Annotated in this window: 111 protein-coding genes and 1 tRNA gene; 35 read left to right on the top strand and 77 right to left on the bottom strand. The window is 45.2% G+C overall.

Annotated features, from left to right (window positions below; genetic code table 11):
* Positions 1 to 117 precede the first annotated feature (117 nt).
* The 3 genes from Q3W13_RS18170 to Q3W13_RS18160 form a co-directional block, all read right to left on the bottom strand.
* The gene (locus Q3W13_RS18170; protein WP_302866180.1) at positions 118 to 1,218 is read right to left on the bottom strand and encodes a ferredoxin--NADP reductase; all 1,101 of its coding nucleotides are present in this window, start codon (positions 1,216 to 1,218) and stop codon (positions 118 to 120) included.
* Positions 1,130 to 2,125 (bottom strand): zinc-binding dehydrogenase, encoded by a 996-nt coding sequence (locus tag Q3W13_RS18165; protein WP_302866178.1) that lies wholly within the window; start codon positions 2,123 to 2,125, stop codon positions 1,130 to 1,132. Before Q3W13_RS18165 ends, Q3W13_RS18170 begins: the two co-directional genes overlap by 89 nt.
* A gap of 143 nt (positions 2,126 to 2,268) precedes the next feature.
* Positions 2,269 to 2,877, bottom strand: coding sequence for a superoxide dismutase (locus Q3W13_RS18160; protein WP_302866176.1), 609 nt, complete (start codon positions 2,875 to 2,877; stop codon positions 2,269 to 2,271).
* Positions 2,878 to 3,076: 199 nt separating this feature from the next.
* Here Q3W13_RS18160 and Q3W13_RS18155 point away from each other — a divergent pair, with 199 nt between their 5' ends.
* The 5 genes from Q3W13_RS18155 (at position 3,077) to Q3W13_RS18135 (ending at position 6,702) form a co-directional block, all read left to right on the top strand.
* The gene (locus Q3W13_RS18155; protein WP_302866174.1) at positions 3,077 to 3,427 is read left to right on the top strand and encodes a hypothetical protein; all 351 of its coding nucleotides are present in this window, start codon (positions 3,077 to 3,079) and stop codon (positions 3,425 to 3,427) included.
* Between the two features lie 165 nt (positions 3,428 to 3,592).
* On the top strand, positions 3,593 to 4,303 hold the full coding sequence (locus Q3W13_RS18150) for a peptidylprolyl isomerase (RefSeq protein ID WP_302866172.1): 711 nt from the start codon (positions 3,593 to 3,595) through the stop codon (positions 4,301 to 4,303).
* Between the two features lie 253 nt (positions 4,304 to 4,556).
* Positions 4,557 to 5,339, top strand: coding sequence for an exodeoxyribonuclease III (locus Q3W13_RS18145; protein ID WP_302866169.1), 783 nt, complete (start codon positions 4,557 to 4,559; stop codon positions 5,337 to 5,339).
* A 10-nt stretch (positions 5,340 to 5,349) separates the two neighbouring features.
* Entirely contained in the window at positions 5,350 to 5,775 is a 426-nt protein-coding gene (locus tag Q3W13_RS18140) for a DUF5990 family protein (RefSeq protein ID WP_302866166.1), read from the top strand.
* Positions 5,776 to 5,832: 57 nt separating this feature from the next.
* A complete protein-coding gene (locus Q3W13_RS18135) occupies positions 5,833 to 6,702 on the top strand; it encodes a neutral zinc metallopeptidase (RefSeq protein ID WP_302866164.1) in 870 nt (289 codons plus the stop codon).
* 78 nt (positions 6,703 to 6,780) lie between these two features.
* Here the strand turns inward: Q3W13_RS18135 and Q3W13_RS18130 are convergent, their stop codons facing one another.
* The 6 genes from Q3W13_RS18130 to Q3W13_RS18105 all read right to left on the bottom strand — a co-directional run bounded on the left by Q3W13_RS18130 (position 6,781) and on the right by Q3W13_RS18105 (position 13,444).
* A complete protein-coding gene (locus Q3W13_RS18130) occupies positions 6,781 to 7,911 on the bottom strand; it encodes a TlpA disulfide reductase family protein (RefSeq protein ID WP_302866162.1) in 1,131 nt (376 codons plus the stop codon).
* A gap of 163 nt (positions 7,912 to 8,074) precedes the next feature.
* Entirely contained in the window at positions 8,075 to 9,211 is a 1,137-nt protein-coding gene (locus Q3W13_RS18125) for a TlpA disulfide reductase family protein (RefSeq protein WP_302866160.1), read from the bottom strand.
* Positions 9,212 to 9,329: 118 nt separating this feature from the next.
* Positions 9,330 to 10,514 carry a formimidoylglutamase gene (locus Q3W13_RS18120; protein ID WP_302866159.1) on the bottom strand — a complete coding sequence of 395 codons (1,185 nt, stop codon included), beginning with the start codon at positions 10,512 to 10,514 and terminating at the stop codon, positions 9,330 to 9,332.
* A gap of 223 nt (positions 10,515 to 10,737) precedes the next feature.
* Entirely contained in the window at positions 10,738 to 12,417 is a 1,680-nt protein-coding gene (locus Q3W13_RS18115) for a glutamine--tRNA ligase/YqeY domain fusion protein (protein WP_302866158.1), read from the bottom strand.
* A gap of 55 nt (positions 12,418 to 12,472) precedes the next feature.
* On the bottom strand, positions 12,473 to 12,937 hold the full coding sequence (locus Q3W13_RS18110) for an RES family NAD+ phosphorylase (protein ID WP_302866157.1): 465 nt from the start codon (positions 12,935 to 12,937) through the stop codon (positions 12,473 to 12,475).
* A 27-nt stretch (positions 12,938 to 12,964) separates the two neighbouring features.
* A complete protein-coding gene (locus Q3W13_RS18105; RefSeq protein WP_302866155.1) occupies positions 12,965 to 13,444 on the bottom strand; it encodes an antitoxin Xre/MbcA/ParS toxin-binding domain-containing protein in 480 nt (159 codons plus the stop codon).
* Positions 13,445 to 13,584: 140 nt separating this feature from the next.
* On the opposite strand from Q3W13_RS18105, the gene Q3W13_RS18100 reads away from it, so the two are divergent.
* Positions 13,585 to 14,163, top strand: a complete 579-nt coding sequence (locus tag Q3W13_RS18100; RefSeq protein WP_302866154.1) for a DUF4142 domain-containing protein — start codon at positions 13,585 to 13,587, stop codon at positions 14,161 to 14,163.
* Positions 14,164 to 14,179: 16 nt separating this feature from the next.
* On the opposite strand, the gene lepB is transcribed toward Q3W13_RS18100, so the two are convergent.
* Complete coding sequence (lepB, locus tag Q3W13_RS18095) at positions 14,180 to 15,289, bottom strand: signal peptidase I (RefSeq protein ID WP_302866150.1); 1,110 nt, start codon at positions 15,287 to 15,289, stop codon at positions 14,180 to 14,182.
* Positions 15,290 to 15,402: 113 nt separating this feature from the next.
* Here lepB and Q3W13_RS18090 point away from each other — a divergent pair, with 113 nt between their 5' ends.
* The 3 genes from Q3W13_RS18090 (at position 15,403) to Q3W13_RS18080 (ending at position 17,460) form a co-directional block, all read left to right on the top strand.
* Complete coding sequence (locus Q3W13_RS18090) at positions 15,403 to 16,329, top strand: cobalamin-binding protein (protein WP_302866149.1); 927 nt, start codon at positions 15,403 to 15,405, stop codon at positions 16,327 to 16,329.
* Positions 16,330 to 16,431: 102 nt separating this feature from the next.
* The gene (locus tag Q3W13_RS18085) at positions 16,432 to 16,806 is read left to right on the top strand and encodes a VOC family protein (RefSeq protein ID WP_302866148.1); all 375 of its coding nucleotides are present in this window, start codon (positions 16,432 to 16,434) and stop codon (positions 16,804 to 16,806) included.
* A 141-nt stretch (positions 16,807 to 16,947) separates the two neighbouring features.
* Positions 16,948 to 17,460, top strand: a complete 513-nt coding sequence (locus Q3W13_RS18080; protein WP_302866147.1) for a hypothetical protein — start codon at positions 16,948 to 16,950, stop codon at positions 17,458 to 17,460.
* A gap of 77 nt (positions 17,461 to 17,537) precedes the next feature.
* On the opposite strand, the gene frr is transcribed toward Q3W13_RS18080, so the two are convergent.
* Positions 17,538 to 18,101 (bottom strand): ribosome recycling factor, encoded by a 564-nt coding sequence (gene frr / locus Q3W13_RS18075; RefSeq protein ID WP_302866145.1) that lies wholly within the window; start codon positions 18,099 to 18,101, stop codon positions 17,538 to 17,540.
* A 336-nt stretch (positions 18,102 to 18,437) separates the two neighbouring features.
* Here frr and Q3W13_RS18070 point away from each other — a divergent pair, with 336 nt between their 5' ends.
* The 3 genes from Q3W13_RS18070 (at position 18,438) to Q3W13_RS18060 (ending at position 20,358) form a co-directional block, all read left to right on the top strand.
* On the top strand, positions 18,438 to 19,016 hold the full coding sequence (locus Q3W13_RS18070) for a LemA family protein (protein WP_302866143.1): 579 nt from the start codon (positions 18,438 to 18,440) through the stop codon (positions 19,014 to 19,016).
* A gap of 108 nt (positions 19,017 to 19,124) precedes the next feature.
* Positions 19,125 to 19,559 (top strand): TPM domain-containing protein, encoded by a 435-nt coding sequence (locus tag Q3W13_RS18065; RefSeq protein WP_302866142.1) that lies wholly within the window; start codon positions 19,125 to 19,127, stop codon positions 19,557 to 19,559.
* Positions 19,560 to 19,569: 10 nt separating this feature from the next.
* The gene (locus Q3W13_RS18060) at positions 19,570 to 20,358 is read left to right on the top strand and encodes a YgcG family protein (RefSeq protein WP_302866141.1); all 789 of its coding nucleotides are present in this window, start codon (positions 19,570 to 19,572) and stop codon (positions 20,356 to 20,358) included.
* A gap of 251 nt (positions 20,359 to 20,609) precedes the next feature.
* Here the strand turns inward: Q3W13_RS18060 and Q3W13_RS18055 are convergent, their stop codons facing one another.
* The 3 genes from Q3W13_RS18055 to Q3W13_RS18045 form a co-directional block, all read right to left on the bottom strand.
* A complete protein-coding gene (locus tag Q3W13_RS18055; protein WP_302866140.1) occupies positions 20,610 to 22,178 on the bottom strand; it encodes a M20/M25/M40 family metallo-hydrolase in 1,569 nt (522 codons plus the stop codon).
* 334 nt (positions 22,179 to 22,512) lie between these two features.
* On the bottom strand, positions 22,513 to 23,205 hold the full coding sequence (locus Q3W13_RS18050; protein ID WP_302866139.1) for a response regulator transcription factor: 693 nt from the start codon (positions 23,203 to 23,205) through the stop codon (positions 22,513 to 22,515).
* A 141-nt stretch (positions 23,206 to 23,346) separates the two neighbouring features.
* Positions 23,347 to 25,170 carry a sensor histidine kinase KdpD gene (locus Q3W13_RS18045; protein ID WP_302866138.1) on the bottom strand — a complete coding sequence of 608 codons (1,824 nt, stop codon included), beginning with the start codon at positions 25,168 to 25,170 and terminating at the stop codon, positions 23,347 to 23,349.
* A 231-nt stretch (positions 25,171 to 25,401) separates the two neighbouring features.
* Between Q3W13_RS18045 and Q3W13_RS18040 the strand changes: the two genes are divergently transcribed.
* Positions 25,402 to 26,256, top strand: a complete 855-nt coding sequence (locus tag Q3W13_RS18040) for a T9SS type A sorting domain-containing protein (protein WP_302866137.1) — start codon at positions 25,402 to 25,404, stop codon at positions 26,254 to 26,256.
* 158 nt (positions 26,257 to 26,414) lie between these two features.
* Here the strand turns inward: Q3W13_RS18040 and Q3W13_RS18035 are convergent, their stop codons facing one another.
* Positions 26,415 to 26,777 (bottom strand): DUF3127 domain-containing protein, encoded by a 363-nt coding sequence (locus tag Q3W13_RS18035; protein ID WP_302866136.1) that lies wholly within the window; start codon positions 26,775 to 26,777, stop codon positions 26,415 to 26,417.
* Between the two features lie 82 nt (positions 26,778 to 26,859).
* Here Q3W13_RS18035 and Q3W13_RS18030 point away from each other — a divergent pair, with 82 nt between their 5' ends.
* The 3 genes from Q3W13_RS18030 to Q3W13_RS18020 all read left to right on the top strand — a co-directional run bounded on the left by Q3W13_RS18030 (position 26,860) and on the right by Q3W13_RS18020 (position 29,630).
* Complete coding sequence (locus tag Q3W13_RS18030; protein ID WP_302866135.1) at positions 26,860 to 28,035, top strand: class I SAM-dependent RNA methyltransferase; 1,176 nt, start codon at positions 26,860 to 26,862, stop codon at positions 28,033 to 28,035.
* Positions 28,036 to 28,085: 50 nt separating this feature from the next.
* Positions 28,086 to 28,586, top strand: a complete 501-nt coding sequence (locus Q3W13_RS18025; protein ID WP_302866134.1) for a hypothetical protein — start codon at positions 28,086 to 28,088, stop codon at positions 28,584 to 28,586.
* A gap of 93 nt (positions 28,587 to 28,679) precedes the next feature.
* A complete protein-coding gene (locus Q3W13_RS18020) occupies positions 28,680 to 29,630 on the top strand; it encodes a hypothetical protein (RefSeq protein ID WP_302866133.1) in 951 nt (316 codons plus the stop codon).
* A 27-nt stretch (positions 29,631 to 29,657) separates the two neighbouring features.
* On the opposite strand, the gene Q3W13_RS18015 is transcribed toward Q3W13_RS18020, so the two are convergent.
* Both Q3W13_RS18015 and pgi read right to left on the bottom strand, forming a co-directional pair.
* Positions 29,658 to 30,086: a CBS domain-containing protein gene (locus Q3W13_RS18015; RefSeq protein WP_302866132.1), complete on the bottom strand. Its 429-nt coding sequence runs from the start codon at positions 30,084 to 30,086 to the stop codon at positions 29,658 to 29,660.
* 615 nt (positions 30,087 to 30,701) lie between these two features.
* Complete coding sequence (gene pgi, locus Q3W13_RS18010; RefSeq protein WP_302866131.1) at positions 30,702 to 32,348, bottom strand: glucose-6-phosphate isomerase; 1,647 nt, start codon at positions 32,346 to 32,348, stop codon at positions 30,702 to 30,704.
* A gap of 256 nt (positions 32,349 to 32,604) precedes the next feature.
* Between pgi and Q3W13_RS18005 the strand changes: the two genes are divergently transcribed.
* The 3 genes from Q3W13_RS18005 (at position 32,605) to Q3W13_RS17995 (ending at position 35,277) form a co-directional block, all read left to right on the top strand.
* On the top strand, positions 32,605 to 33,042 hold the full coding sequence (locus tag Q3W13_RS18005) for a hypothetical protein (protein ID WP_302866129.1): 438 nt from the start codon (positions 32,605 to 32,607) through the stop codon (positions 33,040 to 33,042).
* Positions 33,043 to 33,182: 140 nt separating this feature from the next.
* Positions 33,183 to 34,272 (top strand): peptide chain release factor 2 gene (gene prfB, locus Q3W13_RS18000; RefSeq protein WP_302866128.1). Its coding sequence is split into 2 segments (ribosomal slippage): positions 33,183 to 33,242 and positions 33,244 to 34,272, totalling 1,089 coding nucleotides; the frame shifts between segments, so codons are not numbered across the junction.
* Positions 34,273 to 34,374: 102 nt separating this feature from the next.
* Complete coding sequence (locus tag Q3W13_RS17995) at positions 34,375 to 35,277, top strand: alpha/beta hydrolase (protein ID WP_302866126.1); 903 nt, start codon at positions 34,375 to 34,377, stop codon at positions 35,275 to 35,277.
* Between the two features lie 27 nt (positions 35,278 to 35,304).
* Here the strand turns inward: Q3W13_RS17995 and Q3W13_RS17990 are convergent, their stop codons facing one another.
* The 3 genes from Q3W13_RS17990 to epsC all read right to left on the bottom strand — a co-directional run bounded on the left by Q3W13_RS17990 (position 35,305) and on the right by epsC (position 38,273).
* Positions 35,305 to 36,378, bottom strand: coding sequence for a glycoside hydrolase family 76 protein (locus Q3W13_RS17990; protein WP_302866124.1), 1,074 nt, complete (start codon positions 36,376 to 36,378; stop codon positions 35,305 to 35,307).
* Between the two features lie 205 nt (positions 36,379 to 36,583).
* Positions 36,584 to 37,477, bottom strand: coding sequence for a cysteine synthase CysM (gene cysM, locus Q3W13_RS17985; RefSeq protein ID WP_368077638.1), 894 nt, complete (start codon positions 37,475 to 37,477; stop codon positions 36,584 to 36,586).
* On the bottom strand, positions 37,461 to 38,273 hold the full coding sequence (epsC, locus tag Q3W13_RS17980; RefSeq protein ID WP_302866121.1) for a serine O-acetyltransferase EpsC: 813 nt from the start codon (positions 38,271 to 38,273) through the stop codon (positions 37,461 to 37,463). Before epsC ends, cysM begins: the two co-directional genes overlap by 17 nt.
* A 262-nt stretch (positions 38,274 to 38,535) precedes the next feature.
* Here epsC and Q3W13_RS17975 point away from each other — a divergent pair, with 262 nt between their 5' ends.
* Both Q3W13_RS17975 and Q3W13_RS17970 read left to right on the top strand, forming a co-directional pair.
* Positions 38,536 to 39,411: a TIM barrel protein gene (locus Q3W13_RS17975; protein ID WP_302866118.1), complete on the top strand. Its 876-nt coding sequence runs from the start codon at positions 38,536 to 38,538 to the stop codon at positions 39,409 to 39,411.
* 385 nt (positions 39,412 to 39,796) lie between these two features.
* Entirely contained in the window at positions 39,797 to 40,339 is a 543-nt protein-coding gene (locus Q3W13_RS17970) for a peroxiredoxin (protein ID WP_302866116.1), read from the top strand.
* A 226-nt stretch (positions 40,340 to 40,565) separates the two neighbouring features.
* Here Q3W13_RS17970 and Q3W13_RS17965 read toward each other — a convergent pair whose 3' ends face one another.
* The 3 genes from Q3W13_RS17965 to Q3W13_RS17955 form a co-directional block, all read right to left on the bottom strand.
* A complete protein-coding gene (locus tag Q3W13_RS17965; protein ID WP_302866114.1) occupies positions 40,566 to 40,844 on the bottom strand; it encodes a type II toxin-antitoxin system RelE/ParE family toxin in 279 nt (92 codons plus the stop codon).
* Positions 40,844 to 41,080: a hypothetical protein gene (locus tag Q3W13_RS17960; protein ID WP_302866113.1), complete on the bottom strand. Its 237-nt coding sequence runs from the start codon at positions 41,078 to 41,080 to the stop codon at positions 40,844 to 40,846. Before Q3W13_RS17960 ends, Q3W13_RS17965 begins: the two co-directional genes overlap by 1 nt.
* A gap of 329 nt (positions 41,081 to 41,409) precedes the next feature.
* Entirely contained in the window at positions 41,410 to 42,507 is a 1,098-nt protein-coding gene (locus Q3W13_RS17955; RefSeq protein WP_302866112.1) for a YbjQ family protein, read from the bottom strand.
* Between the two features lie 370 nt (positions 42,508 to 42,877).
* On the opposite strand from Q3W13_RS17955, the gene Q3W13_RS17950 reads away from it, so the two are divergent.
* Both Q3W13_RS17950 and hflX read left to right on the top strand, forming a co-directional pair.
* On the top strand, positions 42,878 to 44,179 hold the full coding sequence (locus tag Q3W13_RS17950; RefSeq protein ID WP_302866111.1) for an amidohydrolase: 1,302 nt from the start codon (positions 42,878 to 42,880) through the stop codon (positions 44,177 to 44,179).
* 364 nt (positions 44,180 to 44,543) lie between these two features.
* Positions 44,544 to 45,728 carry a GTPase HflX gene (hflX, locus tag Q3W13_RS17945; RefSeq protein WP_302866109.1) on the top strand — a complete coding sequence of 395 codons (1,185 nt, stop codon included), beginning with the start codon at positions 44,544 to 44,546 and terminating at the stop codon, positions 45,726 to 45,728.
* Between the two features lie 82 nt (positions 45,729 to 45,810).
* Here hflX and Q3W13_RS17940 read toward each other — a convergent pair whose 3' ends face one another.
* From Q3W13_RS17940 to Q3W13_RS17925, 4 genes are all read right to left on the bottom strand, one after another.
* Complete coding sequence (locus tag Q3W13_RS17940; RefSeq protein WP_302866108.1) at positions 45,811 to 46,605, bottom strand: undecaprenyl-diphosphate phosphatase; 795 nt, start codon at positions 46,603 to 46,605, stop codon at positions 45,811 to 45,813.
* A gap of 93 nt (positions 46,606 to 46,698) precedes the next feature.
* Entirely contained in the window at positions 46,699 to 46,980 is a 282-nt protein-coding gene (locus Q3W13_RS17935) for a DUF3098 domain-containing protein (protein WP_302866106.1), read from the bottom strand.
* Between the two features lie 89 nt (positions 46,981 to 47,069).
* Positions 47,070 to 47,948: an ABC transporter permease gene (locus Q3W13_RS17930; RefSeq protein ID WP_302866105.1), complete on the bottom strand. Its 879-nt coding sequence runs from the start codon at positions 47,946 to 47,948 to the stop codon at positions 47,070 to 47,072.
* 202 nt (positions 47,949 to 48,150) lie between these two features.
* Positions 48,151 to 50,127: a dehydrogenase E1 component subunit alpha/beta gene (locus Q3W13_RS17925; protein WP_302866103.1), complete on the bottom strand. Its 1,977-nt coding sequence runs from the start codon at positions 50,125 to 50,127 to the stop codon at positions 48,151 to 48,153.
* A 495-nt stretch (positions 50,128 to 50,622) separates the two neighbouring features.
* Here Q3W13_RS17925 and Q3W13_RS17920 point away from each other — a divergent pair, with 495 nt between their 5' ends.
* The gene (locus Q3W13_RS17920; RefSeq protein ID WP_302866102.1) at positions 50,623 to 51,486 is read left to right on the top strand and encodes a DUF4198 domain-containing protein; all 864 of its coding nucleotides are present in this window, start codon (positions 50,623 to 50,625) and stop codon (positions 51,484 to 51,486) included.
* 88 nt (positions 51,487 to 51,574) lie between these two features.
* On the opposite strand, the gene Q3W13_RS17915 is transcribed toward Q3W13_RS17920, so the two are convergent.
* The 28 genes from Q3W13_RS17915 to Q3W13_RS17785 form a co-directional block, all read right to left on the bottom strand.
* Positions 51,575 to 52,960: a LutB/LldF family L-lactate oxidation iron-sulfur protein gene (locus Q3W13_RS17915; protein ID WP_302866100.1), complete on the bottom strand. Its 1,386-nt coding sequence runs from the start codon at positions 52,958 to 52,960 to the stop codon at positions 51,575 to 51,577.
* A 191-nt stretch (positions 52,961 to 53,151) separates the two neighbouring features.
* A complete protein-coding gene (locus Q3W13_RS17910; RefSeq protein ID WP_302866098.1) occupies positions 53,152 to 54,696 on the bottom strand; it encodes a M28 family peptidase in 1,545 nt (514 codons plus the stop codon).
* A gap of 113 nt (positions 54,697 to 54,809) precedes the next feature.
* Entirely contained in the window at positions 54,810 to 56,396 is a 1,587-nt protein-coding gene (locus Q3W13_RS17905) for a M28 family peptidase (RefSeq protein WP_302866095.1), read from the bottom strand.
* Between the two features lie 297 nt (positions 56,397 to 56,693).
* Positions 56,694 to 57,128, bottom strand: a complete 435-nt coding sequence (rpiB, locus tag Q3W13_RS17900) for a ribose 5-phosphate isomerase B (RefSeq protein WP_302866094.1) — start codon at positions 57,126 to 57,128, stop codon at positions 56,694 to 56,696.
* Between the two features lie 226 nt (positions 57,129 to 57,354).
* Positions 57,355 to 58,242: a twin-arginine translocase subunit TatC gene (tatC, locus tag Q3W13_RS17895; protein WP_302866093.1), complete on the bottom strand. Its 888-nt coding sequence runs from the start codon at positions 58,240 to 58,242 to the stop codon at positions 57,355 to 57,357.
* Positions 58,243 to 58,310: 68 nt separating this feature from the next.
* The gene (gene accC / locus Q3W13_RS17890; protein WP_302866092.1) at positions 58,311 to 59,651 is read right to left on the bottom strand and encodes an acetyl-CoA carboxylase biotin carboxylase subunit; all 1,341 of its coding nucleotides are present in this window, start codon (positions 59,649 to 59,651) and stop codon (positions 58,311 to 58,313) included.
* An 89-nt stretch (positions 59,652 to 59,740) separates the two neighbouring features.
* The gene (gene accB / locus Q3W13_RS17885; RefSeq protein WP_302866090.1) at positions 59,741 to 60,229 is read right to left on the bottom strand and encodes an acetyl-CoA carboxylase biotin carboxyl carrier protein; all 489 of its coding nucleotides are present in this window, start codon (positions 60,227 to 60,229) and stop codon (positions 59,741 to 59,743) included.
* A gap of 252 nt (positions 60,230 to 60,481) precedes the next feature.
* Positions 60,482 to 61,471 (bottom strand): beta-ketoacyl-ACP synthase III, encoded by a 990-nt coding sequence (locus Q3W13_RS17880; RefSeq protein ID WP_302866089.1) that lies wholly within the window; start codon positions 61,469 to 61,471, stop codon positions 60,482 to 60,484.
* A gap of 132 nt (positions 61,472 to 61,603) precedes the next feature.
* Complete coding sequence (locus tag Q3W13_RS17875) at positions 61,604 to 62,593, bottom strand: beta-ketoacyl-ACP synthase III (protein ID WP_302866086.1); 990 nt, start codon at positions 62,591 to 62,593, stop codon at positions 61,604 to 61,606.
* 11 nt (positions 62,594 to 62,604) lie between these two features.
* Positions 62,605 to 63,543: a phosphate acyltransferase PlsX gene (plsX, locus tag Q3W13_RS17870; RefSeq protein ID WP_302866085.1), complete on the bottom strand. Its 939-nt coding sequence runs from the start codon at positions 63,541 to 63,543 to the stop codon at positions 62,605 to 62,607.
* Between the two features lie 16 nt (positions 63,544 to 63,559).
* Positions 63,560 to 63,751, bottom strand: coding sequence for a 50S ribosomal protein L32 (gene rpmF, locus Q3W13_RS17865; protein WP_302866084.1), 192 nt, complete (start codon positions 63,749 to 63,751; stop codon positions 63,560 to 63,562).
* 17 nt (positions 63,752 to 63,768) lie between these two features.
* Positions 63,769 to 64,287 carry a DUF177 domain-containing protein gene (locus Q3W13_RS17860; protein ID WP_302866081.1) on the bottom strand — a complete coding sequence of 173 codons (519 nt, stop codon included), beginning with the start codon at positions 64,285 to 64,287 and terminating at the stop codon, positions 63,769 to 63,771.
* A 162-nt stretch (positions 64,288 to 64,449) separates the two neighbouring features.
* Complete coding sequence (locus tag Q3W13_RS17855) at positions 64,450 to 65,787, bottom strand: sigma-54 dependent transcriptional regulator (protein WP_302866080.1); 1,338 nt, start codon at positions 65,785 to 65,787, stop codon at positions 64,450 to 64,452.
* A gap of 138 nt (positions 65,788 to 65,925) precedes the next feature.
* On the bottom strand, positions 65,926 to 66,681 hold the full coding sequence (locus Q3W13_RS17850) for an MlaD family protein (protein WP_302866079.1): 756 nt from the start codon (positions 66,679 to 66,681) through the stop codon (positions 65,926 to 65,928).
* Entirely contained in the window at positions 66,678 to 67,469 is a 792-nt protein-coding gene (locus Q3W13_RS17845; RefSeq protein WP_302866078.1) for an ABC transporter ATP-binding protein, read from the bottom strand. The genes Q3W13_RS17850 and Q3W13_RS17845 overlap by 4 nt, the downstream gene beginning before the upstream one ends.
* On the bottom strand, positions 67,470 to 68,249 hold the full coding sequence (locus Q3W13_RS17840) for an ABC transporter permease (protein ID WP_302866076.1): 780 nt from the start codon (positions 68,247 to 68,249) through the stop codon (positions 67,470 to 67,472).
* A 456-nt stretch (positions 68,250 to 68,705) separates the two neighbouring features.
* On the bottom strand, positions 68,706 to 70,454 hold the full coding sequence (locus tag Q3W13_RS17835; protein WP_302866074.1) for an ATP-binding protein: 1,749 nt from the start codon (positions 70,452 to 70,454) through the stop codon (positions 68,706 to 68,708).
* Complete coding sequence (locus Q3W13_RS17830; protein WP_302866072.1) at positions 70,451 to 71,569, bottom strand: sensor protein KdpD; 1,119 nt, start codon at positions 71,567 to 71,569, stop codon at positions 70,451 to 70,453. Before Q3W13_RS17830 ends, Q3W13_RS17835 begins: the two co-directional genes overlap by 4 nt.
* 426 nt (positions 71,570 to 71,995) lie before the next feature.
* On the bottom strand, positions 71,996 to 73,018 hold the full coding sequence (locus Q3W13_RS17825) for a porin (RefSeq protein ID WP_302866069.1): 1,023 nt from the start codon (positions 73,016 to 73,018) through the stop codon (positions 71,996 to 71,998).
* 149 nt (positions 73,019 to 73,167) lie between these two features.
* Positions 73,168 to 73,722 carry a K(+)-transporting ATPase subunit C gene (locus tag Q3W13_RS17820; protein WP_302866222.1) on the bottom strand — a complete coding sequence of 185 codons (555 nt, stop codon included), beginning with the start codon at positions 73,720 to 73,722 and terminating at the stop codon, positions 73,168 to 73,170.
* Between the two features lies 1 nt (position 73,723).
* The gene (gene kdpB / locus Q3W13_RS17815; protein WP_302866068.1) at positions 73,724 to 75,757 is read right to left on the bottom strand and encodes a potassium-transporting ATPase subunit KdpB; all 2,034 of its coding nucleotides are present in this window, start codon (positions 75,755 to 75,757) and stop codon (positions 73,724 to 73,726) included.
* A 119-nt stretch (positions 75,758 to 75,876) separates the two neighbouring features.
* The gene (gene kdpA, locus Q3W13_RS17810) at positions 75,877 to 77,595 is read right to left on the bottom strand and encodes a potassium-transporting ATPase subunit KdpA (protein ID WP_302866066.1); all 1,719 of its coding nucleotides are present in this window, start codon (positions 77,593 to 77,595) and stop codon (positions 75,877 to 75,879) included.
* Between the two features lie 9 nt (positions 77,596 to 77,604).
* On the bottom strand, positions 77,605 to 77,682 hold the full coding sequence (locus Q3W13_RS25240; protein ID WP_368077637.1) for a potassium-transporting ATPase subunit F: 78 nt from the start codon (positions 77,680 to 77,682) through the stop codon (positions 77,605 to 77,607).
* A 429-nt stretch (positions 77,683 to 78,111) separates the two neighbouring features.
* Positions 78,112 to 79,719 carry a RagB/SusD family nutrient uptake outer membrane protein gene (locus Q3W13_RS17805; protein WP_302866065.1) on the bottom strand — a complete coding sequence of 536 codons (1,608 nt, stop codon included), beginning with the start codon at positions 79,717 to 79,719 and terminating at the stop codon, positions 78,112 to 78,114.
* Positions 79,720 to 79,745: 26 nt separating this feature from the next.
* A complete protein-coding gene (locus Q3W13_RS17800; protein WP_302866063.1) occupies positions 79,746 to 82,835 on the bottom strand; it encodes a SusC/RagA family TonB-linked outer membrane protein in 3,090 nt (1,029 codons plus the stop codon).
* A 320-nt stretch (positions 82,836 to 83,155) separates the two neighbouring features.
* Positions 83,156 to 84,586 carry an alpha-L-fucosidase gene (locus tag Q3W13_RS17795; RefSeq protein WP_302866061.1) on the bottom strand — a complete coding sequence of 477 codons (1,431 nt, stop codon included), beginning with the start codon at positions 84,584 to 84,586 and terminating at the stop codon, positions 83,156 to 83,158.
* A gap of 59 nt (positions 84,587 to 84,645) precedes the next feature.
* Positions 84,646 to 85,602: a nitrilase family protein gene (locus Q3W13_RS17790; protein ID WP_302866060.1), complete on the bottom strand. Its 957-nt coding sequence runs from the start codon at positions 85,600 to 85,602 to the stop codon at positions 84,646 to 84,648.
* Positions 85,603 to 85,666: 64 nt separating this feature from the next.
* Positions 85,667 to 86,041, bottom strand: a complete 375-nt coding sequence (locus tag Q3W13_RS17785) for a TM2 domain-containing protein (RefSeq protein WP_302866058.1) — start codon at positions 86,039 to 86,041, stop codon at positions 85,667 to 85,669.
* A gap of 221 nt (positions 86,042 to 86,262) precedes the next feature.
* Between Q3W13_RS17785 and Q3W13_RS17780 the strand changes: the two genes are divergently transcribed.
* Positions 86,263 to 87,027, top strand: coding sequence for a UDP-2,3-diacylglucosamine diphosphatase (locus Q3W13_RS17780; RefSeq protein WP_302866057.1), 765 nt, complete (start codon positions 86,263 to 86,265; stop codon positions 87,025 to 87,027).
* Positions 87,028 to 87,065: 38 nt separating this feature from the next.
* On the opposite strand, the gene radA is transcribed toward Q3W13_RS17780, so the two are convergent.
* The 8 genes from radA to Q3W13_RS17740 form a co-directional block, all read right to left on the bottom strand.
* Positions 87,066 to 88,511: a DNA repair protein RadA gene (gene radA / locus Q3W13_RS17775; RefSeq protein WP_302866056.1), complete on the bottom strand. Its 1,446-nt coding sequence runs from the start codon at positions 88,509 to 88,511 to the stop codon at positions 87,066 to 87,068.
* 44 nt (positions 88,512 to 88,555) lie between these two features.
* Positions 88,556 to 89,386, bottom strand: a complete 831-nt coding sequence (locus Q3W13_RS17770) for an anti-sigma factor (RefSeq protein WP_302866054.1) — start codon at positions 89,384 to 89,386, stop codon at positions 88,556 to 88,558.
* Between the two features lie 10 nt (positions 89,387 to 89,396).
* On the bottom strand, positions 89,397 to 89,948 hold the full coding sequence (locus Q3W13_RS17765; RefSeq protein ID WP_302866051.1) for an RNA polymerase sigma factor: 552 nt from the start codon (positions 89,946 to 89,948) through the stop codon (positions 89,397 to 89,399).
* A gap of 24 nt (positions 89,949 to 89,972) precedes the next feature.
* A complete protein-coding gene (gene lipA / locus Q3W13_RS17760; RefSeq protein ID WP_302866048.1) occupies positions 89,973 to 90,851 on the bottom strand; it encodes a lipoyl synthase in 879 nt (292 codons plus the stop codon).
* 158 nt (positions 90,852 to 91,009) lie between these two features.
* A complete protein-coding gene (gene ytxJ, locus Q3W13_RS17755) occupies positions 91,010 to 91,339 on the bottom strand; it encodes a bacillithiol system redox-active protein YtxJ (RefSeq protein WP_302866047.1) in 330 nt (109 codons plus the stop codon).
* A 233-nt stretch (positions 91,340 to 91,572) separates the two neighbouring features.
* Complete coding sequence (gene ribH / locus Q3W13_RS17750; RefSeq protein WP_302866044.1) at positions 91,573 to 92,067, bottom strand: 6,7-dimethyl-8-ribityllumazine synthase; 495 nt, start codon at positions 92,065 to 92,067, stop codon at positions 91,573 to 91,575.
* Between the two features lie 95 nt (positions 92,068 to 92,162).
* Positions 92,163 to 92,840 (bottom strand): tol-pal system YbgF family protein, encoded by a 678-nt coding sequence (locus Q3W13_RS17745; protein ID WP_302866043.1) that lies wholly within the window; start codon positions 92,838 to 92,840, stop codon positions 92,163 to 92,165.
* 314 nt (positions 92,841 to 93,154) lie between these two features.
* Positions 93,155 to 93,334 (bottom strand): hypothetical protein, encoded by a 180-nt coding sequence (locus Q3W13_RS17740; protein WP_302866041.1) that lies wholly within the window; start codon positions 93,332 to 93,334, stop codon positions 93,155 to 93,157.
* A gap of 74 nt (positions 93,335 to 93,408) precedes the next feature.
* On the opposite strand from Q3W13_RS17740, the gene Q3W13_RS17735 reads away from it, so the two are divergent.
* The 5 genes from Q3W13_RS17735 (at position 93,409) to Q3W13_RS17715 (ending at position 96,875) form a co-directional block, all read left to right on the top strand.
* Positions 93,409 to 94,179 (top strand): isocitrate lyase/phosphoenolpyruvate mutase family protein, encoded by a 771-nt coding sequence (locus tag Q3W13_RS17735; protein ID WP_302866040.1) that lies wholly within the window; start codon positions 93,409 to 93,411, stop codon positions 94,177 to 94,179.
* 34 nt (positions 94,180 to 94,213) lie between these two features.
* A complete protein-coding gene (locus Q3W13_RS17730; protein WP_302866038.1) occupies positions 94,214 to 94,594 on the top strand; it encodes a DUF4440 domain-containing protein in 381 nt (126 codons plus the stop codon).
* 171 nt (positions 94,595 to 94,765) lie between these two features.
* The gene (gene modA / locus Q3W13_RS17725; RefSeq protein ID WP_302866037.1) at positions 94,766 to 95,542 is read left to right on the top strand and encodes a molybdate ABC transporter substrate-binding protein; all 777 of its coding nucleotides are present in this window, start codon (positions 94,766 to 94,768) and stop codon (positions 95,540 to 95,542) included.
* Positions 95,543 to 95,589: 47 nt separating this feature from the next.
* Positions 95,590 to 96,261 carry a molybdate ABC transporter permease subunit gene (modB, locus tag Q3W13_RS17720; RefSeq protein WP_302866034.1) on the top strand — a complete coding sequence of 224 codons (672 nt, stop codon included), beginning with the start codon at positions 95,590 to 95,592 and terminating at the stop codon, positions 96,259 to 96,261.
* Positions 96,258 to 96,875, top strand: a complete 618-nt coding sequence (locus Q3W13_RS17715) for an ATP-binding cassette domain-containing protein (RefSeq protein WP_302866032.1) — start codon at positions 96,258 to 96,260, stop codon at positions 96,873 to 96,875. The genes modB and Q3W13_RS17715 overlap by 4 nt, the downstream gene beginning before the upstream one ends.
* Positions 96,876 to 96,892: 17 nt before the next feature.
* On the opposite strand, the gene Q3W13_RS17710 is transcribed toward Q3W13_RS17715, so the two are convergent.
* Together Q3W13_RS17710 and Q3W13_RS17705 are read right to left on the bottom strand one after the other, a co-directional pair.
* Positions 96,893 to 97,168, bottom strand: coding sequence for a hypothetical protein (locus tag Q3W13_RS17710; protein WP_302866029.1), 276 nt, complete (start codon positions 97,166 to 97,168; stop codon positions 96,893 to 96,895).
* Positions 97,169 to 97,179: 11 nt separating this feature from the next.
* Positions 97,180 to 97,758, bottom strand: a complete 579-nt coding sequence (locus tag Q3W13_RS17705; protein ID WP_302866027.1) for a sigma-70 family RNA polymerase sigma factor — start codon at positions 97,756 to 97,758, stop codon at positions 97,180 to 97,182.
* A gap of 261 nt (positions 97,759 to 98,019) precedes the next feature.
* Here Q3W13_RS17705 and Q3W13_RS17700 point away from each other — a divergent pair, with 261 nt between their 5' ends.
* The 3 genes from Q3W13_RS17700 to Q3W13_RS17690 are packed head-to-tail and all read left to right on the top strand — an operon-like array spanning position 98,020 to position 100,347.
* Positions 98,020 to 98,823: a thioredoxin family protein gene (locus Q3W13_RS17700; RefSeq protein ID WP_302866025.1), complete on the top strand. Its 804-nt coding sequence runs from the start codon at positions 98,020 to 98,022 to the stop codon at positions 98,821 to 98,823.
* A gap of 40 nt (positions 98,824 to 98,863) precedes the next feature.
* A complete protein-coding gene (locus Q3W13_RS17695; protein WP_302866024.1) occupies positions 98,864 to 99,550 on the top strand; it encodes a cytochrome b/b6 domain-containing protein in 687 nt (228 codons plus the stop codon).
* Positions 99,550 to 100,347: a molybdopterin-dependent oxidoreductase gene (locus tag Q3W13_RS17690; protein WP_302866022.1), complete on the top strand. Its 798-nt coding sequence runs from the start codon at positions 99,550 to 99,552 to the stop codon at positions 100,345 to 100,347. The genes Q3W13_RS17695 and Q3W13_RS17690 overlap by 1 nt, the downstream gene beginning before the upstream one ends.
* Here Q3W13_RS17690 and Q3W13_RS17685 read toward each other — a convergent pair.
* Positions 100,332 to 102,284 carry a glycoside hydrolase family 172 protein gene (locus Q3W13_RS17685; RefSeq protein WP_302866020.1) on the bottom strand — a complete coding sequence of 651 codons (1,953 nt, stop codon included), beginning with the start codon at positions 102,282 to 102,284 and terminating at the stop codon, positions 100,332 to 100,334. The genes Q3W13_RS17690 and Q3W13_RS17685 overlap by 16 nt on opposite strands.
* Positions 102,285 to 102,392: 108 nt before the next feature.
* Here Q3W13_RS17685 and Q3W13_RS17680 point away from each other — a divergent pair, with 108 nt between their 5' ends.
* Entirely contained in the window at positions 102,393 to 103,742 is a 1,350-nt protein-coding gene (locus tag Q3W13_RS17680; RefSeq protein WP_302866017.1) for an MFS transporter, read from the top strand.
* Between the two features lie 247 nt (positions 103,743 to 103,989).
* On the opposite strand, the gene Q3W13_RS17675 is transcribed toward Q3W13_RS17680, so the two are convergent.
* From Q3W13_RS17675 to Q3W13_RS17645, 7 genes are all read right to left on the bottom strand, one after another.
* Complete coding sequence (locus Q3W13_RS17675; protein WP_302866015.1) at positions 103,990 to 105,228, bottom strand: cyclopropane-fatty-acyl-phospholipid synthase family protein; 1,239 nt, start codon at positions 105,226 to 105,228, stop codon at positions 103,990 to 103,992.
* An 85-nt stretch (positions 105,229 to 105,313) separates the two neighbouring features.
* On the bottom strand, positions 105,314 to 106,111 hold the full coding sequence (locus tag Q3W13_RS17670; protein ID WP_302866014.1) for a DUF1365 domain-containing protein: 798 nt from the start codon (positions 106,109 to 106,111) through the stop codon (positions 105,314 to 105,316).
* A gap of 449 nt (positions 106,112 to 106,560) precedes the next feature.
* On the bottom strand, positions 106,561 to 107,175 hold the full coding sequence (locus Q3W13_RS17665) for a YdeI family protein (protein ID WP_302866013.1): 615 nt from the start codon (positions 107,173 to 107,175) through the stop codon (positions 106,561 to 106,563).
* A 12-nt stretch (positions 107,176 to 107,187) separates the two neighbouring features.
* A complete protein-coding gene (locus tag Q3W13_RS17660; protein ID WP_302866011.1) occupies positions 107,188 to 107,595 on the bottom strand; it encodes a VOC family protein in 408 nt (135 codons plus the stop codon).
* Positions 107,596 to 107,698: 103 nt separating this feature from the next.
* Entirely contained in the window at positions 107,699 to 108,592 is an 894-nt protein-coding gene (locus Q3W13_RS17655) for an AraC family transcriptional regulator (RefSeq protein WP_302866008.1), read from the bottom strand.
* Between the two features lie 215 nt (positions 108,593 to 108,807).
* Complete coding sequence (locus Q3W13_RS17650; protein WP_302866005.1) at positions 108,808 to 109,527, bottom strand: phosphatase PAP2 family protein; 720 nt, start codon at positions 109,525 to 109,527, stop codon at positions 108,808 to 108,810.
* Positions 109,528 to 110,163: 636 nt separating this feature from the next.
* On the bottom strand, positions 110,164 to 111,456 hold the full coding sequence (locus Q3W13_RS17645) for a hypothetical protein (protein ID WP_302866003.1): 1,293 nt from the start codon (positions 111,454 to 111,456) through the stop codon (positions 110,164 to 110,166).
* A gap of 286 nt (positions 111,457 to 111,742) precedes the next feature.
* Between Q3W13_RS17645 and Q3W13_RS17640 the strand changes: the two genes are divergently transcribed.
* Entirely contained in the window at positions 111,743 to 112,258 is a 516-nt protein-coding gene (locus Q3W13_RS17640; protein ID WP_302866001.1) for a hypothetical protein, read from the top strand.
* A gap of 600 nt (positions 112,259 to 112,858) precedes the next feature.
* Here Q3W13_RS17640 and Q3W13_RS17635 read toward each other — a convergent pair.
* The 4 genes from Q3W13_RS17635 to Q3W13_RS17620 form a co-directional block, all read right to left on the bottom strand.
* Positions 112,859 to 112,932: transfer RNA gene (locus Q3W13_RS17635), tRNA-Pro, on the bottom strand.
* Positions 112,933 to 113,382: 450 nt separating this feature from the next.
* Positions 113,383 to 113,655, bottom strand: a complete 273-nt coding sequence (locus Q3W13_RS17630) for a hypothetical protein (RefSeq protein ID WP_302865999.1) — start codon at positions 113,653 to 113,655, stop codon at positions 113,383 to 113,385.
* Positions 113,656 to 114,160: 505 nt separating this feature from the next.
* Positions 114,161 to 114,619 carry a hypothetical protein gene (locus tag Q3W13_RS17625; RefSeq protein WP_302865997.1) on the bottom strand — a complete coding sequence of 153 codons (459 nt, stop codon included), beginning with the start codon at positions 114,617 to 114,619 and terminating at the stop codon, positions 114,161 to 114,163.
* Between the two features lie 394 nt (positions 114,620 to 115,013).
* Positions 115,014 to 115,343: integrase core domain-containing protein (locus Q3W13_RS17620; RefSeq protein ID WP_302865995.1), on the bottom strand; the 330-nt coding region annotated here is incomplete at its 5' end.

Raw genomic sequence — 115,343 nt, 5'->3', positions numbered from 1 at the left:
ATAATTGAGGCGCAAACTTAGGGAGTAAAAGGGAAAGAAACAAGAGGAAGGTTGAGCGGTAAAAGGTTAAAGGCAAAAGGTTTTGAATGCAGAATCGGGATCCGGATTACGGAATTGTTAGAATGTTATCTCCGCATCGCTAACAGGATGACCGGTACAGGTGAGTATCCAGCCGGCGGCGAGGTCGGCATCGGTCAGCACTTCGTTGTAAGCCATCTGCACCCGGCCGGTTTTACACATGGCCACACAGGTTGAGCATGACCCTACCCGGCAGCTGTAGGGTAATGGAATATTATTTTGTATGGCCGCCTGCAAAATCGACTGGTTTTCCCCCACAGTGAGGTTGTACGTTTCTTTTTTGTAGTGGATGGTAACATTGCGCGGCGGGTAGTTAACCAGGCTTTCGCTTACAGGTATAGTGTCCAAAACAAAATTTTCTTTTCGTACCTGGTTTGCTTCAAAGCCCATATATAGCAGTGTCAGTCTTATCATCCGCATGTAGGCAAATGGGCCGCAGATATAAAATTCCGTATCATTGGGGTTATATATTATTTCTTCCTTCACCAGCTTTTCAACCCCAAGGTTGTTCAAGCGGTTAGCCTCGCTGCTTAGCTGATGAATTATTTTAAACCGGTCCGGATGTTGCCTGGCAAGGTATTCAAGTTCCTTTTTAAAAAGGATAGACGGCTCATTTATGTTACTGTAGATAAGCACAAGCCGGCTACATCCCGGTCTGTTAAGCGTGTATTTTAATTGCGAGTATATTGGGGCAATCCCGCTGCCTGCGGCAAATAGTAAAACATCTTTTTCTCCGGGCGTATCGGTCAATGTAAATCTTCCGGCCGGCTCAACAGCGGTCAAAATGTCGCCCACAGCAACCCTGGTAAGCATAAAGCGGGATATTTCGCCGTTAGTTATCCTTTTAATGGTGATAGATAAAAGCGGTTCATCGGGCGATGAACTTAAAGAATAGGAACGCCTTATTTCTTCCGCATGGTGATTAAAAACCAGCGTAATAAACTGCCCGGCCTTGTAGGCAATCTTCTCGCCGAACACTTCCTTTAAAAAGAAGGTCACTGTATCAGGCATTTCCCATTTTATGGCTTCAACCTTTAACTGAAGCATAATCTCAGGGCCGGATGACGATTTTGCCAAATTGCGTTGCTTGCTCCATCCGGGCCACCGCTTGTGCTCCGGATGATAGCGGGTAGATTTCATCAACCACGGGTATAATTTGATGCTCATTTACAAAATCAAGCATCGCCTTAAAATCAGCCGGACTACCCATCATGGTGCCGATGATCTGCAGCTGCCGCCAGAATATCTTACGGCCATTCAATGCGGGGATGTTACCCGCCGTGCCGCCGAAAATAACAATGCGGCCACCGGGCTTGCAAATATCGGGCAGTTTGGCAAAGCCATCGCCCAGTGCACTGTCAAGGATAATATCAAAACCGCCGGATAGCTCCTGCAATTGTTCAGCCCAGTCCTGTGCCTTATAGCTTACACCGGCCGCAGCACCCAGTTGTTTGGCGCGCTCAATCTTTTCGCCTGAGCCGGAGGTTACAAACACCTGGCAGCCTGCCGCGACAGCAAATTGAAGCGCCATGGCGCCGGTTCCAGCGCCAACGCCGGTGATCAATACTTTTTGCCCCTTTTTCAGTTGCCCCTTTGTAAATAAGCCCCGGTAAACTGTTACGCCCGCAAGTGGCAGCGCCGCAGCCTGGTCCCACGAAAGATGTGCAGGTTTTGGATGTAATTGGGTTACCCCGATTTTAACATATTCGGCAAGCGTGCCATCATCGGGCAAGCCCAGAATTTTAAAGCCGTTAGATTGAAATGACTCATCTTCGCCCCAGCCATAACCAGGGTTGATGATCACTTCCTTTCCGACCAGGCTCTTGTCGTTATCGCTGCCAACTTCTTCTACAATGCCTGCACCATCAGAGCCCAAAATAGCCGGATATTTTAATCCTGCATATTTGCCTATGGATATCCAGTAATCGCGGCGGTTAAGGGCTGCGGATTTAACCTTAACCAATGCTTCGCCGGGAGCGAGCGCAGGCTTGTCGACTTCTTTATAAATGAGCGGTTTATCAGCGGCTTCAAGAACTAGTGCTTTCATAAAAATATAATAGGCATTGTCATTGAATTAGTAAACCCTTACAGCAATGACAAAGTTTGTTATTATTGATTTTAACAAAAAACGGCAGAAACCCTCGCCTCTGCCGTTTAAAATTTCACTCCCCTTCAGGGGTGGGGCTTGCCTTATTTCGCCGCTGCGTAAAGCTCAGCTACATGGTTCCAGTTTATTACATTCCAGATGGCGGCCAGGTAATCCGGGCGGCGGTTCTGGTATTTAAGGTAATAAGCATGTTCCCAAACGTCGATGCCCAGTATTGGGGTTCCTTTTACTTCGGCAATGTCCATCAATGGGTTATCCTGGTTAGGGGTAGAGGTAACGGCCAGCTTTTTGTCAGCGCCAACAATCAGCCATGCCCAGCCTGACCCGAAACGGGTTGCGCCTGCATCCTGCATTTTGGTTTTAAAGTCGGCGAATGAGCCGAAAGTGCTGTTGATGGCATCTGCAAGTTCGCCTTTAGGCTCGCCGCCGCCGCTTGGCGAAAGCAAAGTCCAGAACAGGCTGTGATTATAATGACCACCGCCGTTGTTGCGAACTGCCATCGGGTATTTGGAAATGTTTTTAATGATGTCTTCTATATGGGCATCAGCTTCTGGTTTCCCTTCAAGCGCTTTATTCAAATTGGTAACATAAGCCTGGTGGTGTTTCCCGTGGTGAATCTCCATGGTAAGCTTATCAATGTGCGGTTCAAGGGCGTCGGTAGCGTAAGGTAACGCCGGTAGTGTAAAAGCCATAGTAGTGTGTAGTTTAAAGTTTAACGATAGAACTTAACAAATATAAGGCGTTGGGGATGATATTTGTTCTAATAAATGTCATTCTTTTGGTTGATAGATAATGTCGTCAGAGTTATAGCCGAAGTTGATTGATATTACCGGATCAATTTTTACCGGGCGCCATTAGCTATGGAACAATAACTCCCCTATATTTGCCACCGTGAAACCGGCAGAAATTAATTTAAAGTGGAGTGCATTGCAGCAGCGCATTGCTGAGGAATTTGACAATGAAAAACCTGATATAAAGGTTATGCTCTTCCTGATCGGCGTGCAGGAGCTGGGTAAAGGGCCGCGCAAATTCAGCAAGCGGCAAAAGGAAGAATTGATGCACATCGCCACGTGCAAATTATTCAGTATGCTGGGTTTCTATGAGCTGGAGGGCCTGGATCAGGATGGCTGGCCGCACTGGAAACGGGTAGGCGTAATTCCCAATTATACCCTGCTCGAGCAGGAAATGATCCTAAAGTCGCTGATCATAGAGTATTTCCAGGAATTGGGTATGGTGCAGTAAATTCGCTACGCCAGACGTATCATTTCGAGCGATAGCGATAAAACTCGTCTGGATGACCGTCTGCATACAGGTCCATAGCAAGAGTTTTCTCCTCGTTCCCCGTCGAAATGACAGAGAGAGAAATAACAAAAACTTCCTATTTTTAGCCTCAATAACCCGATTGTTATGAAGAAACTATTTACTATCGCACTTATCCTGCTGGCGGTAACCGCAGCTTTTGCCAAAGGACCTAAAAACCAATATGTGCGTATCAGGACTGCCTATGGCAGCTGTATCATCCGCCTGTATAACGAAACGCCTAAACACCGCGATAATTTTATAAAGCTGGCTAAACAAGGTTTTTACAATGGCACGCTGTTTCACCGGGTGATACAAAATTTTATGATACAGGGCGGCGACCCGGACTCGAAAGACACCACCAAAAATAAGCCAGGCGCCGAATTAGGGAATGGCGATGTTGGCTATACCGTGCCTGCGGAGTTCCGCGACAGCCTTTTCCACAAACGCGGTGTATTGGCGGCCGCACGCGACGATAACCCGGCGAAAGCCTCAAGCGGATGCCAGTTTTATATTGTTGAAGGCAAACGCTTTACTGATGGAAAGTTGGACACCCTCGAAAATACCCGCCTGAAGGGTCATAAAATACCTGAATGGCAGCGGGAATATTACAAGTCTGTAGGAGGCGCGCCACATCTCGACCAGAACTATACAGTTTACGGGGAAGTTGTAAGCGGTATTGATATGGTCGACCTGATAGCTGCGGTAAAGAAAGATAAAAACGACCGTCCGGAAGTAAATGTGCCAATGACAGTAGAGTTGCTGAGCAAAAAAGAGTGTGAACAGTTGGATAAGCTGCTTAGCCCTCCAACCTCCTAAAGGGCAGCAGGGCGAGAGTCGTTAAGTTAAGGGAATAATATCGAATACTGAATTTCGAATATCCAGCGCCGAAGTATTTTTTCCTTCATTATTCGGTATTCAAAATTCGTTGTTCGATATTTTTTATTACTTAAAAGCTTAACTTAATGACATTGGGAGCATCAGTGCCTGACAAGAAAAACAATCAAATTATAAACGGCCAACCGCCATTTAGGGCTGGGGCTATTAATTCCCCCTTTAGGGGGCCAGGGCCATGAAAATCATCACCTATAACGTTAACGGCATCCGTTCGGCAATCAACAAAAACTGGCTGGCATGGCTGCAGGCCGCTAACCCTGACGTGGTTTGCCTGCAGGAAATTAAAGCCACCCCGGAGGTCTTAACCGACCTTAAACTGGTTGAGGATCTTGGCTATGAACATTATTGGTATCCGGCGGAAAAAAAAGGTTACAGCGGCACCGCTATTTTTACCAAACGAACGCCAAAACATGTGGAATATGGCTGTGGTATAAGTGACTATGACCGCGAAGGACGTAATATTCGTGTGGACTTTGACGAGGTATCCGTAATGAGTGTTTACTTTCCATCGGGGTCAAGCGGCGAGGACAGGCAGGCGTTTAAATACCGTTTCCTGGATGAATTCGGCCGTTACCTGGAACTGCTGCAATCGCAATGCACAAAACTGGTAGTATCAGGCGATTATAACATTTGCCACCGCCCGATAGATATCCATAACCCAAAATCAAATGCCAATTCATCCGGCTTTTTGCCGGAGGAAAGGGAATGGATGGAGAATTTTCTGGAATCGGGTTATATCGATACATTCCGGCATGTGAACAAAGAGCCTCACAACTACACATGGTGGAGCTTTCGTGCTAATGCCCGCGCCAAAAACCTGGGCTGGCGCATTGATTATAACATGGCCACCCGCTCGCTCGAAGAGAATATCAAAAGGGCCGCTATCCTGCCGGAGGCTAGGCATTCGGATCATTGCCCGGTATTGCTGGAGCTGGATTTTGGGTCAACTGTTTCTTAAACTATCAGATATGAACCTTACCCTGCATATTATCTTACAACAACCTCCCGCAGGCATTCAGTTTGCCTTGCAAAAAGGGCATGGGAACAACTTTGAAATCGCCGGAAAACAGCTTTCAGATGGCGGAGATTTGCGTTTTGATTTACCGATCGAAGTTAAAGGCGCAGGCAAATCCGATACACCCCAATTCGGCGGCCCATTTGTGCAGGGCCCGGCCGGCGAAAAATTTATTTACATTGGCATTGGTACCTTTGCCGGACAGCCTGGCTCGCCCTGGGATAGAAGACTGAAGGTCCCTTTGCGGAATATAAGCTGGCAAATGGTAAATGAGGCAGCTGAAAAAGGCGGGCTTGAAACTATTGTTCAGGGGACGGCTAAGGATGGAACGCCGGCTTGTGCTACAGTAAAGCCATTCGGCGGCTGGAGGGTCGCTTAAGGTTCTTCCGAACAATCCTCAATAATTGCTGTTAACCTAAATCAAAAACGAAATACTATGCAATGGTTTGGCGGACGCGAAAGCGATAATGTTGAGGAAGGCAGCAGCGGCAGCGGTGGCCGCGGCTTATTTTTTGGCGGTGGTATAGTTGGGGTAATAGGTTTGATTATTTACCTGTTTACAGGCATTAACCCGGCGCAACTGCTCAGTGGCGGCGGCAATAGCAGCGGTCAGCAGCAAACTACCCATGTAACCAATGGGCCGGAAGGCATGCAGAAAAAATTTGCACGCGTAATACTGGCCGGAACAGAAGATGTCTGGAGCGAAATCTTCACGGGCATAAACCGGACTTATGTTAAGCCCACGCTGCACCTGTACAGCGAATCTGTTGATGCAGAAGGCTGTGGCTTTGCCAGTTCTGCAACGGGGCCGTTCTATTGCCCGGCCGACCAAAAGGTTTATCTCGATACCTCGTTTTTTGCCGAAATGCAGCAGCGCTTTCATGCCCCCGGTGAGTTTGCCGCAGCCTATGTAATCGCTCATGAGGTAGGTCACCACGTGCAGAACCTGTTGGGCATATCACAAAAAATGGATGAAGCGCGGCAGCAGCTTAGTCAAAAACAATATAATAAGTTATCGGTGAAGTTAGAGTTGCAGGCCGACTTCTATGCGGGTGTATGGGCACATTACGCTGCCAAAAATCGTACGGGAATAGTAATCGACCGGGCAGATATCGATTCGGCATTGGTAGCTGCCCATGCTATTGGCGACGACCGTTTACAGCAGCAATACCGGGGACACGCAGAACCCGACAGCTTCACCCACGGCACCTCCAAACAACGCGCCTACTGGTTTAAAAAAGGATTTGTTACCGGCGACATCAACCAGGGAAACACCTTTGCTGCCAATGATCTTGATATTGAGTGAAGTCAACTAAAGATAAAAGTCCAAAAGAAATGAACTTAATGCTCTTTCTTTCGGACTTTACTGGCTTTTCGGACTTTCTTAAATCTTTCCGAACAGCTCTTCCAATTTATCATTCAGGTCATCACCACGGAGGTTTTTCGCGATGATTTTACCATCCGGGTCTAGCAGGAAGTTTTGGGGGATTCCGCGAACGGCATATAAACCCGCAGTTTTACTGTCCCAGAACTTCAGGTCAGAAACCTGTGTCCATGCTAATCCATCTTTGTGTATTGCCGCTAACCATTTATCTTTCGCACCCGGCCTGTCAAGCGACACGCCTAAAATAGTAAATTTTTGGTTTTTATATTTGTTGAATGCTTTTACGACGTTAGGGTTTTCGGCGCGGCACGGTCCGCACCACGAAGCCCAGAAATCTATCAGCACATATTTACCCCTGAATGAGGACAGGTTCACTATTTTACCTGCAGTATCAGCCTCTGCAAATTCCGGTGCGGTAGCGCCAAGGGCAACATTCTTTAATTTTGGCAGCAGCTCAGCAAATTTCCTGGCACTTTCAGTTGCTTTTACTTTTGGGCTAAGCACATTGTAAAGTTCAATTATCTCAGGATAGTCTGAACTATAGGCCACGTTCTGCAACAGGCTAAGACTAATATAAGAGTCCGGATTTTCCTGTATAAATTTCTTATCTATCTGTTTTGATTGCTGGCCAATGGCCTTTTCGGTTTTGTTGATCTCTTTCTGAAAAGCATCCGACTTCTTTACGTCGTCCGTTGCTGCCTTCATTTTAGCATCCAGGGCCTCATAGGCGCTGTTGATTGGTTTACTGGCCAATTCATATTTGGCATTTTCTTCATTAGTTTTGGTACCGCCAATCTTCGCAGATCCCAGCGTATCAACACTATTTACAGTAATCGTTCCAGGCTCCAGGTAAACTACCTTATAATCATCATAGCTGGCGCCGGTCCCTTTTTTGTTGAGCATCAGGTAGGCCATCATAGGCGCATCGCCTTTGGTAGCACCGCTAAATTTAAATTTTCCATCTGTCAGCACTGCCGAATCGGTAACCGTCTTTTTCTCGGGAAAATAACGCAGGTAAACTTTGGCGGGAGCGTTCAGCTTCCCGATGCTGCCCTGTACCGAATATTGGCCTCCCTGCGCAAAAACCATTGCCGGCAGGCTTGCAAGAGCAAGTAAAACTATCTTTTTCATGTCAGTTACTATTTTTAAAACGTAAACTTAAAAAATATTATTGGTCAATAACATGCGATAATTGTCACAAAAAAGATACGTTTAGGAAAGAGGGCACAAAAGTTCGCGCCCTGAGATTCAGTCAGATAAAAATTTGGGAGTGTTAAATATTATTTGCAGCGGTTTATTTTCCCAAAACTTCTTTTAATTTTTCTTCCAGATCATCACCACGCAAATTTTTAGCAACAATTTTTCCATTCGGGTCTATTAAAAAATTAGCCGGGATGGACGAAACGTAGTAGAGCGCCGCAGCTTCGTTGTTCCAGAATTTAAGGTCGGATACCTGTGTCCAGGTAAGGCCATCATTTTTTATGGCTGCAAGCCAGTCATTACGGCCGCTTTGCTTATCCAGCGATACGCCTAACACTGTAAAGTTTTTGTCTTTATATTTGTTATAAACACGCACTACATTCGGGTTTTCCTGTCGGCAAGGGCCGCACCACGACGCCCAGAAGTCAACCAAAACGTATTTGCCTCTGAAAGAGGATAGTTTTACAGGCACGCCATTTACATCATTTTGCGTAAAGTCAGGCGCCATGGTACCAGGAGCTGTGTGCTTTAGCGGTTCGAGGGCCTTTTTAAAATTCAAAGCCGTCTCAGTGCTCCTTATCGCGGGCGATAGCGTATTATATAACGAATCCAGTTCAAACGGATCGGGCGCCGGGCCATCAACAGAATAAAGTGCCAGCAAGCTTAAATAACTGTCGGGATTGGCGAGAATAAACTTTTTGATCACGCCTTTTTGCTCTGCCTGCAACGCTTTGTAGCGCCCATGCAGCGTGCTTTCAAATTCCGGCGTTTTCTGTGCAACAGCGGCATTTCGGCTAATCTCGGTAAGTTTACGCGCCTTTTGCTTTATCGGCTCCAACTGAGCTTTCAGGTTTTTATCGTCATCGTTCAGTTTTGACCCGGTAATTTTGGCTTTCGAGACCGAATCTGCAGCAATTATGCCCAATTCGCCTTTTTCAAGGTAAAAATTCAGAATGTCTGCCGTGCTGTCCAGCTTTTCGAAACCTATGCCTTTATGGTCAACAACCAATATGGCGTTGGTAGGATTTAATATTTTTCCGCCCAGGTTAAATTTACCGCCGATCATTCCGGCCGAGTCTATCACCTGGTTTGCGCCAAGTTTATAAATTAAATAAGCTTTAGCGGGGGTACTGAGCTCACCTATTTTTCCGTTGATTATGAAGGCTTGCTCGGTTTGAGCCATTGCCATAACCGGGAGAAGTGTGATAAAAAAAAAGAGGATCTTTCTCATATTTATATTCAGCATAAGCTGTTTTAACGTTAAAAACAGGCCAGGGATTATTCTATAATTCAAATTTCACATTTTTTAACAGACCCGTGACCATCAAACATGGTGCCGGAGCGCCGGTTTAGTTTAATTTTTGATAAGTACGCCACCAAAGGTCGGGCATTTCGCCTGAAACGGCAGTTTTATAGTCCTCATACTGGCAGGGTACCAGGTGGAAGCGCTCGTTTTTAGAACCGGCTGTGGGGTACGGAACCTGCATCCACCAACGGTCGGATTTTTTGCTTTTTACAAACACCAGCTCATGGTCATCGTGTTTCAAACTGGTTTTATAGATCAGATATTGCGATTTTGGCTGCAACGGGAAATCGCGCTTGCGGTTATAAACGCCGTCGATGAAATACCATATCATCTGTGCAAGCAAAGTAGCCGTTTGCCCGTTACTGTCATAGGCCGGGTTAAACTCGTAAAAACCGATAGAGGTTAGTTTATCGTTAAAACCGGCATACCTGGTAATCTGGCAGGCCTCCTCTGCATAAAAGCCATTGGGTGTTGCATTGGCATTTGCTGCGGCATCAGACGAACGGATAGCTCCCATGTCAAAGCTGATCATGCTTGCATTACGAATGATAGGCTCGGAAACAGCCACATTACCGCTTAAATTACCGAGGCGATGAACGTCAAAGTATAATTTGTCCATCATCCGCAGGCTGTCCTGGCTGGCAAAATAGGTTTGGTAACCCAGGTTACTATAGTTGAACAAGTAATTTGGCTCGTGCAGGAATATTTTGTTTAGATATGATTCAGATGTAGTTTCAATAGTATCTGATGGGGTATCATCATCATCCAGATCAAAATGAGAGTCGATAATTACCAGGTCTACCTTTTGCTCCAGGTCCTCATAAGCCATATACTGCGCGTAGGTAAGATCCTGGCCTCCGCCAATAATAACCGGGATGATATCCTTTTTCACCAGTTCATTCACCACAGTTTTCAAAGCAAAGTAGGTATCGCTAACTTTCGCTCCCTGCCTGATATTGCCCAGGTCGACTATTTTGGTATTATAATTTCCTTCATGCAGCCGGTATAGCTTTTCGCGCACATAGTCCGGACCGAGCGCACAGCCCTGGTTATTTACCGCGTTGCGATCTTCCAAAACGCCGATAAGGGCGATGTCCACCTTATCTTCCATCGCGGGAAAATCAACGGCGTAATATTCTATCTTACTGCCCAGCTGACTAGTGTAATACCCTTTTGCAGGAACAATTTTTTTTGAATCGACAGGCGTAAAAAAATCTGCTAATGACATTTTTTATTGATGAACGAATGCGCGGATATGCAAATGTGCAGATTTTAACTAATATTTTTCACAGCTCAAATAGCTTTTAAAGGCATTCAGAAGTGCTTCGCCGTTAGCACGGCCTGGAGTTACAAGATTAAAAATCATGAATGAAAATGTTCAGGAATGAGGTTTAAAAACATCATGCGCGTCTCCTGTCTGTAAATCTTCAAAAGACGCGCATGTGAATAGCTCAACCTTTGGATGGTTGCTGGGCTGTGCCTTTCCATCCATCTTTTAGCGTCACAGTACGGTTAAACACCATTTTATCACGCGTGGAGTTCTTATCCAGCGTAAAATACCCTTTGCGCATAAACTGGTACCCTTTGCCGGGAACGGCATTTGCCAGATCCGGCTCAATGTAAACTTTCTCTAATACCTGCAAGCTGTCAGGATTGATATATTCTTTAAAGTCGCCATCTTCGTTCGAGGGGTCTTCAACCTTAAACAGCCGGTCGTACAGCCGTACCTCTGCGGTTATTGCATGCGGAACGCTAACCCAGTGTATGGTTCCCTTTACGTGGATACCGCTCGTATCATTCTGTGAGCGCGATTCGGGAATATAGGTACAGTTTATCTGCGTAACATTCCCATCTGCGTCTTTCTCAAAGCTGTCGCATTTTACAATGTACGCACTTTTCAAACGCACCATCAAGCCCACGCCCAGGCGGAAAAATTTTTTCGGCGGGTCCTCCATAAAGTCCTCACGCTCAATCCACAATTCCCTGCTGAAGGGAATCTCCCTGCCACCGTCGCCCCCCTCTGCTTCCGGATTGTTTTCACTGAACATGTTTTCAACCTGGCCTTCCGGATAATTGGTAATCACCATCTTTATCGGGTCGAGCACGGCCATACGGCGCCAGGCGGTTTTATTTAAATCCTCGCGGATACAAAATTCCAGCAGGCTAACATCAATCATATTCTCACGCTTGGCAATGCCAATACGTTCACAAAACTCGCGTATAGAAGCCGGTGTATAACCGCGGCGGCGTAAACCGCTGATGGTAGGCATGCGCGGATCGTCCCAGCCGTCCACATACTTTTCTTCCACCAATTGCAGTAATTTGCGTTTGCTCATTACTGTATAGTTCAGATTTAGCCGGGCAAATTCATATTGTTTGGATGGGAATATCTCCAGGTTTTCTATAAACCAGTCATATAACGGGCGATGCGGTACAAATTCCAGCGTACATACCGAATGTGTGATTTCCTCGATAGCGTCCGACTCGCCGTGCGCAAAGTCGTACATCGGGTAAATACACCAGTCGTTACCCGTACGGTGATGATGTGTATGCTTGATGCGGTACATCAGCGGATCGCGCATGTGCATGTTCGGCGACGCCAGATCAATTTTAGCCCGCAGCACTTTCGCCCCGTCAGGATATTTGCCGGCCTTCATCTCAGCAAATAGCTGCAGGTTTTCTTCCACGCTGCGGTTGCGGTATTGGTTAGGTGTACCGGGTTCGGTAGGTGTACCTTTTTGTGCGGCTATTTCATCGGCAGTGCTGTCATCCACGTAAGCCAGGCCTTTTTTAATAAGCTTAACAGCAAAGTCGTATAGCTTATCGAAGTAATCGGAAGCGTATAGCTCGTTCGCCCAGTTAAAGCCCAGCCATTTCACGTCTTCCTTAATGCTGTCTACGTACTCAACCTCTTCCTTGCTTGGATTGGTATCATCAAAACGGAGATTGGTTTGACCGCCGTAACGCTGCGCAAGCCCAAAGTTCAGGCAAATCGATTTAGCGTGACCGATGTGCAGGTAACCATTGGGCTCGGGAGGGAAACGGGTTAACACCTTGCCGCCATTTTTACCGGCTGCAATATCCTCTTCAACAATCTCTTCTAAAAAATTTAATGACCTTTCTTCGCTCATGACGTATACTTCAGAGGCACAAAGTTACGATTTTTTTTGAGGGGCGGCGCCGGATTTACTGAGCCTTTAGCCGGCTATCGAACCTGAATTTATTTACTGCGATTAACTTTATTTTACCGAAATCCGGATGAGCAGGATTAAGCAGGTAATTGTATTCCATCTCGATAATTGCCGAAGGTACTTTCAGCACTGCGGTTTCCAGGCTTTGCAGCCACGCGTCGCCAATGGATTGAGTTACGGGATAATTAATTACCTTATTCCAATCGGGGTTAAGCCTGACCAATTCTTTTAGCGTGACTTCTTTTATTGCCAACCTGTCGGGGACTTCGGCTATGGTTACGGAAAAATCGCCGGTATATAATGACGTGCCCGGCGTATGTACCAGCTTCTCCAGGCATGATAAGGCCAGCGAGCCGCCAAAATATATCATGTACCGGCCCGCCGGATTCCATCGCCCGTCAATACCAGAGCCCCTGGTATCGCGTGCATATTTAGTCTGACCGATGCGGTAAATTTTCATCCTAAACTGCTCATTGCTTTTGGCTTATTAGGCAGTAACGCCATAATCAATACGGATAAGCTCACTGATAATGATATTGATGCCGGTAATGGTATCCAGCAAATCAAAAGGAGTTGCATCAATGGCAGGATTATAATGCTTTAGCCAGCTTTTAAATTCATCGATAGAGCCGAAAGTATCCATCCCTTTGTTAAATAGCTCAAAAAGCTGGATAACATGCTCGCTGATGCCGGCATTAAGGCCCTTGGTACTTTGAATATGCTTGCGCAGGGTAGGCTCGGTAATATCAAGCCATTTGGCTACATCAACCTGGGTGGCGCCTGTTACGGTGATTAAATCAGAAAGCGCGGCCGGTTTAAGGCCCTGCTTAATAGCCCCGAGCTTGGCCAGCGGCGACCTTAAATATGGCGCGTACGGCTCCATAGCGACAAAGCCGGTATGCTTCTCCTCTGGAACATCATAGGGTTTCGCATCTGTTGCGGCAGGTTTATTTTTTTGTGTTTTCATCGCCTCTTACCTCCATAACAAATGTAATTATTTTCTATTTAAAAAGAAAATTTTATTCTTTTTATTTTAAACAGATTTTTAAAACCGAAACCAAACGCCGTTTGACGTGTTAATTGTATCCCCACCAATAGTTAATGAAAATGAAGAAGTTAAGTATTACGATTGCAGTTGTAACTGTTCTTTACATACTACAGGCTTGCAACGGCAACTCAAAACACGACGCCGTGGCAAAGGCCGATAGCCTGAATGCTGTAAAAGACACCACTAAGCAGCTTAGTATCGCAGTCGAAAAAATGGATGCGCAGTTTATAGTAGATGCAGCAAATGGCGACTTAACCCAGATCGAGCTTGGCAATTTGGCGCAGCAAAAAGGTATCAGCAAGCAGGTGAAAAATTTCGGGGCGATGATAACAAAAGACCACTCGGCAATTAATGATATGGTAAAAGCCATAGCCGTTACGAAAAACATTTCAATTCCGAAAGCTCCCGGAGCGAAAGAGCAAAAGAAAATAAAGAAATTAAGGACTAAATCCGGAAAGGACTTTGACAAGGCTTATATCCGCGAGATGATCAGTGATCATGAAAAGGATATCAAAACATTTCAAACCGCAGCTAAAAAATGCCTTGATCCTGACGTAAAATCGTTTGCGGAAAAAACCATTCCGGTATTGCAGCAACATCTTGATGCAATTAACGCGATTGAGGAAAGCATGAGATAAGTTGCCGGGAACGTAATTATTTTATTGTCCTGAAAATCCTGTTCCAGCGGATTTTACCCAGGAATGTACCTGTTGAATCGATACTCATCCATGTAATCATTGCCTTGCCTACCACGTGGTCTTCCGGAACATATCCCCAAAAACGCGAATCGAGCGAGTTGTGGCGGTTATCGCCCATCATCCAGTAGTAATTCATCTTAAAGGTATAGCTATCCGCTTTTTTGCCGTTGATGATGATATCCTTACCGCGCTGTTCAACTTTATTGTTTTCATAAAGTTCGATTGCCCGGCGGTACAAAATCATTGTCGAATCATTCAACGGGATTGTCATACCGCGTTCAGGTATAACCAGGGGGCCAAAATTATCCTGGTTCCATTTAAACTTTTCGTTGTGGGGAAATACTGCGGCGTCGAAACTGCCTGCAGGAGCTACAACCGGTGTAACGCTTTTAATGTTTGAATAGCCTTTAAATGTCGCGAGGCTGGCTTTCGGGATAATCATTTCATACGTGTTGTTATCCTTTTGGTACAGAGGCTCGATATTTAAATCCTGGAATATTTGCGGGTTCAGCGCATTACCGTCGGTAATAACTGTATATGATGTTTGCTGCTTTTCGGCATTTGCATTTGGTTTTCCGTTTACATAAACCTGTGCATTTTTTATTTCAAGCTTGTCGCCCGGCGTAGCCTGGCAGCGCTTGATCAGGTTAGTCCGGGCGTCTACCGGCCTGTCGTATGACGGATCCGCTTCTTCGGGTTTATTAAAAACTACAATATCGCCCTTTTTTATTTCAGTAAGCCCGGGCAGACGGTAGTAAGGCAGTTTAATGCCATCCCAATAAGTCTTGATGTTATATTTGGTGACAGTTGACTCTAAAAAAGGAATAGATACCGGGGTGAACGGCATGCGCGGGCCGTAGCTTATCTTGCTAACAAATAGATAGTCCCCTGTGAGCAGTGAGCCCTCCATCGAACCGGAAGGTATCGCGTAGGCAGAAAAAAGTAAGCCCCGTATAATGGTGGAAGCTATCAGCGCAAATAAAATTGCATCTACCCACTCCCGGGTTTTTGATTTTTTCTTTTTCGGATTGGCAATTTTCCTGGTAAAATGCAGCTTCCAGTTCATAGCATAAGGATTTATGCAGTGTTTGACTGATAAGTGGGGGGTAATGTTACAATTATTAAGCTCAGGACACATTTTTAAAAGACTATCAACAATGCATACCTTAGCGTCCTGATATGACTGCGCCAAAAATTGTATCGCTGCTACCCGCTGCTACCGAAGTTATCTGTGCTTTAGGCCTTGAGAAAAACCTGGCCGGGCGTTCGCATGAATGTGATTTTCCTGAATCAGTAAAACAATTGCCGGTTTGCTCGGAAGCCAATTTTCAGGATGGGTTAAGCAGCGCCGAAATCGATAAAAAAGTAAAGGAAATACTGACGGAAGCTTTGTCTGTATACACGGTTAAACGTGATGTGATTAAAAAACTGGCGCCGGATGTGATTATTACCCAGGCGCAATGCGAGGTCTGTGCGGTTTCACTAACTGAGGTTGAAAACGCCCTGCAGAATTACCTGGAAAATGAGGTACGCATTATTTCGCTCGAGCCAAACAACCTGAAAGCTATTTTAAGCGATATTAAAATGATAGCAGCAGGGTTGAATGTGCCAGGCGAGGGAGAAAGACTTGTTGAAGACTTACAGGAGCGCATTGACCTGATTCGCCATAAATTAAAATTTATTGACTATAAACCGACTGTTGCCTGTATAGAATGGCTGGAGCCGATGATGCTTTCGGGCAACTGGGTGCCTGAATTGGTAGCCATTGCCGGCGGAACAAATATATTAACTGAACCGGGCCAGCATTCGCCCTATGTATTATGGGAGGATATAAGATTGCAAAACCCGGATATCATCGTGGTGATGCCATGCGGGTTTTCGATTGGACGGACGCTGACAGAAATGGATGTCCTTTTAAAGTCGCCGGGCTTTAGTGATTTGAAGGCGGTAAAAAATAACCGGGTATATGTTGCTGATGGTAATCAATATTTTAACCGGCCGGGGCCACGGATAGTAGACTCCATTGAAATTTTGGCAGAAATAATAAACCCGAAGCAATTTATCTTCGGATATGAAGGCGAGGGATGGATGAGATTTGGACTGTAAATTGATTTACGGGTAACCGGTTAAGGTCATCTTTCTTATTTCTATATTGGGGGAAGGATTTCGCACTTGTCAAAGCGCCTAAAACCAGCTAAAATATATATCATGAAAGTGAAAGCATGCATCCCGGTGATTCCCAGCACCGACCTGGAGAAAAGCCTGAACTTTTGGGTGGGTGGCCTGGGCCTTATGGCGGACCGTCATATGTGGCAGGAAGGCCGCCTGGTCGGCTGCATGGTACACAACGAAAGTTTATACTTCTGGCTCAACCGGCGCGCCGGCGAACGTATCCCTCCTGAATATCATGGAATCAGCCTTTACTGGACCCCGGAAAATATTGAAGCGACAAGGGACCGATTAAAACACCACGGATTTGAAGTTTCAGAAATAAAAGAAAGAGATTACGGGCAAACCGAGTTTTTTGTAACGGATGATGACGGGCATTCGCATTGCTTTGGTATTGCGACGAAAGAACGATAATACCATCCGCTGTTTGGAATGACGCGCTCAATTTGCTACGTAAAAATTCCGATAAAATGCGAATAATAGCTACGATGCGAATTTGCATTAAACCTTTAGGCTAATCTGCTGTCGAAAAGAAATAAACCTAAAAGTTGTCCTATGCGCCTTGTTTATAAATTCATTTTTTTGTTTTGTTTTTTTGCCGCCATAACCTCATGCGAAAAAGACACCACCCAGCCATCAGGCTTTATTTCCTATAAAGTTGACGGAACAGTAAAAACGCTTTCAACAAATGCCTATTATAACACGGATAATTCAATCCTGATTTACGGTAGCGGAGCAAATAACGAAAAGATAGCCTTGTATATATTTACCCACACCAAAGCCGGCGATTTTCAATTTGCCAGGGATATCGACAGTGCTTTGGCTACCTATAGCCCGGGCCACTTCGTAAGCGATTCCGGCAAACTGGTGGTTGACTCATTTGACGGTAAACATATCGTTGGCACCTTTCAGTTTACTAGCAGTAATGGACGGGTGAGAAAAAGTATTACTGACGGACAATTCTCATCTACGGTAACCAACTTCAGCAGTGCCCCCATCCTGCCGCCGCCGGGTGTCGATTCGTCTGCAAGTGCTGTGGGCCGTTATAAAATCCGCATCCCTAAATAAGCCGATGCTAACAGTTACCACAAAAAGAAAACCACCCCGTAGTACGAAGTGGCTTTCGATATTTGTGTAACCTGGTTTTACACGGTCATAATATCTTTTTCTTTAGCGTCAGATAAGGCGTCAACCTTTGCGATATAGCTGTCTGTCAGTTTTTGTATTTCAGCTTCGCCGGTTTTCATCTCGTCTTCAGAAACACCTTCTGATTTCAGCTTCCGTATTTTCTCATTGGCATCTTTGCGGATGTTGCGGATAGCAACCTTGCCGCTTTCAGCTTCAGATTTTGCTTTCTTAACCAGATCGCGCCGGCGCTCTTCGGTAAGCGGAGGTACATTTATACGGATGATTACGCCGTCATTCTGTGGATTAACGCCCAGATTGGCTTCCATAATCGCTTTTTCGATAGGATTCAGTAATGATTTTTCCCAGGGTTGTATAACAATGGTGCGGGCATCCGGCGTATTAACGCTGCCCACCTGATTTAGCGGAGTTGGCGTACCATAATATTCTACCGTAATATCGTCAAGCATAGAGGGGTTGGCTTTGCCTGCCCTTATTTTTTGTAATTCGCCGTCGCAATGCTCAATAGCTTTATCCATGTGCGCACGGGCATCAGTAACTTGTTTTTTAATGAGTTCGCTCATCTTTTTGTAAGTTTTGCAACAAAAATAATAAAAAATTGACCGGTACGAAGCGGATTAACGGATTTTTCGGATCCCGCATAATTAAATCGTTAAAACCCGGAACAATGCTTTCAATTAACAACAGCCTGAAGGCGCCATCCGATAAATGCACCACCCCGCGCAATCGGGATTCTAAAAACACAATTGTAACAACAGTATGTTATTTGTACTCTAAAATGTTGTAAATTCACAAAACGAAATCCTGTAAACGAAAAACATGAATCAATCGGGAACGGCCAAAAACGAACAATCCGGTTCTGATAGTTTCATGGCCATTAAAAAAACAAATTAAAACACATGAAAAACCTATTGATAGTATTGGGCATCATTATCGTGATTTGCCTTATCGGCTCATGCAGCTATAACGGTATGGTAAAAAAAGATGAAAATGTAAAGGCTAAGTGGGGGGCCGTACAGTCTGACTACCAACGCCGCAGCGATTTGATACCGAACCTGGTAGCTACCGTAAAGGGTGCTGCCAATTTCGAGAAAAGCACTTTGGTTGAAGTTACAGAGGCTCGCGCAAAAGCTACATCTATACAAGTGGACCCAAACAAACTCGACCCTGCAGCGATACAAAAATTCCAGGCTGCACAGGGTCAGTTAAGCACCGCATTGGGCCGGTTATTAGTAGCTTCGGAGAATTACCCGCAGCTGAAATCAAACGAGAACTTCAGTGCTTTACAGGCACAGCTTGAAGGTACTGAAAACCGGATTAATGTTTCGCGCCGCGATTTTAACAATGCTGTACAGGAATATAATACCGGCATCCGCTCTTTCCCGGCTGTTATTACGGCAAAAATATTCGGCTTTGAGCCTAAACAAGGTTTCGCAGCTGAGCCTGATGCTCAAAAAGCACCGAAAGTAGCTTTTTGACCGGGGGCTTGACAAAAGGCTGAATTAACGGGGAAATATTTTAAATCGTTAATTCAGCCTGTCCATTTTTCCTGATCACTAATTCACCAACTCACTGATTCACCAACCATGGCAGTATTTAACGACGACGAGCAACAACGCATTCGGAGTGCGATTGAAAGTGCTGAAAAAGATACCTCAGGGCAGATCCGGGTTTGTATCGAAAAAACGTGCAGCGAGGATGTGCTCGACCGTGCGGCCAAATATTTTCACCAGCTGGATATGCACAAAACGCGCTTGCGAAACGGCGTCCTGATTTATGTAGCTACTGTCGACCGTAAATTTGCCATAATAGGCGACGCGGGCATAAACAAAGTTGTTCCGGGTAATTTCTGGGATAATACAAAAGAAGAAATGCTGGCTCAGTTTAAGTATGGCAATGTTGTTGAAGGAATTGTAACCGGCCTTAAGATTGCAGGAGAAAGCCTGAAAAAATTCTTCCCTTATCAAAGCGACGGAAGCAATGAAATAGCTGACGATGTAGCCTTTATGGATGGCGAATAAACATTACCACATGTTAAAGAAATTCTTTTTATTGATAGCTTGCGCATTTGTTGCTTTTACAACTTTTGCCCAGGAGCTCCCGCCCAAGTCAAATACCCTGGTGACTGATTATATGGGCATTTTGCAGGACCAGCAAAAAGCACAGCTTGAAAAGAAGCTTGTCGCCTATGCTGATTCGACTTCCACGCAGATTGCCGTGGTGATCATCAAATCAACCGGTGATTACGACATTAACGATTTTGGTCAGAAACTGGGCCGCGCATGGGGCATTGGCGAAAAAGGCAAAAATAACGGTGTGTTGTTGCTGGTAGCCATTGGCGACCGCAAGGGGGCCATTCAAACCGGTTACGGAGCCGAGGGCGCTGTTACTGACTATGCAACGCACGATATCATCCAAAAAGATATTGTTCCGCGCTTTAAGGAAAACAATTATTATGAGGGGATAGATGCCGGCACGAATGACATCATGAAGCTGATGAAGGGAGAATACAAGGCATCCGGCAAGCATAAAAAGACCAGCGAAGATGATGGCGGACCCATTGGCTTTATTATCATTATCGTGGTAGTAATACTGATTATCATATTCCGAAGAAGAGGCGGTGGCGCAGGACATATTATTGGCAGCCGCGGTGGCGCGAGCCCGTTCTGGTGGTTTTTGGCTGGCAGCGCGCTCGGCCGGGGTAGTGGCGGATGGGGCGGCTTCAGCGGAGGCGGTGGGTCATCCGGCGGCGACAGTGGCGGCTTTGGCGGCTTCGGCGGCGGCGATTTTGGCGGCGGCGGATCAAGCGGAAGCTGGTAGGGTTTGTGTTCATGGGGGATGGCTCATGATGAATAGCGTGAGCTTAATAGCGATAGGCAGCCTGCTAATGTTGAATAATAACGTTAAGATTTTATAGGCTTGATAACATCAACCGCAGGAAGCAAATCGAGCTATTTATGGCAGCAACATATAGTGCCAGTTCACCGAATTAGCGTATAAAACAGGAAGGGCCTCCAAATTTGGAAGCCCTTCCTGTTTTTTCAGTCCGAACCAGGCTGCTACTAACCAGGCTAATTCCTGGCCGGTTGCGGCTTTGGCAGCGGCATGCGCGGGATCATTTCATTACGTTGCGATGTATTATAAACAAATGACGCGATGATTGTAGCGGCTTGTTTCATATCATCTTCGCTTAGCTTATCATAAGTGTCCTGGTTGCTGTGGTGAGTGCGTGTACCATAGTCAAGCGCATCCTGGATAAACTGGAAACCAGGTATACCTACTGCATCAAACGACAAGTGGTCGGTTCCGCCGGTGTTTTCAATGGTTACTGTATTCGCTCCAAGATCTTTAAAAGGCGCAAGCCACGACTTAAATATCGGGCCGGCAAGTGAATCGCCCTGTAAATAAATTCCGCGGATCTTACCACTGCCGTTATCCAGGTTATAGTATGCAGATACCTTTGCCTGTTCTGGCTTAAGCTCCATAGTTTTAGGATCGCCAAAATGGTTAAGCACATAGTTGCGCGAACCAAACAAGCCTTGTTCTTCAGAACTCCACAGCGCTATGCGGATAGTACGGCGGGGATGAAAGTTAACCGCCTTTAAAATTCGCATTACCTCGAGCATTACAGCACTGCCTGCGGCATTATCAGTAGCTCCCGTTGCAGCATGCCATGAATCGAGGTGTCCGCCGATCATCACCAGTTGTTCTTTTAGTTTTTTATCGGTGCCGGGTATTTCCCCAACCACATCATAGCCTTGTAAGTCATCGGTATAGAATTGCGTTTTAATGTCGGCTTCGATATTCACAGCTATGCCGCCTTTTACCAGGCGTAATATCCGCTGGAAATCTTCGCCGCTGGTTTCTAATTCCGGCAACACAGCTTTCGCAGTATCAGCATACGATGCGCCGTTGGTAGTAAACACTGTGCCATCATTACCCCTTGCCTGGGTCAATATAAGTGCAACGCCTTCGTCCTGTAAAAACTTATCGACAGTAGCGCGCATGGCCCTGGCCTTCATCATAGCTTTGAAACGCGGCGAATTGCGATCGAACTGTGCCCTGCGGTCGCCTGCCGGGCGAGAGGTAGCCTGCGCCATTTTATCGAGCTCCTCGTCGGTATACCGAACTCCGTCGGCCTTGAAGGTTCGCTCCACGCCAGGTTTAGTATCAAATATTACAATTTTGTCTTTCAGCGTGCCTTTGTATTTGTCCAGGTCAGTAACAGTATCAGCCTTTACTAAAACCACAGTATTCCTGATGTATCCGTTAGTTCCCGGTGTCCAGGCTTTGGGGATAGCAATAAGGGCGTGGTAATAAGGCACGGTCATGGCCACATAATTTTTCTGTACCTCCCATCCTTTGCCGAATTTACCCCAGGGTTCGCGCGCTACGTTTGAAAGTCCCCAGGTCTTTAGTGTGCTTACGGCCCAGTCCTGTGCGCGTTTTAAACCTGGCGAGCCAGCCAAACGCGGACCAGCAACATCAGTAAGCTGAAAAGCAATATCCATCACTTTGGAATGGTTAAGCCCCTCTTCGCGGATTTTTTGGGTCATCGCCGGGTCGGGCGTGTCCTGTGCGAGCGCGGCGCCCGCAGTTGCTGCTACAAGCAGGCAAGAATAAAGTAATTTTATTTTCATACAGTTAGTTAATTTTGAGGCCATTGTGAAATTTTCTCACGCCGGCTTCATGTTTTTAATTAGATCAGTTGATAGCAAACTTATTTATTAAAAACTGCAAAACTCAGTAAGTGTATTAACAAAGTTGTTACATACAGTAATTAATTTGAGGTATATTTGTGTGTGAGTGAGTATCGTTTGACCAGAACAAGATTTAGGGGCAAACGGCTGGAGAAGCAGTAAAAAACCGGGCGGAATTTTACCGGTAGTTAGCCTCCGGAAGAGCCAAACACATCAATGATCTTGAAAATCAGGAGGAGAAATAGTACTTATCCGGCTACGTAATTTCGGTTACCTAATTTATCAGCAGCTTATACCCCCGCCCGTGTACGTTAATAATCTCAACCGACGGGTCATCCTTTAAATACTTTCTGATCTTACTTAAAAAAACATCCATGCTGCGGCCGTTAAAGTAATTGTCGTCGTGCCAGATATTCAACAGGGCTTCCTCGCGGGTCAGCACTTCATTTTTTCGGATGCAGAGCAGCCGCAACAGCTCAGCTTCCTTGGTTGACAGCTTTTGCTGGCTGTCACCGGTGGTGATCAGCTGCGCAGTATAGTCAAAGCTATATTTTCCCAGCTTAAATGTTGTTTGTTTCTCTTCCTCCTGCTTTTCGGTATTGCTTGTTCTTTTCAACAAGGCGTTTATGCGAAGCAGGAGTTCTTCTATTCGGAAGGGCTTGGTGATATAGTCGTCGCCGCCCAGGTTAAATGCCTGGGTTTTATCTTCGATCATGCCTTTGGCGGTAGCAAAAATAATCGGCACATGCTCGTTTATTTTCCGGATATCTTTACCCAGCGTAAAGCCATCTTTCTTGGGCATCATTACATCAAGGATGAGCAGATCGAATGTTTGTTTGGTGAAAGCCCGCAGCCCTTCATCACCGTCTTTACAAAGCACAACGTCAAATTTGCCTTTCAACTGCAAATAGTCCTGCAACAGCAGCCCCAAATTCGGATCATCCTCAACTAGTAATATTTTCTTCATGTGATATTTTAATCCGGAAAGCCGGAAAAGACCGGCAGTCCGAAAGATTTGAATTCGATTTTATTATAACGATGCACTTAAAAAATCTATCGCGATGGACTTTGCAGCATCTTTCGGACTTACAGGCTTTACGGACTTTCCTTATGCCACCTGGAATTTCAGCTCAAATTCCGAGCCTTTTTCCTTTTCCGATTTCACGCTGATGATCCCGTTTAATCGCTTTACAACCGTATTTACATAACTTAAGCCCAAACCAAAGCCTTTAACATCGTGCAGGTTGCCGGTTGGTATGCGGTAAAACTGCTCGAATATTTTAGTTTGCTGGTCGCGGCTCATGCCTACACCTTTATCAGCTACCTTTATAACTACCTGGCCGTTTTTATTCAACGTTGTTATAGTAATATCCGGCGCGTTGACGCTATATTTTATGGCATTATCTATCAGGTTATAAATCACATTTGAAAAGTGCAGTTCATCGGCGCTGATTGTGGAATTCTCCGCATCAAGTTGCAGATGGATGACTGCATGATGTTTTTGCAATTTCAATTCCATGCTGTCCACAACTACCGCAATCATTTCATTAACGTCAATAGGCTTTCTATCCAGCTTAAAGTCGTTCTTCTCAATGCGCGCAATATTCAATACCCGTTCAATATGGCTGCCCAGGCGCTCGTTCTCCTCATAAATAATGTTGGCCAGGCGTGCTACCCTGCTCCTGTCGCCGGCGATCTCATTATCTTTTAAAGCTTCGCTGGCGATCATAATAGTTGATACCGGAGTTTTAAACTCGTGGGTCATGTTATTGATGAAGTCGGTTTTCATTTCAGATACTTTCTTTTGTTTCAGTATCGAAAAAATGGTGTAGCCGAAGCACAAGACCAGGACAAGTAATAAACCTCCTGTAGTGGCCAGCGATGCCGTCATTTTATTTACCAGCAATACATTACGTTGCGGAAATGCAATCTTTATTAAACCGGGATCATTTATTACGTCTTTGCTGAATATCGGGGTTTGATAAGTATTATCATCAAATACAGGCTTCTCCCCGGTTATGTCGCTGGCTTTCGAAAATATCAGTGAGTCTTTATTGGCCATCGTTACCTCGTAGCTATAAGGCAGGTTAATGCCTTTGTTATGGAGTTCGAAGCGGATAAGCGTGTCTATCCACATAGGGTCGAGGCGCAGGCGAAGTGGCTCCCCATATTTTCCATATTCCTCGGCAAGGTTGGCGATCACCGTGGTTTTGCTGTTATTTTGCGGCATGTTTTGAAGGGAATCATCCTCCAGCATCTTGCGCACTTCTTCCAGCTGCCTTTCTTTTAGCTTCCGGTCCTGCTCACGCGCCCATTGGGCATTGATGTGCGGAATGGATATAATTTGTTTGCCAAACTGCGGGTCGCTGTATATATAACGTACAGTGTCATATTTATGCAGCTTCTGGTGCCTGGCCGCAGCCGGAACCAACGGGTTTCTAACCAGCGCAGGAGTAACCCGCCTGTGCATCACCCCGTATTCATCCGTAAATTCCTCAAACTGTATCTGCAGGTCGTATTTGCCATCCTGGGTAAGCTTGGAAAATTCTTCATCCATTTTCCTGTTGAGGATAAGTTTCCGCAAGCTATCCCGCAGCAGTGCAATTTTCTTCTGGCGGGCAGTAAGCTTATGCCTGGGGTTGCTTTTTGGTAAGCCGGATTCCACATTGCCGTTGTCGGCAAGGGATTTACCCGGTGTCCATGCGGTATTTTGTTTTTGCTGTCTATGCCTGGTTTTCGTGTTTAAAAAGTTTAACGCATCATGACGGCTGATTTTCGCCACCACGTTATTTAAGGCTTCGTTCACAGAGCGGTCGAACAATTCCGACTGCAATTGGTACGACTGCCTTAAAAAGTACAATTGCATCGTGATCACACCCAAAAGCGCAAAACTCATTAAGCCGATTATAAGCGCTATACTCCTTTTCTTCATTGTAAAAACAAAAATATTTTAAATACGCTCATCAAAATTTCTTTTAACAAAATTTAACAAATTATACCCTGTTATTAACATACTGAAATATAGTTGTTTGCTTAAATTTGACTTAACAAGACAGGTCTTCTGCCCGGCACTTATCTACGCAGCGGAAAAACGTAACATTCCTGCAGTAAAAACAATATAAAAAACCTATTAAAGTTAATTAACTTAAACAAATACCCCATCATGAAAACACATATCCAAAAACCCGGCTTCGAATTTATTTTCGCATTTGCCTTAGTGATGATACTCGGGCTGCCACCGATACTGCTCGCACAGATAAAAACGCAAAAAGATGTAGATATCCGCATTGAAAACGGCGACACCACGATCAATGGTAAAAACCTGCGCGACCTGACGGGCGCTGAAAGGGAAAGCGCGCTGAATGATATTAAGGTCATCACCGGCAATCAAAACGACCACATGCGGCATAAATTTTTATTTAAGCGAATTGATACCGGCATGGTTGACTATAAAAGTTTTTACGGTCGCGGCGAAGGGCCGATGATGACCTGGCGTAAAGACACCCTCGGCTTAAAAAGGCCGGACAAAATGGGCGGCAGAAAACGTATGACGTTCAGCTATCGTTTTGACGATGAGCGTCCGGATGAGATGAGTATGCGGGAGCGTGCTTTCGACCGTATGCCAATGCGCAAACATGGGCGCCGCAATACACAAAACTTCGATTTTGAGAATACAAATGGCGACGGAGTTGTTACCCATGTAAGCTTTCATGTATCTGACATATCAGACGATGACCTGAAGCGGATGCCTTATGTTGAAGGGCCAAAGTTTGAGATAACCGATTTCAGTATTGTTCCGCAATTCTCAAGCGGAAAAATTTTGCTGATGTTTAACCTGCCGTCGAAAGCGCCTTTTGAAGTTACGTTGAGCGATAGCCAGGGTAAGGCGTTATGGTCAGAAAAAGCAGCCAAAAACACCTTTAGCAAAAGCTTTCCGCTTGGCCTCAACGGTATTTACTATCTGAAAGTAAAACAGGGAAAGAACATCGCAATGAAGAAGATAATGAAAGAGGAGTAGGTCAGCCGGCAGTTTTAAGTTTGCAGTAGTCAGTGGATAGATTACCATGGCTATGCCGCTGATAAAAATGTAAATAAACAGAGAAAGCCAGCTATATATGAACTGGCTTTCTCTGTTTATTTTTAACTGCACACTGCCCGCGGGCAACTGCAAGCCGGTTAAAACGGCAAATCGTCTTCGTCAGGTGTAGCACTGATATCGGCCGGCGGTGCGTATTCAGGAGCCGGTGAGCTGCCAGCCGGGCTTAACTGGTTTATTTTCCAAAGCGCCAGGGTGTTAAAATAGCTTTTCTTGCCTGTTTTATCAGTCCATGGGCGGCCGCGCAGGTTAAAGAAAACTTCAACGTCATCACCCACTTTTACATTATCCAAAATATTACAGCGGTCTTGTATAGCCTCAAATTTTACATATTCCGGATATTGTGGATTCTCGATATATTCAAGTATAAGTTCTCTCTTTTTCAGCGAGTCGGTAACCTGTGTAGTTGGCCCAACCTCATGTACTTTACCTTTAACTTCCATAATGTCAAAAAAATTAAAAATGTAAAGTTAATAGTTCAGAAGTAAAATCGGGCGTATTTAATTCCTAAATTCGCACAAAATCATGCAAGTTTTCCACACCGAAAATAAAATAATTATAACCTGTAATAAAAGGTTATCGCCATATCTTCAGCAGGAAGTTGAGGAACTGGGCTTTAAACCAACAAGGGTCTTTCAAACCGGAGTTGAACTCCTGGGGACGGTCAATGACTGTATAGCACTTAACCTTAACCTGCGCTGCGCCAGCCAGGTATTGTATCATTTAAAAAACTTCAGGGCGACCGACCCTAAGCAGCTTTACGATGAATTGGTTGCCATTGAATGGGAAAAGCTGATAGATTTTTCCGGCTATTTTTCTGTAACGTCTAACGTAAACAACGAACATATCACCACCCCGCTTTTTGCCAATGTAAAAGTTAAGGATGCGATTGCCGACCGTATAAAATCTATAAAGGGTGTAAGGCCCAACTCCGGCGCCGATGCCAACAAAACTGTGGTGCACCTCTACTGGCAGGATGACCGGGCCGATATATTTTTAGATACATCGGGCGAGACGCTGGCCAAGCACAGCTACCGCAAAATACCCGGCAAGGCGCCCATGCTTGAGGCGCTGGCAGCTTCAACTATTATCGCTACGCGGTGGGACAGAAAAAGTACATTCATTAACCCGATGTGCGGCTCAGGAACACTGGCTATAGAAGCCGCCTTGCTGGCGACAGACAAAAGCCCGGGGCTATTCCGCATGAACTATGGCTTTATGCACATAATGGACTATGATGAAACTGTGTTTTTTACAGAGCGCCGAAAGCTGAAGGACAAAGCAAAAAAAGAAACGGGCTTTAAAATTATTGCATCGGATATATCGGCAGATGCGGTGGATATCGCTCAAAAAAACGCAAAAACTGCAGGCGTAGAACATTTGATTGATTTTAGCGTTTGTGATTTTGCAGATACGCCGGTTCCGGAGATGCCGGGGATAATTATGTTTAACCCTGAATACGGGGAGCGCCTGGGCACGCATGCAAAGTTAGAAGCAACCTATAAAAGAGTAGGCGACTTTATGAAAACCAGGTGCCTGGGTTATCGCGGCTATGTATTTACCGGCAATCCCGATTTAGCGAAGGTGATAGGACTGAAAGCCTCCCGAAGGATTGAATTTTATAATGGCAAGCTCGACTGCCGCCTGTTGGAATACGAACTGTACCAGGGGACCAGGAGAGAGCCAAAGCCGCTTGATTGAGCTGGCGGTCCGGTTTGATCTGCAATTATTTAAATATGTCAACTAACGCTATGAAAAAAATTGCATTATCAATAACAGCATTGCTTATAACCATCAGTTGCTTTGCACAAAAGCAGCAACTGGCTTTTCCTTTTAAAGGCGGAAAGGACAAAATGACCCGCTTTTTTAAAGACAGCCTGGTGGTATCGCCGGATATTACTAACCGCAGGATTACCGGCGTAGTAATTTTTAAGTTTACGGCCGACGATAAAGGCGACGTGAGTAAAACGATAGTGTTTTATGCTGATGACGCTAATCTAACCGTCCCTGTAATAGCCGCCATTAAAAAATCTAATGGTAACTGGACTATCCCCGCCGGCGAGAAAAGCCACGACTTTCTGCTGCCGGTATATATTCGTTACAACCTGCCCGAAAACGACGAACCCAGCCTGCAAAAATCGGCTTTGAGCAACTACCGGCGCAAACGCCCGATTTTTACTAATAACCAGGTGCCTCTCGACATGGCTACATTGCTGCCGGCGGTTACTATCAGTTATGACGTGCTCTTGTAAAGGGATTTTTGGTCATCCATTAAAAACCATAAAGCTTTGGTTGAATAATTTTTACGGGCGGTTTGCATCTGCTTTCTTTTGCTAAAAAGAATAATGAAAGGTTTGTTAACCATCGCTTGCATTTTAATTAGTTCAATCGCTGTTTCCGGGCAAACCATTGCTCTTAAAGATTCTGCCCGCCTACTTGGCGAGGGCAAAATATCTGCAGGCGATTTTGTCTTTAACACTTCTTTTACCCGTGATGGCAACACGGTATTCTTTAGCAAAGCAACCGTTAACTGGAACTATATCGCTATTTTTTATGCTGAAAGAACTGTATCAGGCTGGTCTGACCCGGAACCGGTAAACTTCACCGGAACTTTCCGGGATACGGACCCTTTTGTATCGGCAGATGGCAAGCGTTTGTATTTTGCATCAGACAGGCCGGTTGGTGGTGCGGACTTTAAGGATTACGATTATCATTACTTTTACGTGGAGCTGAACGGGAGTAAAGTGGTATCAAAGCCTGTGTTGTTTAACCTTCCTCTGCCGGATGGCATCAGGATAAACTACCTGTCTTTCGCTGATAATGGCAACGCCTATTTTCACTCTGCAGATGGAAAAGGGGATGGCGACATTTATGTATGTAAATTAAAGAATGGTAAATACCTGCCACCAGAACCATTGTCGTTTAATGATAAAAGGTATTTTGATTTTGATGCGATGGTCGCCCACGACGAAAGCTTTATAATCTTCAGCAGTCCAAACAGGAAAGGGCTTGGCGGGGCGGATCTGTGGGTATCATTTAAAAAAGATACATCCTGGTCGGAGCCGGTTAACCTGGGCTCAAAAATAAACACCAAAGGCAGCGACAATGCGCCTGGTTTATCAAGGGATGACAAAAAATTGTACTTCACATCCTATCATGAAAGAGCCGCCGAAAGGCCCATTTACAAGGACGGCAAGGCTACCGCAGCAGCAATAAACAAGCTGCTGCACTCAACAAAAAACGGACTGCGTAATATTTACGAGATTGACATTTCGGATTTGAAACCTTCTGATTAACAATGTGCTAAGCTTCTCTGACTTTCGCTAAGACTGAATATAGCTCTTTAATTGTTCAATCGTCTCCTCGTGCGAAAGAATGGTCTCGGTAACTACGTCGCTTATAGAGATAATGCCGCACAAAATACCATCTTTAAAAATAGGAAGGTACCGCAGATTGTTTTCGCTCATTACGTGCATGCAGGTTTCAACAGAGTTTTCAGGTATCATCCTGGGAAAATCAGTGCTCATAATTTCACGTACCTGTGTTTCAAGAGATGATTTACCCTGCAATATCACTTTCCGTGCATAATCGCGTTCAGTAAGCAGGCCTGCATAGGCATTGTTTTCAGTAATAACTACCGAGCCGATATTTTTATCGGCCATAAGCTTTAACGCTTCTAAAACGGTGGTGCTACCATCAATCGCAATTACAGCGCTGCCTTTACGGGCAAGTATGTTGGAGACTTTTTTCATAAAATCAGGGTTTTGGTTGGTAACGTGTTTATCAAATATAATAAATCATATTTAATTATCTGTTGCACAAGCTAATTAAATTACTGCCGCGGAATGGGTAAGAGCCCAGCAGATCCGCCATTGATTTTATCTGAGGTTAACCTATTGTAAAAAAATCCTTACCAAATGCATATATTAATTAATAACGTAACTTTGTACGCCCCTGGTTAAGAGAGTTGTAATGCCAATACAGAAAGAAATACTGAGATGTTCCAAATGCTCAGCACCTTATCACTTCGAAAAGCGCCGGAACTGGTTCGGTCGTAACATATTATTCTTTATTCCCGTCAGAAGATACTTTTGTGCCAAATGCTTAAAAGACCGTTACCGGATTTTAACTGATAAGCAATTAAAATCATACCATAAAGTTTAAGGGAGAAACCCTGATTACAGCTTTTTGTTCATCCAGGACATAGAATGCATTTACAGGTTAAGCCGCCGTTTTAAGAAAAAGCCTGGCTTACGCGTACCGGGAATGCCGGTTGCGTGCCTACGTCTATGCCTTTGATGAGCTTGCCGAAATAAATTTCAGCAAGCCGCCCGTGGTTGCATATTACTATTGCGCAGCTCGTAGCGTTACCTCCACGCTTTGTACTGATTAATCAGGCCATTCGTTGATGAATCATGTGTAGTTACTTCAGCATCATCTTTTAATTCAGGCAATATTTTACCGGCTAATTGCTTGCCGAGCTCCACGCCCCATTGGTCGAAACTGTAAATGTTCCAGATAATGCCCTGTACAAATATTTTATGTTCATACATGGCTATCAGCGAACCAAGGCTGCGCGGGGTTATTTTTTTAATGAGTATAGAGTTGGTGGGGCGGTTACCTTCAAATTCTTTAAACGGCGCAATCTTTTCAATTTCGGCATCGTTTTTACCGGCTTTTTTTAATTCGGCTACCACGGTTTCGCGATCTTTACCGTTCATAAGAGCTTCCGTTTGTGCAAAGAAGTTTGACAACAGCATTTTGTGGTGTTCGCCAAGCGGGTTATGTGATTGTGCAGGCGCAATAAAATCACACGGGATTAGTTTTGTTCCCTGGTGAATCAGCTGATAAAATGCATGCTGACCGTTGGTGCCGGGCTCGCCCCAGATGATCGGACCGGTTTGATAATCTACCGGGTTGCCGTTTCGGTCTACGTGCTTGCCATTACTCTCCATATCGCCTTGCTGAAAGTAAGCAGCAAAACGGTGCATATACTGGTCGTAGGGCAGTATGGCGTTAGTTTCGGCTTCAAAGAAATTGTTATACCAGATGCCTATCAGAGCCAGCGTAGCCGGAAGGTTTTGCTCCAGTTCGGTTGAACGGAAGTGCTCATCCATAGCATGAGCGCCGTCGAGCAATTGTTCAAAATTGTCAAAGCCGATGCTCAGGGCGATTGACAAACCGATTGCGCTCCAAAGCGAATAGCGGCCCCCCACCCAATCCCAAAACTCGAACATATTTTTGGTGTCGATACCGAATTTGGATACACCCTCGCTATTGGTAGACAGTGCCGCAAAGTGTTTGGCTACATCCTCATCCTTACCGCCGCTCTGGATGAACCAATCGCGTGCGCTGTGTGCATTAGCCATGGTTTCCTGCGTAGTAAAAGTTTTTGACGCTACCAGGAACAGGGTAGTTTCAGGATTTAGGGGTTTTAAAGTTTCAACTATGTGCGTTGCATCCACATTGGAAACAAAGTGCATGTTCAGGTGATTCTTGTAAGCCTTCAGCGCTTCTGTAACCATCACCGGCCCCAGATCAGAACCACCGATACCGATATTAACCACATCGGTAATAGCTTTACCGGTATAGCCTCTCCATGACCCGGAGATCACCGCCTCGCTGAAGCTTTTCATTTGCTGCAACACACGGTTTACATCGGGCATCACGTCTTTTCCTTCAACATAGATCGGCTTATTGCTGCGGTTGCGCAAGGCGATATGCAGTACCGGGCGACCTTCTGTAACATTGATTATTTCGCCACTAAACATGGCTTCAATTGCCTTATTTACTGAACACTCGCGCGCCAGCTGCATTAACAAAGCTACAGTTTGCTCATCAACGCGGTTTTTTGAGTAATCAAGCAGCATATCCTCAAAAAGCAGGGAAAATTTTGCAAAGCGTTCTCTGTCAGCATCAAAAAGACTTTTTAGACTTTGCTGGGCGATGTCGATGTAATGGTCGGCCAGGTATTTATAGGCCTGGGTGGTCGTGAAATCGGTGTTTGGCAGCATAATTGAAATGATTTTAAGGCAAATGTAACAAGTTAATACTTTGAGGTACTATAATTCCTCAAATGTATGACACCTAAGTGTTATTTCAACACACCATACATAGTGTTTGTTTTACAATAAGTGAATTGTCATATTTTTAACAGAACTCGTTTTCTGTTTTGAATTTCAAAATACGTATTTGGTATATTTGCATCAATGATTAAAGAAATTTGTTTTTTTTATCATTTTATTAAAACGACATCTAACACATAACACCATGTTTGAAAAACTGTTTATGCTTGTCAAAAATAACGCCGGGACGGCCGTTATTGACAACCCCGCAATCCCTGTGAAATACCACGAAGCAGTTATAAACGAAGCTTCGAGTTCCATTATCGAGGTGTTAAAAAACCAATTGGAGACGGGCAAGATAAAAGACCTTATCAAGTTCTTCCAGTTTTCGGGTATTTACAACAATACCCTTGTGTCGAGCATCATTAACAGGTTTGCCAACAAGCTGAATAATTTTTACGGCATCGAGCCTGATTCTGCTATGCAGACGGCCAACTCGTTGATAACCCCGGTTATGGCGGAATTGGTTAAAGAATCAAAAGATTCAAAAAATATGGATTTTGGCCTGGGCCACTTCCTTTCGAAACTCAATGGCAACCAGGCCGACATGAGCCACCTGGTAAACCAGATGATGGTTGCCTGATTTTAATTAGAGTGTTATAATAGTTTAAAGGGCTGCAGACGATGATTTGCAGCCCTTTTGTGTTGTTAGCCTGGCATTATACTTACCCCAATAGCATTTCAACCTTCCAACAATACAACTCAATAACTATATTTGCCACTATGACTAAAGAACAAATCCAGGATTTAAGGGATAGAGTAACTTCCCTGAGGAGGCATCTTTGACATCGATAAGAAACTCGATGCCTTACAACAGGAACAGGAAATAACCGTAGGCCCTCATTTTTGGGACCATCCGAAGGAAGCCGAAAAGGTACTGGCTTCTATAAAAGTTAAGAAAGTTTGGACAGACGCATTTCAAAAGGTGGCCTCGGCGGTTGAGGATACCGGCGTGCTTTTTGAATTTTTCCAGGGGGGCGATGCTACAGAAGCTGAAATGCAGGAGCAATATAACGCTGCTATTAAAGAAGTTGAGGAGCTTGAGTTTAAAAACATGCTCTCGGCTGAAGAGGACCAGCTCAATGCCGTATTGCAGATAACCGCCGGAGCCGGTGGCACCGAAAGCTGCGACTGGGCTGGTATGCTGATGCGAATGTATATTATGTGGGGCGAAAAGAATGGCTATAAGGTAACCGAGCAGGACTTCCAGGAAGGGGACGTAGCGGGCGTAAAGACCGTAACGCTTCAGTTGGAAGGCGAATTTGCCTATGGCTACCTGAAAGGCGAAAATGGCGTGCACCGCCTTGTGCGCATTTCTCCGTTCGACTCCAATGCCAAGCGCCATACTTCGTTCGCGTCGGTTTATGTGTACCCGCTGGTTGATGACACCATCGAGATCGAGGTAAACCCGGCGGATATCGAGTTTGAGACCTTCCGTTCGGGCGGCGCCGGCGGGCAAAACGTGAATAAGGTGGAGACCGCAGTACGTTTGTATCACAAGCCATCCGGTATCATCATCAAGAACCAGGAATCGCGCTCACAATTGCAGAATAAAGAAAATGCCATACGCCTGTTAAAATCTCAATTGTACGAGATCGAGATGCGTAAGCGTATGGAAACCACTAACGCCATTGAGGGTAATAAAAAGAAAATTGAATGGGGCTCGCAAATACGCAACTATGTGCTGCATCCCTACAAGCTGGTGAAAGATTTGCGAACCGATCATGAAACTTCAAACGCCCAGGCAGTGCTGGATGGGGACTTGAATGACTTTTTGAAAGCATACCTGATGGAGTTTGGAGGAGATAAGTAAAACAGATAGATTTACTGTAAAACTTTAGATAACTTATTTTTTGCCGGAATGTTAGTTGCAGCTTCTTTCGGACTTGCGGACTTTTCGGACTAATCTGTAATTATGAAAACAGCGATATGTGCCCTAATGCTTTTTTCTGCCGTAGCCGTTGCACGCGCGCAGGAAAAACCCATGCCTTTGTACCCTCACGGCGTTCCTAATTCTAAACCCACCCCAAAAACCTATATCGAAAAAACCGATAAAGACTGGATAACCGACGTAAGTATCCCTACTATTACGCCGTACTTTCCGGCGAAGGGTACCGCGAACGGAACCGCCATTGTGGTTTATCCGGGCGGAGGTTATGCGGGGTTAGCCAGCGGACATGAAGGCAAGGCCATCGGCGAGGCATTCTCAAGTTTGGGCGTAACCGCGTTTGTAGTTAAATACCGCCTGCCCAGCGACAGCATTATGGTTGATAAAACCATCGGCCCGCTGCAGGATGCACAACAGGCTGTTTTAACAGTACGCCGCAACGCTGCCAAATGGGGCATTAACCCGAATAAAATAGGCATAATCGGCTTCTCGGCAGGCGGCCATTTGGCATCAACCGAAGGGACACATTTTGATAAGGTTTTAGTGGAGGACAAAGACAATATTAGCGCCCGGCCTGATTTTATGATGCTGATTTACCCGGTTATCAGTTTTGGGCCAATGGCCCACGTTGGCTCGCGCGAAAACCTTATCGGAAAAACACCATCTGAAGACCTTGTAAATCTTTACAGCAACGAAAAGCAGGTAATTGCAAACACCCCGCCCACTTTCCTGGTGCACGCACAGGACGATGATGTTGTTCCGGTTGAAAACAGCTTATTATTTTACCAGGCCCTGCTGAAAGCAAAAGTAAAAGCCGAAATGCACCTGTTTCAGGAAGGCGGCCATGGCTTTGGCCTGGTCGACCCGAAAAGCAAGAACAGGTGGATAGACTGGGCCAGGAACTGGTTAGACGAGAACGGATTTTTATAATCAGCAGGCTTCTGTATTTAGTATTATTTAATACCTTCCATCTCCCAGCAACCGGGCGTAAATCTCAATCATTGCTGCCTGGTCTATCAGGCGTTTGGCTGGTTTCGGTCCTAACATGTTGTTTTCGCCGCGTTCCTGCTGCCAGATATTATCGGCATCGGTTTTAAAAAAATCCAGCCAGCCTTGGTTTTTGTCGATTTTATAGAGCTCGGTATATCCCCGCAACATAACGGCATTAAACCAATAATCTGCCGGAAGCCTGCCATTCTTAAAGAAATGTGCTTTCCCGGCAGCCGCTATACGTTGTGCCTCGGTTAGATATTTTTTATCGTGTGTGAGCAGGTAAAGCTGTGCATTGGCTTGCAGCATAGTACCGGTGTTATAAGTATAAAACGCCTTAGCGATTTTAAGCGATGGTATTTTTATATTATCGTAATAGATTCCTTCGGGAGCCTGCAGACATGCATTGGTCCATTTATACAGGGCGAGGGCTGTATTTAAATAGTCCTGCTGTTTGGTGAGTTTATATAAATGCAGCGCGACTAAAATCCCCGGGCCGTTTGAGCAGGTATTTTTAGTGGTTTTATCACCTTCCTTCCAATAGAGACCGCCGCCCGCCGCCGTATCTAAGCCGCCCATCATAAAACGGTAGATCAATTTGGCATCGTCCAGGTACTTTTTATGATGAGTACGGTCATAGGCATCAAGATAAGCAATAGCAATCCATTGGTTGTCGTCGTAAAACCGGGAGCTACGCCGCTCTTTTAACACATAATCCTGGTAACCGGGCCTGGGTGGCGCGTCAGAGTAATACTGATCGATCGCGTTTACTACCGGCTGCATATAATGCTGCGATGGTTGCAGCGCCTCCATTTCGTTGGTTGCCTGTATCAGCGCGCAAAGCGGCCATAGCCAGCTGTGCAGGTTCTCGTTTTTTGTACTATCGGTAGTCTCGTAGTAAAGGCCGGTCTTTTTATCGCTCAGCTTATTGTTGATGCCTGCATACAGGTAATTAATGCGGGTTTTATAATCTGGAAGCTGTGCTTTTGCAGTGCATATAAATATGGATACACACAATGCAGCTATTGTAGTTTTTTTCATAATGGATAGACAGGGCGGCAATTTATGAAAATGTTGGCGGCGTTGTTTGTAACAAAAATGCTTATTTCCGCAGGCCCGTTACCTGCGCTGTAATATGTCGGCCCGTTTGACCTTTTGAATTTCTTCTATTTTATGGCTTGATGCATTCTCGGCCTGAAGAGGGGCGCATTTTGCGATTTACAATGTGTAGTATGGCTTCTCAGGCCTACCCAAACAATTCACTGCTCAGGTACCTGTCGCCCCTGTCGCAGCAGATAAAAACAATGATGCCTTCTTTTAATTCCTGCGCAACCTTAATCGCTGCAGCCGCAGCCCCGCCGCTGCTCATTCCGGCGAAAATACCTTCTTCTTTGGCCAGTCTCCGGGCCATTTGTGTGGCATCGGCCTCAGAAATATCTAAAACCCTGTCTACCCGCTCCGGCTCAAATATCTTTGGCAGATATTCAACCGGCCAGCGGCGTATGCCCGGAATAGATGATCCTTCGGTTGGCTGGCAGCCTACAATCTGTATGCCGGCATTTTTCTCTTTAAAATATCGTGAATTACCCATAATGGTGCCCGTGGTGCCCATCGCACTTACAAAGTGGGTTATTTGCCCGTTGGTATCGCGCCATATTTCGGGGCCGGTGGTCTTGTAGTGGGCCAGGTAATTATCCGGGTTTGCAAATTGATTCAGCAAAAAGTATTCACCCGTAGCACCTTTTTCTTCTGCGTAATCGCGGCAGGCTTCAATACCCTCAAGCAGGGTAACTTTAGCCCCGAACGCTTCCATGGTGAGGGTACGCTCGCGGGTGGAGTTCGAGGGCATCACGAGTTCAATTTCCAATCCATACAGGCAGGCGATCATGGCAAGCGCTATCCCTGTATTACCGCTGGTGGCTTCCACTAATTGCATGCCTTGCTTTATATCGCCACGTTCAACGGCACTGCGTATCATATTCAGTGCAGCCCTGTCCTTCACACTCCCGCCGGGGTTGTTTCCTTCCAGTTTGGCAAAAATCCGAACATTCGGATTAGGGTTAACCCTCTTCAGTTCCGCCATTGGCGTATTGCCTATCAAATCAATTATACCTGCCATAACCTCAATCTGTATGTTTATTTAGTACCACCAAAGCAGGTTTATGATAAACCGTTGAGTTTGGCTTAACGCTGTGTGTCAGCCATACGTTGCCGCCAATGGTACTGTGGTGACCAATAACAGTTTCGCCGCCCAAGATGGTAGCGCCCGAGTAAATCACTACATGGTCTTCTACTGTTGGATGACGCTTGGTAAATGCCATATCTTTTGCCACGCTCAGCGCACCCAGCGTAACACCCTGGTAAAGCTTTACGTGCTTACCTATAATGCAACTCTCTCCAACCACAATGCCCGTGCCATGGTCAATATAAAAATACTCACCTATTTGTGCTGCCGGATGGATATCGATACCGGTTTTTGAATGGGCATATTCCGTCAGTATCCGCGGCAATAAGGGTACGTTCTGCTTATAAAGGCAATGCGCCAGCCGGTAGAATGATATGGCGAAGAAGCCCGGGTAAGTGCGGATCACCTCGAATTCGGTGCGCGCAGCGGGGTCGCCTTCAAAAATGGCCTGTATGTCGGTTTTTAATATGCGGTACAGCTCCGGCAACTCTTCAAATACAGCTTTAGCCAGCACCTTATTATTGCAGCCCTCGCAGGCCTTGGTAGCCTGCATGATATGACACAACTCACCCTCCAGCTGCGTAAACGCCTTCTTTAATTCTTCTATCGCAGCAAATTCCTGCCGCGATTGCTCGGGGAAAAGCAGGCGTATCACCTGTAAAGCCCACCCGGCAATCTCATCGTTTGACGCCACTGGCTCCGTAAGCCGGTGCGTATCAAAAATCTGCCGGAGGAATTCGTTATTGGTCATTGGTTTTATCAGTCAATGGTCATTGGTTACAGACCAGTGTTGTTTGGTTTACAAATTACGGGGTAAAACTATAGAGTTAATCGTATATTTTGGTAAAAGATTGTTTCCCTCATGTAATTTTAATTCAAGCCGATAAAATTGGGAAGAGGCGCACATCGATTAAACCAAATCTTATATCTCCCATCTAACGTCTTATATCTTTAAAAAATATTTGTTTGGTGTAGAGATTACACTATATTTACCATCACCAATTTTAAAACCAATGAGTACCAGGAGAGATTTTCTTAAAACTTCGGCTGTGCTTTCGGCCGGGTTACTAGTGGCCCCTAAACTATTTGCGTACGACAAAAAGTATATCGGACTGCAACTATACACCGTGCGCGATGCCATGAGCGCCGACCCCGCAGCAGCTTTGGCTAAAGTTGCCCAAATAGGCTATACCTCCGTGGAAGGTGCTACCTACACCGGCAGCGAGAAGTTTTATGGTATGGATGGCGTTGCTTTTTCAAAGCTTTTGAAAGATAACGGCCTGATCATGCCAAGCAGCCACTATCGCCTGGGCGAAGACAGCAAAGACATGAAAGGCACCATTTTAAACGACTGGCAAAAAGCTGTTGACGATGCCGCTGCCATTGGCATAAAATATATGGTGTGCGCCTGGTTATCGCCCGTTGAGCGCGGCAAGCTGGACCATTACAAAAAGATCGGTGACGATCTGAACAAGGGCGGCGAGATCTGCAAAAAGGCAGGCATCCAGCTTTGCTACCATAACCACGATTTCGAATTTATCCAGGAAGACGGCAAATATCCTTACGAAACCCTGTTAGCCGCCACCGATAAAGACCTGGTGAAAATGGAAATGGACCTTTATTGGGTTACCAAAGCCAAGCAGGACCCTATCGCTTTAATAAATGAGCATCCGGGCCGCTTCCCGCTATGGCATGTTAAAGACATGGACAATACGCCGAAACAGATGTTTACCGAAGTTGGCAACGGTGTTATCGACTTTAAAAAGATATTTACCCACGCTAAAAAGGCAGGACTAAAATATTTCTTTGTTGAGCAGGACGTCTGCCCCGGCAGCCCTTACGACAGCATTACCAAAAGCATTACCTATATCAAGGCGAACCTGGTATAACGATCTATCAATCAATCAACTCTGGCCGGGCTATCGAAAGATAACCGGCCTTTTTTTGCTATAAGCGTTCCGTTTTTCTGCACACGGAACATTGCGAGCACTATGTAAAATATTGATTATCAGGGTTTTTAATTTTTGTTTGTTTGTAACATACTGATAATCAGAAGATCCATTCGGGGTTTACAGTCCGGGGTGACACTGTAAACCCTCGTTTAGCTACAATTATTTAATAGTCAGGCCATTATAAATGCGAGGGGTTTACAGGTGTTAACCCCTCGCATTTATGCCCGGCGCGAGGTACGATCATACAATAAATTTCCCGGGCTTTGCTCAAATATTTTCAATCAGTAAATCGTTTTATAGCAGATTGAACGTATGTAAGGGTATGAAAGCAAAATCACTCCAACTTTTACTCTTAACTTTTTTTATATCCTTTACGAGCCTGGATAACGCAAAGGCCCAGCCGGCCGGGAAAGAGATCGTAGTAGGCGATGCGATGCCTGCCTTTTCGCTTACCGACCAAAATGGCAAAACATTCAATAGTGCCGATTACGTTGGGAAAAGCTACTTGGTGATTTATTTTTATCCGAAAGATGAAAGCATGGTCTGCACTAAAGAAGCCTGCCGGTTTCGGGATATTTTTAACGATTTTACTAAAGCCGGCGCAAAAGTTATAGGTATAAATGCGGGTACCGTAGCCAGCCACAAGGCCTTTGCTGACCATTACAAGCTGCCTTTTATTTTACTGAGCGACCCCGGCAACGTAGTGTACCACAAATTCGGCGTTAAAAACACCATGTTTATGACAGGCCGCGAAACCTTTGTTATCGACCCGAAAGGCAAGGTTGTTTTCGCCTACACGGCAATGATGCAGGGTAAAAAACATGCGGATGATGCATTGGCATTTATAAGGGCCCATAAAAAGTAACCGTTTATAACCGGCTGACGCCTGGCATTGTAATGCTCAATGCTGGTTTGAGACTACAAAAAGCGTTACAGTCGAGCTTTAGGAGCTTTGTCACTACAATGTGTAAGCTTTCAGCTCAATCGATTAAAATGCGATAATGGTCATACAATCCCGCAAGCAGAATGCTTCCATTATTGTAGGTCTAAGTTACGCGGTGCCTAGGCCAGATGAAGCACTTGAAGGAGAATTATTTTCTAAACTTTTTCTTTAAACTTTGGCTGGTATGAAACACGGCATAAACTACCACGCCATCTTTAATAATTTCAAACGGAAAACTGGCGAATAAAACCTGGCGAAAATTATTTTTGATTTTGGCATATAATAGGGGCTGTTTTTCCAGTTTGTTAAAACAAGTGTCAAGTTCGCCTAAAAACCTGTTGCCTAAGCCTGGTAGTTGTTCTTCATACCAATCGTAAGCTTCTTTGGCCATCGAAATGGCGCGAGGTTTTACAACTAATTGATACATTAAAATGTACGCTGCCCCTTTATAATTTCAATAGCTTCTGTACGGCTATATGATTTACTATGCCCGTTAAGGTGCATTTCACGTTCCTTTTCTAAAATCTGCATTTGTTCATCTGTAAAGGCAAATTCTTCCTGGCGAATGTCGTCTTCTAAAAGCGTATAAATAGCTTTTACTTTACTATCATCGGCATCGGCAAGATAGGTTATTAATTTTTTACGGATGGTTGATGTTGTCATCGTTTCTAACGTCTTTCACAAATTTAAACTTCTGCGTAAGTAAATCAAATATCTCATTGATATTAATTTCCCCATTTCTGGCAGCACGCGTGCCGCGTTTGTCCTGCGCCCTGCCCAGACATCGTCGCGTTTAACAGGATAACGGATAGACATGTTGGCATAGGCACACGCGCCACGCGTACGCCAGCAATGGCTGGTTCAGAGGACAAGGCTACGTAGCCCGCTACACAGGTAAAGAACATGCATAGCTGTTAAATATGCAGACTCTCTTGGGTAAATAGGCCCCCGGATTACTGTACTATAGCATGCAGCCACACGAAAACAACCGGTTACAACAAACTCTCCAGCGCCGCAACCCTATTGGTAAGCACACCAATGAGATCATCAGCGGTATACTCATTTGCCTTAAACCCAAATTGATCCTGCCCACATTTCGTACATCTCGGTTCATCAACGGCATTTGTGCCGCCGCATGGGCAAATCCATACTTCTTGCGCGGTGGATGATAAAAACCCTTTTTTAGCCCCTACAGAAGCTACAATGGGGAAACTTTCCCTTATTTTTGGAATCAATTGTTTTATCACGCCGATATCTGTAGTGTTGTATGATGGCTTGTGTGAAAGCAATAAGTTTAGTGCCAGCTTGCGTTGCCTTTGATCGCCAGCAAGCATTTGATGAATGTATTCGTAATCAACGAGGTCTCCCTCTTTAACTAAATTAGTTAAAATAGTTATTAGCGTTTCGTTGTTATCGGACATCATTACGGGATATAGCATGCTGATTGCCTCCTGCGGATTGATAGACAAAAAATAATCTTTATAAAGCTTCAAGTAGTCAGCCAGCCCAGCTTCCGTGTTTAAGCCCTCATAAGCTGCTTTTTTTATCTTTCCTATGATAAACTCTTTGAAGGAAGCCGAACGACTTTGAACTATTAATTGCAATTCTTCTATCTTTAGAGCGGTAGTTGGGCTTTGGAACTTCTTGGCAAGCTTAAGGATATTGGATTTATCAATAAGATGTTCTTTATCTACAACACCCCCGGCGTGGCTTGGGTCGAAACTCTTTAGACTCCTGGCTATAACGGCCATACCTGTAGCGGTTACCATAAACAGCTGCATGTTTTTGCCGCTAACCTCATCCACATCAATCTTAAGCCCCAGGATGCAATTCGCGCCCAGTTCCGTCGCTTTATAAGTAAGCGAAGCGATGGCGTCTTCTTTTATGCCTTGCAGTTTTTTCTCATATCTGCCAGTTCTTCCGCCAAACATATCTGAAATTGAAGCGCTAAAGTCGGCAAAGAGACCGGCGCCCACTACGATACTCGCAAATACCGGTTTAATGTATGTGTCAATTTCCCAACCGCACAAAGTATCGGTGGTTGTGATAAGTATTTTTCTCATACCTTGTTTTGCTAAAGCTAATAACATAGCTGCAAAAACACAAGCAGAAATGATATAACGTTTATATATATCACATAGCGTCCTGTCTATCTATGAATAACTATACTTTTATTCTCTTCTGCCTTGAGAATGAAGAGTTGGCCTTGACCGCAAGGCTTCTTGTGTTCCGTAGAACGGGTAATCTGTTAGTCTTAATTTATAATCCTGGACTGCAATAACAGGGATTTGTAATCCCCTGCGCACAAAACATTTATTTTTCCCGGATTACAAATCCATAAAAATTGGGTCGATTGCAAATCCCGACCAACGAGAAAGGAAGAAGGATAACTCGCCTGGCTAAACTCTCCCCCTGCCAATATTTCCCCAAATTCCCTATCTTACCTGCAAATTCCTCATCATGAAAAAACTTTACCTGCTCGCACTACTGGCGTATTCCATTCCTGCCATTGCGCAAACCAATCCTTACAAAGCGGAAGTCAATAAAAAAGCGGATGCCCTGAAAAGCAAGGTGGTGGCCTGGCGCCGCGATTTTCATGAGCATCCCGAGCTGGGCAACCATGAGGTGCGAACCGCGGGCATCATCGCCAAACATTTACAGTCGCTGGGTATGGAGGTAAAGACGGGTGTAGCTACAACCGGTGTAGTGGGTGTGTTAAAAGGCGGCAAGCCCGGCCCGGTAGTCGCGCTGCGCGCGGATATGGACGGACTCCCGGTTACCGAACGCACGCCCGTTCCTTTTGCATCAAAGGTAAGAACAACCTATAACGGGCAGGATGTGGGCGTAATGCATGCTTGCGGCCACGATTCGCACATGGCGATTTTAATGGGCGTGGCAGAATTGCTGTCGTCCATGAAAAACGATCTGCACGGTACGGTGAAGTTTATTTTCCAGCCGGCAGAGGAAGGCGTGCCGCAGGGCGAAAAGGGTGGGGCAGAGCAAATGGTAAAAGAAGGCGTAATGGAAGACCCGAAGGTTGACGTAATTTTCGGCCTGCATATTAACGCGCAGACGGAAGTCGGCAAGATCGCCTACCGGCCCGGCGGATTTATGGCGGGCGTTAACGGTATGCAGATTATCGTTAAAGGCAGGCAGGCGCACGGAGCGGCCCCGTGGTCCGGCGTCGACCCCATTGTTACTGCCGCGCAGATCGTCAACAATCTGCAGACTATCGTAAGCCGTAATGTAAATATTACCGAAAACCCTGCAGTGGTTACCATCGGTGCCATTAATGGCGGCAACCGGACCAATATTATCCCTGAACGTGTGGAGATGCTGGGCACGCTGCGCGCCTTTACCGCAGCCGACGAAAAGCTGCTGATTGAAAAAGTAAAGCTGATCGCCACAAAAACCGCCGAAGCCAACGGCGCAACCGCCGAGGTGATCATTCCATACAGCACCCGTTACCCGGTTACCTATAACGACCCGGCGCTTACTGCCAGAATGCTGCCGACCCTGCAGGGCGTATTTGGCGCTGAAAATATGATCTTACGCGCACCCGATACCGGTGCGGAGGACTTCAGCTTTTATCAGCAAAAAGTGCCGGGCATTTATTTTTACCTGGGCGGCATGCCCAAAGGCGGCAACCCGGCAACCACAGCCTCGCACCATACCCCTGATTTTTATATCGACGAAAGCGGTTTTAGTTTAGGCGTTAAGGCGCTTTGCAATTTAACGCTGGATTATATGAACGGGAAATAGCGCCGGGCAAGAAAGGATTTGTTAGGAAATTTAAAGAATACAGGGACAGCGCGCTTCGGCTCCCCTCTTGAGAGGCGCAGGGGTGTGTAACCCGCATACATAACGGATAGGCATAACGTACAATGCATGGCGCCGAACACACCCCTGCCAACACACATCCGCCGCGTGCCCTCCCTTCAGCCAAATAATATCCCGAAAAGCGATGGGTCATACATCGCCAAATAAAATGCCGCCGGCCCCGCAAGCGGCAAAATCAATTGTAAAGCCATGCAATGTAAAAGCGGCTTCTGACATTTGTCCCGCAAAAAAGTCTGATTAGCTGCCATTTCAGTATATTGGCACCTTGATTGTTATTAAATAATTAATGAAGCAAAAATTTTATGATACTGCTGTGAAGCAGGAACGGGCCGTGCTGGTGGGCGTTATTACGCAGGGCGAAAGCGACGAGCAGGCCAAAGAATACCTTGAAGAACTTGAATTTTTAGTGGCGACAGCAGGGGCTGCAACCGTAAAAGTTTTCACCCAAAAGCTGCAGCGGCCAGACCGGACTACATTTGTGGGTTCTGGCAGGCTGGAAGATATAAAAGCATTTGTAAAAGCCGAAGAAATAGATTTGGTGGTATTTGATGATGAGCTAAGCCCCTCGCAACTCCGCAATATTGAAAACGAGTTGCAGGTAAAAATCCTCGACCGCAATAACCTGATACTCGATATTTTCGCCAACCGTGCGCAAACCGCACAGGCCAAAACCCAGGTGGAGCTGGCGCAGCTGCAATACCTGCTGCCCCGCCTTACCCGCTTGTGGACGCACCTTGAACGCCAGAAGGGCGGTATCGGTATGCGCGGGCCGGGTGAGTCGCAGATAGAGACAGACAGGCGCTTGATCCTGAACAAAATATCACTGCTGAAGGACAAGCTGAAGCAAATTGACAAGCAGAACGAGACGCAGCGCAAAAACCGCCAGCAGATGATCCGCGTGGCACTGGTGGGTTATACCAACGTCGGGAAATCAACCATCATGAACATGATCTCCAAATCGGAGGTGTTTGCCGAGAATAAGCTTTTCGCTACGCTGGATACGACTGTACGCAAAGTAGTGATCGAGAATGTGCCCTTCCTGCTGTCAGACACCGTAGGCTTTATCCGCAAGCTGCCGCACGACCTGGTAGAGTGCTTTAAGTCGACTTTGGATGAAGTCCGGGAGGCGGATATCCTGGTGCATGTGGTAGATATATCGCATCCCAATTTTGAAGACCAGATCAGAACGGTTAACGAAACACTAAAGGACATTGGCGCCATTGATAAGCGGGTTATTACTGTTTTCAATAAAATAGACGCCTTTGAACCATTGCATCATGAAATGGAACCGCAAGCAGAGCCCTTAACGCTGCACGATTTTAAAAACAGCTGGATGGCAAAAAATAACAGCCCGGCCCTATTTATTTCGGCCACCAAAAAGGAAAATGTAGAGGAATTCAGGGCTTTGTTGTATGAGGAGGTTAAAGAACTTCATACGTCGAGGTATCCGTATGACCACTTACTATATTGATTTCACAGATTTGAGAATGATTACACCGGTTTGAATTTATTACCGGTGTAATCATCTAAATCAATAGAATCACCGAAAGTAATTATACCGTCTTTAAATCATGCCCGCTTAATATCAAAACGATAATAATAGCGCCCAGCACAATACGGTACCAGCCAAACAGCTTAAAGCCTTTCTTCTCCAGGAAAGTAATAAAGGTCTTAATGGCCAGCATGGCGATAACGAATGCGATAATATTGCCTATCGCCAGGAATTTGATCTCATCGCCGGTAAAAACGTGGCCTTCTTTGTGAAAGTCCCATAGCTTTTTGGCAGTTGCGGCAAACATTGTAGGAACTGCCAAAAAGAAAGAAAACTCTGCTGCCGCTGTGCGGGTAAGCTTTTGCGCCATACCGCCCACAATGGAAGCCGCAGAGCGGGACGTCCCCGGGATCATCGCTAAACACTGAAATAAGCCAATGATAAAGGCCTTGGGATAGCTGATATCTTTTTCTTCGGTTACGACAGGTTTATTAAACCACTTGTCGACAAATAATAAAATAATGCCGCCGACAAACATGGTAACACCTACGGTTAATGCGCTTTCTAACAACTGGTCTATCTTCTTGCTGAATAAAAGGCCGAATATCGCCGCTGGCAAAAAAGCTACAAAAAGCTTGTAGTAAAAGTTCAGCGACTTAAAAAACCGTTTATAATACAGCACCACTACCGATAAGATGGCGCCTAATTGTATGGCTATAGTAAAGAGTTTTACAAACGGGTCGGATGCGATATCCATTACCGACGAGGCAAGGATCATGTGGCCGGTGGATGAGATCGGCAAAAATTCGGTTATCCCTTCGATGATAGAAAGAATAATAACGTGAATGATGTTCATGATTGGGGTTGAAAAAGTTGCAGGGGTTATAAAAGTTGTAATGATTAAGCGCGCAAACGGCTGTGAAACATTAACTGTGAACTATTAAATTACTTAATCAACCTTTACAGCCTTCTTAAATATTGCAAAAAAACCTATTGCAAAACCACCTAAAACCACAAGCGGGGCAATTACAATTTTAGTAGTGCTGTAAATATCCGTATTGCCCGACATCAGTATAAAGCCAAATGCCACCACTGCAATGGCGATGATAAATAAACGATAATTTTCTTTTCCGAAAACAAAGGTCGTAGGCCTCGCATCGGTTGGTTTAGCCGCCGGCCTTGCAGCGCTTGTAGTTTTTATGGGCGTGCCCGGTTTATTTTGCTGTGCCATATCTTTTAATTGTGAATTGTCGAATTAGTGATGGGCCCGTATGGCGATGTTATAATCTTTCGCCTTTAAGCTTTTACCTTTCACCTCCTCTACCTGTATAAATTGTATATTTTTAAACGTAAAAACTTGTTAACTGCCAGATAGGTACTGAAGCCCGAAATAAACACCCCGATCCCCACTATCGCCACAAATATCAGCCCGAATTCTGTATAATTTCTAAGGATGATCAGATCGGGTATTTCTTTATAGGCTAAAGATAACGTACCTACCAGTATCAGGATGGCGATCAGGGCGCCCAAAAGGCCATGCCATATACCGTAAAGCATAAATGGCTTGCGGATAAACCCTTTAGTGGCGCCCACCAGTTGCATCGACTTGATTAAAAAACGCTGTGAGTAGATAGCCAGCCTGATGGTGTTGTTGATCAGCGCAACTGATAACAGAACGAAAATAGCGGCAAATACCAGGATAATTAAACTGATGGTGGTGATATTCTCATTCATCTGGTCTACCAGCGATTTCTGGTATTTTACTTCTTTTACCAGCGGGTTACGCAGTAACTCTGCTTTAAATTTTTCAATATCAGTGTTATTGGCGTACTCTGCTTTCAGGTAAACATCCAGCGACTGCGATAGGGGGTTATAACCCAAAAACTTCACAAAGTCTTCGCCAAGATCCTTTTGCAGGTTGCGGGCGGCAAGCTCTTTGCTAACATATTGGGTTTGTTTTACCATTTGGCTGCCTTCCAGTTGTTTTTGCAATTGCAATACGTCGCTTTCATGAGCGGCGTCGTCAACAAACACGTTCAGCACAATATTTTCCTTCACATAGCGGCTCAGGTTATTCGCCTCAACCAAAATCAATCCCAGCAAACCTATCATCGACAGGACCATAGCAATGCCGAAAACGGTAGATATGTATATCGTTTTGGTTTTTTTGGCCGATGCGCTTTCTTCAAATTCTTCCATGCTGGTGTGTAGATTTGAGATGTAAAACATGTGATCTGAGACGAATTCTCTCAAACACAAGCCTTTCCACCTTAGTTATTCCGCGAAAATAACAAACCTTAGCCTAAAGGTAAAAGTTTATCTGTGATTATTGTTGATGCCCTGCCGAAACCGGTGCAGTTTTAACAAAATTTAACGAAACGGGTTTGCAGGAAAGCTGGTACTAATATTTTAATAACCTTTCCATCGTCTCCTCCAGCCTTGCCTTTGCCAGAAACTGCTCTTCCAGGGCTTTACTCATCGGAATAGCGGTATCCAGGCTGGCGCAGCGCATAACAGGTGCGTCCAGGTATTTAAAGCATTGTTCCCCAATGTGGGCGGCAATTTCACTGCCAAAGCCGTTGGTAAGGGTGTCTTCGTGCAATACCAATACGCGGCCGGTCTTTTTCGCGCTGGCTTCAACAGCTTCTTTATCCCATGGCTGCAGGCTGCGCAGGTCAATAATTTCGATCGATTTATCCGCGTGCTTAGCAGCATATTCCATCGCCCAGTGCACGCCGAGCCCGTAAGTAATAATGCTGGCATCGGTACCTTTTTGTATCGTATTGGCTTTTCCTATCTCTACGTAATAGTCGCCATCTGGCACCTCGCCGCTAATGCTGCGGTACAGGTATTTGTGCTCAAAATATATTACCGGGTTAGGGTTGTCTATTGCAGCCATCAACAGGCCTTTTGCGTCTGCCGGAAAGGCGGGATAAACCACCTTCAGGCCCGGGGTTTTGGTAAACCAGGCCTCGTTACTCTGCGAATGGAAAGGCCCGGCGCCCGTGCCTGCGCCAGCCGGCATCCGCACCACCACATCAACCGGCTGTTCCCAGCGGTAGTAAGTTTTAGCCAGGTTATTCACAATCTGGTTAAAGCCTTCGGTTACAAAGTCGGCAAACTGCATTTCCATCACTGCCTTATAACCGTTTATGGCCAACCCCATTGCGGCCCCCACAACACCCGATTCGCAGATAGGCGTGTTACGCACCCGGCCGCGGCCAAATTCCTCTACAAAACCCTGTGTAATTTTAAAGGCGCCGCCGTATTCGGCAATGTCCTGGCCCATTATCACCAGGTTTTCGTATTTGCGCATGCTCTGCCTCAGGCCGTCGGTTATGGCATCAATATAGCGCCGCGAAAATGTTGTAAAGTTGGCGGGCGTAACCGGCGCGCTATGGGGCTTATACATGTCCGCCAATTCGGTTTCGATATTGGGGATGATGTCCGGCTCGCTGAAAGCTTTTTCAATATCGGCTTCTATCTGAGCGGTAAACTCCGCCCTCATTTCCGGCAACCAGTCGGGGCGCAATACACCTTCGCGCAGCAGCCAGGCCTCAAAATTCTGTATCGGGTCTTTAGCCCGCCAGGTATCAAACAATTGCTGCGGAACATATTTAGTCCCCGAGGCCTCCTCATGTCCCCGCATCCTGAACGTCATACATTCCAGCAAAACCGGGCGGGGCCTTTCACGCATATTTGCTGCAATTTCGCTTACGGTATGGTATACTTCCAGCAGGTTATTTCCGTCAATGCGGCGGCCTTCCATGCCGTAGCCAACGGCTTTGTCTACCAGGTATTTGCAGTTATATTGTTCACTTATCGGGGTTGATAAACCGTAGCCGTTGTTCTCTATCAGGAATATAACCGGTAACTTCCATACGGCGGCTATGTTTAATGCCTCATGAAAATCGCCTTCGCTGGTGGCGCCTTCGCCCGTAAATACGAGGGTAGCCCGCTGGCGTTTACTCAGTACATCCGCCAAAGCAATTCCATCGGCAAGCGCCATCTGCGGACCAAGGTGCGATATCATCCCGATGATCTTGTACTCCTGCGTACCGAAGTGAAATGAGCGGTCGCGCCCTTTGGTAAAGCCGGATGCCTTGCCCTGCCATTGCGCCATCAACCGCTGCAAAGGTATTTCACGCGTAGTAAATACCCCCAGGTTACGGTGCATCGGCAAAATATATTCGTCCGCATTCATAGCCAGGGCGCTGCCAACGGCAATGGCCTCTTGCCCGATGCCAGAAAACCATTTGCCTATGCGCCCCTGCCGCAGCAGGATCAGCATCTTTTCTTCCACAAGGCGCGGCCAAAGCAGTTTCTTGTAAAACTCGATCAGCTGGGTATTACTTAGGTTTTTCCGGTCGAATTTCATATGGCAAAACTACAGAAGTTTTTTATTAGTTATTGGGGAATGGGCATTAGTCATTGTCAGATTATTTTTTGTACCGCGACTTTATGGCCGCGTATCCATACCATACCCGTTAACTTAAGAAAAATCCCCTTTAGCAGCGTATCAAAGCCTCACCTAAATCCTCCCCGGTTGGGAGGGCTTAAAAAATTGTGCCTGAGCGCCAGCTAAAGTCTCCCCAACCGGTGAGATTTCGAGGGGGCAATACGTACAAATGTAGTTAGTTAACGGGTATGGTATGCGATACGCCCTGGCCCGCTAAACAGGCAAGCGCTAATTGATTATTTACGAAAACGTATGCAATACGCGCCAACCTCAGCATCCGGAAAAGTGTTAAATTTTAACAGAAATCAACTTTTATTTGTAGTTTGAGCGTATTATTGTTTTTACGTTGCAATAAATCGCTAATCTTTTCATTACTTCGTTAACGGAAACAGTTAGCCCGAATAACCAGTACCCATGACAAAAAACAGACGCACCCCGCTTATCCTTTTAGTACTTGCAGCAGCCATAGCCATATCAGCAACCACGCACGATATCTTCCTGATGCCCGAAATGTTTTTTATGCATAAAGGTGATAAACTGAACCTGCATTTGCTGATCGGCGATTTGTTTGTAAAGGATGCAGAGATACCGTATCAGCCCGGAAAAACCAGCAAGTTTATGCTGCACAACGGCTCAAAGAAAATAGATCTGAAGCCAATGGCGAAGGACAGCGCAGCGCCGGTTTTGAGCTACGAAATGAACAACAGCGGGCAGTCGCTGATCGAGATGACCCGGAGTTACGAATTCAGCTTTACCTCGCGCGATGCCTACGCAGACTTTTTAACCAACCAGGGTCTTGACAAGCTGGCAGAAAAGGTAAAAAACGGCAACCAGTTCAGGGTGAAAGAAAAATATACCCGCTGCCTGAAAACCCTGGTATCGGTTGACGATAACGATGGCAATGCCTACGAGAAGGATCTGAAACAGGATTTTGAGTTTATCCTTAAGAAAAATCCATACAGCAGGAAATACGGCGATGATATGATTGCCGTGCTCAAGTTCAAAGATAAGCCGGTTGGATCGGCTTCTGTAGGCCTATACATCAAAACCACCACGGGCAACGTTTACACGCAAACGCTTACTACCAACGGCGATGGCGAGGTGGTATTTAACATGAGCCGCGAAGGAATTTATATGCTGCGCAGTGTGCGCATCGAGCCAACCAAAGATAAAGATGCCGATTATGAAAGCTGGTGGACCTCCTACACCTTCCCGTTCAGCAGCTCGGACGAATTGCCGAACACCTATAAGGAATTTGGTTTCGGAAATAAACATTAAGAGAGAGGTTAGAGATTAGAGATTAGTAAGAAAAACGGCTGGTGTACCGCGCTCTTCCCTAACCTCTGATTGACCAGTCTCTGATTAATTAATCCCCAAACTCATTCTTCTCCTTATACATCCGGCTGAATGATTTCTCAGCAACCTTTGGCATCTCTTTATAATGTCCCCAGGTTTTTTTAAAGAAGGTGCGCAGCATGATGTTTTTGGTGCGGCCGCTTAAAAAGTCGGTAAGCTTGCGGCTGAGCATGCCCTTTTTCCAGGCCGACCAGCCCCATTTTTCTTTGTTAGTTACCAGGTGTTCCTGAACGGCATCGCGGCGGTTCAGCAGCAGCATCTTATGAATTTCTATTTTTACCGGGCAAACCTCCGTGCATTTTCCGCAAAGGCTGCTGGCGTAGCTTAAGTGCTTAAACTCGTCCATACCGGCCATGTGCGGTGTTATAATGGAGCCGATAGGTCCGCTGTACGTGGTTTCATAAGTATGTCCGCCAATGTTTTTATATACAGGGCAGGCATTTAAACAGGCTCCGCAGCGGATGCAATACAATGCCTGTCGCTGCTCTTTTTGCGCCAGCAGATTAGTCCGGCCGTTATCCAGCAGCACTACATACATTTCTTCCGGGCCATCCGTTTCATCGGGTTGGCGCGGGCCGCTTAAAATGGTATTGTAAACCGTCAGGTTTTGACCGGTACCATGGGTAGCTAATAATGGCCAGAATAAATCCAGGTCGGCTATCGACGGAATGAGTTTTTCAATCCCTACGACAGCAATATGTATTTTAGGGAACGACGTGCTCAAGCGGGCATTACCCTCATTTTCTGTAATGGCAATACTGCCGGTGTCGGCTATCAAAAAGTTGCCACCGGTAATACCCACATCTGCCTGCACATATTTTTCGCGCAGCAGTTCGCGGGCTTTTTGGGTGAGCTGCTCTGGCGTAAAATCAATCGGAGTGCCGAATTTTTCATTAAACAATTTGGCAATGTCTTCTTTTGAAAGATGCATGGCCGGCGTAACAATATGGTAAGGCCGCTGCCCAAGCAATTGCACAATATATTCGCCCAGGTCGGTTTCCAGCGATTCGATATGGTTTTCCTCCAGGAATTCATTCAATTGAATTTCCTCTGTCGCCATCGACTTCGACTTTACAACTGTTTTGGCCCCGGCCTTTTTGATGATGTTAAGTATTTCGCGGTTAGCTTCTTCCGCATCGTTGGCCCATATTACCTTACCGCCGCGTTTCTGGAAATTGGCTTCAAACTCCGGCAACAGCTTATCCAGGTTCTCCATCACCTTCCATTTTATGCCGTGGGCCTTGCGTTTCGCATTTTCAAGGTTTACAAATCTCGACAGACCTTTATCAACTGCACTATCGTATTTACCAATATTGTAATTGATAATACGGCGGTGATCCATGTCGAACGCCTTTTCGTTAGAGGTAGCCAGGAATTCTTCAGCAGTATTTCCCATAAATGCGAAGTTAGGGAATTTGTTAATTAAGTGCGTACTGCTCTGTCTGTTTTAAATTTTCGACGTTGCGATACCCTGTCAAAACAAATCAAAATAAAAAGGGACAAGCGCTACGCTCATCCCTTCCCTATTATTTAACCGGGTTAACATAATCAACCCAATCCAAATTAATTGGAGTTACTAACTTTAAATCAATTCACTTTTCCATCTACCACGGGGCGTTTGTCGGCATTTGCCAGATCCCAGGCAGTGTAGAATACCAGCTGCGCACGTTTGGCCAGCAGCGGGAAGTTTATTTTACTTACTTCGTCGCCGGGCTGGTGATAGTCTTTGTGCACGCCGTTAAAGTAAAAAATGATTGGCACACCGTGCTTTGCGAAGTTGTAATGATCTGAACGGTGGTAAAAGTCATTAGGATCCTTAGGGTCATCGTACTTATAGTCCAGGTCCATTTTGGTATAAGTATTATTGGCATTCTCATTTACTTTATGCAAATCAGTGCTCAGCATTCCTGAACCGATCACGTATACCGTGTTTGCAGAGTCTGCTTTACCCGCATATTCTTCGCCAACGCGGCCAACCATATCGATATTTAAGTCGGCAATGGTTTTTTCCAGCGGGATCACCGGATGATCAGTATAGTATTCCGATCCCAGCAAACCCTTTTCTTCGCCAACATTACCTAAAAACAGGATGCTGCGTCTTGGCCCGTGTCCGTCTTTTTTTGCTTTTGAAAATGCCCTCGCCAACTCCATCACTGCTGTTGTGCCTGAGCCATCGTCGTCGGCGCCGTTGTTCACTTTGTCAGCACCGTCCGGGTTTAGCCCGATATGGTCATAATGCGCCGAAATTACCAGTACTTCATCTTTTAATTTAGGATCGCTGCCTGGTAAAAAGCCCAATACATCAACTGCCTTAACATCTTTGCTCACCGTTTTAAAATCTATTTTAACATCGGCTTTAATAACCTGTGCACTGCCGGCCGCAGCCTTAATATCAGCATAGGTTTTACCGGTTGATTTTACCAATTGATCTGCCATTGCGGTAGTGATCCAGATAACCGCTGGCGATTTCTGCGCCGGTTTAGTGTCATCCTTTTTAATACCGATGCGCGGGGCGGTAATGTAATTTTTGAATTTCTTTAATACATCGGCAATTTCGCCGTTTGCCGCTAATACTGCGGCAGGGTTTTTAGCCAGGATATTTTTTAAAACTGCAACACGCGCCGGAGAGCCGCGGAAGCCTGTATTAGCCGGTTGACCATTTTCCGGTTTATCTTCGTTCACCCATAAAACAACCTTGCCGCTTAAGTCGGTGTTACCTAATTCAGCTTCGGTGCCGTAGCCTACAAAAACTATTTCGCTTGCATCCGCTGTCCATTCGTCGCTTGTTTTGTAAGCATAAAAATCTGTTCCGCTTTCAAACGTTTGCCCGTTTGCTGTAAATGAAACTCTCGAGGTTTTTTCAGACAATGGCACGTCAAAGAAATACGAACCGTTAACTATTGGCTGCAGGCCAACAGACTTAAATTCGTTGGCGATGTAATGGGCAGCTTTGTCTGCGCCGGGCTTGCCGGTTTCACGGCCTTCATACTCATCAGATGCTATAATACTCAGATGTTTTTTTGCCAGTTCGGGGCTCACAATCTTCGCGTATTTCATTGCGACCGGATTTTGCTGAGCCATGGCGCCGGTTACCAGTCCGGCCAAAATAAATGGTAATACAATTTTCTTCATTTGATAATGATTATGGGTGAAAAATACCGAATAAGAATCGATTAAAAAAGTAGCGACAGCTTAGGCCGTCGCTATAGGTGAGTTTCGCACATTCGTAAATCCGTGGGGGTTTATTATTTTTTGCCATCAACCACCGGGCGTTTATCGCCGTTGAGCAAATCCCATGCGGTATAAAACACCAGCTGTGCGCGTTTGGCCAGCAGCGGGAAATTGATTTTGCTTACTTCATCGCCGGGGCGGTGGTAATCTGCATGTACGCCGTTAAAGTAAAAGATGATCGGTACACCATGCTTGGCGAAGTTATAATGGTCTGAACGGGTGTAGAAGCTGTTCGGGTCATTTAAATCATCATATTTATAGTCCAGTATTAAATGGGTATAGGTTTTATTGGCCTTTTCATTTACGTTATGCAAATCCGTGCTTAACATGCCCGACCCAATAACATAAACATAGTTTGATGAGTCTGCCTTGCCAATATATTCAGTGCCTACGCGGCCAATCATATCAATGTTAAGATCGGTGATCGTTTTTTCCAGGGGAATAACCGGATGGTCTGTATAATACTGCGAACCGAGCAGGCCTTTCTCTTCGCCAACATTACCCAGGAACAGGATGCTGCGCCTGGGGCCATGACCGTCTTTCTTTGCTTTTGAAAAAGCAGTGGCTATCTCGATGATACCTGTGGTTCCGGAGCCATCGTCGTCAGCGCCATTGTTTACCATATCTTTCGAGCCTTCGGGCATTAAGCCAATGTGGTCATAGTGTGCTGATATAACCAGCACTTCATCCTTCAGTTTTGGGTCGCTGCCAGGCATAAAGCCGAGTACATCAACGGCCTTAACCGGAATTTCTTCGGTTGCGTATGAAGTTTCAATATCAGCAGCTACTGTCTGCGAAGCAGGTTTTCCTGTCTGATCAATAGCGGCTTTCAGATCAGCTATGGTTTTACCTGAGTTTTTCAGTATCATATCGGCAGTCTCTACCGGTATGGTATAAGTTACGGCTGCTGCCGGGCCGTCCTGTTTTAATGTCATTGGCAGGTTTCTCGGCGCACCGCCACGGTTGCCGCCGGCTCTTCCGCCGCCCATGTTGGTTGCTACCGCCAAAATCAACAGCGGCTTTTTGCTCTGTATAAGCGCCATGCGCTTCCTGCTGCGTGGTCCGCTCCAGTCCGACAGCTTTTCAGTTCCGCTGATGCGCGATTTACCATTATCCATTGGCTCACCGCTGTTAAGGTACATAACCACTTTGCCGGTAATGTCTACCCCGTTAAGGTCGTTATAATTGTCCGCGCCGATGCCGTACCCTATAAACACAACATCTTTGGCATTAATAGTCTGGGTACCCGCGCCACGACCGGCAAAAAAGTCTTTGCCGCTGACCAAAGCTGTTCCGTTAACGGTGAATGAGTTCACCTTAAAAGAATTTTGCACAACAGGAACATCGTAAAAATACGAGCCGTTCACAATCGGCTGCAACCCTAAAGCTTTAAATTGGTCTGCAATGTAATGAGCGGCCTTATCGGCGCCCGGTTTGCCGGTTTCGCGGCCCTCAAAAGCATCGGACGCGATGATGTCCAGGTGCTTTTTCGCCAGATCGGCTGTGATGATCCGCCCGTACTTTACGGCAGTTTTGTTTTGCTGTGCACAGGCGCTTGTCACCAGGCCAAGTGCTGCAAGAGTTAGTAAGGTTTTATTCATAATGTTTGGTCAGTTTCATCGTTGGTTTTTAGCTGATGGTTCATGGCCGGATGCGTGGTGCGCCAGTCGCTTTCCTAACGATGGGCGATACCCATCGCTGACGGATTTAACCCTTTCATGGTATTTTGCTTACTGCAGTCGTACCGGGAAATTGTCCTGCGGCTTTCACCATAAATCGGTCATCTGCTAATAGCACAGGCCCAAGACCGTGCTGAATTATGTCGCAACTTTAGGGCTTTTATCAACTGAGGTTGGCCAAAAACCTTTCGCCCTTCACTTTTATCCTTTCACTTATCCCTAACAGGCTATTTTATTTACCCTGTTGGCATGCCGCCCCCCTTCGAACGCTGTGCTTAGAAATATTTCAACTATTTGTTTTGCCAGTTCTATCGAAATATGACGGGCCGGGATGCAAACGATATTTGCATCGTTATGACTGCGGGCCCGCTCGGCCAGTTCTTCATTCCAGCAGATGGCGGCGCGAATGCCCTGGTGTTTGTTGGCACTCATAGCCACGCCGTTGCCGCTGCCGCAAACCAGTATGCCAAAATCAAAGTCGCCGCTTTCAACACCCAGCGCTACTGGGTGGGCGAAATCGGGATAGTCTGCCGATGCATCGGAATAAGTGCCGAAGTCTTTTACTTCATTTCCGGCAAGTGCTTCAATTAATTGTTGTTTGTAATCAAAACCGGCATGGTCGGCGCCGATGGCAATTTTTAGCCCCTTGTTCATATGTTCAAATCTAATGATTATTGTAAGCGGCGAAGGTAAAATTTTTGTGGGAAAGCACAGCGCAGATTTAAAGGCCAGATGTTGAATGAAAGAACCCTTAGTGCGGGTGAACAATGATGAGCCATTAAAAAAAGGCCCTGTAATTTTTCAATTACAGGGTGCTTTGATTTGTTTTATCTGTCAGCATCGCTTTTAACAGCGCGTCATCTGCGCCAAGCATATGCGATTATATGTTCATTAGTTCTTTCTTAGCGCGGCGTTTTTCAACTACACCGGCTACCACTATGCTAAGCTCATATAAAACGAACAATGGTATTGCAACTACCGTCATGGTAAGCGCATCGGGGGTTGGTGTAACTACGGCGGCAATAATCAGAATAACAACAATGGCGTACCTGCGGCTTTTGCGCATAAGTTTTGGCGTCAAAAATCCCAGGCTGGCTACTATGTATACCAAAATTGGCAGCTGAAAAACTACGCCTGTAGCAAGGGTTAGCGTAGCAACGGATGAAATATAGGAATCGATGCTAAACAGGTTTTGGATGGCATCGCTTACTTTATATCCCGCAAGAAACCGGATGGATAGCGGGGTGATGATGAAATAACCAAACATAACCCCCAGTAAAAATAACAGGGAAGCATAAAAAACGAATCCGCTGGCAGCTTTGCGCTCCTTTTCGTGCAGCGCGGGCTTAATAAAACGCCATAGCTCCCAAAACAAATAAGGTATGCCCAAAATCAAGCCGATCATTAATGATGAGTTGATTTGCAGCGTAAACTGTCCGGCCATTTCCGTGTTAATCAGTTTTACATTTATACTGTCGACACAGAAGTCTTTGGCCTTGAACAGCGACGGCAATATACCTTGTAAAAAATCGCCCATGCCGCACATCATCCGGTAAGCCCAAAATGATGTGTGAGTTGGGGCCATGATAATACCAGTAAATATATCGTCGTAATAAACAAATGCAACAACAGCAAATACCACAATGGCCAGGGCAGCGCGTATTAAATGCCACCTTAGTTCCTCCAAATGCTCAAAGAACGACATCTCGCCGTCCAGCTTGTTTCCTTTATCCTTGATAGCCTGTACTATCTTTTTGCCAAAGCCCATGGTTTAAACTAAAAACCGGGCTTAAAAGCCCGGGGGGTAATTTCGTATTTATAAAAACGCAGTTTTGTTTACTCGGAGTATTCAAAGGTCTCCATAAACTTCGTGGTAAAATTACCGGCCCTAAAGTTAGGGTCTTTCAGTAATTTCAGATGGAAAGGTATGGTGGTTTTTATCCCTTCAATAACAAATTCACTTAATGCGCGCTCCATGGTGCTTAACGCCTCCTCGCGGGTTTGCGCTACCGTGATCACCTTAGCGATCATCGAGTCGTAATTTGGCGGAATGGAGTAGCCCGCATAAACGTGCGTATCCACCCTTACACCATGGCCACCCGGCGAATGAAAGTTGGTGATCCGGCCTGGCGACGGACGGAAGTTATTGAATGGATCTTCAGCATTGATACGGCATTCTACGGCGTGCATTACCGGTTCGTAGTTTTTGCCCGAGATAGGGATACCTGCGGCAACCTTTATCTGCTCTTTAATCAAGTCGAAGTTGATTACTTCTTCGGTAACCGGGTGCTCTACTTGTATTCGGGTATTCATCTCCATAAAGTAGAAGTTGCGGTCTTTATCAACCAAAAACTCAATGGTGCCGGCACCCTCATATTTAACGGCTTTAGCGCCTTTTATGGCTGCGTCGCCCATTTTTTTGCGCAGCTTTTCGGTCATAAACGGCGAGGGCGATTCTTCCACCAGCTTCTGGTGACGGCGCTGTATAGAGCAGTCGCGTTCGCTCAGGTGGCAAACCTTGCCAAACTGATCGCCCACCACCTGTATTTCTATGTGGCGCGGGTCTTGCACGTATTTCTCAAGGTACATGCCGTCGTTGCCAAAGGCTGCGCCCGACTCGGCACGCGCGCTGTCCCAGGCATTTTCAAAGTCTTCGTCTTTCCAGACAATGCGCATGCCGCGGCCACCGCCACCGGCAGTTGCTTTCAATATAACAGGATAGCCTATCTTTTTGGCAATACTGATTCCTTCAGCAACACTGTTTAACAAGCCTTCGGAACCGGGGATACATGGCACACCGGCTTTTTTCATCGTTTCTTTAGCCGATGACTTATCGCCCATGGCATTAATTTGAGCAGCAGTGGCGCCAATAAATTTGATACCGTAGTCAGCACAAATGGCTGAAAACTTAGCATTTTCAGAAAGGAAGCCGTAGCCAGGATGTATGGCGTCGGCGTTGGTCAGCTCCGCTGCCGAAATAATATTTGGGATATTTAAATAAGAGTCGCGGCTGGCAGGCGGACCAATACAAACGGCTTCATCGGCAAAACGTACGTGAAGGCTGTCGCGGTCGGCAGTTGAATATACAGCTACGGTTTTTATACCCATCTCTTTACAGGTGCGAATAATTCGCAGGGCAATTTCGCCGCGGTTAGCTATTAATATTTTTTTAAACATAGTTTCGATTTGAAAATTTGGCGATTTGAAAATTTGAAGATGAAAAAGTCATTTTCAAATCTTCAAATTAACCCATCTTCCAATAAAATTTACATCGGTTCAACCAAAAATAACGGCTGGTCGTATTCAACCGGCGATGCGTTGTCAACCAGTACTTTTACAATACGGCCTGAAACTTCCGACTCGATCTCGTTGAATAATTTCATTGCTTCGATAATGCAAAGCACGGTGCCTGGTTTTATCTCGTCGCCAACGTTTACAAATAATGGCTTTTCAGGACTTGCCGACCTGTAAAATGTACCGATCATAGGTGATTTCACAGTAACATAGTTCGATGGTTCAGCTGCCGGTGCTGCAGCAGGCGCAGGCGCCGGTGCGGCCGCCGGTGCAGGGGCAGCAGGAAGCAATGCAGCTTGCGGGGCAGGCAGATAGCCGGTGTCCGGTATAGTTGCATTCACCACGGTTTGAACCTGGTTGGTTTTGATGGTGATTTTAAAGTTTTCCTGCTCTATCGAAACTTCGTTTACGCCTGATTTAGAAACGAAGCGTATAAGATCCTGAATTTGTTTAATATCCATGCCGGGTTTAATTGGTTTTGATAAAGATAAAGTTATACGTTAATATGCAAATATGCCAATCCTAAATGCGCCACCGATGTGCGAATGTGCGGATATGCAAATGTGCCGATGTCTCAATTAGGTGTTAAAATGTATTTAATGAACAATATGTTATTGTTAATGTTCCGTTCGCTGCGCAAATATATAAACTTATAACGGCTGGATGTGTTTTTTTCATCCGCACATTCGCACATCAAAAAATTCAGACTTCAATCAATATGCCCATTTTAAATATATCGAGCCCCAGGTAAAGCCGCCGCCAAAGGCTGCTAAAATCAGGTTGTCGCCTTTTTTAAATTTGTCTTCCCACTCCCACAAGCACAGCGGAATGGTGCCATTGGTTGTATTCCCGTATTTTTCAATGTTGATAATCACTTTATCGGGGGTTAAACCGGTGCGGTTAGCAGTGGCATCTATAATACGCTTATTGGCCTGGTGCGGAACCAGCCATGCAATATCTTCTGATTTCAGGTTGTTTTTTTCCATTACCTCGGCGGCAACATCGGCCATATTGGTTACGGCAAATTTAAATACCGCCTGGCCTTCCTGGTACGCGTAATGCTCGCGGTTATCAACGGTTTCGTGTGATGCCGGCCGAACGGAGCCGCCTGCCTTTTGGTGCAGGTAGTTTACGCCTACGCCGTCGCTGCGCAGTATGGAATCAATGATGCCGTTACCTTCGTCGTTTGGCTCGAGCAATACCGCCCCGCAGCCATCGCCAAAGATAATGCAGGTAGCGCGGTCCTGGTAGTTAGTAATCGACGACATCTTATCGCCGCCTATCACCAATACTTTTTTATGCTTGCCACTCTCGATAAATTGCGAGCCGGTGGCCAGGCCAAACAAAAAACCTGAACAGGCCGCCTGCAGGTCCCAGCCCCAGGCATTTTTTGCGCCTATTTTATCGGCCAGTATATTTGCCGTAGCAGGGAATACGCGGTCGGGCGTAGTAGTGCAAAAAATAATGAGGTCGAGTTCATCGGCGGTAATGCCGCGTTTTTGCAGCAATGCGTTAACTGCCGGAACGGCCAGGTCTGACGTACCAAGGCCTTCGCCTTTTAATATTCTTCGTTCTTTAATACCGGTGCGGGTGGTTATCCACTCGTCGTTGGTATCTACCATTGTTTCCAGCTCCTGGTTAGTTAATACATAGTCGGGAACGTAACCGTGTACAGCTGTAATAGCAGCATGAATTTTACTCATTTCTATTTTCTTACAGTAAAGTATTTTCGAATGTGCAAATGTGCGGATTAATAATGTGCGGATGAAAAAATCAACTTATTTATTTGTCGCAATTCAAATATGCAAATTTTCTGTTATTCGCACGTCCGTATATCAATAAGCCCATTTTAAGTAAAGCGCACCCCAGGTAAAGCCGCCGCCAAAGGCAGCCAATATCAGGTTATCGCCTTTTTTAAATTTACTTTCCCATTCCCACAAACACAATGGCAAAGTTGCATTAGTGGTATTTCCGTATCGCTCAATATTTATAGTTGCTTTTTCAGGGTCGATGCCTGTTCGGCTAACGGTTGCGTCAATAATACGCTTATTTGCCTGGTGCGGAACCAGCCATGCTATATCATCGGCTTTTAAATTGTTGCGTTCCATCACCTCGGCCGACACTTCGGCCATGTTGGTCACCGCAAATTTAAACACAGCCTGGCCTTCCTGGTAAAGATAATGCTCGCGCGCATCAATGGTTTCGTGCGATGTTGGTTTTACTGATCCGCCTGCTTTCTGGTGCAGGAACTGAACACCTGAGCCATCGCTTTTTAAAACAGAGTCGATAACGCCGTTGCCTTCGTAGTTAGGTTCCAGCAAAACAGCACCGCAACCGTCGCCAAAAATAATGCAGGTCTGCCTGTCCTGGTAATCAATCATCGACGACATTTTATCACCGGCCACTACCAGGACCTTTTTATGTTTGCCGCTTTCAATAAATTGTGAGCCTGTAGCCAGGCCAAACAAAAAGCCGGAGCAAGTGGCTTGCAAGTCATAGCCCCAGGCGTTTTTAGCGCCAATTTTGTCAGCCAGTATATTTGCCGTAGCGGGGAATACGCGGTCGGGAGTTGTGGTACAGAATATTATCAGGTCGATTTCGTCAGCGCCAATACCGCGCTTTTCCAGCAGGCCATTAACCGCCGGAACGGCCATGTCTGACGTACCAAGGCCTTCGCCTTTCAGTATCCTGCGTTCTTTAATACCGGTACGGGTTACTATCCACTCGTCGCTGGTATCAACTATCGTTTCCAGCTCATGATTGGTTAGTATATAATCGGGGACATAACCATTCACAGCCGTAATAGCAGCATGAATTTTATTCATTCAAATATCGTTTACTGGAAAGCCAGTTTTATTTTCTCGGTCAGCGCTGTCTGCACCATATCGCGGCAAAGCAGCACCATGTTTTTTATGGCTTCGGCGTTTGATATGCCGTGGCCAACTACAACCGGCGCATTTACACCCAGGATAGGGCTGCCGCCGTATTGCTCATAGTTAAATTTATCGAAGAAGTCGTCCTTAATTTTTTTCTTGCGCGATATCGTGTAAAACGATTCGGCAAATTTCAGCATCACATTGCCGGTAAAGCCATCCGTAACAAATACATCGGCCATGCCGCTAAACATATCGCGTCCTTCGGCATTGCCCACAAAGTTAAACTGGCCCGACTCCTTCATCAGCGGATAAGCTGCCTGGCAAAGCAGGTTGCCTTTCTCCTCTTCTTCGCCAATGTTTACCAGGGCGACCCTTGGATTGGGAATATTATAAACGTACTGTGCAAACAAACTGCCGAACACGCCAAATTGCACCAGGTACTCCGGCTTGCAGTCGGCATTGGCGCCAACATCAACTAAAATGCCCAAACCTTCTTCAAGTTTAGGCATAATGCTTGTAATTGCTGGGCGCGCCACGCCGGGGATCGCTTTTACGCTGAACATCGCACCCACCAGCATTGCACCGCTGTTTCCGGCTGAGCAGAAAGCATCGATGGAGCCTTCCTTCAGCATTTTAAACCCAACCGATATGCTCGAATCAGGCTTTTGAACAATGGCTTTGGTGGGGTGTTCGCCCATGCCGATCACCTCGGTGGTATGTACGTAGCTGAACTTTTCCGGGTCGAAGTTGTTTTCTTTCAACAGGCTTACCGTTTGCTCTTTGTCGCCAATAAGCACAACTTCCTGACCAGCCGATAACGCATTATGCGCTGCAATTGCTCCTAAAACGGGTGCTTTGGGAGCGTAATCACCGCCCATAATGTCTAAGCCAATCTTCATACCGGAAAATTAAACCTTACGCTACAGCTGCTTTCTCAATCAGTAATTTACCGTTGTAGTAAACGTTACCGTCAACAGTATAAGCCCTGTGAGGCAGGTGTACTGCACCTGTAGTTTTGCAGGTAGTTAAGGTAGGCGCAACAGCTTTGTCATGCGTTCTGCGTTTATCTCTCCTTGATTTGGATATTTTACGTTTTGGATGTGGCATAAAACCTGGTATTTATATTATTTAATGTTTTTGAGCGCGTCCCACCGCGGGTCAGCCTCGTTGTTATTATTATTAGCTGACAGCTTATTCAGGCTTTCCAGCATTTCTTTATCACAGTAGGGTGTATTCCCCTCGTCATCGCATACAGTTATAAACGGCAAAGCAACGTTTATGTATTCATATATCAACCCTGCAATATTGATCTCATGATCATTTTTTGTCAGGATGATGATCTCCTCATCAGCGTCCATATCTTCTTCGCTGAACTTGGCTATCTGCTGCTCGTGTATATCTACCTGTTGCGGATATTGCGCCAGGCAGCGGTCGCAGTTTGCGTCAATCGTGCCTTTTATATCGAAAGTCAGGATGAGCATAGTCTCCTGCTTTTCTAACTCCACCAGGCACTTTAAGTTTGCTTTCTTAACGAGCGAATATTCAAACTCGTCGAAAAAAGCATCACCAATCTCATACTCAAACTGGTGCTTTCCCAGTTTAAGGCCGGTAAAAGGAATCGAATAATTTCTTAGCGATTTCAATGAGCAACAATTAGCCCGCAAATGTAAGGATTATATTGAGAATAGAAAAGTGTTTTTTTAAAAGAGGTTTTGAGCGGATTAAAGGCCATTTTTGAAAACAAGCGCCATGCCTATCGCACATGAATTTTCTATTTTACAATCTGCTCATATCGACCGGGCCGGTTAACTTATCCTGTACTCCTCCAGCTTCCTGTAAAGCGTTGTGAGTCCTATCCCCAATAACCTTGCAGTTTCCGTTTTGTTGCCGTTAGTGCGGGCCAGTATTTTCTGAATATGCTGCCGTTCTATGCTGGCCAGGTCAATTGCATTAGGGTTGGTGGTATCGTATTTAAAATCGGGCGGCAGCAGGTCGGGTGTCAAGACATTATTGTCCGCAAGAATCACAACCCGCTCCATTACATTTTTCAGCTCGCGAATATTTCCTTTCCAGTTATGCCGGCTTAACAGCGCAATAAACTCATCGCTCATCTTTGGTTGCTTTTTCCCTGACTTTGCCGCGAATGCCTCCAGGTAATAGTTAGCCAGTGGCACAATATCCTGCTTGCGCTCGTTAAGCGATGGCAGCGAAATGGTAAATACCGATAGCCTGTAAAATAAATCAAGCCTGAATCTGCCCGCCTCGGCTTCCTTTTGCAGGTCGCGGTTAGTTGCCGCTATTATGCGGATGCTGACCCTGGTAGTTTGCGTGTCGCCTATTTTTATAAAGGTTTTGCTTTCCAGCACACGTAACAGTTTGGCCTGCAGCTCTAAGCTCATCTCCCCAATCTCGTCCAAAAAAACGGTTCCGTGCTGCGCTTCTTCCAACAAACCCTTTTTGTCTTTTACGGCTCCGGTAAATGCCCCGGCCTTGTATCCAAATAGTTCGCTTTCCAATAGCTCTGCCGAAAAGCTGCTGCAGTTTATTGCTACAAAGGGCATCTGCCTGCGCTGGCTTTCATAATGTATGGCCGATGCAAATACTTCTTTTCCTGTTCCTGTTTCACCCAGCAACAAAACAGTAGTATCGGTTGCTGCAACTTTGCGCGCCAGCGAGATAGCGTCCTGTATCGCTTTTGAATTACCGATGATGTTCGCAAACGTTATTTTGGAGGCCGCTTTTGTCTCCTGCTGAAAAATGCGGTATTGTGCACGCCCCTTTTCAATAGCCTGGTTAACCAATGGGATGATCTTGTCATTATCATCGCCCTTGGTGATGTAGTTGAATGCGCCGTTTTGTATGGCTTTAACGCCATCGGCAATGGTGCCGTATGCCGTCAGATTGATAACCTCAACATATGGTTTTTTCTCTTTGATAGTTTTTACCAGGTCTACGCCATTTACGTCCGGCAGCTTTACATCACTCAGCACCAGCAGAACGTCATGTTGTTGCAGCAGTTTCAGGCCTTCCTTCCCGGTAAATGCCTGCAATACGGTAAAGCCTTCCAGAGAAATGATTCTCGTTAACAGGTCATTCAGCTTTTTTTCGTCGTCGATTATAAGTATAGTATCCTGACTTTGCATTCGCGCTGCTTTTTGATACAATATTAGCGCATAAAAGGTGCTTTTATCTATCAGGAACCAAAAATCATCGTGATTTTAACGCAAAAGGCGATTCATCTTCTCATCTGATGTTCGCCTTTGCTGTTTAGCAGTTGTAGGTTATTGCTTCTGATCGTTCGCTTTTTTAGCCGCCTCCTGGGCTTTTTTAATCGAGTCTTGCTGAGCTTTTTTCTTTTTCTTAAAGAAGCCTTTTAATAAAAAGTTATGCTGGGCGGCCTTTAAATCCTCGTTTAGTGTTGAACTGGTTTTATGCACCGTTGCAATGGTTGTTTTAGCCTGCCTTACAGTGCCTTCCAGATCACGCGAAAGCTTATCATTATTCAGAAGGCGGCCAATGCTGCCTTTGCCATTGTTAACCTTGTTGATAATTGATGCCAGGCCCTCCGTCATATCGGCCGCATTATCGGCCACCCTGGTCAGCTTTTTAATAATACGGTCAACGTCCACCGGGTTTACTGATGCAAGCTGTCCGCCGTCCTGAACAGGCGTAGTGCTTTTTACGCCTCCGGGTGCAATCACTACCAGTTTGTCGCCCATCAGGCCATCGCTGCCAATGCTCAGCTTCGAATCAGTTTTAATGAATTTTTTTACATCGTTATTCAGGGTTAGGTCAACCCGTACGGTGCTGTCATTAACTATGGTAATATCTTCAACTACCCCTATGTTAATGCCGGCAAAGCGTACATTGTTACCCACCTGCAGGCCGTTCACATTTTTAAATGTGCCGTACACTCCAAATGTGGAGCTGAACAGGTTTTTTTGATTGCCTATAAAAAAGATGCCGAGGATAAGCACCACCAGGCCCAAAAAGGTGAATATGCCTATTTTTATTTTTTGTGATGCTGTTGCTTTCATGGTATGTCTGCAAAATATGATTTAACAATTTCGTCTTTTGATTGATGCAGCTCGTCGAAGGTTCCTTCGGCTACATATTCGCCATCGTTCATAATCACCACTCGGTCCGAGGCTATGCGCGCGCACTCCATATCGTGGGTGATAATGATCGAGGATGTTTTTTGTTTTTTCTGGATTTTTAATATCAGGTCGCTGATCTCGCGCGAGGTTATGGGGTCGAGGCCCGTTGTTGGCTCATCATACAAAATAATCTCCGGGTCAACAATAATAGTTCGCGCCAGGCCAGCCCGCTTGCGCATACCGCCCGAAAGATCTGAAGGCATTTTGTCTATAGCGTCCAGCAACCCTACGCTGTCCAGGGCTTCCTCTACCTTTTTGTCAATCTCCGCCTGATCGTTCATTTTGAGCACCCTGGTTAGCGGGAACTCCATGTTCTCGCGTACGGTCATCGAATCGTACAGCGCGCCGCTCTGGAAAAGAAAACCAACCCTGATCCGCAGCTCCTTCAGCTCTTTTTCAGAAAGTTCCGATACTTCCTGTCCAAATACCTTTACTGAACCCGCATCGGGTGTAAGCATGCCAACAATGCACTGTATGGTAACCGATTTACCGGTACCCGAGCGGCCGAGGATAACGATATTCTCACCTTTTTCCAGCTCCAGGTTAATGTTCTTCAGCACTTCTTTGCTGCCAAACGATTTCTTTAATCCCTTGATGGAAATCACAGGGCCGGCCGTTTCTTTGGCCTTCGCTGTATGTTCTTTTGCTTTTTCTGCCGTAATTTCCATCTAGTTATAATATAATAAACTGGTAATCTGTACAGCTATCGCATCTATTACAAAAATCCATAGCGATGCGGTAACAACAGCCGAGTTTGCGGACAAACCCACACTTTCCGTGCCCTTGTTAGAGGTAAAGCCCTTGTAACATCCCACAAAACCTATTGCAAAGCCGAAGAATATGGTTTTAATAAGGGCCGGTATAAAATCAGTAAAATCAAGTGCGGCTATTATTTTGGTGAAATAGAGTTTAAAGCTCATACTGTCGCGGATGTTCAGGGCCAGAAACCCGCCGAAAAGCCCGATTGCGTCGCCCAGTACAGACAACAGCGGGACCATAAACGTAGTAGCAAAAATGCGGGTAACCACCAGGTATTGGGTAGGATTAGCCCCGGATACCTCCATGGCATCCAGTTGCTCTGTTACCTTCATACTTCCCAATTCCGCACCTATACTTGATGCTATCTTGCCCGCACAGATAATGGCAATAATTACCGGGCCGATCTCGCGGATAAATGACACAGACAACGTTCGCGGCAGCATACTTGCCGCGCCAAAAGCCACCAGCGTAGGCCGCAACTGCAAAATCAGCACCACGCCCATAATAAACGAGGTAATGCCCACCAGCATCAGCGATTTATAGCCGATCTCGTAACATTGCCGGACAAACTCCGACCACTCAAAACCACCTGCAAAGATGTTTTTGAAAAACTTAAAGAAAAAAGCCACCTGGTCGCCGATGCCCTCAAACCATCTTTTCCAGGCGGGTATTATAACCTCTTCTGCCATAGATAATTATATTGATTGTATTAAAGCAGCTGCGATTAAAATTGTTTGGGGCCGGAGCAAATTTTAATTTTTATAAACCGGATAATGGGGTTTCTTGATGCTGACAAACGGATTGCGCCACCGGTTTTGTGCTGTTGCTTAATGGAATAACAACCAGGCCCGGATTTTGTTTAGAATTGGTAAATGGCTGGTGTGTTGGTTGCTGATAGGTAATAAATAGTTTTTTTATTAAGGAAAAGTAACTTGAGGTATCTCCATTTAAAATAATATAACACGAGAAGATACACATTTAAAAACCGCTGCGGCTCAATTCTTTTGCTGCCGGTAAAATGGCGCAAATATAGCCAGACGGGTATCAAAGCCGGCAGTAGTCAGGCGACCGGCCCGGAATCTATTGCGCATTTGAGCGAGCGGTCTCTCAAAGCTCGCCATTCTGCCACATCATTCAATAAAACATCAACCGGCGGCAGGAAGTGAAAACCCGAATGTGCTTCCTTCGCCAATTGCGCTTTTCACCCAGATCTTTCCTTGCTGCGCTTCTATAAAATCTTTGGAAATGGCCAGGCCCAGACCGGAACCGGATGGGTTTTGGCCGTCGGTTGGTACCTGGAAATAGCGGTCGAACAGGCGTTTCTGGTACTGCTCGTCAATCCCTTTTCCGGTATCCCTTACCGAAAATTCAACTTCGTTTTGGCGGGCAGCAACACGAATTACCACGCTCGACTTTTCGGAGCTATAACGCAGCGCATTCGATAAAAAGTTTACCAGTACCCATGCTGTTTTTTCTACGTCAGCATTTATTTGCGGCAGTTTTGCATCCTTTATAACCTCAAGCTTTACGTGCTTTTGATCCGCCTGGAAACTCACTGATGAAATAGCATAATCTACCACCTGGCCCGGGTCTGCCGGCACAAAATTAAGCTGGATGTTACCTGTTTCTACCTGCGATAGCTCCAACAGCTCACTGGTTATTTTTAACAGGCGCTCGCTGTCGTCGTTAATGTGTTCCAAAAGCTGTTGCTGCTCGGTATTGACGTGGCCTATCCGCTCATCTTTCATTAGCTTCAGGCTCATTTTTATAGAGGAGATAGGCGTTTTCAGCTCATGCGAAATGGTGGCTATAAAATTGGTTTTTGCCTCATCGCGCTCCTTAAACTCGGTAATATTACGAAGGATATACACTTTACCGGCAGAGTTCCTGGCTATATTTAATGGACCGGCCTGGTCATTATTTAAATTAGGCACGCTTATTTCACGTGTTTCGAGTTGAAAGTGGGAGTCTTTCCCTTCTACAACTATTTTAAAAGCTTTCCTGGTATTATCGTCAATGATCGTGCGGAACAGATCGTTACTTTTAGCTATCTCGCCGGCTTGTTTTCCCTCTATTCTATCCGGGCCCAGGTTAAGGATTGCCCTGGCGGCTGTGTTAACAAACAATATCTCCTGCTTTTCATTTACCCCAATAATGGCATCGTGCATCTGTTCGATGATAGTCTCGATGCGCAATTTTTCCGACATAATGGTCGACAGGTTGCTGTTTTCCCAATCATCCAGTTGCCGGGCCATCTCATTAAAGGCGGCGGCCACTTCACCGAATTCATCATTTTTGTCGAAGTGGATACGCTGCTTGTAGTTTTTCTGCCCGATTGCTCTGATGCCGGACAATAAGGTGCTTAGCGGACCGGTTATGATGCCGGGGAAATTTACGCTGAAGGAAAATAATGCAAGAAAGGCGATACTGGCGGCAAAACCCAATATCAGCGTAGACTTGTCGACCGACTTGCGGGCTGTATCGTTTTTTCTAACGATTGCCTGCATGTTTACTTCCTCTATTTTAAGCAAGCAGCGGCGCACCTGTTTCTCTGCTTCCTGCAAATCTTTTTCTGCGGTAGCGGCCGACAGTGCCTTAAATGACGCTTGCAGGCCTTTAACATATCCTGCTTCTCCTTTTTCGGTAATATTACGCGCTTCTTTATCCAGCTGAACATAGAACTGCTTTACCGAAGCGCCGTTAAGCGGCAGCGCGTTTTCGTCCAGAATGCGGCGCATATCGCGGCAGTAGCTCAAGGTTTCGTAGTTGTCCTTAAGGATTACACTGGCGTCGCCCGATATCTGCCGGATATAAAACATCGACATCGCGCCAAAAAACAAAACCACAACAAACAAAAAGCCGAAGCCTAACCGGAGTTTATTTTTTACTTTCATGACAGTATTACTAAATCAATCTCTTTAGCTGCTATATTTTTCAGCAGCTCGTTAAATACGGCAGTCCGCAAAATTACCTGGAACAGGTTCAGGTGCGGCTTGCCTATGCAAATGGTAGTTATCTCGCGTTCATCAGCCACCTTCATAATGGTCTTGGTTATCTCGTCGCTTTTTAATTTAAGCACTTCGGCGCCCAGCTCGGTAGCCAGTTTAAAGTTATTAATTAAATGGCGCTGCTTGTCCAGCTTTATACGCTCCATGCTTTCGCTGCTGCTTTGCACATACAGCACAATCCAGGGTGAGCGATAGTATGATGCCAGCCTCGCTGTTTTCCGTATCACTATTTTTGCGGTCTCTGCATTAGATGATATGCAGGCCAAAAATTTCTCGGGCCGCAGCTTTATCTGTTTGGGTACTTCAATATCTATTTTTCTTTCCAGGTGATGGGCCACTTCCTTCAGCGCGATCTCGCGCAGCTGCAGTATTTTATCATTCTGAAAAAAATTTTGCAGGGCCCGCTCTATCTTACTTTTGTCGTATATCTTGCCACCTTTCAATCTGTCTATCAGTTCATCAGCCGTAAGATCTATATTAACGATCTCGTCGGCCATTTCCAGCACCTTATCCGGTATTCGTTCAGTAATGGCAATGCCCGTTATTTTTTCTATTTCCTCGTTCAGGCTTTCAACGTGCTGTATATTTACTGCGGTAATTACACTGATACCCGCATCTAATATGTCTACCACATCCTGCCAGCGTTTGGTATTTTTACTCCCCTCAATATTGCTGTGGGCCAGCTCATCCACAACCACCACTTCAGGATGCCGGTTAAGTATGGCTTGCACATCCATCTCTTCCAGTTCCTTGCCTTTGTAAAATATTTTACGGCGCGGTATAACCGGCAGCCCCTCCAGCAGGGCGTGCGTTTCAGCCCGGTAATGCGTTTCTATGTAACCGATCTGTATGCCAATGCCGCTCCTTTGCAAGGCGTGTGCCTCCTGCAGCATCCGGTAAGTTTTGCCCACACCGGCGCTCATCCCAATATAAATCTTGAGCTTTCCCCGGCGCGACTTTTTTACCAGGTCAATAAAATCCTTTACCGTATTGTCTTGCATCTTTATCTATCCATCAATGTCGGAGGGGCATATCGCATCCAAATCCGTTAACCTAAGGAAAAAGCAGATACCATAAGCTTCATTCTTGCCTAACCCCAAACCCCTCTCCAAGGGAGAGGGGCTTAAATACCCTGTGTGGTAACCATCTCAGCTTAAGTCCTCTCTCCCTTGGAGAGGATTTAGGTAAGGCTACCCGAAGCGTATGGTTACGCGTTCTTAGCCATTCGTCCAACGCAAGGAAACTATGTTTATCATTAATCTCCTTAGGCCAATAGACATGGCGTATCGCATATAACCCGATCAGATAGCCTGCAACCGCCCTTGCATATCCTAACTTAGATAGCCGCTTCCCATTTAGAGAGCGGCTTAACCGCACATTCACCTGTCCGGTTGTTTATTCAAACTAAAAATAAACCAAATCTTCAATCAAAAGGCATACACCGCCGCAAGCGAAAATTGCGACGCTGATTTAGTGGCTATGCCATTACTATCTGTAAAAATTGTTTTCGAGCCATTGTCCAGTCTTACTTCCGGTATAAATGTCAGCGGACCGCCCTTAATATTTGCCGTAAACGTAAGCGCTGTAACCGAGCTGCCCGGAGCTGGACCTGCCGGTGTATAACCGCCTGTTTTAGTTTTAAAATATTCACCGCGCAGTCCTAAAGTCACGTTTGGCGATACAGAAACCTGCGGATATAACGCAATACCTTCAAAACCTCCTTTCAATGAATCAGGCGCGGAAAAATCGGCAGCGTTCAGGCCAAGTTTGAAAGCGTTTGTAATTTGATAGGATGTGGTCAAGTCAATCTCTGTTCCGGATGCCGGTCCGGTTAACAGGTTAATATAAGCTGTCCATCCTTTTACCGGCGCCACCATCAGTTGCGAACCAAAGGTGTTTACACGTTTCGCCGATGTATACACATTCCACAGATCGTTAAAAATGCCAGCCATCAGGCTAATCTTATCGCTAAAGGCGTAAGTAAGCTTCACGCCTGCGTTCTGAAACGGGCCGTTGGTAAACAGGTACGACGTAGAATAATTAAAGTTGCCCGTTGGCGGCGTTACCTCGTACCCCAAAAACGTAGCCATATAACCGCCGGTGATATTCAGCTTATCGGTAAGATCGTAAGCCACAAACAGGTTTTGGATATGGTTGTTGGCTACCGGTATCGATTGGTCGCTACGCTGACCGAACGATACTTCACCCACAAACGAAGCCTTGCCTGCTTTCTTCTTCAGGCCAATGTCAACCATGCCTATAGATACAGAGTTGTTATCTGTTGCAAAACTGGTTGGGATGTTGCTGTGCCCCGAGAAGTCGTATTTATAGTACGTATCTACCGACCCGTAAATCGACAACGGCGGGTCGGCATGTTTGGTGGTATCCTGCGCGTAAAGCACAGTGGCTGTTAGCGCCAGTATGATTGTTGTTATGATAGATTTTTTCATTTTGATATTATTTATCCCACTACGTCATTTCGACCAGGAACCAGGAGCACCCTTTGCCAGTTGCCAAACATGCGGACAGGTGTTATGGTACGCCCGTCAGTAATATTTTCTCGCTATCGCCCGAAATGAAATAATTCGTTAGGGCTGAGTTATTTTAATTCATCAAGCGCCACATTCAATTTCAGGACATTTACTTTTTTGGGGCCAAACAATGGCGCTTCAATATGCGCGTTCACTAATGAGGCCACTTTCGCTTCATCCAGTTTGCGGATTTGCGCGACACGTTTGATTTGAATTTTAGCGGATTCCGGGCTGATGTCCGGGTCTAAACCGCTACCGGATGCGGTAACCAGGTCAGCAGGGATCTCGCTTTTTTGCAAGCCCGGGTTATATTTCAAAAGTGTATCGATACGGCTTTTAACATCCTTTAAATAATCGGGATTGCTTGGGCCTTTGTTAGAACCGCCGGAACCGGCAGCGTTGTAACCTACAGCTGAAGGACGCCCCCAGAAATATTGAGGCTTATCGAACTTCTGACCGATAGCTGCATAGCCGACGACTTTTCCGTTTACTGCTATCTTTTCACCGTCGCCGCCGCCTTTGGAAAGCTTGCCTGCAAGGGTGATGATAACCGGATATATAACACACAACAGGACAATTAATACCAATGTAAGCCTGATGGATTGAATCAACGTTTTCATGATGTTATAGCATTAGAGAAATTAATAAATCGATCAATTTTATGCCGATGAACGGGGCAATTACACCGCCCAGGCCATAGATCAGCAGGTTGCGGCGCAGCAGCGCGCTGGCGCCGATTGGTTTGTATTCCACGCCCTTTAATGCCAGCGGTATCAGCATCGGTATAATAATCGCATTAAAGATCACCGCCGATAAAATAGCGCTTTCGGGACTGTGCAGGTGCATAATGTTAATGTGCTGCAAAGCCGGTATGGATGCGATAAACAACGCCGGAACTATGGCAAAATATTTGGCTACATCGTTCGCAATGGAAAAGGTGGTAAGCGTACCCCGGGTAATTAACAGCTGTTTGCCAATCTCTACTATCTCAATAAGCTTGGTTGGGTCATTATCCAGGTCAACCATGTTGCCGGCCTCCTTGGCAGCCTGTGTGCCGCTGTTCATAGCCACGCCCACGTCGGCCTGGGCAAGGGCCGGAGCATCATTAGTGCCGTCGCCCATCATGGCTACCAGCTTACCGGTGGCCTGCTCAGCGCGAATATATTTCATTTTATCCTCGGGTTTAGCCTCGGCAATAAAATCGTCCACACCGGCTTTTTCGGCAATAAATTTGGCTGTTAGCGGATTATCGCCTGTAACCATTACTGTTTTTATGCCCATTTTACGCAGGCGCTCAAACCGCTCGGCAATGCCGGTCTTGATAATGTCCTGCAGCTCTATCACGCCCAAAACCTGCTCGTTTTCGGCCACCACCAATGGCGTAGCGCCATTTGATGATATGATCTTTACCCTTTCTTCTATATCGCCGTCGAATTTATTGTCGGCGTTGATCACCATATTGCGAATAGCATCGAAAGCGCCTTTACGGATGCGTGTGCCATCGGGGGTATTGATCCCGCTTGCACGGGTTTCAGCCGAAAAATTAATGAATTCCGACCCCTGGGGCGGTTCTAACGATAACCGGACATTGCCTTGCTGAGCCAATTCCACTATCGATTTTCCTTCGGGGGTTTCATCGGCCAGCGACCCTAAAACACAGGCTTTTACAAAGGCATCAGGAGAGATACCTGTCGCCGGCCAGAAATGCGTTGCGCGACGGTTACCAATGGTGATAGTGCCGGTTTTATCCAGCAGCAATACGTCAATGTCGCCTGCTGTTTCAACCGCTTTGCCCGATTTGGTGATCACATTTGCACGCAGCGCCCTGTCCATACCGGCAATACCTATAGCTGATAACAGGCCACCGATGGTGGTCGGTATCAAACACACAAACAGTGATATTAATGCCGCTATGGTGATTGGGGTGTTAGCATAATCAGCAAATGGTTTCAGCGTTACGCAGACAATAATGAACACCAGCGTAAAGCTTGCCAAAAGGATGGTCAATGCAATTTCGTTAGGCGTTTTTTGCCGGGAGGCGCCTTCAACCAGGGCGATCATCTTATCCAGAAAGCTTTCGCCTGGCTGGGTAGTGACAATTACTTTAATTCTGTCCGAAAGTACTTTGGTGCCGCCTGTTACTGACGATTTATCGCCGCCCGCTTCGCGGATAACCGGGGCTGATTCGCCGGTGATAGCAGATTCATCGATAGTGGCCAGGCCTTGAATAATCTCGCCATCGGTCGGGATGGTGTCTCCCGCCTCGCAGACAAACACATCACCCTTTACCAATTGATTGGACGAGCGTGTAACTACCGAACCATCTTCCATCAGCACCTTTGCCGGTGTATCTTCCCTGGTTTTGCGCAGACTGTCGGCCTGGGCTTTGCCGCGGGCTTCCGCAATAGCCTCAGCAAAGTTGGCAAACAGTACAGTAAGCAACAGGATAACAAAAATACCGGTATTATATGCAAATGATCCCTGACCTGCATGCAGATAACTGTAAACAGATACGTATAGCATGATAGCTGTGCCAATCTCCACCGTGAACATCACAGGATTGCGCATCATGGTCCTGGGATTAAGTTTTATGAACGACTCCTTAAGTGCTGTTTGCACCAAAGCAGGTTCAAATAATTTATTTGATGTATTTTTCATTGTTCCTTTTTGTTAAAGCCACCTCTAAACCTCCCCGGTAGGGGAGACTTGAAAAAGTCTGATTTTTCCTTTTTAAAAGCCCTCCCTCCCGGGAAGGGTTTGGGTGGGTCTTATTCTTTTTATTTAAGCATAGAGAAATATTCGGCTATAGGCCCTAAAGCCAGAGCCGGGAAGTACGACAATGCATTGAGCACGATAATTACAGCGAACGTCATGGCCCCGAATGTTACAGTATCGGTCCGGAGCGTTCCGGCTGATTCGGGGATGAATTTCTTTTGGGCCAGTAAACCTGCTATTGCTACCGGGCCGATTATTGGGAGAAATCTGCCCAAAATGATAATTAAACCGGTGGTCACGCTCCAGAATATGTTGCCATCGCCCAGGCCTTCAAAGCCGGAACCATTATTGGCGTTGGATGAGGTATATTCATACAACATTTCAGAAAAGCCATGATAACCGGGGTTATTCAGCCATGCGGACGGCTTGGTGGCCCAATCTGCATTGCCGTAATGATTGAAAACATAGCTGGATATAGCCGTCCCCGCCAAAATCAGGAATGGGCTAAGCAAAGTAACTAATGCTGCTATTTTTACCTCCCGGGCCTCAACCTTGTGCCCCAGGAATTCAGGCGTACGTCCAACCATCAGGCCCGATATAAACACGGCAATAATTACATAGATGACGTAGTTCAACACCCCTACACCGCAACCGCCGAAGAAGGAATTGATCATCATTCCGAGCAATTGCCATAAGCCGGTTAAGGCCATGGTGCTGTCATGCATTCCATTTACCGATCCGGTAGATACGATGGTGGTTAACGTGCTCCAATAGGCTGTAGCCGCCGGACCGATCCTCACTTCCTTCCCTTCCATAGCACCGGAAGTTTGAGAGATACCCATCCTGGCTATCGCGGGGTTTCCGCCGAGTTCGCTGCTGATCGTCGGTATCATTAGCATAAGCATACCAATGGTCATTACACCAAATATCACCCATCCCAGCTTTTTCCTGCGGATAAAATAACCAAAGGCCAGCACCATCGCAATAGGAATGATCATCTGCGCGATGATCTCCGTCATATTGGTAACATAGTTAGGGTTCTCGAGCGGATGCGCCGAATTGGCGCCAAACCAGCCGCCGCCGTTTGTGCCCAGGTGTTTAATGGCGATCATTTGCGCCGCCGGGCCGCGCGAAACATGCACCGTATCGCCCTGTAACGAGATAAACTGGTCTTTACCCTCATAGCTTGATGTAGTGCCGTTAAACGTTAATATCAAAGCAATAACTATAGATAACGGAAGCAACAGCCGGGTTATTGACCGAACAAAATAGTTCCAGAAGTTACCCAGGTCATTAGTGGTTTTATCCCTGAATGCTTTGAATACTCCCACCGCAGCAGCAATACCTGTAGCCGCGCTGGTAAAATGTAAAAACATTAAAATAAAATGCTGGGTAAAATAGGTAACGCCGCTTTCGCCGCTGTAATGCTGCAGGTTGCAGTTGGCAACAAAGCTTAAAATGGTATTGAAGGCCAGGTCGGCGCTCATGCCGGCGTTGCCATCGGGGTTGAGCGGCAATTTGTCCTGGTACATTAAAACAAAAAAACCATAAACTATCCACAGCGAGTTAATAACCATCATGGCCTTTAAAAATCGCTTCCAGTCCATAGGCTCATTAGGGTTGATGCCGGATAACTTATAGATGCCGTTTTCGATGGGCTTTAAAATATCAGTCCACACTTTTTCGCCGGCAAACATCTTTGCCAGGTACTTGCCCAGCGGGATGCCGATGAGCAGGGTGATGATGAAGGAAGCTAAAATTCCTGTTAATTCGGAGTTCATTGTTTCGTATTAAAAGTTTTCGGGTTTAAGCAGCACATACACCATGTATGCAAACACTGCAATTGAAATGATAAATAGCGCAAGCATAGTTGTCAGATTTTTTCGAACCAGTCGATGGATTTAAAGAATAGCCAGCAACAAAAGATGAGGGCCACAAACAGGATTATCGTTAACATTCTAATATCGTTTTGCCATTAATTGCAACGCCGGTGCCAGTTATCGCAGCGCATTATTAAAGCAATGTAAATCAGCATTTTACAGCAAAAACAGAATGGTAATTACTATTTAAAAAAGAAAAACCCTTCCAAAATGGAAGGGTCTATTGTCAGATTGAGATGGTGTGAGTGTTGTTAATTCAGGCCCGCAGACGTGAGCTTTTAGCAGACGTATGCAAGGAAAAGCATTTGCATTTAAGGGCAGGTATTTAGCTAAGGCTATTGTCCTTCTTCCTGAAATGCTCTTGAAAATTAAAAAGGCCCTCTTTTGAAGGGCCCTTTTTAAAAAGATGCGTATGTGTTAGTTTTTAACCGCTACATCCCACCATAAACGGGTGCCGCCGTTGTCGGGGCCGCCAAGCAGGGCTAAAGCTTTGGTTACTTCAGCATTGTTGTTGTTGTACTCATTTTGCGAGAATGGCAACCTGCGAATAAAACCAGTAGTGCTGATGGTGCCGCCGCTATTGTTAACCACTACCGGCATAAGCACAGGGTAATTTGTTCTGCGGAACTCTGCCCATGCCTCTTCACCGTCTGGCCATAAAGCAAGCCATTTTTGGGTAATAATGCGGTTAAGTTTATTTTGGTAGGTGTCGCCTTCGTTCCATTTTACGGTGATTTTGCTCAGATACGGCGAACCGGCAGGCACGTTATTAGTTGCGCTCGACAAGTCCACATAAGGAGCCTCTGTGCTGGTAGCATCGTTCAAATACCCGCCGATAGATACGCCAGCCTGGTCGAATGAAGTTTGAACGCCTCGCTCATAGAAACTTTGTGCACTGCCGCCGCCTGTATCCCAGCCACGTAATGCAGCTTCGGCTTTCAGAAAGTAAATTTCTGAAGCAGCCATAAACCTGATTGGCGAGGTGTTGGTCAGGTTAAAATTACTTGCATCAGCATACTGGCTGGTAGAGCTGATTGCCACCCCATTGCGGATGCCGCGGTATTCGCCTTTGCTGTTTACTTTAAAGTAAGCGCCGATACGCGGGTCATTAAAGCCTTTCAGGTAGCACTCCATTGGTGCACCAAGGTTAATGTCCAGGTATTCATAATCAACAGACCAAAGCGGGTTGGTAAAGGTAACACCGTTAGCTGCTTTTACATAAGCATTGTCATCATTTGAGGTAATCAGGCCACCTGCATCCTTCATGGCAGCTTCGCCTTCTGTTTTGGCAGTTGCAGGGTCAACCATGCTGATGCGCATAGCCAGGCGCAGCTTTAAAGAGTTAGCAAATTTTATCCATTTGGTGTAGTCGCCGCCATAAATCAAGTCGTAAGCCGCCATTGGTTTTGCGCCCGGGTGAGCAGCAACGTAAGCCTTTAAAGTACTTATAGCAATATCCAGTTCTTTAAAAAACTCATTATAAACAGCTTGCTGGCTATCATAAGGCGTTGAGAAGCCGCCTTTGCCGAACTTGACGTAAGGAATTGGGCCGTAAATGTCAGTTACACGATGCATTCCCTCTACTTTTAATATATAAGCTATTGCCAGGAAATCCGGGGCTGCGGTGGCTGCTTTTTTGTAAACCGACTGCCAGTTGGCCATAATCTGCTGATAACCCAGGTCAAAAGCAGCGGTGTTCCAGCCGCTAACCAGGCCGTAATTGGTATTATTAACGCCGCCATTGAACGGGTCGCCCGACATCATGAAGCCCGAGTAGATATCCGCGTTCAGGTTTTGCTGCACCTGGAAATTATAGTTGATAGAGTTAACAACGCCCAACTGCATAGGGATAAGGAACGCGCCATAACCTTCACCGTCAATTTTCAGCAAAGAGTCGGTAGCATTATACTTATTGGTATTATATTTCTCGAAATCCTTAGTACAGGACGATTGTGTAAGGGTAAAGCCTAACCCCAGCAAGGCTAAAGCGATACCGAATTTTTTGTTTAAATATTTTGTCTTCATTTCAAATATCTTTTACTTGTTACTGATTAAAACTGGGCGCTTACTTTAAAGCCTACGCTGCGGATGGTTGGCAGGTTAAATATATCGAGGCCCTGGAAACCATTAGCCTGCGAAAGCGTAGCGTCCGGATCGAACGGCGCATTGTTTTTTATCATCCAAAGGTTACGGGCTACTACCGAAATGCCTACATTTTTTATTTTATTGCCCAGATAGCTGCCTGGTAAAGTGTAGCCAAATACTAACTCGCGTAAACGGATGTTGGTAGCGCTGTAGGTGTACAAATCAGCAATCGGGCTACGGCCGCCGATGGTTTGATAATAAGTTTTTGCGTCAACCATTTTGCCGTTAACGTTTACACCGCCCGCGTCGCGTGCTGCACCTGATGCGGCTGATACGCCGTACTGGTCAAGAACCGCCTGGGTTAATGATACTACCTGGCCACCGAATTTACCATCAATCAGGAAGCTTAGCCTGAAGTTTTTATAGTTGAATTCGTTTTGCAGGCCTGCAACAAAGTTAGGGTTAACATTACCTATACGGGTGTAGTCGCTTGATTTAACCGGAACACCGTCTGAATTTACAATGTAGTTTCCGTTTGCGTCGCGTTCGGCTGCCTGTGCATACATATCGCCGTAAGCGCCGCCTTTCTGCACACGCAGGTTAAACACATCGCCCGAAAGGTTTACGTATGGCAGTGAGGTAGCCTGGCCGGTTGCAGGGTCGGTGTATTCCAGCACATCAAGTACTTTGTTCCGGTTTGCAGAAATATTGAAGCTTGGCTTCCATGTAAAGTCGCCGAATTTAGCATTGTAGCCAAGGCTTAACTCAATACCCTTGTTCTCTAAGTTACCACCGTTGAAATAATAGGTGCTGAAGCCTGTTGTTGCCGAAACCGGGATAGAATAGATCTGGTTCCTGGTAAATGATTTGTAGGCATTGATGGTCAATGTCAGGTTATCGTTAAAGAAACGCCAGTCGGTACCAATTTCATAAGAACGGGTTTTTTCCGGAACTAAGGTACGGAAAGGGGCTGCGCCAATGGAGTTTACAGAGCCATTAACTACCGGGTAGTTTGGATTGGTTGCATATAAAATAGAGCTTGCACCGTTACCAACGTTGGTTAAGTTAGCACGAACTTTTGCAAAGCTTACAAAGTCAGGAAGCTTAGCTAATTTGCTCAATACCACGTTTAAACCAACCGATGGATAGAAATAGTAATCTTTGTTAGTGAACGCAAGACTGGAGTCCCAATCGTTACGGCCGGTTATGTCTAAGAATAAAACATCTTTATAGCCTAAGTTAGCGGTGCCGAATACAGATTGGATTTGCTGCCTGTCGGCATATTCAGTTGGGTAAACCCGGCCGTAATCGATATTTGATATCGAGAAGACGTTGGCAAAGTTCAGCAGGTTGCCGCTGGTGTTTGAGCCATGTGTCTGGCTGTTTTGTAAGCTCGCACCAACGTTAGCGGTCAATGTAAAGTCGCTGCCAAATTTTTTGTTGATGTTGGCAATTACGTCAGCGTAAGTTTGGGTGATACCATTTGGGTTGTAAGTATATGCGCCCTTAGCGCCAAATAGCGTTGGGCTGCTGGTAGCATAATCCTGAGCCTCAAAAACATCATCTGTACGGTCGACTTTTAAGCGCCCTGCAATGTTAATCCAGTTGGCAATGTCCCATTTCAGGCTTACTGTTCCTAAAATACGGTTCAGGCGGTCCTGGTTAGTATTGCGGTTAACAATCCAGTAAGGGTTTTGGGTTGCGATATCGCTGACAGCATAAGGCCAGTTCTGTGCAAACAGTACACGGCTTGGGTCATAAACTTCGTAGTTGTTTTTGTATGGGGTAAAGTCGACGCCGCGCGGGAACAGGTATAACGACACCAGCGGGTTTGAATAAAACGCCTGTGCGGGCCTGTTGTTTACCGTCTGCGAGATATAATTTGCCGACACATCCAGTGTTAACCGGTCATTAAAGTATTTACTGGTGTTGCGTGCCGTAAAATTGTATTTATTCAGCTTATTGTCCGGAATGATGCCGGTTGAATTGGTGCTCTCGAAAGAGAAATAGCTGTTGTTCTTGTCAGTACCGGTTTGCAATGAAAGCGAATTGATAAAAGTTTTACCGGTATTAAAAAATGACTTCGGATCGAGTGAATTACCGCCCGAAATTTTAGCGCCCCAGCTTTGCGGCGAGTTAGTTACCGGCGAACCTGCTTCTTCAGTTGTTTCGCCATAGGTGCTTTGTAACTTAGGGATTTCGAAAGGGCTCTCAAAAGTAGTGTTTGATGAGAAGCTAACAAGGGGCTTACCGGCTTTACCTTTTTTTGTAGTTATAAGGATAACACCGTTTGAACCCTGGCTGCCGTAAAGCGCTGCTGAAGCAGATCCCGGCAATACGCTAATGCTTTCAACATCATCCGGGTTAAGGTTTTCAATAGCGTCGCCACGGTCCATACCGCCGAAAACGCTGCTTGTTTGACCACTTAGGTTACGCGGCATCGGTATACCATCTATCACATATAAAGCGTTGTTATCGCCGTTGATAGATTTATTACCACGCAAAATAACCTTGGTTGAACCGCCTACGCCTGAAGAACTTTTGGTGATCTGTGCGCCGGCAATTTTACCCGACAAGCTGTTTACCAAACTTGCATCTGGAACATCAGTTACCTGGTTGCCGCGGATGGTTTGCATGCCGTAGGTCAGGGTTTTTGATTGCCTGCTGATACCTAGTGCAGTTACAACTACCTCCTGCAGCTGTTTTGAATCATTCTGCAATGTTACTGTGATGTTGGTGTCATTACCAACTGTAACTTCCTGCTTTGCATAGCCAATGTAAGTAAACACCAGTACATCGCCCGGGTTGGCATTAATTGTAAAAGCCCCGTTCACATCGCTCTGCGTGCCCGTTGTGGTGCCCTTAATAGAAATTGATACGCCTACAAGCAGTTCGCCGGTAGCATCTTTCACAATACCCTTAATTGGGGCCTGAATGTGAATAGTCTTGCTGTTCAGGGGATTATTTGGTAGGGGAGTTGCGTACGTGTTGAGGCAGCAGCCAAGGGAAAGAGCCCCCGCTACCCAACAAAATTTTAATGGTAAATTGATCTTCATAGTACCTTGATTTTTTAGTGTTTAGTAGGTTAAGAAATAATCGATAAACTTAGAAAAAAATAGCGGCTAAGTTTACACACTTCTTAAATTCATTTAAAAAGCATATCAATATTATTACATATAATGCTTAATAGTTTCTGCCGGTTAATTTTTGGTTAAGCCGGGTGTCGTGCAATCGCGGGATTGTTTCTTTGCAGCGAAGCAAGAGAATGCTAATTTCCCAGGGCAAATATTGGGAATGACCGCAAAGCCATAAAAAAGCCGGAAAACTAAACAAGTTCCCCGACAAAGATAGTATCAAGAAGAAATGACCGTAAATACTAATAGGTTAGCTTAAATGTAGCCGCATATTGAAGACCACTGCCGTTTTGCAGCGATGCAGGGAGCGTTACGGCAACCGTGCCGCCATCCTGTTTCCACCTCAGTTTTTGGGTTGAGCCAAGCAGCCTGACCTGCTTTACTTTTTGGCTATTTGCGGTTTTCAGGCTAATTACATGCGGCAATACCAAACCGTTTTCTCCCGCAAGTACGAATGCATACTCCCGGCGGCCGTCCGCCGATTGTGTGAAGAATATATTTCCGTCGGAATATGGCGCGACAGATTTAGAAGAATAGATCCCTTCGCCGTTTATTTTTATCCATTTCCCAATGTCGGCCAGGCGCTTGTAGGCTTCGGGGTCCCAGTCGCCGTCAGGGCCGGGGCCAATGTTCATTAACAGGTTGCCGCCCCGGGAAACAATTTTTACCAGCAGCTGCACAATTTGCTGCGGCGATTTATACTTATCGCCGGGAACATAACTCCAGGAGTTTCCCATCGTCATGCAGGTTTCCCATGGATGATCAATAGGTTCGGCCGGGATCTGCTGTTCGGGTGTAGTATAATTCTCATAAGGGCCTGTAACGGTACGGTCAACCATTATTAGCCCGGGTTGGGCCGCCCTGGCCATTTTGGCTATGCGCGGCATGTCGATGTCCTGGTTAACCTTTATGCCCCGCTGCCAGTCTACGGTGGTATCCACAGTACTCAACGGACGCACCCAGCCACCATCCATCCACAGGATATCTATTTTGCCGTAACCCGTCATCAGCTCCTGTATTTGGTTATAGGTAAAATCTTTAAATTTCTGCCATTTATCAGGATGCTTTGCAGGGTCGTAGTTTACATTGCGGTCTTTGGGCGGAAAGTACGGCCACCAATAATCGGGGCTGTGCCAGTCCGGTTTGGAGAAATAAGCGCCGATCATAAAGTTCTCCTTGCGGAATGCGCTGAATATCTCGTTAGCCACATTGCTTTTCGGATTTGCCGAGAACGGCGTCTTAGGTCTGGTAATTTTGTAATCGGTTTGCTTAGTGTCGAACATGCAAAAGCCATCGTGATGTTTGGTAGTAAATACTACATATTTCATGCCCGCGTCCTTCGCTGCCTTTACCCATTTATCAGGATCGAAACGGGTGGGGTTAAAGGTAGTTTGCAGGTTTTCGTAAGCTTTCTTATAGGTATAATAATCGGCGCTGTAGGGTCCTTTGCGTTGGGTCCAGCCCTCATCTTCCGGGCAAAGGCTCCAGCTTTCAACTACGCCCCATTCGCTGTAAGGCCCCCAGTGCATAAACAGCCCGAACTTAAGGTCCTGCCACTGGCTCAGCTTTTGCTTAACTGCAGGGTCTGTGGGTGGAATGTAAGCCTCATGGTGCTGCGCCTTAACAGCCGAACCCAGCAGTAGCACAATCAGTATAGTAAAGATATTTTTCATCGGAATAAATATATCCGAAGATAATGCTTTTGTTAGCTTAAAACAGAAGCTATGTCACATTACTTTTCTTTCTCATTCAGCCACACCACTTTCTGCTCTGATTGGTGGGGTTGTGCTATGATGTCGCCGTAAAGGTCAGGGCGGCGTGCTTTAATATAACGGTAGCCGCCTGCATCGGTCAGTTTTTGCCGGGTAAGTGTAGCTATTGTAATTTCATCATCAAAACTGCGGCATTCTGCAATAACATCGCCAAAAGGGTCAATGATCATGGAGCAGCCGTTTTTCAGCTGGTCGTCGTCCATACCGATAGGGTTCGAGAAAATGGCATATATTGCATTGTCGTAAGCCCGTGCCGGCAGCCATTTCATCAGCCACGCGCGGCCTTTAAGCCCGTCGAACTCCTGCCGCAACGAGGTTGGGTCTGCCTGGCGGTTTTCCCAGAGTTTTGGGTCTGCAAATCCCGCGCCCGGCCGGGTAGAGGGTGTGCACATGGTAACATGCGGCATAAATACAATGTCGGCGCCTAATAATCTAACCGCCCGCACGTTCTCTATAATATTGTTGTCGTAGCAAATCAGTATACTGCATTTCCAGCCTTTAATATCAAAGATAACGTAACGGTCGCCAGGGGTAAGGTGCGGATTAATAAAGGGGTGCAACTTGTGGTATTTGGCCACAAGGCCATTCCTGTCCACACATACCTGCGTTTTGTACAGGCGGCCTTCCTCATCCTTTTCAAACAAGCCGGCTAATATGGTGATGTTAAGCTCGCGGGCAAATTCCGTGAGCTTGCGAACGGAAGAGCCATCGGGCACAACCTCCGCTAAGTCCAGCATCTGCTCTTTGTTTAAATGCCTGGCAAAGGTATAGCCCGTAATTGAGCATTCATGAAAGGCGATCACATCGGCGCCTTGTGCAGCGGCCTGCGCCGACAGCCTACTAATTACCGAAAGGTTGTATTCTTTATCGCCGCTGCGGTTCTCAAATTGTGCGGTGGCAATTTTTAAATTTTGCATAAGGTAAATGTACGTGTTCCATACATCAAAATGCAGAACTTTCAATTTTTGAACCTGCGCCGGATCAGGCGTCGAATCCGGGCATCATTTTCGCAATTTGCAGACTCTCAAAAGCCATTTTGCGATTATAATCGTCAGCAAGGGTTTTATGGTTAACTACGTCGATGATAGTGCCAATCATGCAAAACCCGAAGGTGAACAGGTAAAGCAAGCCCATTACTACTTCGTTTAATGCAAAGCGCTGGATGCCTGCAACGCCAAAGAAGCCGATTATGGTAAAGATCAGTATGTCCTGCGCCGATTTTCTCTTGCCGGAATACACCATATAAAATTGTTTTTTCTGATTTTCGTTAAGGCCGGCAGTACCCTGCTGTAAAAAAAACATTTCCTCTGAGGTTATTCCCGGAAATGCGATATATGGGTTCTGATACATGTCCATTTTCTTAATTATTTTAGGTGATAATTTTAATTACGGCATAAAACTAAGTTAGCATTTAAATCGACACAATGCAATGTTGGTTAACCCGATAAAGTTATCGGTGAGCTGTGGAAATAAAGCGGTGAATTAATTAAAGAATTAGGCCATTAAATGCCGGGGATGTTACTTTAATCTATCCTCTTTTTCTCATCTTCCTATTATTAATCTATTTTTACTGCTTAATGGCTACACGCAGTAAAATTTATTTCGCATCCGACTTTCATCTTGGAACCGGTACTTATGCCGCCAGCCGAGCCCGCGAAGACAAGCTGGTACGCTGGCTCGACAGTATAAAGGCAGATGCATCCGAGGTTTTTTTGATGGGCGATGTGTTCGATTTCTGGTTTGAATATAAAACTGTGGTGCCCAAAGGTTACATTCGTTTCCTGGGCAAGCTGGCGGAGCTGAGCGACGCCGGTGTTAAGCTTTGGTTTTTCCGCGGTAACCATGATATGTGGATGTTTGATTACTTTGAGCGCGAACTCGGCGCAACCATCATCAGTAACGAGCTTGAAATAGAGCGCAGCGGCAAGAAATTTTACCTTCACCATGGCGACGGCCTTGGCCCCGGCGATACATTTTATAAGTTTTTAAAAGGGTTTTTCCGCAGTAAACTATGCCAATGGCTTTTTGCGCGGCTGCACCCCAATTTTGGTGTGGGTTTGGCTAACTACTGGTCGTCGCACAGCCGTTTGGCCAATGAGAAGAAAGAAGATGCCAAGCCCGGCCAGCAGGAATGGCTGGTAACCTTTAGCAACCAGGTGCTGCAAAAGCATTTTTTTGACTGCCTTGTTTTTGGTCACCGGCATTTACCGCTCGACGTTAAACTGAATGATAAAAGCCGGTACATCAATCTCGGCGAATGGGTGTATGTCTGCAGCTACGCTGTTTTTGATGGCAAGGATATCAGCCTGCGGTATTTCGATAAAGACGGCACTAAGTTATAGCAGATTAAGCCGGGTCTCGCAAACTATCGCTTAGGCATTTAACCAAATAGCAGGCCGAATACTTCTTCAATATTGCCCACCATTTTTACATCTATTTTATATCGCGACAGGTCTATTTTCTTTTTGTCGTGCGCGGCGGAAGGCATATTGTATTTCGAAATGAATATCTGCTCAAAGCCCAATTTTTGAGCTTCGGCAATGCGCTGCTCCACGCGGTTCACTGCACGGATCTCTCCCGAAAGCCCAATTTCGCCGGCAAAGCAGGTTTTGGCCGATATCGGAATGTCTTCGTGAGATGATATAACGGCAGCAGCAAGGCCTAAATCTATCGCGGGGTCTTCCACCCTGATGCCGCCGGTAATGTTCAGAAATACATCCTTGGCGGCCAGTTTAAACCCGCATCGTTTTTCAAGAACAGCCAGCAGCATGCTCATTCGTTTGGTATCAAAACCGGTGGCGGTACGCTGGGGCGTCCCGTAAGCCGACGTGCTCACCAAAGCCTGCGTTTCGATCAGGATGGGGCGCATGCCCTCGAGCGTGGCCGATATGGTTACACCGCTTAACGGTTCTTCCCGCTGTGACAGTAATATTTCGGATGGGTTGGAAACCTCGCGCAGCCCCTCGCCCAGCATTTCGTAAATACCCAGTTCAGAGGCAGAACCAAACCTGTTTTTAATAGTGCGCAACATGCGGTACACATGGTGGCGGTCGCCTTCAAACTGCAAAACTGTATCTACCATGTGCTCCAGTATCTTAGGACCGGCAATGGCGCCATCTTTGGTAATATGGCCGATGAGAAATACCGGCGTTGCGCTTTCCTTCGCGAAACGCAGCAGCTCGGCCGTGCATTCCCGCACCTGCGACACACTTCCCGGTGTAGATTCAATATGAGAAGAATGCAGCGTCTGGATCGAGTCTATCACTACCAAATCCGGATCCAGTTCTTCAATTTGTTTGAAAATGTTTTGTGTAGAAGTCTCCGTCAGCACGAAACAGCTGTTCTCTGCCGACGGAGGCCCGCTGCCCGCTGCTAACTGCTGATTATCGCTTGCTACAGCCAATCTCTCCGCCCTCATCTTTATCTGGTGCCCGCTTTCTTCGCCCGAAACGTAAAGCACTTTCAGGTTGGGCATGTTCAGCGCCAGCTGCAGCATCAGTGTCGACTTGCCGATCCCGGGCTCACCGCCAATCAGCACCAGCGAACCGGGCACAATCCCGCCCCCCAGTACCCTGTTAAATTCAGAATCAGGCGTTAGCAAACGAGCCTCTTCTGTAAAAACAATGTCTTCAACCGCTACGGGTTTATTGGCGCGCTGCTGCGTAGTGGAAACCGCTGCTTTCCAGTTGGGCGCAGACGTGTTAGGTTTTTCAATCACCTCCTCAACAAAGGTGTTCCACTGGGCACAGGCAGGGCATTTACCCAGCCATTTTGCCGCCTCGTATCCGCAGCTTTGACAAAAATATGCAACTTTTAGCTTGGCCATTTATTTAAATGTGCAGATTGATGGTGCCGGTTTCTTTTCGTCGCTTAAAATTTCCCGATCACCATCATTTGGTCCATGGTAGGGTTTTCACTGCCGCCGCGGGGCTCCAGGGTAACAGCAAAGGCGTCAGTTTTAACGGCGGCGATGGTTTTCATTTCCTTCATGCCCGTAGAATCGGGGCTTGAATCAAACACGCCCAAATCAACCGGTTTGCCCGCCACTATCGCCCACAGCTGGTATTGGTGAGCCTGGTCGTTAACAGGCATCTTAAGGCTGGCCATATCTACCCACACCTTATGTTTTTGTTTGCTCCACGCAATAGACACCGCTGCGCCGGCCGGCGCTTTTGGTGTTGCATTTAATTTCAGGAATTTATAGGTGGTATCGCGCAAAACGCCCAGCTCACTTTCAACAAAATTTACCTGGTTGGCAAAATGCTGCCTGTCTGTTTGAAGAACGGCTATTTGCGACTTCGATTCCTGTAATTTATTATACAAGTTTATAAGCGCGATACCACTGGCAATCAACAAAGCCAGACACGCTGCAAAAGCGTATTTGTAAAAATTACCGGGCTTAGCAGGCGTCAAAACGACTATATTATTTTTATCACTTTCGCCGCTCTTGTCAAATATGCTATCGTCCCCTAAATTTGTAAGCACACTGTTGAGTACCCTGCCGCGCAGACTTTCAGCCGGTTCAACAGCATTATGCTCAGCGTAAGCTTCCATCGAGCGCTCAATCTCCTCCAGCTCGGCCTTAACAGCCGGATGTTTAGCAGCCATAGCCTCCACCTGCAGCCTTTCATCCCGGGTTACATCCCCCAGAACATAAAGCTCCAAAATGCCTGATTCTATATATGCTTTTATATCTTCCACTTCCACTCTTTCAATTAAAATGTTTCCTGAGCAGCGTCAATGCCATTCTAAGCCTGGTTTTAATAGTACCAAGCGGTACGCCTAATTCTTCGGCGGCTTCCACATGTGTGTACCCTTTAAAATAAACCAGGTCGAGTATCGACTTTTGCTCGGGCTTTAATGTTCCCACCAGTTCTTTAATACCCATTAACTCAGGCTTATAAACTGTGTTCCTTTGTTCATCGATGAAAGTTACGTTATTTTCAATCTCCTGGTTTTTGCTTTGATTTTTAAAATCCTTAGATCTGATTTTGTCAATGGCCAGATTACGGGCAATATTTGCCATCCAGGTGAATAAACGGCCTTTTTCGGCGCTGTAGCCCGAAAAAGAATGCCAGATTTTTACAAAGGTTTCCTGCAGAACATCTTCTGCGGCAGGGGTGTCGGTTATAATGCGCGAGATGATACCGTACAACGAGGAGGAATACATATCGTAAAGCGCTTCTATGGCAATCTTTTCACGATTCCTCAGCGCCAATACCAGTTCCTCTTCCGATAGCGATATTTTCGTTCTTTTGCTCAAGTGGGTTGAAGATATAAAAAAAAATCAGATATCAAACAGGTGTTTTTCTGCATGATAGGAGGAGCGAACAAGCGGCCCGCTTTCCACATACCTGAAACCCTTATCTAACCCAAATGTTTTATAACGTGCAAACTGGTCGGGATGTATCCAATCGACCACGGGGTGGTGGCTGCGCGTAGGCTGTAAGTACTGCCCCAGCGTAAGAATATGAACACCCGCTTCCAGTAAATCGTCCATAGCTTCCAATACATCATCCTCTGTTTCGCCCAAACCCAGCATAATGCCCGATTTGGTACGAAGCCCGGCTTCCGAAATATGTTTCAGCGCCTCAAGGCTGCGATCATACTTCGCTTGTATGCGCACTTCTTTAGTTAAGCGGCGTACCGTTTCTATATTGTGCGATACCACTTCCGGGCGTGTTTCCAGCACACGTTCCAGGTTTTCCCAAATGCCTTTAAAATCCGGCAGTAAGGTTTCAAGTGTAGTCTCAGGGCTTTCGCGGCGGATAGCGTTTATGGTTTCGGCCCAAATGATTGAACCGCCATCCCTCAGGTCGTCACGGTCTACCGAAGTGATCACGCAATGCTTTACCTGCATTAGTTTAACCGAATTAGCCACTCTGTTCGGCTCATCGGTATCTACCGCCAACGGGCGTCCGGTGGCTACCGCGCAAAACGAACATGAACGGGTACAGATGTTGCCCAATATCATAAAAGTTGCCGTACCGGCCCCCCAGCACTCGCCCATATTAGGACAATTACCGCTTTCGCAAATGGTATGCAGTTTATGCTCGTCAACCAAACCGCGCACATGCGCATACTCCTTACCAACCGGCAATCTTACACGAAGCCAGTCGGGCTTACGCTGCATCTGGTTGACAGGAACAACAGGCAAATCAATCATACAACAAAAGTATAGAAAAAGTCCGGAAAGTCGGGGAAAGTCAGAAGCCGGGAAGAAAGAATTACAATAATTACAGAAAGCGGGGCTTTAGCAGATTAGCGTATAATTAATCGTTTTGGCACGCCTCTTTGGCATTTTGCTGCCATTCCCCGTGCAGATTATGCAATTACCGACAGCGCTTCCTCAACCGACACCTCGCCGTGCGAAGCATCAAGAATACATTCACCATCTTTTATAATGAGCATCTGAGGTGACTCGTGATGCACAAAGAAATCTGAGGCTACCTGGTTGGAGATATCCCGGTGTTTGATCAGGTCGAGAAAGTAGAGCGGCATATTCTCCGGAAGCTGGTTCCAGTCCAGTTCAAAACGTTTTTTTACCATCATACTGATGGAGCAGCGGGTGCTGTGCTTGAATATTAAACTATATCCTTCCTGATTTTTTATAGCAGCAACCTGCTCAGCCGACTCCAGCGATGTCCAGTTCATAAAATTCCTATTGGATAAAAAGTAAATCGGATACAAAACAACACAAAACACGGTTCGGTTTGGTGCGATTAGTGAAAAATGACATTTAAACTGTTAACGGCCGCTTTTAGGATAAGAGCCATAAGCCGGGCACAGTTTATTTGAGCATGAAGCCATGCTGCCAAGTACTAAAGCGATAAGAGCTATATAAATTACTTTTTTCATGTTTTAATTCGTGCTGGTTTTTACGAAAATCAACCATTTAAGGTTTCAGCAAGATAAGCCATTTTTATGGCAGTTACCGCGCCTTCTACGCCTTTATTTCCGTGCTTGCCGCCTGCCCTGTCAACGGCCTGCTGCTGGGTATCGGTGGTTAATACACCAAATATAACAGGTTTTGAGTATTTTAAAGCAACATTTGTTAATCCGTTAGCCACAGCGTTACAAATAAAATCAAAATGCCTGGTCTCTCCCTGTATAACACAACCCAGGCAAATTACAGCGTCAAGCCTACTGTTTTTAAGTAATAAATCGGCGCCTGACGTTAACTCAAAGCTGCCAGGAACGGAATAAGTTAAAATATTTTCAACTAATGCGCCATGCTCAATCAGGCTTTCATAAGCGCCCTGGTACAAGGCATTGGTAATTGAAGCGTTCCACTCTGCCACAACAATGCCAAAGCGGAACGGCGCTGCCGACGGTACTTCGGTTTCGGAAAAATCTGATAAATTTTTTAGCTGGGTAGCCATAATTTTGATTTTTGAATGCGAAATGCCGATTGCGGATTGACTTTTTGATATTTCACTTCCGCAATCGGCATTCCGACTTTCGCATTAAATATTTATTACTGTTTTGCTTCTGCACGAGCTATAAACTCGTCAATATCCCGCGCTTCAGTGCTCTCGGGGTAATCGCTTTTAATTTTTTTGTACGTATCGCCGGCAGATTTAAAGTTATTCTGTGCCTCGTATACCAGGCCAAGTTTTTTTAAGTAAAGCGGGCTTAAAAACTTGTTATTCGCTTTGTCTGCTGCCTTTTGAAAGTAAGTTGCCGCTTTGTCGTAATCTTTCAATTCAACGTAAGCGTCAGCAGTTCCGCCAAGTGCTTCGGCAGCAACCATGCTATCATTACCGCGGTAATTGGTTAAGTTATCAATAGCTTTTTGGAATTCGCCTTTGTTAAGGTAAGCAGTACCCAGGTAAAAATAAGCCAGGTTAGCCGATTTGGTATTTCCGTAGTCGTCGATTATTTTCTGAAAGCCCGGATAGCCCGCATCGCCTTTTATCGCTTTGTCCCAATCTTTTTTTGCCCAAAAATCCTGTGCAACGTGCATTTGGTTAATGGCTTTTTGTTCAAGCGGGGCTATATATAATTTCTGATAGGCAACATAAGCAATCACCATCACTAAAATAGCACCGATTATAAATATTAAGCTTTTCTGATTATCACGCACAAAGTTACCGGTTTGCCCAACATTCTTTTCTGGCGCCGTTGTTTTGGTATTCACCTGGGTTTTTGACATTTCTCCTCTAAAATTAAGTTTGCAAAAATACAGTTTTTTAGTTTCTTAACAAGAGGATATTTATTTTAGACATTAGAGGTTAGGTGATTAGGGGTTAGACCAGAAATCTGCAACTAATAAGTAAAAATTAAAGCTTATTCCAGCCACCGATCATGAGTACACTACTGTCAAACAAAATGCCCCAACAACTTTGTCATTCCTTCACAAAGGCAGATTGGGGCAAGGTTATCCTAATCGGGTTGAACCCGGCTAATAACAACCGGCTGCTGCTATAGAGGAAGCCGAATATGTTCACAGCTGGCTGCAAGGCAACCTTAATCAAACGCAGACAGGAAAGGAGCCGGACTTTTTTGCTCGAATGGCACCGCAGTACAGTAGATGATGATGGTACGTTCACTCCTGTCATCGGGGAATATCCAATTAATCAAGGAACCTTTATGATCACCATACCTGCCGGCAGCATCGCGGTGGTGAGGATCAAATAAATTCGTCACCGCAAACAGTTCCGGTTTGTACAATTTATGCTTTTGCAGCCGCAATACTTTTGTTATTTATTAATGATAACAAAATGAGCAAGTTCAAAACATTTAAACAATTACACCAGCAAGCTGACCCATTGCTATTGGGAAATATATGGGACGTAAACAGCGCAAAATTATTTGAGGCCGCAGGTTATAAGGCCATTGGCGTATCCAGTCACGCAATAGCAAACGCATGGGGTTATGAGGATGGTGAAAAACTACCATTTGATATTTTACTGCAGGTAGCTAAACGAGTGGCTGAAGTAGCTGCTATTCCTTTCACTGTAGATATGGAAGGGGGCTATAGTCGCTCTATAGAGGGTATTACCAAAAATATCAACCTTTTGCATGATGCGGGCGTTGCTGGAATTAACCTGGAAGACACTATCGTAACTGGCTCGTCGCGCTGTTTACAATTAACGGAAGAATATCAGAAAATGCTGTCGTCTATTGCCGACTACGTCAGTCGTAATAACCTCCGGATATTTTTAAACGTGCGTACAGACGGATTTTTGCTTGGTTTGCCTAATGCGCTTGAAGAAACACTGACGCGCATTAATGCTTATAAAAACACGGGCATCGATGGCATTTTTGTACCATGTATTACTGATAGCAACGATATCCGGTCGGTTGTGAACGCCACGAAACTACCCATTAATGTGATGTGCATGCCCGGGCTGCCAGGTTTTAACGAACTGACAACACTCGGTGTAAAACGTATCAGTATGGGCCCATTCCTTTTTAGCAAGGTATATAACCACGCGGCGGCGCTCGCAAAGTCTGTTATCAGCAACCGCAATTTTTCCGCCATTCTTTAAAATTTATCTGTTCACATATCAAAATCAAACAAAAATGAACCTACCAACCAGGGCGCAGGACGCCCATTCAACACTTGCAGCAGCTTTTAATACCGGTAACATAGCAACAGTAATGAGCATGTACGATGTATCAGGCATCATTGTACCCGAGCCAGGCAAGCCTGTGTCTGGCAAAGAAAAATTCGAGGAAGCCATCAAAGCTATCCTGTCCATTAAAGGCAAAATGGAGATCAAAACGGTTTATTGCCAGCAAACGGGCGATATAGCTGTCGGCCGCTCAGAATGGAGTATAACTGATGGTGAAGAGGTGAAGATCAGCGCAAAAGGAATTGAAGTAATGAAAAGACAACCCGATGGTACATGGAAAATCGTGATAGACCACGCATTCGGCGCCGAAGCTGACCTGCTGGCTTAACCTATACGGAAAATGTTTATTGAAAAAGTTTGCAGCTCGTCCGGATAAAAAAGCTGGCGGGCTGTATTTTCTCATTTCCCTTTTGCATACATTTGGATAATTTACTTATCTGCATCTTCAACCTTACTGTTTATAAGGTCCGGATGTAAATATGCTGATAGAGAAATTCCGATGAAATTGAACCGTTTTTATACCCCCGAATTAAAAAAGTTAAATTTCCTGGCGGCTTTACTTCTGTTTTTTGCAGGACCCTTGTCCGCGCAAACCCTGCAGATCGCCATTGCAGCAAATCTGCAACCAGTCATCAAAGCACTTGGCAAAGACTTTAAAAATAAGACCGGAATTTCTATTGAGCCTATTGCAGGAGCATCCGGAAATCTGACCAGCCAAATAAAAAACGGTGCACCGTTTGATGTATTTTTATCGGCCGATATGACATTTCCCGAGATGCTTTTCAAAGAGGGTTTTACAACCCGTAAACCAGTGGTATACGCGCAGGGCAGCCTGATTATCTGTAGCAACCAGAACATAGGTTTTGAGAATTGGGAAAGGCTTCTGCTAACCGACAGGATAAAAAAAGTTGCTATCGCTAATCCTGTTATAGCTCCTTACGGTAAAGCCGCTAAGGAAGCGCTGAAAAATCGCGGTATTTTGGATGATATTACGGACAAAATAGTACGCGGTGAAAGTATCTCACAGGTGAATACCTATATCACAACAGGCGTTGCAGACGTTGGCTTTACTACACGTGCCCTAGTTGCCGACCCGGCCAACAAAACGAAGCTTTACTGGCAATTGATCGACCCGAAATTATATACGGCAATTAAGCAGGGTATGGTGATATTGAAACATGGCAAAGGCAACGTCAATGCCGAAAAGTTTTATAATTATGTATTAAGCCCTGCCGCGAAAGTTATATTCGAGAAGTATGGGTATAAAGTGGATTAAAAAAACAACCCGCCAGTTATTCCGAACAGAACAATAAACCAGCACCGATGGATCTGTCCCCCGTGACTCTTACGCTTAAGCTTGCCGCAATAACCACATTGCTGCTGCTGCTGGTTGGCCTCCCATTGGCGTGGTGGTTATCGCGCGGGCGTTCATTCTTTAAGATTATTGCCGAGGCGCTTGTTACCATGCCGCTGGTTTTACCGCCGTCGGTACTTGGTTTTTATCTGCTGCTGGCGTTTAGTCCGCAACACGGCCTGGGCAAATGGCTTCATAACTCGTTCAACATCCAGTTTGTATTTTCATTCAAAGGCTTGGTGCTTGCCTCGGTTATTTACAGTATGCCGTTTATGATAGGGCCGATTAAGTCGGCACTGCAGCAGTTGCCTGTATCTTTGGAGCAGGCATCGTACAGTATTGGAAAAAGCAAATGGCAAACCTTTATTAACGTGTCACTGCCTAATATTAAACCATCGCTTTTAACGGCAACCGTTTTAACTTTTGCGCATACGCTTGGTGAATTTGGTGTAGTGCTGATGATTGGCGGTAATATTCCCGGCGTTACGCGGGTGGCATCAATAGCGGTTTATGAATCTGTTGAGCAAATGGATTACTCCGCTGCAAATTTTTATTCACTGGTGCTGTTTGCTATAACCTTTATTTTGGTGACCGGCGTATTCGTCCTTAATAGATACAGGTTTAAATCCCCTTTGGAATGATAAGCATCGACATTGAAAAAAAGCTGAAGGCTTATAAAGGGCAACACACGCTAAAGATAAAGACCGAAATTGCACAGGGGAGCATTACTAAAATTTACGGACCGTCAGGAGCAGGCAAGACCACTTTTTTAAAAACCATTGCCGGGTTTACGACGCCCGAAAATGGCAAGATCATAGTAAACGGTATAAGCTGGCTGGATACCGCTGAAAAAATCAGCCTTCCACCCCAGAAACGGGGCATTGGCTTCGTATTCCAGGATTATGCATTGTTTCCAAACATGACGGTTTTACAGCACCTTGAATATGCGACCGGGGATTACACCTGGATAAACAGGTTGTTAGCCGTTGGAAATCTCGAAACATTTAAGACCCATAAACCGGAATATCTTTCGGGAGGACAGCAGCAGCGACTGGCCATTTTGCGTGCGCTGGCCATTAAGCCAAAATTTTTATTGATGGATGAGCCGTTTTCGGCACTGGACCCGGCGACAAAATCAGGATTGATTGAAGAACTTAAAGGAATTTTTGAGGAGCTGCAGGCAACAGTTTTAATCGTGACACACAATCCCCGGGAATTAGATAATATGACGGCTCTGGAATTTACAATAAGCTAATAGAAACCATTAAACTATTAGTTTTTATTCAATTCATTTTCAATTCTCTCCTGCAAATCTTTTTTAAACGCATCGTCAAGCTTTGCTCCTTTTAGTGATGAATCATGAAAAAGCTGCCGCACCATTTGGTTAATTACTGCACTTTGCTTTTTATATATCCTGCAAAACGAGCAGCCGAATAAATGGAGGCGCAATTCAAATGCCTCTTTAAAAGTAAGGCGTGCCATCTCCTGTTTTTCTATCAGCAGAGTAGCCTTTTTGCAATTGTAAATTACCCTTTTTAAATAGCCCATAACGTCAAGTTTTAAATCCAGTTTTTTTGCAGGCACGCCCGTAAGCTGACCTTCGCGCGGTGAATAATTACCCAAAAATTACCGGAGGAAATCTTTAACCCTGCACAAATAGTTTCTGTCGGCTCCTCATCTATATGTTTCATTGTAAATACCGACATCCATAGCGCAGGTAGTTTTTGCAGGCACATTTTCAAAACCCGTTCAAACTCCTTGCTTACCAGGTGGTCTTTGTCTTCGATGCCAAATTCTTTTGGTCCGCTGCTCTTCGTCCAATGGCCATTGGCTTCATCAAAAAAATCGTTTTGTTCCTGCTCGGCTGCTGCCTGTACAGCGGTGGTTTTTAATCCCGACGATTTTTTCCGGTAAATGTCAACTATTTTATTTTTCAGAATAGCCGTCAGCCAGGTTCGCTCAGAACTCTTTCCCTCAAATGCGGATACTTTTTGCAAAGCGGCAAGGAATGTTTCCTGTACAAGGTCCCTGGCCTGCTCTTCGTCGTTTAAACGGGCAATTGCAAAACTGTATAAATAATCTGCATGCGCCGCAACCCATTGATGCGGCTTTAGTTGTTGATTCATATAAACACTCATTAGCCCCAGTTAAACACAACTACCAGGCAGACACATCCTGTATTTATTGACTTTATTACTTTGTCGGTAAAATAATACAAACCTTACATCAGAAGTTTACAGACTGAATTGTCGCCAATTATCTCTATCCCGGATTTTTTCTCATACAAGTTTATACAAGTTGGTTCAGTATGGTTTATAAAAATAAAAAAAATAAACTTTGCTGTAAGGATTATAAGCCAAATCCGACCAAAACACAAAACCGTAATTAAAAGCATAATCATGAAATCGATAAAAATATTTGGCCCTGTTGCAATAATTGTACTGGCTATAGCGCTTAGCGCTTTTATAAATGTAAGGTTAACCGAACGCACAGCCATTGAAACCAGGGGCTTCGCCGTAGTTGAATTGTATACATCTGAGGGCTGCTCCAGTTGTCCGCCTGCCGATGCCTTGGTTGCAAAAATTGAAAGGGAAAGTGCGGGCAAACCTGTTTACATCCTGGCTTATCACGTTGACTACTGGAATCACCTGGGGTGGAAAGACCAGTTTAGCAACGCCGACTACTCTAAACGGCAGCGTGACTATGCGCATTATTTAAAGACAGACGGCATTTACACACCGCAAATTGTAGTGAATGGAAAAACAGAGTTTGTCGGCTCAGAAGAAGCGACTTTGCGCAAAGCTATCAGCGTGGGCCTTCAGAACGGCGCGGCAACCAAAATTAACTTGTATGCTGCTGATATCAACGCAAAGCAAGCTACACTGAAATACCACATCAGCAATACAGATAAAAACGACGTATTACAAGTAGCGGTAATTGAAAAGTCGGCCAACTCGAAAGTAGCTGCCGGGGAAAACAGCGGGCGTACATTGGCTCATGTTCAGATTGTGCGAAAATTGCAGGCGGTAATGTCACCCGCCACAGAGGGGGCGGTTAACATAGCCTTACCGGACGGATTTAACAGCAGGACATGGGAGGTAATCGCCTTTTTGCAAAATAAATCAACCGGATTAGTAACAGGTGCTGCAAGGGCATCCTTTTTAAACGACGGAAATTCGTCAGCTGCATTAAGTGGTAAATAATTCCATAATTTTAGATAGATTTATATCATGATCAAACAGCATGAAAACCATTAAAGAAAAACACTCCTTAGCTATGCGCTGGTGCCATTGGGTAAATTTTCCGGTACTGGCCATCATGATCTGGAGCGGCATGCTGATCTACTGGGCTAACGACGAATATTCTATAAAGCTGTTTGGTCACACATTCTTCAGGTTTTTTCCAAATGGCTTTTATAAAACGCTCAACATCCCTTTCCGTTTAGCCGAAGGTATGGCCTGGCATTTTCTGTTCATGTGGTTTTTTGCTATAAATGGTGTTCTTTACATTTTATATACCATAATTTCAGGAGATTGGCGCGAGCTTGTGCCCAAAAGAAATTCATTTAAAGAAGCATGGCAGGTGCTGCTGCACGACCTTCATATCCGTAAAATAGCGCCTCCGCAGAAAAAATATAACGCAGCCCAGCGTATAGCTTATACAGCGATTATTGTAATGGGCCTGGGCTCGGTTATTACCGGGTTGGCTATTTATAAGCCCGTACAGTTTTATTATTTAACCTGGATTTGCGGCGGCTATCATTTTGCCAGGATACTGCATTTTGCTTTAACGCTTGGCTACGTATTCTTTTTTGTCATACATATAGTGCAGGTAATTTTAGCTGGCTGGAATAACTTTCGTTCGGTTATTTCTGGTTTTGAGGTAATCGATAGCGAACGTAAGCCTGCTGTTCAAAAAATAAAGAAATAATGAACACCCCTGATAAAAAGAAAAAGGTAAAAAAGCCCCTTACTGTTGAACAACAGATAAGCAGGCGAAACTTTATCTCGTTCGCTACTTTTGCCGTGCTTGCCGGCGGTGCATACGAAGGTTGGCGCTGGCTTTATAAATCACCCCCCGAAGCGACAGGTGGTATAACGGCAGGAGCCCGCAAGCCTTTGCGAAAAGCACTTAATAAAACCGAGCTTTTTTTCAGACGGGTATTCAGCGATAACCATTTGGTTAAAACTTACCCCAAATCCATGGCGGCCAAAAATGTAAGGGTGAACAGTGATATTGGCATGGAGGCTAAAGATAAATTTGACCCTGCCAGCTGGAAATTACAGGTACAGAAAAAAGGCGGCGAAATTTTGCAGGTAACATTACAGGAGATAATGGCCCTGCCTAAGACAGAGATAATCTACGATTTTAAATGCGTTGAGGGCTGGGACCAGATATCGCACTGGGGCGGTGTTAGGTTTATCGATTTCATAAAACATTTTCAACTGGATGATTATACCAAAATGGATTACGTGGGCATGGAAACTCCCGATAAAGCCTATTATGTGGGCCTCGATATGCCCAGCGCTATACACCCGCAAACCCTGCTGGCTTACGAAGTAAATGAAAAACCGCTGCCCTTAAACCATGGGGCTCCATTAAGGCTGATCATTCCGGTTAAATATGGCATTAAAAATCTAAAACGTATAGGTACTATTACCTTCAGCAACACGCGGCCCCGTGATTACTGGGCTGAGCAGGGGTATGACTATTATTCGGGCCTGTAAGGAACTTTACTTTTTTCAAATATCAACCTCGTCAGTGTCAACTTATTGTTGTCGCCATTGGTTTTAAGGACGAGGGTGAGCGAACTCTTAAGCTCACCGAGTGACATATCGCCTAAATAAATGTGTTGTTTTAACTTTTTTTTGGGTGAGTTGACAGAAATCCATTCGCCCAGCTGTGTTTGGCGCTGCCATAACGAAACCTCGGCGCCCTCTTTATCATTTATCATATCGGCATAAACTTTATAACGACCGGCAGGAAGCTCGTTCAGGCTGATGTTTATACGGCCCCTATCCTCAGCGGTGAAATTAAACCCGCCGTCGGCTTCTTTCATTCCCTTAATATCCAGGAATGCAAAACGCATCAGCTGGGGGTACATAATTAAGGTATCGGGGACATAAACCCTGGTATGTGCATTATCCGGCTTCATAACAGTTTGAGGTGGTGCGTCGGCGTAATACAGCGCTACCGATGTATAGTCCACTGGTATTTTATTTCCCTTTGGCCCATGTTCTATCGAATGGAAAATGCTCTTGCTGAATGACAGTTTATCATTTAAATACAGCCGGTAGCCGCCGGTACGTGCAAAAGGCAGGGAGTAATCAAGCGCACCGTGCAGGGGCAGGCTCATTTTAGTGTCCCAGCGGTCGAGCAATGCGTACCACCCGCCGTTAAAATAATCTTCAGAACCTGTCCCATGCAAACGTGTGATGCCATCAGTAGCGGTTGAATCGTCGCCTTCAAAAAATTCGGTCATGCCCGGGTTCAGGCCCTGCGCCTGCAATAACGTGCCAACATAATGGCCCTTGCTTTTGATATTCAGAAATACATGGGGTGTCCCTTTTGCCGGCCGATGATCGTTAAACCAACTGGCATAAAATTTACCCTCGGTTGCGGGCTTGCGTTTATCTGCAGAGTAATACACCCGGGCGTTGATGGTTTTCCTTTCCAAACTTTTTCCCGGCAAAGGGCGGTAAATCACTTCTATTTTTGCTGATTTATCGAATGGCATGGGAATGTAACAATAATTAATGCCCTGCTTTGAGCCAAGCACCAGGCTTTGCATTGACGGGTTACCATATGCATATCCGAAAAAATCTGCCAGCGGAGCATACACAGCCGGCTGCATTTCACCATCCCAGGTTATCTTAATATCTACCTGCTTATTTAATCCGGTAAAGGCACTCGCCGGACTAATTTCAATGCCGTCAATCCGCCCGCCCTGGTTTGCATTAAATAGGCTGATGGTTTTGCCGGGCTTTAGAAGAGCATTCGTTTCAGCAACTTTTGTCTCCGCATTATAAAAGTTTTTGACTTTGTTATTTTCGCCGTTCCATAATTTAACCACCTTTTCGAGCTCGGCTCTCTCGGTGGCTGTGAAGTTAATGTCAAATGTCTTTACCTTGTATCCGCCGGGATAAGTGCGGCATTGTATCTGGTAAAATTGCATAGTCTTGGCACGCAGCACGATTTTGCAGCCGTTATTAAACGGTATGGGTATATAGCAAAAATAGCCGCCCAATTGGTTGCCGCAAACGGGAGATATAAATGGATACATCTTGCCCGAGAACAGGTCGTAATATTTAATGGAAAATGCAGGTTTTTCTTTGCCGTCGAAGTAAAAATCGAGTGTATCATCATTATGTGTGGGCATCCAGATACGGTCGATCACGCCTTTGCCTTTTGCCTCAAAAAGTACCAGCGTACCATCCGGATTTTTCCTGGCAAAAGAATATTTTCCGCTAAAGCCATCGTCGTTACCGCCCGTGGTATCGTATGATGACTTTTCCCATACATGGGTGCCGCTTACATATTGCGGCAATTGCCGGATGTCGTACAGGCGTTTAAGCTCTGTTGCTACGCTTACATTTTGGGGCTGCCCGTAAACCCAGGCGGCGAAGGTTAGCAGGATCGTCAACAGGTATAGTCTTTTTTTCATAATTGCAGGGATGTGGAAAATTAAAGGTAGCAAATCACCCAAATGTATAAAGCCCCGAACAGTATTTTAGGATACAGCCATATTTATTACTGATATTTGTATATAACTATGCCAGCCGAAAGACTGCCCTTTAAAAAACAACTTGCCTATGCCTGCGGAATGATAGGCTGGAGCATCATGACCAATCTCATCATAGTTATGCTCCCCTATTTTTACCTGCCGCCATCAAATGCGGGCCTCACACCCTTTGTACCACAGCTGCTTATATTCGGTATATTTAATTTATTGTCGGTAATCATCCCGGCCGGTCGTCTTATTGATGCTATGTTCGATCCGTTTGTGGCTTCCCTTAGCGACAAAAGCAATCACAAAAACGGGCGGCGAATTCCGTTTATGAAATGGGCTATTGTTCCTGCCGTCTTTTTCTGTGCCATTACGTTTCACCCGCCGGTACAGCACGAGAGCATCCGCAATGCAGTATGGCTGGGTTGTACGCTGGTGTTGTTTTTTATGAGCGTTACTACTTACGTTATCCCTTATAACGCCCTGCTCCCCGAGCTTGCAGATACAGCTGCCGAAAAGGTAAAGCTTTCCTCGTTTCAGCAGGTGGGATTTGTAATCGGCATTATTATCGGCGCATTGGTAAATAACTATGCCGACCTGGTTCAGCATTTTTTTAATGTGACCAACCGCGACACCGCCGTTCAGTATACCATCTGGGGCCTCGCCATTCTCTCTGGTCTTACCATGCTGGTGCCCGTGCTTGCCATTGATGAGCGCAAATACTCAAAAAGCAAACCGTCGCACCTGCATTTATTCCCGGCAATAAAAAAAACGTTCAAACAACACAATTTTAAATACTACCTCATATCAGACTTTTCGTTTTACATGGCGTTGAGTATTATCTCCAGTGGATTGCTTTACTTTATCACGGTGCTGCTGCCGCTTAATGAATCGATGGGCGGCTTGCTTATGGGTATTATGGTATTGGTGTCGCTATGGTTTTACCCGCTGATCAACTATCTTTCAAAGCGGATAGGGAAAAAGCCTATTGTGATATTTTCATTTGGGTTGCTGAGCTTAATTTTCGCTTTAATATTTTTTCTTGGCAAAATACCATTGCCGCCTAAGGTGCAGGTTTATACGCTGGTTATTTGTGCATCATTCCCATTAGCGGCGCTTGGCATATTACCGAACGCTATATTGGCTGAGATAGCACAAATTGATGCCCGCGAAACCGGCGATAATCGCGAAGGAATGTTCTTTGCTGTAAAGTACCTGTTTGTAAAGCTGGGACAAACGCTGGGCATAGCCTTATTTGCCTACCTCACCATTTATGGTAAAGACCCAGGCAATGATTTTGGGTTGCGTTTAAACGGGATTTGCGGCTTTGCACTTTGCCTGCTGGCCTGTTTAGCTTTTACAAGATTTAAGGAGAACCGGGTTGATAGATCATAGTAAAAGTCGATAGACCATAGTCCATGGACCATGGTAAGAAGTTATATGCAGCAGCAGCTACTATGGTCTATGGACTATGGTAAGAAGTTTATGTGCAGCTACTATGGACTATGGTAAGAAGTTCATGTGCAGCTACTGTGGTCTATGGACTATATAGATGATAGCAAAAGTCGATAGACCATAGTCCATGGACCATGGTAAGAAGTTTATATGCAGCTACTATGGTCTATGGACTATGGTCTATCAACTACCTGTTGATATTATTCGGCCTTGCATATACCAGCTGCATTACATTTATATTGCGCATGGCAAAAGCCGCTTCACAGTAGCAGAGATAATAATTCCATTTACGGATAAAGGTATCGTCAAAGCCCAGTGATTTTACTTTTGTCAGGTTCGCATTAAATGAATCGTACCACAGCTTTAGCGTTTTTGCATAATCAAGGCCGATATCCTTTAAATCAAGCATCGTTAAATCGCCGGTACGGTTAACTGCGCCGTTAATGGCGGCTACCGATGGCAGCAGGGAACCGGGGAAGATATGTTTTTGTATCCAATCCACACCTTTTCTGAGGCTTTCGAATCTCGAATCGGGCGAGGTGATAACCTGCAGTGCCAGTATTCCGTCTTTAGTGAGCAACTGGTGGCATTTTTTAAAATACGCATCGAGGTATTTTGCTCCCACAGCCTCCAGCATCTCAACGGATACTATCTTATCGAATGTGCCATTCATCTCCCGGTAGTCCTTTAAAAGGATAGTGACCTTGTGCGATAAGCCTTCGGCTTCAACGCGCCCCAGGGCAAACTTATGCTGTTCTTCGGATATGGTTAGCGAGGTAACTTTGCAGCCGTAGGTCTTTGCCATGTAAATAGCATTGCCACCCCAGCCGCTGCCAATTTCAAGTACGTGGTCTGCGGGCCGCAAATGCAGCTGCCTGCATAGCCGTTCATATTTAGCCAGCTGCGCTTCCTGCAAGCTGAGTCCGTCGCGGTAAAAGTACGCCGCAGAATATGTCATGGTCGGGTCGAGAAAGCTGGCGAAGAAATCGTTGTTAAGGTCGTAATGTTCAGATATATTTTTGCGGGACCCTTCGACCGTGTTGGCCCGCTTAAGATGTGAGAGCTTATTGAATAATTTTAACAAGTTAAGCGACAGCGTTTGTACCTTACTGCCCGAAACACCCGGAGCGTTATCTACGTTCAACAGTACCCATTTGATTACGTTAGTGATATTATCGGTATCCCATAACCCATCCACATAAGCTTCACCAAAACCAATATCGCCAAAAAGAATAATACGTTTATAAAACTCATCGCTGTTAACAACAATGCTGGCTGTAATATGGCCTTCGCCGTTACCGATACTTACCTGCCGCCCATCCGGCAGGGTGAGAAAAAGCAGGCCATTCTGCATTTTGCCAAGGAATCTCAACACCAAATCCTGGTAAAAATTGCTTTTCCTGATGAGTGTGACGGTATTGGCCATGATTTATGCTGCGCGTAACGAATTATTTTATCGGCATGTACGTAAACTAACCAGCTGAAAGTTTTTTGAATTTACAAAATTTTGATTAGTTGTAGGGGCGGAAGACATCTTTTTGGAGGTGTAAATCATCCACTTTTTTATGGTAAGGTATTTTTTTAATCCAAAGCTTTAGCGCCTGCCAGTGTATAAGGCCGATCACCTTTAGCGTAATTAAGGGAAAACTGAAGAAATACAGCAGCAGCGTTTTATCAGTAAGCGGCCGGCGTTCCCCGCTAAGCGTGCTGACGAAAAAGCGGTTGCCGTCTTTATCATAATCGTCTATTTTTATCTGTAATTTCTTGCCGGGTATGTGGAGGTCGAAATCAAAACAGGTGTCCATGCCGATAAAGGGCGACACATAAAAAAATTTCCCGGTGTTCAGCCTGAAGCCGTCACTCGTTTTGGCATCTGGGCCAATAAAGTATGGTTTCATTTCCAAAAAGGTATTGCATACTTCAACCACGGAGCATACAGGCTCATCGTCCTCGTTGTAACAGAAATAAAATGAAACCGGGTTAAACTGATAGCCCAGTGTGCAAAGATTGGTCAGCAGCATAATGCGGCCGTTGCCAATGTTTACGTTGTTTGCCAGCAGATAGCTTGTTATGTGCTGCCTTATGTTTTTGGAGTTGTCCGGATTATCCTTTGGCAGCTGTAAATGGTCCTTGTCCCGAAAATTAAACAGGTTGAAGCGGTTGCGGCTCATGAATTTTAGCCGTTGATGCAGGGCATCTATCTCAGCTAAATCCAGGTAAAACATAAACACGTTGTAATGAAACCGGTTTTGTTTTGGGGCAAACCGGTTGTGCATTACGCGGGCTTTGTACAGGCAGGAGTTTAGCATATGTGAATATACGGATTAAGCCCGGGAATGGATGGCGGGATATTTGTTGAATGTTTTTATTGAAATGCGACGTTCTGCTTCAACATTGGATGCCTGAGTTTATTGCCACAACTACGATTACCACGAAAAGCAGCAAGAGCGATACAAAAACAGTCAAAACGCTGCCGGATGTTGATACCATAAATGACCGAAAAGATGAGTCAGGCAGCATTCGGAACAGTAAATTCAATCCTTTATTAATCCCTGCGAAAATAAGGACAGCGATAATTAAAAAACCTACCGGCAGAGCAATATCAACCATAGACGATTAATGTGTTTGCTAAATTAAAGATTTATGGCCGGTTGTTTTAATCAAAGCTACCGAAGCGATGTAAACAGCAAAGCCTCAAGACTTTCGGCTCGAGGCTTTTGACTGAACATACATTAATGTGAACCCGGGATTGGAGCCGCTATTTTTGGTGTTTCCAAAACCGCCCTTTCCCTTCGGCTATCCATTCCAATGCTTCACTTATTCTTTTTTGCCGCGTTTCATCTGTTTTGGCATCCGTAATCCAGATAATATATTCCTTGCGGAAGGAATTAGATTTACTTTCAAAAACCTCCTTTGCCTTAGGGTTATCCGCCAATGCCGCCAATAGGTAATCGGGCGTTTCCACTATTTTGGGGTTTTCTGTTTCGGGTTTTTCTCTTTTAACTTTTATGCCCTGCTCATTTAGCTTCCGGGCTTCTTTAAGCATGGCGATGAATTCTTCGTCGGGCGGCAAATCGCTCATTTTGCTCACCTTTCCCAAAAATCTTTGGATGGGTTTTAAATCCTTGTTTGCCTTTAGCCGCGAATCAGTCATCAGGCTGTCTTTTAAGAACGAGAAAGAGCAATGGTTTTTATAGGATGCCATTACGCAAAGGTTGTCGTTTTTATATTCAAAATGCGGCAGGGCCCATTTTATAGCTTCTGTTATGTCCGGGCCGCTTTCGTGAATAAGTTTGCGCCAATGTGTCAAAATCGGCTTTGCAAAATCTTCCGCATTGGCAATGTAGTTGTCAATTACTGGGTTGTGGCTCATAATTGTTTATCGTTACGATTGAGGAAAATTACTCATGTCCACGTAGGCCATCTCCCATTTATGCCCATCCAGGTCGGCAAAGCTGTGCTGGTACATAAAACCGTGGTCTTTTGGCGTGGCATAAATAGTGCCGCCCAGTGATTCGGCTTTGTTGATAAACATTTTTACTTCATCTGCCGATGCGGTATCGAGCGCAATAAGCACTTCTGTTGAGCGATGCGCATCGCACACTTCTGTATCGATGAAAGATTTGAAATAGTTTTCGGTAAGCAGCATTACAAAAATGCTGTCGCTTACTATCATACAGCCAGCCTTTTCGTCTGTAAACTGCGGATTGAATGAAAAGCCAAGATTTTGAAAGAACTCCTTAGATTTCGCCAGGTTTTTTACCGGGAGATTAATAAATACTTTAGTTGTCATTTAATGCTTTTGATTGATAGGTTACAATTAAATTCAATGAACAAATAAAAGTAGTTTGGGGCGGGAGGTCTGGTCAAAAACTTGGATAAGCAGGTGAATTTGATTACCTGCGCGCTCTCCTGAACTCAGAAGGCGACAAGCCGATTTGTTTTTTAAAGAATTTGCCAAAATTAGCAGGATCCGAAAAATTAAGCTGGTAAGCTATCTGTGCAATTTCCAGGTCGGTGTACTGAATAAGCGCCCTGGCTTCATTAGCCAGGCGACCGGTAATAAAAGTAAGCGCGTTTTTCCCGGAGACCTGTTTAACACACTGGGAGAGATAATTAGCGGAAACAGAAAGCATATCGGCGTATTCCTGTACGGTACGTTTATCTATATAATGATTATCTATCAGCTGGATAAATCTGCGCAGTAAGCTTTGTTGCGGGTTAACCGGGCTTATATTCCTTTGCAGGTCAAAATCATGCAGGTGGTACAACAGTCCGAGCAATTTTAATCTTGCCTCTATATGCTGCGCCCTTGCTGATCGTTCATAAGCTGTAAACACTGCTTCAAAATGCGGTGTTAACTGTTCGAATGTGGAGCGGTCAAATTTAAAAAGGTTGGTATGCAAACGGTCAAACAGGGGGAACTGCTGATGGAAATCGGGTTTAAAAAATGAAAAACACCCCGGCTTAAAATAAACAACATATCCTTTGAGCGCGTTGTTATGCGAAAAGCTGTACACCAGGTTCGGCGAATGAAATACGAGGTACGAGTCGGGGTTGTTAATGGTATGATCGCCATAGCTAACTTCTATATTCCCGGAATTGATGAGCAACGCAAAAAAATAAAAAGACCTTTTAAAGGGCGGCCGGTAGACCTGCACATCCTGATCCAGCTGTTCTAACCGCAAACAGTAAAAGTCCGGGTCATCCGTGCGGGCCGGCCAGGGTATAGATGCCAGGAAATCGTTGATTTCGGTATAATAAGGTATGCCAGCTTTTTTTTTCTCCATAAGTTGATGCGGAAGAGCCGGTTCTAAAGTAGCAAATTTTAATGTTTTGGTGTACCGGCCACAGAAGCGCTATTTGACTTTCCTTCGCTGAGTGAGAGAATCGCCATCCGGCTTACCGGCATAGTTTGGAATGCGATCAGAAGGCAGGACTTGACGCTTTAGATTCAATGCCATAGGTTATTATTATCGGCTAGCGAGCGTCCTGGCTTTTGTGCTTATTTAAAAGCAGGCCTTAATAGCCACGATGTAGTGGTGCCCAATACAGCCCCGCCAAAAACATCGCTCGGGTAGTGTACGCCTAAATACATGCGGGAGTAGCCTACTGCGCCTGCCCACAAATACGAAGGCGCTATTACATACCATTTTGGATAAGCCCTTGACAATGCAGTTGCCACCGAGAAGCTTGTTGAAGTATGCCCGGAAGGGAACGAGGTGCTGCCGGCGTTGTAAACTGCTACGATTTTTAAGTTTTGTACAAACGGCCTCCGGCGCTTAAATATTGCCTTGATCAGTAACGTAGCACCCAGGGTAATGGCAGCGCTGCTGCCTACATATAAAGCGTTCTGGCGCATTTGGCTATCATTCCGTATAATACCGCCAACCATTAAACCTACCGGTATGCCGTAGGAAACATACGGCAGCGAATTGGATAAAAACAGCATTTCTTTGGTTTCGGTATCATTGCGTTTTAAGGCCAGGTTAATTAAAAACTTGTCATCAAACCGCTGGATAAAGTTGTTCACCTGAGCCGCCTGTACCTTTACTTGTGTGGTAGTTTTGGTTTGTGCAGGCGTTTTGGGTTGTTCTTCGGTCTTTACATCCTGGCCAAAAACATTTCCTGCAAAGAATACAGTTATCAGGATTTGCAAAAGAAAAAACGCGTTAACAGGCATGGCGCGCTTATTTATTTTCATGGCAGTATGGGCAGGGTACATCAAGATGCGTATTTAAAGTACTTACATTAACATCAGCTTAACACCAAAACGTTTAAATTGTTAAGATATCAACAATTAAAATGAAGGAATGGGTTAAATGCAAAAAGCCTCAAGATTTTTGACTTAAGGCTTTTTGGCTTCTCCTGTCGGGATGAGAAGATTCGAACTTCCGACCTCCAGCATCCCATGATTGCCGCATATCGTCTTAAATGATTGATAATATGTAAATAAACGCTGTAATAATGGTTTCAGCCTTTTAACCGTATACAGTACTAATTACCCTTTTAAAGGCAGGGTGTTTCAATTAAAATCTGTTAATCTTTTTACACGTCATAGTATTGATTTAAGTGAATGATTGAGTTATGGAGCCTAAACACGCTTATAGCAATCAAGTGCAAGAAGGAAAACGAATAAATAGGTTGAGCTTGGACACGTGAGCGTTTATGCGGGAAGCTCTTGCACGCTACAGCAGCTATAAGCGTAACTTCTTCGTCAATGGCGAGTTGTAACATTCGCCTTTGATCTCAATGGTCTTTTGTTGAAGTCTTAATGTCTTAACAACAAATAGAGTTCCGATGCCGGTAACAAAGAATGATAATGCTGCGGCTATAGCCTGAATCCAATCGGTTGTTGTGCTCATTTACCGTCATTGTTAAATTTGTTTGCACTAGGAAATATCCAAGGACGAGCATTAATATAAGCCACAAACAAAGAATCTCGAAACCTGTAATACCTTTCTCTAACTTTTACAAGTTCACTTCCATAATCCTCTGTAACGAGCTGACCTACATATTGGCTCGGGTTTTCAACATCGAAATCAACTGTCAACTTATACGCATCTGAAGTCGGAATCTCGCCATCTTCTCTTATAGATGTTGCGAAAGACTTTAAAACGGCCTCACGTTGTGGCGAAGATGCAACAGCTTTTTTATAGCGACCTTCAAGCACTGGATCGGTCCCTTTCTCTGCAATTGATTGTACGGTTTGGTTGACATGTTCTTCTGTAATTGTATGATATCCATTTTGGTAAGCCTCACGTAGGCTATATTTGCCAAGTAAATGTATCATATAAGGGTGCCCTTGAGCCAATTGCAAAAGTTTCTTTATGGCACCATTGTCAAATGTGATAAATCTATCAATCGATGATTCTGCCTTAGCAATTATATCTTTAAGTTCATCTTCATTCATGCGGGGTAAGCTTACGACTCCACCTGCAAATAATCTGTCCGACGATTCATGTTCTTTCATTAGATTTTGTATATCATGAGCAACTCCAACGATACAAAACTTGATGCTTGGATTATTAGTTGCAAGAGACTTAAGTAACGCGGCAAAACCATTCGTATCCTTAATCTGATCAAACTCATCGATAACAATTAAGATACCGTTCTTTGCCAAGGCAGCCTTAGTCAACTCAAACAACACATTATTAAAAACAGTTTCAATGGTATGTTGTGAAATAGAGCTATTAGATGTTGTTTCCGTAGTTCCTTCACCACCACCGCTTATAATGCCAAGGTTAAGTCCACCGCTAATCTTAGCCACCTCTTTCGTCGCCGAAGGTATGTCATAAAGCCAGTTATACAAACAATCTTGTGTTGTCAATAGTCGTGTTAACAATGTACTTACGCTGTCAATGTTGTTACCACATGCAAAGTAAATTGAAAGGAAGTCCATTTTAGAGTCATAACCTATAGAAAGGTTGTCTAATAAAGAATTGTCACCGTTGCTAATATTTAAAATTTGTCTTGCTAAGGAACTTTTACCTATACCTCTATTTCCAAGAATGGCAATATTGGCACCATCTGCTAATAGAGAAAGGTACGCAGCAAGAACATGTTCTTTTCTTCCAGAAAAGCGGTCAGCACTTGTAATTTCGCGTGATGGTAGAAAAGCATTTTCGATCTGTGATAAGGTTATTTGTTTCATTCCAACTAAGTTACCGTTATCTTTCGATTACCCAAATATATTTTCAGAACTTAACCCACTACCTTTCGCCCAATAAGAATTTCGCCATATTATTTGTGCACCCGAGCCGTCCAAAGCCAACGCAGAGAAACGAAGTTTGTGCGAGTTGAGTGCCTTCCCCGATAAGAGGCTATCGCGGTTGGAGTTTGTATGGAGGTTTGCTTGACCGTTTATTAGAGTGTTGACTAGCTTAAGCCATAGATGTTAGTATTTATTGTAACTTTAAATTCAACATTCCGACATAATCATGAATGCAACTGACACATCTATTGTAGGATCTCCCAATATATTCTTAAGGAAAAACTTCGAAAGAGGCCATGTTTTTAGAGGGTTATACTTCATTATAGAGTCGTTCAGACAACAATTTGAAGACTATTCACCCGTACCACATTTTAAAGTTCGTATAACCTTTTATAGGGAAATTGTTGATGCTTTAAACGATTTAACTCGTATTGCCGCATCTGAAGATGAATCATGTGAGATGTTTGTAGGGTCTATGTATGAGAATCTGGGATTGCAAGGTTTTGAACATGCGGCAGACCTAAGTTTAAGAATAGTACCTATATTCCAATTTGGTGCTAGTGTGGTATATATATCTTCCCAAGATGTGACTTCTCTAAAAAATTATGTAAGAGCCTACATTAAATTGTTTCATTGGTATCCTACTTATTATTCTTCGGATAGGTACGCACGATTTGTTAACTTCTTAAGTACCATAAAGGAGTGGGAAAGACTTATGGATAGCAGACTTTCCCGAGCCTAACAAACCAACGTAGCTAATACGAAGTTGGTGCGAGCAACGAAAAACGTCTCAGCAGGGAGAGGCGCTAGCCGGCTGCTGAGTATCTGCGACAAACGATTGGCGTTGGCATTGCACAATGCGAGAGCATTGTAAATGCAATGAACATGACAATCGAGCAGCGTTTTTCGTCGGCGTAGGCGAGCAAAGCAAGATGAGCGTTTGGATTTTAATTTGTTGTGCGGCAAGCTTCACCTGGCCGAAAGACCAAGTGAGAGCGCAGCATAAGTGAAACTGATTAAAATACAGAGAAAGCGAATGTGAGTGACCACTTTGTGCTCTCAAACAATATGACAGGCTGCTTCTGTGACACGGCAAAGGAGACTTTGATTTGTGAATAGAGTAACCATGGCAAAGTATGTTTGCCGTCTATTGTGAGTTACTCGAAGAGCAACAGCATATTCGCTGTTATTTAATTTGTAGGTTGTGTTTAGGACTATTGGTTGTAGTTATGACGATTTTAAGCTAACCATCGAATGAGTCACCGTATACAAAACCGTATACATTGCTGCTAAATGCAAAAAGCCTCAAGATTTTTGACTTAAGGCTTTTTGACTTCTCCTGTCGGGATGAGAAGATTCGAACTTCCGACCTCCAGCACCCCATGCTGGCGCGATACCGGGCTACGCTACATCCCGTTTGTTCCAAAATCTTACATTAATTGTTGATTTACAGCGCGTAAAGCCAGCTATTGACTGATTAAACGATTGTATTTAATTAACGTATTTTGTAATGGTAGTACACAAAGTAGTACACAAACATAGTGCAAATATAAAAAGTATATCTGAACTTAAAAGAGACAGGTTCAAGAGGTGTCATGCTGCGCTTTAGTCGACGATTTGCTCATATGAAATTTTGTTAAAGTGAATAAATGAGTTATGGAGCCTCAACACGCTTATCGCAATCAAGTGCAAGATGGCAAACGAATAAATAGGTTGTGTATGGACACTAGAGCGTTTATGCGGGAAGCTCTTGCACGCTACAGCAGCTATAAGCGTAACTTTGCTCAGTAATTCATTTCTCACTCTTCTCTTCCAATTCAGAATATCGAAGATTTCTTAGTTTATAGAGGACGCGAAACTCTTGAATTAAGGGATAACTACATCGTCGGCTAATGTCCATTGATAGCTGCCGCAATTAGGTATTAGTCTTTCTTCTTTCCACTTCTTAAAATACTCGAAATGATTGTTTGGCTGACCATTTGCGGCGGAATATCCAAACGCTTTCCCATATGGAAGTTGTTCACATTCGACTCGGTCAACAACAGCATAAAACTCCTTGCCCCAATTGTCTCGTCTAACCGCAAAAGGTGTTTTCCTGCCTATTGAATCCCATATCTGAAATATATTAGTTTCACTCATAATCAAATATACAATTGCCAAGATGTCAATTCAAGAATATTGAAAAATCTTACATTATAGATGACGGATAATTCCTTCGTAGGGTAATTGTCAAGAGATTTTCTATATTAACAATATGGACATGTATGAATTAGAATATCTACATTACCAAATGGAAAGCGTGCTGGCAAATTAATTTCAACGACATATGAGAGTATGCTAGAATCGGATTATGAAGACTACGAGCATATAATTTAGAGAAGAGAATAAATGACGCCTTCAGCAAAGACGTCGACCTAATTCAAGATGACTTGCCTATTGATGGCGACTACAACCTAGAATTATTCAGAAATCATCCTGCCATGGCTTCAATTGTGGAACCAGGACAGCCAATTTCTGTAAATAATAGTAAGCCATGTTATATGTACATAGGCGACGAAGTTGCTTTGTAACGAGTGTTTCAATTCTGGGATTCTTATTTTTTAATGTTTATAGAGGCTACTCAAATCCTGAATTAGTACCTAGGTCATTTAGATTGGCAATCTGCTAACGCTTTCTTTAATCGTACAATCTCTTTATTTGCGCGATCAAGTTCCTCGAGCTTTTCATACATTGTCCAACTACCAATTTCATTTAATTTGTGAAGTAGAGGTAGAAGTTCTCTGTTAAAAAATTCAATCCCACGCGTCTCCAATTGTGTACTATGTGTCTTGCCAGTATTCAATTCTTTAATAAGTACATTCTTGCTCCCGCCAAGGGAGCCGGGCGATTCCTCTTCAATATTAACGACCTCGAAATTCCCTATACGAAACCTCAAATAAGAACCCTTCACATCAATAATCGTAAAGGTTGGTGGATTAGCCCAGGCATCGCTCTTTACACATTTTAACCTATATTCTACTTCCGATACATCGTTAACCTCTGAAAGGGTATGCTTCTCAATTGTGTTGCCATCGGCGAGAATGCCGAAGTAGGTTGTTGTCATTATTGTATGTTTAGATTATGGTATGTTTCAATTCAAAGATATTGAAATATTATACTTTATAGAGGTTATTTAAATCCTGAATTGAGATTTCCTACTTTCCAGTTTTGTATAAAACTTCGTTCTTGTATAGGAGATTACAAACTTTAAGAAATTGTTGGAAGCTGATCGAGACTAACTAGGATTAGTTAGTGATAGCAGTTGGTTCTATTCTCACACTTTACTTTATAAGGGCACCTTTCGAGATTCTATGATAAGTTCTAATATAGCATAGTTCTCTTTTAAAATAAGAAGCCATAATCCGTTAAGATTTGCGTAATGAGCCATACAAGTAGTTTTGTAACCCACCCTTAGTTCGGACTGGTCTTTTATAGACTTATTAATTTCAAAAATAGTTTTATTGTTGTTGTAACTGTGGGGATGTTGGAAACTCGGTAGAGTTTTCAATATCCCCACAGTTAAGCCGCTTGTACAGGTCGGGCGTTATACCCCCCAATGCTTCATGCGGCCTGCTGTAATTGTAGTCTTCCATCCATTCATCAGCTAAAAGCTGTACCTGGTTAATGTCTTCGAATAAGTAAGCGTCCAATATGTTCTCCCTAAAGGTTCTGTTAAAGCGTTCGATATAGCCGTTCTGCATAGGCTTGCCAGGCTGGGTGAATTGCAGGGTAATGCCTTTGCTCTCACACCAATCTTTGAATTCCCTGCTGTTAAACTCAGGGCCGTT

This window comes from Mucilaginibacter sp. L3T2-6 (assembly GCF_030519355.1).
Taxonomy (GTDB): Bacteria; Bacteroidota; Bacteroidia; order Sphingobacteriales; family Sphingobacteriaceae; genus Mucilaginibacter.
The sequence above is the reverse complement of the archived record's forward strand: the minus strand, read 5'-3'. Positions and strand labels throughout refer to the sequence as shown.

Excerpts from the sequence above, each read along its gene's own strand:
- Q3W13_RS18170 (WP_302866180.1), bottom strand. The coding sequence starts at position 1,218 with ATGAAATCTACCCGCTATCATCCGGAGCACAAGCGGTGGCCCGGATGG.
- Q3W13_RS18165 (WP_302866178.1), bottom strand. The coding sequence starts at position 2,125 with ATGAAAGCACTAGTTCTTGAAGCCGCTGATAAACCGCTCATTTATAAA.
- Q3W13_RS18160 (WP_302866176.1), bottom strand. The coding sequence starts at position 2,877 with ATGGCTTTTACACTACCGGCGTTACCTTACGCTACCGACGCCCTTGAA.
- Q3W13_RS18150 (WP_302866172.1), top strand. The coding sequence starts at position 3,593 with ATGAAGAAACTATTTACTATCGCACTTATCCTGCTGGCGGTAACCGCA.
- Q3W13_RS18145 (WP_302866169.1), top strand. The coding sequence starts at position 4,557 with ATGAAAATCATCACCTATAACGTTAACGGCATCCGTTCGGCAATCAAC.
- Q3W13_RS18140 (WP_302866166.1), top strand. The coding sequence starts at position 5,350 with ATGAACCTTACCCTGCATATTATCTTACAACAACCTCCCGCAGGCATT.
- Q3W13_RS18135 (WP_302866164.1), top strand. The coding sequence starts at position 5,833 with ATGCAATGGTTTGGCGGACGCGAAAGCGATAATGTTGAGGAAGGCAGC.
- Q3W13_RS18130 (WP_302866162.1), bottom strand. The coding sequence starts at position 7,911 with ATGAAAAAGATAGTTTTACTTGCTCTTGCAAGCCTGCCGGCAATGGTT.
- Q3W13_RS18125 (WP_302866160.1), bottom strand. The coding sequence starts at position 9,211 with ATGAGAAAGATCCTCTTTTTTTTTATCACACTTCTCCCGGTTATGGCA.
- Q3W13_RS18120 (WP_302866159.1), bottom strand. The coding sequence starts at position 10,514 with ATGTCATTAGCAGATTTTTTTACGCCTGTCGATTCAAAAAAAATTGTT.
- Q3W13_RS18115 (WP_302866158.1), bottom strand. The coding sequence starts at position 12,417 with ATGAGCGAAGAAAGGTCATTAAATTTTTTAGAAGAGATTGTTGAAGAG.
- Q3W13_RS18110 (WP_302866157.1), bottom strand. The coding sequence starts at position 12,937 with ATGAAAATTTACCGCATCGGTCAGACTAAATATGCACGCGATACCAGG.
- Q3W13_RS18105 (WP_302866155.1), bottom strand. The coding sequence starts at position 13,444 with ATGAAAACACAAAAAAATAAACCTGCCGCAACAGATGCGAAACCCTAT.
- Q3W13_RS18100 (WP_302866154.1), top strand. The coding sequence starts at position 13,585 with ATGAAGAAGTTAAGTATTACGATTGCAGTTGTAACTGTTCTTTACATA.
- lepB (WP_302866150.1), bottom strand. The coding sequence starts at position 15,289 with ATGAACTGGAAGCTGCATTTTACCAGGAAAATTGCCAATCCGAAAAAG.
- Q3W13_RS18090 (WP_302866149.1), top strand. The coding sequence starts at position 15,403 with ATGACTGCGCCAAAAATTGTATCGCTGCTACCCGCTGCTACCGAAGTT.
- Q3W13_RS18085 (WP_302866148.1), top strand. The coding sequence starts at position 16,432 with ATGAAAGTGAAAGCATGCATCCCGGTGATTCCCAGCACCGACCTGGAG.
- Q3W13_RS18080 (WP_302866147.1), top strand. The coding sequence starts at position 16,948 with ATGCGCCTTGTTTATAAATTCATTTTTTTGTTTTGTTTTTTTGCCGCC.
- frr (WP_302866145.1), bottom strand. The coding sequence starts at position 18,101 with ATGAGCGAACTCATTAAAAAACAAGTTACTGATGCCCGTGCGCACATG.
- Q3W13_RS18070 (WP_302866143.1), top strand. The coding sequence starts at position 18,438 with ATGAAAAACCTATTGATAGTATTGGGCATCATTATCGTGATTTGCCTT.
- Q3W13_RS18065 (WP_302866142.1), top strand. The coding sequence starts at position 19,125 with ATGGCAGTATTTAACGACGACGAGCAACAACGCATTCGGAGTGCGATT.
- Q3W13_RS18060 (WP_302866141.1), top strand. The coding sequence starts at position 19,570 with ATGTTAAAGAAATTCTTTTTATTGATAGCTTGCGCATTTGTTGCTTTT.
- Q3W13_RS18055 (WP_302866140.1), bottom strand. The coding sequence starts at position 22,178 with ATGAAAATAAAATTACTTTATTCTTGCCTGCTTGTAGCAGCAACTGCG.
- Q3W13_RS18050 (WP_302866139.1), bottom strand. The coding sequence starts at position 23,205 with ATGAAGAAAATATTACTAGTTGAGGATGATCCGAATTTGGGGCTGCTG.
- Q3W13_RS18045 (WP_302866138.1), bottom strand. The coding sequence starts at position 25,170 with ATGAAGAAAAGGAGTATAGCGCTTATAATCGGCTTAATGAGTTTTGCG.
- Q3W13_RS18040 (WP_302866137.1), top strand. The coding sequence starts at position 25,402 with ATGAAAACACATATCCAAAAACCCGGCTTCGAATTTATTTTCGCATTT.
- Q3W13_RS18035 (WP_302866136.1), bottom strand. The coding sequence starts at position 26,777 with ATGGAAGTTAAAGGTAAAGTACATGAGGTTGGGCCAACTACACAGGTT.
- Q3W13_RS18030 (WP_302866135.1), top strand. The coding sequence starts at position 26,860 with ATGCAAGTTTTCCACACCGAAAATAAAATAATTATAACCTGTAATAAA.
- Q3W13_RS18025 (WP_302866134.1), top strand. The coding sequence starts at position 28,086 with ATGAAAAAAATTGCATTATCAATAACAGCATTGCTTATAACCATCAGT.
- Q3W13_RS18020 (WP_302866133.1), top strand. The coding sequence starts at position 28,680 with ATGAAAGGTTTGTTAACCATCGCTTGCATTTTAATTAGTTCAATCGCT.
- Q3W13_RS18015 (WP_302866132.1), bottom strand. The coding sequence starts at position 30,086 with ATGAAAAAAGTCTCCAACATACTTGCCCGTAAAGGCAGCGCTGTAATT.
- pgi (WP_302866131.1), bottom strand. The coding sequence starts at position 32,348 with ATGCTGCCAAACACCGATTTCACGACCACCCAGGCCTATAAATACCTG.
- Q3W13_RS18005 (WP_302866129.1), top strand. The coding sequence starts at position 32,605 with ATGTTTGAAAAACTGTTTATGCTTGTCAAAAATAACGCCGGGACGGCC.
- Q3W13_RS17995 (WP_302866126.1), top strand. The coding sequence starts at position 34,375 with ATGAAAACAGCGATATGTGCCCTAATGCTTTTTTCTGCCGTAGCCGTT.
- Q3W13_RS17990 (WP_302866124.1), bottom strand. The coding sequence starts at position 36,378 with ATGAAAAAAACTACAATAGCTGCATTGTGTGTATCCATATTTATATGC.
- epsC (WP_302866121.1), bottom strand. The coding sequence starts at position 38,273 with ATGACCAATAACGAATTCCTCCGGCAGATTTTTGATACGCACCGGCTT.
- Q3W13_RS17975 (WP_302866118.1), top strand. The coding sequence starts at position 38,536 with ATGAGTACCAGGAGAGATTTTCTTAAAACTTCGGCTGTGCTTTCGGCC.
- Q3W13_RS17970 (WP_302866116.1), top strand. The coding sequence starts at position 39,797 with ATGAAAGCAAAATCACTCCAACTTTTACTCTTAACTTTTTTTATATCC.
- Q3W13_RS17965 (WP_302866114.1), bottom strand. The coding sequence starts at position 40,844 with ATGTATCAATTAGTTGTAAAACCTCGCGCCATTTCGATGGCCAAAGAA.
- Q3W13_RS17960 (WP_302866113.1), bottom strand. The coding sequence starts at position 41,080 with ATGACAACATCAACCATCCGTAAAAAATTAATAACCTATCTTGCCGAT.
- Q3W13_RS17955 (WP_302866112.1), bottom strand. The coding sequence starts at position 42,507 with ATGTTATTAGCTTTAGCAAAACAAGGTATGAGAAAAATACTTATCACA.
- Q3W13_RS17950 (WP_302866111.1), top strand. The coding sequence starts at position 42,878 with ATGAAAAAACTTTACCTGCTCGCACTACTGGCGTATTCCATTCCTGCC.
- hflX (WP_302866109.1), top strand. The coding sequence starts at position 44,544 with ATGAAGCAAAAATTTTATGATACTGCTGTGAAGCAGGAACGGGCCGTG.
- Q3W13_RS17940 (WP_302866108.1), bottom strand. The coding sequence starts at position 46,605 with ATGAACATCATTCACGTTATTATTCTTTCTATCATCGAAGGGATAACC.
- Q3W13_RS17935 (WP_302866106.1), bottom strand. The coding sequence starts at position 46,980 with ATGGCACAGCAAAATAAACCGGGCACGCCCATAAAAACTACAAGCGCT.
- Q3W13_RS17930 (WP_302866105.1), bottom strand. The coding sequence starts at position 47,948 with ATGGAAGAATTTGAAGAAAGCGCATCGGCCAAAAAAACCAAAACGATA.
- Q3W13_RS17925 (WP_302866103.1), bottom strand. The coding sequence starts at position 50,127 with ATGAAATTCGACCGGAAAAACCTAAGTAATACCCAGCTGATCGAGTTT.
- Q3W13_RS17920 (WP_302866102.1), top strand. The coding sequence starts at position 50,623 with ATGACAAAAAACAGACGCACCCCGCTTATCCTTTTAGTACTTGCAGCA.
- Q3W13_RS17915 (WP_302866100.1), bottom strand. The coding sequence starts at position 52,960 with ATGGGAAATACTGCTGAAGAATTCCTGGCTACCTCTAACGAAAAGGCG.
- Q3W13_RS17910 (WP_302866098.1), bottom strand. The coding sequence starts at position 54,696 with ATGAAGAAAATTGTATTACCATTTATTTTGGCCGGACTGGTAACCGGC.
- Q3W13_RS17905 (WP_302866095.1), bottom strand. The coding sequence starts at position 56,396 with ATGAATAAAACCTTACTAACTCTTGCAGCACTTGGCCTGGTGACAAGC.
- rpiB (WP_302866094.1), bottom strand. The coding sequence starts at position 57,128 with ATGAACAAGGGGCTAAAAATTGCCATCGGCGCCGACCATGCCGGTTTT.
- tatC (WP_302866093.1), bottom strand. The coding sequence starts at position 58,242 with ATGGGCTTTGGCAAAAAGATAGTACAGGCTATCAAGGATAAAGGAAAC.
- accC (WP_302866092.1), bottom strand. The coding sequence starts at position 59,651 with ATGTTTAAAAAAATATTAATAGCTAACCGCGGCGAAATTGCCCTGCGA.
- accB (WP_302866090.1), bottom strand. The coding sequence starts at position 60,229 with ATGGATATTAAACAAATTCAGGATCTTATACGCTTCGTTTCTAAATCA.
- Q3W13_RS17880 (WP_302866089.1), bottom strand. The coding sequence starts at position 61,471 with ATGAGTAAAATTCATGCTGCTATTACAGCTGTACACGGTTACGTTCCC.
- Q3W13_RS17875 (WP_302866086.1), bottom strand. The coding sequence starts at position 62,593 with ATGAATAAAATTCATGCTGCTATTACGGCTGTGAATGGTTATGTCCCC.
- plsX (WP_302866085.1), bottom strand. The coding sequence starts at position 63,543 with ATGAAGATTGGCTTAGACATTATGGGCGGTGATTACGCTCCCAAAGCA.
- rpmF (WP_302866084.1), bottom strand. The coding sequence starts at position 63,751 with ATGCCACATCCAAAACGTAAAATATCCAAATCAAGGAGAGATAAACGC.
- Q3W13_RS17855 (WP_302866080.1), bottom strand. The coding sequence starts at position 65,787 with ATGCAAAGTCAGGATACTATACTTATAATCGACGACGAAAAAAAGCTG.
- Q3W13_RS17850 (WP_302866079.1), bottom strand. The coding sequence starts at position 66,681 with ATGAAAGCAACAGCATCACAAAAAATAAAAATAGGCATATTCACCTTT.
- Q3W13_RS17845 (WP_302866078.1), bottom strand. The coding sequence starts at position 67,469 with ATGGAAATTACGGCAGAAAAAGCAAAAGAACATACAGCGAAGGCCAAA.
- Q3W13_RS17840 (WP_302866076.1), bottom strand. The coding sequence starts at position 68,249 with ATGGCAGAAGAGGTTATAATACCCGCCTGGAAAAGATGGTTTGAGGGC.
- Q3W13_RS17835 (WP_302866074.1), bottom strand. The coding sequence starts at position 70,454 with ATGAAAGTAAAAAATAAACTCCGGTTAGGCTTCGGCTTTTTGTTTGTT.
- Q3W13_RS17830 (WP_302866072.1), bottom strand. The coding sequence starts at position 71,569 with ATGCAAGACAATACGGTAAAGGATTTTATTGACCTGGTAAAAAAGTCG.
- Q3W13_RS17825 (WP_302866069.1), bottom strand. The coding sequence starts at position 73,018 with ATGAAAAAATCTATCATAACAACAATCATACTGGCGCTAACAGCCACT.
- kdpB (WP_302866068.1), bottom strand. The coding sequence starts at position 75,757 with ATGAAAAATACATCAAATAAATTATTTGAACCTGCTTTGGTGCAAACA.
- kdpA (WP_302866066.1), bottom strand. The coding sequence starts at position 77,595 with ATGAACTCCGAATTAACAGGAATTTTAGCTTCCTTCATCATCACCCTG.
- Q3W13_RS25240 (WP_368077637.1), bottom strand. The coding sequence starts at position 77,682 with ATGCTTGCGCTATTTATCATTTCAATTGCAGTGTTTGCATACATGGTG.
- Q3W13_RS17805 (WP_302866065.1), bottom strand. The coding sequence starts at position 79,719 with ATGAAGACAAAATATTTAAACAAAAAATTCGGTATCGCTTTAGCCTTG.
- Q3W13_RS17800 (WP_302866063.1), bottom strand. The coding sequence starts at position 82,835 with ATGAAGATCAATTTACCATTAAAATTTTGTTGGGTAGCGGGGGCTCTT.
- Q3W13_RS17795 (WP_302866061.1), bottom strand. The coding sequence starts at position 84,586 with ATGAAAAATATCTTTACTATACTGATTGTGCTACTGCTGGGTTCGGCT.
- Q3W13_RS17790 (WP_302866060.1), bottom strand. The coding sequence starts at position 85,602 with ATGCAAAATTTAAAAATTGCCACCGCACAATTTGAGAACCGCAGCGGC.
- Q3W13_RS17785 (WP_302866058.1), bottom strand. The coding sequence starts at position 86,041 with ATGGACATGTATCAGAACCCATATATCGCATTTCCGGGAATAACCTCA.
- Q3W13_RS17780 (WP_302866057.1), top strand. The coding sequence starts at position 86,263 with ATGGCTACACGCAGTAAAATTTATTTCGCATCCGACTTTCATCTTGGA.
- radA (WP_302866056.1), bottom strand. The coding sequence starts at position 88,511 with ATGGCCAAGCTAAAAGTTGCATATTTTTGTCAAAGCTGCGGATACGAG.
- lipA (WP_302866048.1), bottom strand. The coding sequence starts at position 90,851 with ATGATTGATTTGCCTGTTGTTCCTGTCAACCAGATGCAGCGTAAGCCC.
- ytxJ (WP_302866047.1), bottom strand. The coding sequence starts at position 91,339 with ATGAACTGGACATCGCTGGAGTCGGCTGAGCAGGTTGCTGCTATAAAA.
- ribH (WP_302866044.1), bottom strand. The coding sequence starts at position 92,067 with ATGGCTACCCAGCTAAAAAATTTATCAGATTTTTCCGAAACCGAAGTA.
- Q3W13_RS17745 (WP_302866043.1), bottom strand. The coding sequence starts at position 92,840 with ATGTCAAAAACCCAGGTGAATACCAAAACAACGGCGCCAGAAAAGAAT.
- Q3W13_RS17735 (WP_302866040.1), top strand. The coding sequence starts at position 93,409 with ATGAGCAAGTTCAAAACATTTAAACAATTACACCAGCAAGCTGACCCA.
- Q3W13_RS17730 (WP_302866038.1), top strand. The coding sequence starts at position 94,214 with ATGAACCTACCAACCAGGGCGCAGGACGCCCATTCAACACTTGCAGCA.
- modA (WP_302866037.1), top strand. The coding sequence starts at position 94,766 with ATGAAATTGAACCGTTTTTATACCCCCGAATTAAAAAAGTTAAATTTC.
- modB (WP_302866034.1), top strand. The coding sequence starts at position 95,590 with ATGGATCTGTCCCCCGTGACTCTTACGCTTAAGCTTGCCGCAATAACC.
- Q3W13_RS17715 (WP_302866032.1), top strand. The coding sequence starts at position 96,258 with ATGATAAGCATCGACATTGAAAAAAAGCTGAAGGCTTATAAAGGGCAA.
- Q3W13_RS17710 (WP_302866029.1), bottom strand. The coding sequence starts at position 97,168 with ATGGGCTATTTAAAAAGGGTAATTTACAATTGCAAAAAGGCTACTCTG.
- Q3W13_RS17705 (WP_302866027.1), bottom strand. The coding sequence starts at position 97,758 with ATGAGTGTTTATATGAATCAACAACTAAAGCCGCATCAATGGGTTGCG.
- Q3W13_RS17700 (WP_302866025.1), top strand. The coding sequence starts at position 98,020 with ATGAAATCGATAAAAATATTTGGCCCTGTTGCAATAATTGTACTGGCT.
- Q3W13_RS17695 (WP_302866024.1), top strand. The coding sequence starts at position 98,864 with ATGAAAACCATTAAAGAAAAACACTCCTTAGCTATGCGCTGGTGCCAT.
- Q3W13_RS17690 (WP_302866022.1), top strand. The coding sequence starts at position 99,550 with ATGAACACCCCTGATAAAAAGAAAAAGGTAAAAAAGCCCCTTACTGTT.
- Q3W13_RS17685 (WP_302866020.1), bottom strand. The coding sequence starts at position 102,284 with ATGAAAAAAAGACTATACCTGTTGACGATCCTGCTAACCTTCGCCGCC.
- Q3W13_RS17680 (WP_302866017.1), top strand. The coding sequence starts at position 102,393 with ATGCCAGCCGAAAGACTGCCCTTTAAAAAACAACTTGCCTATGCCTGC.
- Q3W13_RS17675 (WP_302866015.1), bottom strand. The coding sequence starts at position 105,228 with ATGGCCAATACCGTCACACTCATCAGGAAAAGCAATTTTTACCAGGAT.
- Q3W13_RS17670 (WP_302866014.1), bottom strand. The coding sequence starts at position 106,111 with ATGCTAAACTCCTGCCTGTACAAAGCCCGCGTAATGCACAACCGGTTT.
- Q3W13_RS17665 (WP_302866013.1), bottom strand. The coding sequence starts at position 107,175 with ATGAGCCACAACCCAGTAATTGACAACTACATTGCCAATGCGGAAGAT.
- Q3W13_RS17660 (WP_302866011.1), bottom strand. The coding sequence starts at position 107,595 with ATGACAACTAAAGTATTTATTAATCTCCCGGTAAAAAACCTGGCGAAA.
- Q3W13_RS17655 (WP_302866008.1), bottom strand. The coding sequence starts at position 108,592 with ATGGAGAAAAAAAAAGCTGGCATACCTTATTATACCGAAATCAACGAT.
- Q3W13_RS17650 (WP_302866005.1), bottom strand. The coding sequence starts at position 109,527 with ATGTACCCTGCCCATACTGCCATGAAAATAAATAAGCGCGCCATGCCT.
- Q3W13_RS17645 (WP_302866003.1), bottom strand. The coding sequence starts at position 111,456 with ATGAAACAAATAACCTTATCACAGATCGAAAATGCTTTTCTACCATCA.
- Q3W13_RS17640 (WP_302866001.1), top strand. The coding sequence starts at position 111,743 with ATGAATGCAACTGACACATCTATTGTAGGATCTCCCAATATATTCTTA.
- Q3W13_RS17630 (WP_302865999.1), bottom strand. The coding sequence starts at position 113,655 with ATGAGTGAAACTAATATATTTCAGATATGGGATTCAATAGGCAGGAAA.
- Q3W13_RS17625 (WP_302865997.1), bottom strand. The coding sequence starts at position 114,619 with ATGACAACAACCTACTTCGGCATTCTCGCCGATGGCAACACAATTGAG.